This is a genomic window from Tessaracoccus luoxuelianae (assembly GCF_054483915.1).
On the sequence record NZ_CM137013.1, the window covers coordinates 2,958,718 to 3,071,730 of the forward strand.

Genomic DNA, 113,013 nt, shown 5'->3' on the forward strand with positions numbered 1-113,013 from the left:
CCAACGACGTCCTCGGCGCCAACGCCATCATGATGGACGCCTTCTACACCGACGTGCGGCCCATGCTGGCCGAGTGGCGCGAGTCGCGGGGGCTGGCCGGCGACCCCATGAAGGCGTTCGCCGATTCGGGCTACCTCGCCAAGATCGCTGAGGAGCGCGTGGGCGGGGCTCAGGCGGGCTGGGGAGCCTGATGCCGAAGCAGTCCGTCATCGCGGTGGACCTCGGCGCGACGAGTGGCCGGGTGGTGCTGGCCACGTTCGCCGAGGGTCGCGTCTCGCTGAACGAGGTGCACCGCTTCTCCACCGCCGCCCGCCAGACCGACGACGGGCTCCGGCTCGACGTGGTGGCGCTTTTCGACGAGATCCAGGCGGGCATCGGCCGCGCGATGGAGGCCGCCCCGGACGGGGTGGCCGCGCTCGGCATCGACTGCTGGGCCGTCGACTACGGGCTCATCGGCGATGACGGACTGCTCGAACTCCCCTTCAACTACCGCGACCCCCGCACCGAGCGCGGCCGCGCCCTCGTGCGCGAGCGGATCAGCGAGGAGGAGCTGTACTCCCGCGTCGGCCTGCAGGACGTGCCGTTCAACACGGTCAACCAGTTGGCCGACGACGAGGCTGCCGGCCGGCTGGACCGCGCCACACGGTTCCTCCTCCTCCCCGACCTGCTCGGCTACTGGCTGACAGGCAAGGCGGTCGCGGAGCGCACCAACGCGTCGACCACCGCCCTGCTCGACCCCCTGACCGGCCAGTGGGACTGGGACCTGATCGAGCGCCTGGGCCTCCCCCGCCGGATCTTCGCCGACGTGGTCGAGCCGGGCGCCGTCGTCGGTCCGATCACGACGGGTCCGGCCGCCGGCGTGCCGCTGGTGGCCGTCGGCTCGCACGACACTGCCTCCGCCGTCGTCGGCGCACCGCTGGAGGCCGACGACGTGTTCATTTCGTCGGGCACCTGGTCCCTCGTCGGCATGGAGCTCGACGCGCCGATCCTGACCGAGGAGTCGCGGCAGGCCAACCTCACCAACGAGGGCGGCGTGGACGGCACCGTCCGCTACCTCAAGAACGTGATGGGGCTGTGGATCCTGTCCGAGGCGGTCCGCACCTGGGCGGCGTCCGGCCGCGAGTACGCGGTCCCGGACCTGGTGGAGGCCGCCCGCGCCGTCACCGACGCCCCGCACTTCGACGCCACCCACCCCAGCCTCCTCCCACCTGGCGACATGGTGAGCAGGGTCAAGGCGCTGGCCGGCGGCGACGGGCGGCTCGAGGACCCCGCTGTGTTCACGCGCGCCCTCATCGAGTCCCTGGCTGATGCCTACGCCGGCGTGATCTCCGAGCTCGCTGCGATCACCGGCCGCTCCCCGCGCCGCGTCGTCGTGGTGGGCGGGGGTAGCCAGAACAGGCTGCTCGCGCAGCGCACTGCCGACCGCACATGCCTTCCCGTCTCGGCCGGCCCCGTCGAGGCCACCGCACTCGGCAACTGCCTGATCCAGGCCCGCTCCGTCGGCATCCTCTCCGGCTCCCTCTCAGACCTCAGAAAGACCGTGATGGCTTCCACCACCGTGACCCAGTTCCTTCCCCGCCCCGAGCTCGAGCTCGCCGAGATCACCGCGCTGTCCCACGAGTTCGGCGCGAATCCCGCATTCACCCGCGCGGGCGGCGGCAACTCGTCGGCGAAGGCCGACGGCGTGCTGTGGATCAAGCCGAGCGGCGTCTCGCTGGCCTCGATCACCGCCGAGGACCTGGTGCCGCTGGACATGCAGGTGCTGCTGAATTCCCTCGACGCCCCGGACCCCGACCCGAGCCTTGGCGACCCGGTCAACCACATCGCCGGGCTCGCCCGCCGCGACGACGGCCCCCGCCGTCCGTCGGTGGAGATCCTGTTTCACGCGCTTATCCCGGACACCTACGTGTTCCACACGCACCCGCTGCTGATCAACGCCATCACCTGCAACGCCGACGGCGAGCACCTGACTGCCGAGATGTTCGGCAACGACGTGCTCTGGGTGTCCTACGTGGACCCCGGCCTTCCGCTTGCCCGCGAGATCGCGGCGCGGCGCGAGGACTTCACCTCACGCACCGGCCAGCCGGCGCCCAAGGCGACGTTCCTCATGAACCACGGCCTCATCGTCGCCGGCGACAACCCGGACGACGTGCGTGCCGAGAGCTATCGGATCCTTGCCAGGATCGAGGAGGCGGTGGCGTCGGCGTCCGCCGACGAGCCCTCGACTCCGTCCGGTGCGGACCTGGGCGCCGTCGCGGAGGCGTTCCGCGCGGCCCTGGGCGCGGTGGCTGTGGCAACCGACGAGGGCGGCATCGCCCGCAGCTTCCCGGCCACCGAGGCCGGTGCGCGGTTCCTCGTCGAGGGCCCGCTGATCCCGGACCAGATCGTCTACGCCGGTTCGTTTCCGCTCGTGGTGACCACTGCCGACGAGCTGCCGGGCGCGCTGGCCGCGTTCCGCGAGGCGCGCGGGGTGGACCCGGTGATCGTGGTGGCGCCCGGCGCCGGCGTGGCCGCGGTCGGCGACTCCGAGAAGTCCGCCACCACGGCGCTGCAGGTCTATGTCGACGCCCTGACCGTGGGCCGTGCCGCGACCGCACTGGGCCGCGTGCGGGCCCTCAACGAGGCGGAGCGCCGCTTCATCGAGACCTGGGAGGCCGAGGCGTACCGACAGCAGGTGGCCAAGGCCTGACGGCGCCCTCGCGGCGACGCGGCGGACGAAACTACGAGACGCCCCCGAAGAGCGAGGTGACCGAGCCGTCGAGGAACACCGCGTTGATGGCCTTGGCGATCAACGGAGCGATGGACAGCACCGTCAGGTTGTTGATGGTCTGCTCCGTGCGGATGGGCAGCGTGTTGGTCACGATGATCTCCGAGACGTTCGCGCCGTTGAGCCGCTCGACCGCGGGGCCGGAGAAAATGGCGTGCGTTGCGGCGGTGATCACCTTGGACGCACCCCGGTCATGCAGGGCCTGGGCTGCCTGCGCGATGGTGCCGGCCGTGTCGATCATGTCGTCGACCAGCAGGCACACCTTGCCCTCGACATCGCCCACCACCTCATGCACGGCCACGGTGTTGGCCTTGTCGTGGTCACGCCGCTTGTGGACGATGGCCAGCGGGGTGCCGAGCACGTCGGTCCACATGTCGGCCAGCCGCACCCGGCCGGCGTCGGGGGAGACCACGCACATGTTGCCCACGTCGTAGTTCTTCTTGACGTAGTCCGAGAGCACTGGCAGCCCCCACAGGTGGTCGACGGGGCCATCGAAGAAGCCCTGGATCTGGGCGGCGTGGAGGTCTACGGACATGATCCGGTTGGCGCCTGCAGCCTTGTACAGGTCCGCGACGAGCCGCGCCGAGATGGGCTCGCGGCCGAGGTGCTTCTTGTCCTGGCGCGCGTACGGGTAGAAGGGCGCCACCACCGTGATCCGCTTGGCGGAGGCCCGCTTGAGCGCGTCCACCATGATGAGCTGCTCCATCAGCCACTCGTTGACCGGCGCGGTGTGGGACTGGATGACGAAGGCGTCGCAACCGCGCACGGACTCCTCGAAGCGGACGTAGATCTCGGAGTTGGCGTAGGTGAGCGCCCGCGTGGGCACGATGGGCTCGTCCATCAGGGTGGCCACCTCCTGCGCCAGCTCGGGGAAGGCCCGCCCACTGAAGAGCATGAGGTGCTTGTTGTTCTTGGCGATCTGGGACACGTCGATCAGGCCTTCTTCTTCGCTCGGGACTCCAGCACAGCCGGGTGGATGCTGCCGTCGTGCTCGGCCGCCGCGGCGGCCGCCTTCGAACCAGGACGGCGATCGGCCGTCCAGCCGTCGATGATGCGCTGTCTGCCGCGCGCCAGCGCGAGGCTGCCGGCCGGCACGTCATCGGTGATCGTGGAGCCGGCGCCCACCAGGGCACCCGCCCCGATGTCCACCGGTGCGACGAGCACCGTGTTGGAGCCGACGAAGGCGTTGCGCCCCACGTGGGTGGTGGACTTGTACACCCCGTCGTAGTTGGCGAAGATCGTGCCGGCGCCGATGTTGACGCCCTCGTCGATGACGGCGTCGCCCGCGTAGGTGAGGTGCGGCACCTTGGCGCCGTCGCCGATCACCGCGTTCTTGGTCTCCACGAAGGTGCCGATCTTGCCGCCCTTGCCCAGTTCGGTGCCGGGCCTCAGGTACGCGAACGGGCCGACGGTGGCGTTCTCGCCGATCACGGCGAAGGACCCGTGCGTGCGGATCACCTCGGCGCCGGGGCCCACCTCGACGTCCATGAGTGTGGTGTCCGGGCCGATGATGGCGCCCTCCCCCACCGTCGTGGCCCCTTGGAGGATGACGCCGGGCATGAGCACGACGTCTCGGGCGAGGTCCACGTCCACGTCGATCCACGTGCTGGACGGGTCAACCATGGTGACCCCCGCCATCATCCACGCGTCGCGGATCCGGCGGTTCATTTCGAGGTTGATCCGGGCCAGTTGGACGCGGTCGTTGACTCCCTCGGTCTGCCACACGTCATCGATGAGGTGGGCGCCCACGCGCTGCGAGCGTGAGTGGGCGTAGGTGAGCACGTCGGTGAGGTACTGCTCGCCCTGGGCGTTGTCGGTGGTGAGTGAGGCGAGGCCCTCGCGGAGCGTGGCAGCGTCGAAGACATAGATGCCGGAGTTGATCTCGTCGATGGCGCGCTGCTCGTCGGTGGCGTCCTTGTGCTCAACGATCCCGGTCACCGCGTCCCCGTCGCGGATGATGCGGCCGTAGCCGGTGGGGTCCTCGACGCGCGCGGTCAGCACCGTGACCGAATGGTGATGGGCGCGGTGCACGGCCACCAACTGGCGGAGGGTGTCTCCCGTCAGCATCGGCACGTCCGCGTAGGTGACCACCACGTCGCCCTCCAGCTCACCGAGACCCGCGAGCCCGCAGGCGACGGCGTGCCCGGTGCCCAGCTGGTCGTCCTGGACCGCCGTGGTGACCGCCTCGGAGAGCTTCTCGAGGTGGTCAGAGACCTGTTCGCGCAGGTGCCCCACCACCACGACGAGGTGCGCCGGGTTGAGCGCGGCGGCCGCGGAGACGGCGAAGCTCAGCATCGGCTTGCCCCCCACCTCATGGAGCAGCTTCGACTTGGCGGACTTCATGCGGGTCCCGCCGCCTGCGGCGAGGACGACTACGGCCGCGACGGGCGCGAGGTCGCTGTCAGTGGTGGACACGGGTGTTTCTCCTTCGGTCGCCGACCGCGAGCTCCCCCCGGGGCTCACCCGGTCAAAATACCAGCCCCGCGCCCGCCACTGCGCGGACTCCGGGCGGGCCGTCCTTGAAACCGTTATCAGAGATGTGGTTGACTGGCCGCGACCGCGCGACAAGGGAGTGACCGTGACCGAACTGACCTGGGGGCACGCTGGGCTGGCGCTGACCTTCACCACGGCGCCCGAAGGGCCGGTGGCACTGACCTCGGCAGGGGCTGACGGAGTGGAGGTCACCTCCGCCGAACCTGTCGGGCTCGTGCAGATCCTCACCACCACCTCGGGGCACGCGCTGGCCAGCACCCGCGTCGGCATGACAGCCCTGGGCGAGCGGCTGCGCTACCTCACGCATGAGGCGACCACGGACGGAGCCTGGCACCGTCTCCGCCTCACCCTCTCCGGCGACGGGATCCAGGCCGACGTGCTCCTGGCCTCCCCGGACGGCGTGGCCGCGTTCTCCTCCGAGGTCACCGTCACGGCCACCGGGGCGGCGCCGGTCTGCCTGCGGTCGGTCTCCTCCTGGGCCGCGCCTCTGGGCGTGCGCGACGCGGGCTCCTGGGAGTTCCACAGCGCCGCCAGCGACTGGCTGGCCGAGTCGCGGTGGAGCGCCCGCCCCTTCCGACCGGACCTGTTCCCGGCCATCGCGGCCCACCTCACCGGCGTCCGCCCGAGGGGCGCCGCGACACTCGTCTCCCGCGGCACCTGGTCCAGCGGAGAGCACGCCCCGGTGGCCGCCGCGGCCTCGGACTCCGACGGCGCGGCCTGGCTGTGGCAGGTGGAACACAACGGGCCGTGGCGGATCGAGGTGGGCGAGGAGCACGACGACTTCTCCGTGGCCCTGTCGGGCCCGACGGAGCTGGACCACGCCTGGTCCCTCGTCCTGGCCCCCGGCGAGTCCTTCACCACCGTCAAGGCCGCCGTCGCACTCGGCGCCACCCTCGACGACGCCGCCGCCGCGATGACCCGCTACCGACGCGCCGCACGACGGCCGCACCCGGACAACGAGCTCATGCCGGTGTGCTTCAACGACTACATGAATACGCTGGGCGGCGACCCCACCACCGAGAAGCTCCTCCCCCTCATCGACGCCGCCGCGGAGGTGGGCGCGGAGGTGTTCTGCGTGGACGCCGGCTGGTACGACGACTCCGGCCACTGGTGGGACAGCGTCGGCGAGTGGCTGCCGTCCACCACCCGCTTCCCAGGGGGGTTCGACGAGGTGCTCGGCCGGATCCGCGGCCACGGCATGACGCCCGGCCTCTGGCTCGAACCCGAGGTGATCGGCGTGCGCAGCCCGATGGCGGACCGACTGCCCGCGGAGGCGTTCCTGCAGCGGCACGGCCAGCCGATCGTCGAGCAGGACCGCTACCACCTGGACCTGCGTCACCCCGCGGCACGCGCCCACCTCGACGGCGTCGTCGACCGCCTGGTGAGCGACTTCGGCGTGGGCTTCTTCAAGCTGGATTACAACATCAACCCAGGTGCGGGCACGGACCACGCCTCCGACAGCGTCGGCCACGGCCTGCTGGAGCACTCGCGCGCCGTGCTGGCCTGGCTCGACGGCGTCCTCGACCGACACCCCGGGCTGATTCTGGAGAACTGCGGCTCCGGAGGAATGCGGGCGGACTTCGCCATGCTCAGCCGCCTTCAACTCCAGTCCACCTCGGACCAACAGGACTTCAGGCTCTACCCGCCGATCGCGGCGTCGGCGCCGATGCAGATGCTCCCCGAACAGGCCGCCAGCTGGGCCTATCCGCAGCACGGGATGGACCCGGAGGAGATCGCGTTCTGCCTGGTCACTGGGCTCGTCGGCCGCATCTACCTCTCCGGCTACCTCAACACCATGTCGGGTCCGGAGCTGGCGCTGGTGCGGGAGGCGGTGGACGTGGCCAAGGCTCTCCGCTCCGAGCTTCCGCACGCGCTCCCCTTCTGGCCGCTCGGGCTGCCAGCCTGGACGGACCCGGTGGTCGCCGTCGGACTCCGCACCGGCGACCACGCGTTCGTCGCGCTGTGGAAGCGGGAGGAGGCCGACGGCGTGGCGCTGCCGGTCCCCCACCTCACGGGCCGCCCCGTGACCGTCACGACCGTGTTTCCACAAGCCGCGGACGGCTGGGACCTGAGCTGGGACGCCACCTCCGGGACCCTCCACGCCGACACCGCCCTGACCACCAGCGCCCGCCTGATCCGGCTCACGCCCTCGGACCGCCGTGGGTGAGGCGACGGCCCAGCCCGCGACCATCAAGGACGTGGCCGCGCTGGCCGGGGTCTCGGTGCCGACGGTGTCGCGGTACCTCACCGGCGCCGCGCGGATCAGCGACGACAAGCGCGCCCGCGTCGCCGCCGCCGTCGCGGAGCTGAACTTCACGCCCAATCCCGCCGCCCGGGCGCTGGGTGGGCGGGCGCCCGGGGTGGTCGCGGTACTGGCGGGCAACACGTCGCGCTACGGCTACGCCGAGACCCTCCGCGGCATCGAGGAGGCGGCGCGGGCCGACGGCCACCTCGTCACCATCACCGCGCTCGACGGCGCCGGGGAGGCGGAGCTGGGCGCCGCCGTCGGCCTGGCGCTGTCCCAGCCCGTGGCCGGGGTGATCGTGCTGGCGTTCGACCCCGCGGGCGTGGCGGCCCTGAACCGGCTGCCCTCAGGGGTGCCAGCCGTGGCCCTGTCCGGGGGTCGTTTCGACGGGAGGGCGCAGATCGTGATCGGTGAGGACGCCGGCGCGTTCGCGCTGACCTCCCACCTCCTCTCCCTCGGACATCCGACGGTGCACCACGTGCGCGTCCCTTCCCCTGGGGGCGAGGGCGGCCGGACTGCGGGCTGGCGCCGGGCGCTGATCACGGCAGGCCGGCCGGTGCCCGCCATCATCGAGGCGGGTTGGGAGCCCGCCGAGGCGCGCCCCCTCGGCCGAGCGCTCGCCGGGCGCGACGAGGTGACGGCCGTGTTCTGCGGCAACGACGAGGTGGCCATGGGCGTGATCGCCGGCCTCCGGGACCGGGGCGTCAGGGTTCCGCGGGACGTGAGTGTCGCGGGGTTCGACGACCATCCACTGGCGCAGCTGTGGGACCCCGCGCTCACCACCGTCGCCCAGGACTTCGCAGAGCTGGGCCGCCGAGGCTGGCAGCTCCTCCGCGACCGCGCCGTCGGAGAGTCCCTGATCACCCTCACCCCAGACCTCATCCTGCGCGCCAGCACCGCCGCACCCCGCCCCGGAAGGCCCGCCCGTGACCATTGACCGACTCCTCGTGGATTGCGCCTCCCCCGTGGGCTCCTTCCGCGGCGGGGCCTCCGGGACCCTGTACGGCCTGGGCGACGACGGCGTCCCCACCGCCGCGCTGCTCAACGGCGCCCACCTCACCAACACCAGCCAAAAAGCGCCGTTCGGGACGCAGCACCCCAGCGGCGACGCGCTCGCCGTCGAGGGCGCCTTCTTCGCCAAGCACGGCCGCGACATGTACATCTACATCCAGGACCACTACCCGGACTGGCCCTACCACGGCGGCCGGCGCCCCGGCGATGGCCCGGACGGCGCCTGGGCCTTCTCGAGGTGGTGGAACGGATCACCGAGGCCGTCGCCACCCGCTCGGCCCGGCCCCGCGACTACGTGCTGATCCCCTTCAACGAGCCCGACGGGGGCAACTGGTACCCGGAGTGGCCGGAGCATCGGGAGCAGTTCCTCGCCGACTGGCTGACAGTCGTCGGCGTCATCCGCGGGGTCTGGGCGCGTCACGGCCTCGGCGAGCCGAGGATCGGCGGGCCGGGCGACATGCAGTGGCAGCCGGAGCGCACCGCCGACTTCCTGGACTTCGCCGTCGTGCACGGCTGCCTGCCGGAGGTGTTCATCTGGCACGAGCTGGGCATCGACAACCTCGGCACCTACCGCGGCCACCTGCGCGAGTACCGCGCGATGGAGGCCGAGCGCGGGATCGAGCCCATCGACGTCAACATCACCGAGTACGGCATGCTCCGCGACATGGCCGTCCCCGGCCAGCTGATCCAGTGGCTCGCCATGTTCGAGGACACCAAGGTGGACGCCCAGATGGCCTACTGGAACTACGCGGGCAACCTGTCGGACAACACCGCCCGCGCCCACGGTGCCAACGGGGGTTGGTGGATGCTCAAGTGGTACGACGACCTCGAGGGCTCGACGACGGTTGCCGTAACGCCGCCGGAGCCGGACGCGCCGGACACGCTGCAGGGCATCGCCGCCGTCGACGCGGCCAATGCGCGCGCCACGGTCCTGTTCGGCGGGACGGACCGGAAGGTGCTGCTGGAGGTCTCCGGGTTGGACCCCGCAATCTTCGGTGGCCTGGTGGACGTCGAGGTGCGGGAGGCGGTGCTCACGGGGGTCGACGGTCTCCATGCGGCGCCGCGGGTGGTGTCGTCGGGTCGCGGGGTGCTCGTGGCCGACGGTGGGCTCAGCCTCACCGTCGCCCCGTACGACCGGCACTGCGCCTATCAGGCGCTCATCACCCCCGCCGCGGCCGGGGCGTTGGCCCCTGATCCGTGGTGCGCGACGGTTGAGGCGGAGGACACGATCCTCACGGCGGCCGAGGTGTCGCGGTACGACCCGAAGGCCGCCGAGGGCTGGCAGTTCCTGGCCTCGGGCGGGGCGGACGTGTCAGCGTTCCGGGAGGTCTCGTCGTCCACCGCGTGGACGGTGGAGGTGCCCCGCGACGGGACGTACCGCTTCCAGGCCATCGCCAGCGCCGCAGGCGAGCCTGGGCGCCACGCGCTGTTCGTCGACGGCATGTTCGCGGCCTTCGTCGAGTATCCGGCGAGCCTCGCGCTCAACGAGCGGTCGCGGGGGAAGTACCGCGGGAGCGCGGAGACGATGGTGCGGCTGGGCGCGGGGCGGCGCGAGTTGTCGCTGCGGACGAGCATCGACGGGGCCTCGCTGCTCCCAGGGGCCGAGGTGACGCTGGACCGGTTGGTGCTCATGGATGCCACCGACGGCGATCCCGCCACCTACCCGGCAAGCACGTTCAGGCTGTTCGACGGCGCCCAGCTGGAGTGGACGACGGGTTGCGCGGGCGCGGCCCGGCTCTCCGGGGGCGGACAGGCCGATGTCTACACCTCCGCCTGGGAGACCGGCTACCACGACGTGACGGTCGCGGTGGCCGTCGATGGCGTGGCCGGCGTCTCGCTGCGGGTCAACGGCCAGGACGCGGGGAGTGTTGACGTCTCGGCCGGGTGCGCTGCGGGCGTCGCCAGGGTGTTCCTGGTGCAGGGGATCAACGAGATCGAGCTCAGCTGCCCGGCCGGGACCGCCCTGGTGTCGTCGGTGATCGTGACGCGGGCCGTCGAGGGTGACGCCGACATGATCCGGCTGCCCTGGCACGACGGCGACTCCATCCCCCGCGACGGGGCCCTCGGGACGTCGGGCGAGTTCGTCGTCGTGGTGACCTACGCCAACGCCGAATTGCGGGGCGAGCACGACTACAACCCCCAGGTGGTGGACCGGGTGCTCGAGGTGTGGGAGGGCGAGCATCTGGCCGGCGGCGCCCACTGCCGCTACACCTACTCGTGGGACAACTTCTTCGAGCGGGCGATCCCCGTCACACTCACCACCACGGACGCGCCTCTGCGACTGCTCAACCTCGACGGGGAGCTTCCGCTGATCCGCGAGGTGCGCCTAGCTCCCCTCGTGCCGTGACGGTGGGCATTTCGTCAGATATGGGCGGTGGCAGAACGAACGCAGACGCCCCCTGACGCTGCTCGGGGCCATACCCCGCCGGGGTTTGCGCGCGGCCCTTGACACCCACCCTCATCACCGTGAGCCTTCCCCTCAGGGGGCCTGCAGGACGACATCAGTCCGGTTCCCACAGCCCACTCAACAGAGGAGCCTCGATGAAGAAGCGCACCCTGACGGCCACGTCGGCCGCCCTCATGGTTCTCGCCTCGGCCTCATTTGCCCAGGCCGCACCACCGTCGGACGAACCCACGACGCTGGCCGATGGGCTGATCGGCCCCCTGCACCTGTCGGTGGGTCCAGGCAAGGCGGTGACCGTCTCGGAGGAGTTCGCCGGCAGGCTCACCACCGTCGCCGGCGGCGACGCCACCACGCTCTATGAGGCGCCCGAGTGGGATGTCGCCGGCAGCGACTACCGCGGCAGCACCCTCTTCTTCGTGGAGAGCCAGGGCGCAGGCCCGATGGATCCGCGGCCGATGGCGGCCTCACTCAAGTCCATCGACTCCGACGGTGTGGTCACCACGATCACCGACCAGCTGGCCCAGTACGAGATCGACAACAACCCCGACCAGGACGTCCAGTACGGCCTGTCCGCCGAGGATGCTGCAGCCAACGAGGAGTGCGTGGCGGAACTGGGCGCACAGGGCATTCCCGCCAGCTACACCGGCGCCGACGTTGAGGTCGACTCGCACGCTTACGCCGTGGCGGTGGCGGGCAACACGGCCTACGTCGCCGACGCCGGCGCCAACGCGGTCTTCACGGTGGATCTCGGGTCCGGCGCGATCAGCACCCTGATGGTGCTGCCCGCGAGCATGGCCCTCATCACCGGGGAGGCGGCCGAAGCCCTCGGTGTGCCGTCCTGCGCCGGCTTGAGCTACGGGTTCGAGGGGGTGCCCACAGATGTCGAGGTGGGTCCGGGCGGACGGCTGTTCGTGTCGTCGCTGCCGGGTGGCCCTGAGGACGCGAGCCTCGGTGCCCGCGGCTCGGTCTACCGGGTGAACGCGGCGACGGGCGCGTACAGCCAGTATGCCGACGGCCTGATCACCCCCACCGGCATCGCGCTCGATGGCGCCGGCAACCTCTACATCGCCTCCCTCTTCGGCCCAGGAATCTTCATGGTCCCCGCCGGTGGTGGCGCCGCCGGCCTGTTCCTGGAGGCTGAGGGCGCCGCGAACGTCGAGGTCAGCGGGTCGACTCTCTACGCCACCGTCGGAGCCTTCGGCAACGGGACCCTGATCTCGCAACGCCTCTAGGGACCTGGGAGACCCGAGTGGGGTCTGATCAGGCATTACTCGTCAATACTACGTTCGGTAGGAGTTGGATGCCTGTTCGCCTCCTGTGATGATCGTGTTCACCTGGACCCGTTGGGATGACGGTGAACCACCTCGCAGATCCGACGCCCGCCTACCAGGCGGAGACCGCCGGATGCGGGACCGATCATCACAGGAGGATCCCCCATGTCCCGACGTCACTTCAGCCTGGTCGCGGCCGCCGTCGCCGGCACCCTTGCGCTCACCGCGGTGCCGATGGAGGCCAGCGCCACCACCACCGATCTCGACTACAGGGTCACCAGCCCCTACGCGGGTGTCGACTGGAGCTGGTACCAGTACAAGGCCGGCTTCCACAACCACACCACCGAGTCCGACGGCGCCAACACCGCCACCGAGATGCTTGAGCAGGCCTACGCCCTGGGCTTCAACGTCTACTCGATGACGGATCACAACGTCGTCAACACCACCTGGGACCGCACCGACACGGCCAATGCGCAGTCGAACCCCGATTACTACCTCACCACCGAGCGCATGGTGGAGATGAACACGGGCGCCGACCGCGACGGGCTGCCGGGCATGATCGGCACCGGACACTCCGACGAGCAGTCGGTCAAGGACCACCTCAACACCTTCTGGACCGACTGGAACAACGGGAGCGACGCGACGCTCGAGTCGAAGCTCGCCTACGTCGACGGGCTCACCGCGGCCGAGGGCGCACTCGAGCCGATCATGCACATCAACCACCCCGGCCGGTACTACGGCGGGAGCAACACCGCCACCGGCGGCGCGGCCGCGACCGACCCTCTGAAGGTCGCCCGCTACGTCGGCCTGTTCGCGGCCTACCCGGACACGCTGGTGGGCATGGAGATCGTGAACAAGGTCTCCGACAAGGACTCCTACTCGGACCGGATCCTGTGGGACGCCGTCCTCCAGGAGACCATGCCCGAGCTCAACGTCCCCGGCTTCGCCAACGACGACGCCCACTCCACGGGCGCGCTCGGCTACGACTACAACCGCCTGCTCATGCCGGCCCTGACCGAGGCCGACGTGCACGCCACCATGAGGTCCGGCGCCTTCTACTCCACCGCTCTGGTGGCGAAGCGGGAACTGGGCGCCGATTTCAAGGGTGACCGCACCCTCCCGGCCCCGACGATCACCAACATCGCGGTCGACGACGTGGACGACACCATCACGATCGAGGGAACCCACTACGACACGATCGAATGGATCGCCGATGGCCAGGTGGTGGCCACCGGAAACACCGTGGATCTCGACGACATCGCCGCCGGCGCTGACAACTACATCCGCGCGCAACTCAGGGGCGACAACGGGATCTCATTCACCAACGCGTTCGGGCTCGAACTGAACACCACGTCCAACAACGGCTCCTTCCTGTCCGACTCCGAGGCCGCTGCGGCCGCTTTGGCCTCCGTGGACCGGACGACGGCGGAGGTGACCGTCATCCGCCGATTCGGCGTGAAGCAGGGCCCCAAGTACTTCGAGGTGGAGATCATCACCCTCGAGGACACCGAGGCAGTGAGCACCACGATCAAGGTTGACGCCGCCTCTGGTGCCATCCTCTGACCCGACGCGTCGACGATCGGGTGTGGCCCGTCCCTCAGGGGCGGCCATACCCGTCGGTGGGAGAAGTTGGCCGTCGCGACTCGGTGAAAGAGACTGGTTCGCATGTCTCGCGCCGTCACGAAGCCCAAGCCCGCCCCCACGCCAACGTGGTACACGGTCCTCTGGGGCGCTATCGGCGTCGCGGCGGTGGTCGCGGTCGGCGGCTTCTGGATTGCCGGAGAGGTGCTCGAGTCGGTGACCGACCGCGACGGGATCGCCATGTGGGACCGCCCGATCCTCGACTGGATGCTCGCAGCGCGCACGCCCACCACCGACGGGGTCATTGCCTGGTACTCCAACGCGGGCGGCCCGCTCTGGCAACCGATCATCACCGGGCTGGTGGTGGCGTTCCTCTGCTGGCGCTACCGCTCGGTGCGTCCGCTCATCCTCACTGTCATCGCGGCCGGGGGCGCCTTGGCCATGACGATCCTCGGCAAGCGGGCCGTGGGCCGGGTCCGCCCACCCTTCGAGGAGTCCATTCCTCCGCACGAGTTGTCCGCCAGCTTCCCCAGCGGTCACAGCCTCAACGCCATCGTCATCGCGGGAATCCTCTGCTACCTCATCCTGATCCACCTGGAAGAGCGCCGCCCCCTCGCCAGTGCGCTGTGGATCCTGTTCTTCAGCGTCTATGCAGTGACCATGGGTTTGAGCCGCGTCTACCTGGGTCACCATTGGCTCACGGACGTGCTCGCCGCCTGGGTCCTTGGCCTTGCCTGGCTGGCCTTGGTCATCGGGGTACATCGGCTCTGGCATGCGATGCGCCCACAACCTGACAAGGGCCCCGCCGGGTAGCATCTCCCCATGCCGCAGCCGCGGCGGAGGACAGCCCTGAGGAGACGTCGTGGCATCGTCGGAGCAGGCCCCGCGCCGCCCCAACCTCGAGCAGGTCGCGGCTGCCGCCGGAGTCTCCCGGGCCACAGTGTCTCGCGTCGTCAACGGCGTCTCGACGGTGGACCCGAAGCTCCGGGCGCGTGTCGAGCGGACCATCGCGGACATGCGGTACGTCCCGAACCAGGCCGCCCGCACCCTCGCCACCAGCCGTACGGACGCCGTCGCCCTGGTTGCCGCCGAGCCGGATCCCCGCGTTTTCGGGGACCCGTTCTTCTCCGCCATCGTCCGGGGCGTGAGCCAGGAGCTGCTGGAGGCTGACATCCAGCTGACGCTACTGATGGCGCAGTCGTACCCCGATCTCGACCGCATCGAGCGCTACCTCCGCAGCGCACCGCTCGACGGGGTGCTCCTCATCTCGGAGCACGCCACCTACAACCCCATCCCCCGTGCGATGCTCGACGCCGGGGTGCCGCTCGTGATCGGCGGGCGCCCCATCGATGACTCCCTGGGCGTGCCCTACGTCGACAACGACAACGTGGGCGGCGGGCGGATCGCCGCCGAACGTCTCCTGGCGCGGGGATGCCGGAGGATCGCCACGGTGGCAGGTCCCGCAGACATGTCCGCCGCCATCGACCGCCTCCGGGGCTTCGCCGAGGCACTCGGCGCCGGGTTCGACGCGGACCTCGTGGAACACGGGGACTTCACTCAGCAGAGTGGTGAATACGCCACGGAGCGGCTGCTGCGTCGCTCGCCCGAAGTGGACGGAATCTTCGCCGCCTCCGACCTCATGGCGCTCGGCGCCCTCCGAGCGCTCCGCCGAGCGGGTCGACGGGTGCCCGACGATGTGGCCGTGGTGGGTTTCGACGACATCCCCCTGGCGGCCGCCGCGGAGCCTCCGCTCACCACGGTACGCCAGGACACGGTAATCCAAGGGCGGGTGATGGCCCGGATGCTGCTGGCGGCGGCACGGCCCGAACGGCTGGGCCTTCCAGCACCCGGCCTCCCAGAGGTGCGCGACCTGGACCGTCTGATCCTCCCCGTCACACTGGTCGCCCGCGAATCCGCCTGACCCCTTGCCTCACCGGCATTTCTGTGGTTTTCTGAGAGAGCGCTCTCTGAGAGAGCGCTCTCTTCGGGCGAGGATGCCCGCAGAGCTCCTCACGAAAGGCCACTGCATGTCCGGACCGGGGTCCCGTTCCATCTCGCGAGCAGGAGGCGCCGTCCTGGCGTCGACCCTGCTCTTCTCGCTGTTCACTGTTCCCTCCGCCTTCGCCGCCGAGCTTCCCGTCGTTGACGACTTCGAGTCTCCCCTGGTCACCGGCGCCGAAACGGCCGAGGGCGTGCCCCTGGGCTTCTTCGTCGCCACGGATCCGAAGAGCACCACCACCTTCGAGCGCACGACGTCGGCCCCGGAGCCCCTGCCGGGGTCGGCCGAGGGCAACCACGTCCTGAAGGGCGACTTCAACGTCGACTCCTTCGGCGTGATCATCCACGGCTTCGAGGACGAGACCGAGACCCAGTGGGTATCTCAGGACTGGAGCGCCTCCGAGGGCCTTCAGTTCGAGCTCTACGGCCAGAACACCGGAACGACCCTGTTCGTCGACGTCATCGACAACACCGCCCCCGGCTCCACCATCGACACCGCCGAGCGGTTCAGCGCGTCCTTCGTCGACAACTTCACAGGATGGACGACGATCACGCTGCCGTTCGCCGACATGGCGCGCAAGGAGATCGGCAACGGAGCCCCCAACGACGGCTTCGGGCTTACTGAGATCCACGGCTGGGCGTTCGGGACGCTCGCCACCAACGGCACCCAGACGTACTACCTCGACGACGTCGAGCTCTACGGCGTCGCGCCGGAGCGGCCGCTCACCGTCGGGTTCTCTGTGGCAGACACGCAGGTGACCGAGGGTGACACGGCGAAGGTGGAGCTGAAGCTGAGCAAGCCCTCGGCCGAGCCGGTCACCGTCGACTGGGCCACCACCACCGGCACCGCGACACCCGAGCATGACTACGTGCCCGCCTCCGGGACGGTCACCTTCGCGCCCAACCAGACCCGCGCGAGTCTCGAGGTCGAGACGATCGACGACGACGCCTACCAGGGCGAGCGCGGCGTGGTGGTCGAGCTGAGCAATCCGGTGGGCGCGGACATGGGACGGCCCCCGCTGACCCGCGTCCTGGTGCTCGACGACGAGAGCTACGATCCCAACCTCATCGACGGCTTCGAGGCCGGCGCGTACTTCTGGGACGCGGGCAAGCGCACCACCGTCGAGACCCGCGAGATCGCGGCCGGCGACGCGCTGGCCGTGCCCGAGCAGGGTGCCTTCGAGAATGTGCTCGAGGCCAAGCTCCCCACCTCCGGCAACACCACGGTCCGCCGCGAATTCCCCGCGGCCCAGGACTGGAGCAGCTCTGCCGGGCTCGAGTTCCTCTACCACGGCACGGGTAGCGGCAAGAAGGTGAGCGTCGGCATCGAGAACAACGCCACGCAGGACCGCGACGCCAACGCCGCCAACTGGGAGCTGGCCTGGGCCGACGAGTTCAACACCCCCGCCGGCACCGCGCCGAACGCTGACATCTGGACCCACGAGATCGGCGACGGCACGATCATCGGCAAGCCGGGCTGGGGCAACGACGAGCTGCAGTACTACACGGACAGCACGGACAACGTGGCCACCGACGGTGAGGGCAACCTCGTCATCACCACGCGCGAGACCGATCCCGAGACGGCGCAGCAGTGCTACTACGGCCCCTGCCTCTACACCTCCGCCCGCCTGGTGACCCAGGACAAGGCCGAGTTCCAATACGGCCGGATCGAATCCCGCGCGCAGGTGCCATCCGGCTCGGGCCTGTGGCCGGCGGTGTGGGCGCTCGGCAACGACATCAACCGCAACCCGTGGCCCGCCTCCGGTGAGATCGACATCATGGAGAACGTGGGGCGCAACCCCACCACGGTGTTCGGCACCATCCACGGCCCGGGCTACTCGGGCGGCCAGTCCTTCGGCGGCACGTACGACTTCGACGTCCCGGTCGCCGACGACTTCCACACCTTCGCGGTCGAGTGGGCGCCGGGCAAGATCACCTGGACGGTGGACGGCATCGAGTTCCACGACGCGGCACCCGCCGACGTGGACCCGAACCAGTGGGTCTTCGAGCACCCGTTCTTCCTCATCATGAACACGGCGGTCGGCGGCAACTTCGGCGGCGCGGTCGGGGAGAACACGACGTTCCCGCAGACCCTGAAGATCGACTACGTGCGGGTCTACCAGCCGGTGAGCCGGCCGGTGACGTTCACCTCGACCTTCCGCGACGACACCGCGGGATGGCGCACGGTGACGCTGCCGTTCAGCTCGTTCACCAACGACGACGGCGCCACGCTCGACCTCGCCGACGTCCGGGCGCTGTCCCTCAGCGCACAGACCAAGCGCGGCCAGGCCGTCCTCGTCGACGACCTGCGCCTGGCCTGCGCGTCAGCCATTGAGGTCACCACGGACGCAGACACCGGGCCGGGTTCCCTGCGTTCAGCGCTGGGCGCAGTGTGCTCCGGTGGGACGGTCACCTTTGCGCCGGACCTGGCTGGCGCCACGATCCTGAGCGGCTCCGAGCTCACGCTGGGCAAGGACGTCGTCATCGACGCGTCGGCGGCGCCCGGGGTGGCGGTCAGCGGCCAGGACTCCGTGCGTGCGCTCGTCGTCAACACGGGCGTGGAGGCCACCGTCACGGGGCTCACGCTGCGCGACGGCTACGGCTACGAAGTCGGCGGCGGCGTCCTCAACAACGGGAACCTGACGCTCGACCACGTCGTCGTCGCCGACAGCAGGGTCACCACCGGCGGCATCGACTACTGGAGGGGCGGGGCCGGGATCTACACAGGTGATGGAGCCACGCTCGTGCTGCGCGACAGCACGGTGCGCGACAACTCCGTCACGGGCGGCGCCGGAGGTGGGGTCTACGGGTTCCGCAACTCCACCGTCACCATCGAGCGCTCCACCGTCAGCGGCAACTCCGCCAACGACGTGGGCGGCGGCGTCCGGTCGCTCGGCGACACCACGATCGTCAACAGCACGGTCAGCGGCAACGTCTCGACAGGCTGGCACGGCGGCGGGGTGTTCCACACCGACGGCGCGATGACCATCTCGTCATCGACGGTCACCGACAACACCGCGCCCGGGGGAACAGCCGGCGGTGCGTTCTTCGGCTCGTTCAGCCCTCTGGTTGCCGGCAGCGCCACGCTGCAGGCGTCGATCATCTCCGGCAACTCCGGCGACGAGTGCATCGTCTCCTACGGCGGCCCGTTCGTGATGGAGTCGCTCGGCGCCAACGTGCTGGGCGACACCACCTGTGGTGCGGCGGCCCCCACGGACATCGTCGTCGAGGAGTCCCTGCTCGGTCCGCTGGCCGACAACGGCGGGCCGACGCTCACCCACGCGCTGCTGGCCGGCAGCCCCGCAGTCGACGCGGGCGATCCGGCGGCCGCACCTGCCACGGACCAGCGCGGCGTCGCCCGCCCGCAGGGCGACGGCCCCGACGCCGGGGCCTTCGAGGTGGAGGTGGCCTGATCTGAGCCATCAGCAGGAATGACCCTGGCCGGCCCGCGTGGAGATCACTCCCCGCGGGCCGGTCTGCTATTGGGTGGTCACCAGCCCATGGAGCCGGGCGCGCCCTTGAAGGGTCCGGTGACCGACGAGGTGACCCAACCTCCGTAGAAACCGCCGGGCTGGGGCGTCACCGTCTCCCCGCCGACCACGCACGCGTCCATCGGCCCGGCGTAGAGGGCCACATGATCCACGAGCGCCTCGAAGGGCGCCGTAGGCTCCGGGTAGTGCCAGGCCGCCGACGGCGCCGTGCGGCCCCCGCCATGCACGTCGAGGTACCGGGCCGCGCCCTTCCACTCGCAGAACGAGCGGCCCTCGGCCGGCCGGAGCGCGCCGTCGACGAAGCTCGACCTGGGCAGGTAGTACGTCGGCGGATGGCTGGTTTCCAGGACCTGCCAGGATTCCGATGTCCTGCAGATGACCTCGCCGCCGAGCATCACCTCGATCGGCAGGGTGCATCTCCGAAGGGCGGGTGGGCGGGGATAGTCCCACACCGATTCCTGGCCGGGGCCGGGCCGGTCGGGCCGTGGTCTGAACGCCATGCGTCGACGATAGCTCGGGCGCCCGGACCGCCCCGGGCGTGGGTCAGTCCCAGCCGGGATCTGCCGGGCCGTCGCCGTGGTCGGGGATCGGGAGCCGCGCCCCGCCCTGGCGTGCGGACTCGAACGCGACCACGCCCGGGAGCGTGAACCGGGCCGCCCGCCACGCGTTGACCGGGGGCTGCGTCCGGGTGGTCACCGCACGGACGAAGTCGTCGGCCAGGTAGTGGTGGCTGCCCTCGTGACCGTTGTGGGCGCCGTCGAACTCCCGCGGGAGCCGCGTCCGGTCCTGGACCTGGGCGCTGCCTGAGGCGAAGCTCTGCATCAGGGCAGGGTCCACGTCGCCGAAGCCCTCCGGCAGCTCGCCGGGCCCGGTGGCGAGGAGGTCGCTCACGTCGAGGGTCTCGCCCTTGGCGTAGTCCTCGCCCTCGGTCTTCACGCTCAGCGTCGCTCCGTCGCCGGACTGCTCGAAGACCTCCTCGGTGCCGTAGAAGCGGAAGCGGGACTCGTGGCCCTTCCAGTAGCCCACCCGGCGGAACTCGTTGGTGCGCATCGCGCCGCCGTCGGCGAGCTCGAACAGCGCGGTCATGTTGGAGAAGTCGTTGTCCCAACGCGAGATGGACTTGTCGAAGATTCCGTCGGTTCCGGTGTCGACGATGCCGAGGCAGGACACGGTGGTGGCGTAGGTGGGCAGCGCCCCGAGCACCCCGCCGATGGCGTGGGTGGGGTAGAGCATGGGCGGGAAGCTCGCGGTGGGCTTCCAGTCCTCACCGCCGCTGAACTGGTAGGCGGCGGAGAAGCCGTTGTCCATGTCGTGGACGTAATCACCCTCGGAGTAGAAGACGCGGCCGAAGCTGCCCTCGGCGACGCGGCTACGCGCGTAGATGACGGCAGGGTTGTAGTAGCTGGTCTCCCCCATCATGTAGATGAGCCCGGTCTCCTCGACCTTGGCGACGATGGCGGCGATCTCCTCGGCACTGATGGCCATCGGCACCGCCGAGTAGACGTTCTTTCCCGCCTCGAGCGCCTTGAGGGCCAGTTCACCGTGGCTCCAGCGCTGCGTCATGATGGCCACCGAGTCCACGTCGGAGGCCAGCAGGGCGTCGACGTCGGGGAAGCTGCCGGCCAGGCCGTGCTGCTCGACGTGCTGCGCGGCCCGCTCCGGGACGAGGTCCGTCACATAGACCTCTTCGACGGCTGGGTGCAGCTGCCAGAGGCTGATGAAACTCCGGGCGAACTGGCCGGTTCCGATGACACCGATCTTCATGAGGGTCACAGTCCTTTCGACTGATGCAATGGGTGGAGCTGATGCGTGATGCGTCCCCGCAGCGATGCGGTAGACACGAAGTTACCCGGGTAACCTTCCTGGCGCAAGCTGCTTTAGGATTGCTCTCATCGCCACGTCAGACAGGAGGCCGCTGGTGACCTCGGAACCCACGCAGCCCCGGAGCAGACCCCGCGCCGTGACCCGGAGCGACGTCGCGCGGTACGCCGGGGTCAGCACAGCCGTGGTCAGCTTCGTCGTGAACGGGGGCCCTAAGACGGTGTCGGAGGCCACGACGCAGCGCGTGCTGGAGGCCGTCGAGCACCTGGGCTACCGCCCCAACCGGACCGCCCGCGCCCTGTCACTCGGCAGCACCAAGACCCTGGGCCTGGTGGTGGGTGACACCACCAACCCGTTCTACGCGGAGTACACCCGGGAGCTGCAGCAGGCCGCGGCCGATGCGGGCTACGCCCTGCTCATGACCGCCGGTGGACCCGGCCCCGACGCCCACCTCCGTTCGATGCTCGACCTCTGCGACCGCCAGATCGACGGCCTGATCGTGACTCGGGCCACGGCGATGGGCAGGCTCGACGAGCTGCGCCGCCTCGGAGCGAGCCAGCCCGTGGTGATCATCGACTCGGCCGCGCCCGTCCCCGGCTACGCCACCGTCGGACCGGACGCCGCCCACGGGATGGCGATGGCGGTCGGGCACCTGCTGAGCGTCCACCACCATCAGAGCGTCTCCCTGATCATCGGTGAGTACGTCACGCCGGAGGCCGACGGGCGTGAGGAGGGATGGATGCAGGCGCACAGCGGCCGCGGACAGCACCCCGGCCGCGTGGTACGCACCTCCTTCACGCGCGACGGCGGCTACCGCGCCGGGCTCGAACTCCTCGGCAGCGATGACCGGCCGACGGCCGTGGTGACGAGCTCCGACCTGCAGGCCATCGGACTGTTAACGGCCGCCGACGAACTCGACCTGCAAGTACCGGGGGACGTCGCAGTCGTGAGCTTCGACGGCACCGAGGAGACCCGCTTCTCGGCTCCCCCGCTGACCACCGTCCGCCAGCCGGTTGTGGCCATGGCCGTCGCGGCGATCGACCTTGTGCTCCACCAGCGCCCGGAAGCCCACGAGACGTTCCCGATGGAGCTCGTCGTCCGCCGCTCCTGCGGGTGCGAGCCAGAAGCCCGCCTGCGGGAAGCTCGGGGCTAGTCTTCACACCATGACCGAGTCACCGGACGACCGACTGATCGAGGGACGCGAACAGCTGCTTCCCGAGGAACTGGCCGCAGGCACCGACGACCCAGAGGCTCAGGCGCGAGCGATCCTGGAGGAGTCCGAGGACCGCACCCTCCACCCTGAGAAGACACGTCGGGAGTCCACGCAGACGCCGGACTGAGATCGAGGACCACGCCCTCGGGGTCACCGGAGCCGGCTGCTTGTGCGGTGGATCTGGTGGCGTAGTCGACACCAGATCCGCCTCTTAGCAAGGCGGCCGCGCAGCAGCGCTGCACACGGCGGCTTTCGAGATCCCGCGAGGGTGGGGGGCGGCACGGCGGGCTTCTTCGGTATCAGGCCAGCCTTCGCCGCCGCACCAAGGTCTGAGCTCCCCGGGCAGGAGTCGAACCTGCTGCGCTAATCCTGATTCAAAGTCAGGCGGGCCCTACCGAAAGACCAACCGGGGAACGGCCCCGGAGGGCCTTGACAGAGTCTATACAGCCGCAGCCTGGGCGACCACCCGCCGTCAACGCACGGGCTCCGCCCCGCTCGGACCCTTCAGAAAAAGTCGTCGAAGAAAAAGTTGGCCGGAGCGATTCTGGAGGCCGAAATTGTCAGAGGTCGTTTCTATCGTGAGGGGTATGAAGACAACGGAGGCGCAGCACCTGGCAGACCAGCTGCGCGCCAATCGGATCACGAAACGACGGGCCGAAGCCGACGAGCTACGCCTGGTCAGCCAGCTGGCCGTGGGCTACCACCTAGACACCGAGGACGAGGTCCACGAGGCCCTCTACGAGCAGGACCTCCGGGTCGGCGGGGAGGGCTGCCCACTGATCTCGGAGTGGTTCGGCCTCGAACTGGCCGGGCTCCTGGGATGCACCACACGCCAGGCCGTCAGCCTGACCGGCCGCGCACTCAACCTTCGCTACCGGCACCCCACGCTGTGGACCGCCGTCCAACAGCTCCAGGTGGATCCCCACCGCGCCGCCGCGGCCGCGGGTCGTTGTGAATCGCTCCCCCGGGAGGTGGCCGACGCCCTGTCCACGCGCTGGTTGAAGCAGCAGCACCGGCTCAGCTGGACTGCGTCGATGAACCTGATCGACAAGCTGATCATCGAGGCCGCTCCCCAGCTCGCCGCCGAGGAGGAACGCCGGGCCCTGGAAGCCCGTCACGTGTCGATCTATGCGTACAGGGAGGGCTCCATGCAGGTCTCCGCCCAGCTCGACGTTCTGGATGCCAAGTACCTGGACGCCGCCATCGAACAGATCGCCGCGCTCCTCCCCGGCGCGGACCCAACCGCCGCCGGCGTCTCCAAGGCCGAGCTGCGGGCCCGGGCTCTGGGCGCTCTGGCCCACCCCGCCTATGCGCTGGCGCTGCAGCAGCAGGCCGCCGGTCAGCCGGCCCTACTCGACGCGGCCGCCCCAGGTCCCATCGCAGACCAGGATCCGGACGCGGAGCGCCACCGCCCACACCCTGCCGGCTGCACCGGGCACACCTGCGGCACCATCACCACGCCCTTGGAGAAGCTGCGCCCCGTCACCCAGGTGTTCGTTCACATCCCGGCCGCATCCCTGGCCGGCCTGAACGGCCCTGCCCGGGTCGAAGGCGCCGGCTCCCTCACGCAGGACACGCTGCGCCTCCTCCTCGGCGACAAGCAGGTGGTGGTCCGCCCGGTCATCGACCTGCCGGAGATTCCGGCCGAGGATCCCTATCGCCCCAGCCACCGGCTCCGCGAGGCGGTGATCCAGATATTCCCCACCGACGCCTTCCCCTACTCCCAGACACCCAGCCGCGGCCTGCAGCAGGACCACACCGTCGCCTACCGGGCGTCCGGACCGCCGGGGCAGACCTGGACAGGCAACCTCGCGCCCCTCAGGACGCGCATCCACCGAGCCAAGACCGCCGGCCACTGGCTCGCCCACCTGCAGAGTCCAGGCTGTGCGCTGTGGCGAAGCCCACTCGGCTACCTCTACCGCGTCACCCCGCACGGCACCGTCGCCCTCAACTGACCCCGGGCCTCCGCCCATTCGGCTCAGCCCGCCACCGAACCGGTGAGCGGGCCAGGAGCGCGCGCCCGAAGACGCGACGACTTATCCCCAGCCCGCGAAGTCGTCTGGGACATCGCCACGCGCGCGGCCCAGAGTGGGGGCACACTCGAATCTCTGAAGGGAGATCAACTCATGGACAAGGTGCGCTGCTTCGGGGCGGGCGACGAGCTGTATCAGGCCTACCACGACGAGGAGTGGGGGCGGCCCGTGCCGGACTCACCGGACGAGGCGGCACTGTTCGAGCGCCTCTGCCTGGAGGGGTTCCAGGCCGGCCTGTCCTGGCTGACCATCCTGCGCAAGCGCGAGGCATTCCGCGCCGCCTTCGCGGGGTTCCGGCCGGCGGCGGTCGCAGAGTTCGGCGAGGAGGAGATCGAGCGACTCATGGGCGATGCCGGAATCGTGCGCAACCGGGCCAAGATCACCGCGGCCATCGGCAACGCCCGGGCGCTGCTGGACATGCACGACGGTGGCCTCCGTCTGGCGGACCTCGTGGCCGAGCACGCCCCAGAGCCCCGCGATCGTCCACCGCTCACGTTTGCGGACGTGCCGACCCAGACACCAGGAACCGTCGCTCTGAGCAAGGACCTCAAGAAGCGCGGCTTCCGCTTCGTGGGCCCCACCACTCTGTACGCGCTCATGCAGGCGGTGGGGATGGCAGACGACCACATTCAGGGCTGCTGGCTGGCTCAGCCCACGGCGTAGCGCGGAGCCCAGGCCCAGACGCGCCGAAGGCCGGCCCCTCACGGGGCCGGCCTTCTCGGTGGGGTTCGAGTCACTTCTTGGACTTCTTGGACTTCTTCGACTTCTTGTCCTTCTTGGACTTCTTATCCTTCTTCGCCATGATGTCACCTCCTGTGCGTCAATGTCTCGTTGACACACGAGTCAACCATCGCTTGACGGATCTGTCAAGTATCCATTGACGCGTGTCGCGGGCTACGATGCGCACATGGCGGAGAAGAGTCAGGGCGATGCACGAGCCGCGGCGCTCGGCGCCCTTGACGCCGCGCGCCTCGCCCGCGAAGCGGCGGACCTGGCCGAGAACGCCGCCGTCCGCGACGCCCGCAGGGCCGGCGCCTCCTGGTCCCGCATCGGGGAGCTCTACGGACTGACGAAGCAGGGCGCCCAACAGCGGTTCAAGCGGGCCACCGGCCCCGAGTGACAGGCGTGGATCCGCCGTCGGGGCCGACCTCTGGCGGCCGTGAGACAATGGCACCCGTGTCCACCCGCCAACCTGCCCGCGCACGCCGTTCCCGCACCCGGATGACGGCCACGCAGCGCCGCGAGCAGCTGCTGGAGATCGCCCGCGAACTCTTCGCCGAGCGCGGCTACGAGGGCACCTCGGTGGAGGAGATCGCGGCGCGTGCCGGAGTCTCCAAGCCCGTGGTCTACGAGCACTTCGGCGGCAAGGAGGGCGCCTACGCCGTTGTGGTGGATCGGGAGACCCAGGTGCTGCACACCTCCATCAGGAGCGCACTGACCACCCCCGGTGCCGGATCCCGAGAGCTGCTGGAGAGAGGCGCGATGGCCCTCCTGGACTACATCGACGGCTGCCCCGATGGCTTCCGGATCCTCTCGCGGGACTCGTCGACGGGGCAGGCGAGCGGCTCGTTCGCCTCCATCCTCAGCGACATCGCCGCACAGGTGGAGGACATCCTGGCAGGCGAGTTCGAGCGCACCGGGCACGATCCCCAGTTCGCCGGCCTCTACGCCCAGGCCCTCGTCGGGCTGGTGGCGCAGACGGGTCAGCAGTGGCTGGAGAACCGCGAGCCGTCCCGGCAGGTGGTGGCGAGCCACCTCATCAACCTCGCCTGGAACGGCATGGCCCACCTTCAGGCCGAGCCGAGGCTGATCATGGAAGGCATCGACCGGCGCCGCGCCGGCAACACGCCCGAAGTTGAAGCCGAGGATCAGACCGAGCCGATCAGCAGCCGCCTCAAGTAGTCGGTCATCTCCGCCCGGTCATGCGGGTCCCACTCCGCGAGGAGCGCCTCCTCGAGCATCAGCAGCGACAGCAACGCCGCATCCACAAGCTCCAGCCCGGCAGCAGTGAGCGTCACCAGCATCCCGCGACCGTCGTAGGGATCGGGATCCCGCGTCACCGCTCCGCGCGCCACCAGCCGGTCCACCCTGTTGGTCATCGTGCCCGAGGTGACGTGGGTCTCGCGCAACAACTGCCCCGGCGAGAGCCTGTAAGGCTCACCGGCCCGGCGCAGGGCGGCGAGGACGTCGAACTCCCATCCCTCGATGGCGTGGGCGGAGAAGGCGCGCTTGCGGTGACCGGCCAGGATGCCGGCCAGGCGATCGATGCGCGACCAGATGTGCATCGGTTCCAGCGCCAGGTCGTCGCGCTCGCGCGCCCACGCGGTCACCACCTCGTCGACCTCGTCGCCGGTCATCCGAGCACCTGCGCTCCCTGCACCGGCCCGTAGGCGCGGCGGACGGCCCGGACCCCGCTGAAGACGCCGAGCACCTCGGCCAACTCATGGCTGTGCGCGTCGGAACCCGCCAGGAACGCGCACGTGGGCCCCGACCCGCTGACGATGGCGCCCAGCGCCCCGGCGCCCAGGCCGATCTCCAGGGTGCGGGCCAACGTGGGTTGCAGCGAGATCGCGGGCCGCTCCAGGTCGTTGATGAGCGCCGCCCCCACACCCGGGGCGTCGCCGGCCCGAAGCGCCTCGAGGAGCGCCACGGGGATGCTCGTGTCCTGGGGGCTGCACATCCGGTCGAACTCCTTGAACACCGCCGGCGTGGACAGCCCGGTGTGGGAGAGGGCCAACGTCCAGTGGAGGGTGCCGCTCGACATCACCGGGGTGAGGATCTCCCCTCGACCGGTGCCGATAGCAGTGCCGCCCAGCAGGAGGAACGGCACGTCCGAGCCGATCTGGGCAGCCAGGTCGTGCAGGTCCTCCCGCGTGGCGCCGAGCGCCCACAGCGCGTTGCACGCCACCAGCACCGCGGCCGCATCGGCCGACCCCCCGGCCATGCCGCCGGCCACCGGGATCCGTTTGCGCACCAGCAGGCTGACGCCCACGTCGTGGCGCCCGAAGTGCTCCGCGAGCAGCTTGGCCGAACGCATCGCCAGGTTGGTGTCGTCGATGGGGAGGAACGCGGCGCCCTCGCCCTGGAACGCGAGCCGGAACTCGCCCGCGGGAGCCGCTTCGGCCACCACCTCGTCGCCGAGGGAGACGGCCTGGAAGACGGTGCCCAACTCGTGATAGCCCTGGGCGTCGGTCCCGCCGACCCGCAGGGCGAGGTTCACTTTCGCGGGCACGCGAACCCTGACCGCCGTCACCCCCTGAACGTAGCGCAAACCGCGCCGCGGGCCCAGTGGCGTCCGTCAGCCAGAGACCCGCTCGGCAATCGCCGCGAACGCGGCCACGTCCAGCATCTCGCCGCGCAGCTGGGGATCCACACCCGCCGCTTCGATCAGCTCCGACGCTGCCGCCGACGACCCGATCAGCCCCGCCAGGGCCGCGCGCAGCATCTTGCGTCGCTGCGAGAACGCCGCGTCGATCACCCGGAAGGTGTCCTCGCGGGACGCCGTCGTCGCGGGCGCCGGGCGGCGCGTGATCCGCACCAACCCGGACTCCACATTGGGCACCGGCCAGAACACCTTGGGGGGCACCGTGCCCACCCTCGCGGACTCGGCGTACCAGGCCACCTTCGCGCTGGGCACGCCGTAGACCTTGCTTCCAGGCGGCGCCACCAGGCGGTCCGCCACCTCCAGCTGCACCATCACCAGCCCATCGGTCCAGTCCGGGAACAGCTCGAGCATGCGCAGCAGGACCGGCACGGAGACGTTGTAGGGCAGATTGGCCACCAACGACGACGGCGCGGGCCCCGGCAGCGCATCCACCTGGAGCGCATCCGCGGCCACCACCGTCAGCCGCTCGGCTGCATCCTCGCCCATCCGCTCGCGCACGGTCCGCTCCAGCCGCGCGGCGAGCCGCTCCTCGATCTCGACGGCGACCACCCGGGCACCGGTCTCCAGCAGCCCCAGCGTCAGGGACCCGAGCCCGGGCCCGATCTCCAGCACCACATCCTCGGCCGTCACGCCGGAGAGGGCGACGATCCGCCGGACCGTGTTGGGGTCCACCACGAAGTTCTGCCCCCGCTGCTTGGTGGGGCGCAGGTCCAGCTCCGCCGCGATGCGGCGCACCGAGGCCGGGTCCAGCAGTCCGAGCTCAGGCATCCGTCCCCCACTCCCCGTACGCCGCGGCAGTGTTGGTGACGATCCGGTCGCAGAACTCAGCCAGCTCCACCCCGAGCAGGTCCGCAAGGAACCGGACGGTGTGCGGCAGCAGGTAGGGCGCGTTGGCCTTGCCCCTTCGGGGTGCCGGGGTGAGATACGGCGCGTCGGTCTCGACGAGGATCCGGTCCAGCGGCGTCGCCAGCGCTGCGTCGCGCAACGCCCCGGCCGAGCCGAAAGTGACCACCCCGGGGAACGACAGGAACGCCCCTCGCTCCACGCAGCGCCGCGCGAAGTCGGCGTCGCCGGAGAAGCAGTGCATCACCACCCGGCCCGGGAGGCCCTCGTCGTCGAGCACGCGCAGGATGTCGTCGTGGGCGTCGCGGTCGTGGATCACCAGCGTCCGCTCGTAGGTCTTCGCCCACCCGATGTGCGCCCGGAAGGACACCTCCTGAGCCTCCTGGCCCGCCGCTTCGCGCGTCCGGAAGTAGTCCAGGCCGGTCTCCCCCACCGCGACCACCTCGGGCGCCGCGACCAGCGGCTCCAGCTCCGCCAGCACCGCGGCGAGACCCGCGGCCCCGTCGCGGAGGAACACCCGGGCCGCGTCGTTGGGGTGCAGCGCCACTGCGGCGCGCACCGCGGGCTGGCGCTCGGCCAGCTCGATCGCCGCCCGCGACGACTCCACGTCACAGCCCACCTCGATCACCCGCGACACCCCCACCTGGGCGGCCAGCCGAAGAGAGTCACCCACCGGCAGACCCGAATACTCGTGGGTGGACCACAGGTGGGTGTGGTTGTCGACGACGGGCCGGGGCAGCGCCTCCGGCAGGGGCGGCAGGCCGAGGGTGTCGAGGGGATTCACTTGGCGCTCTCCTTGTCTGCCAACGCAGCCGCGTACAGCTCCTTGCGGTTGGCTCCGGTGACCTTCGCCACGTCCGCCACCGCCTCGGACAGTCTCGCACCACCGGCCCGCGCCCGCCGCACCAGCTCCAACGCGTCGTCAGCCGATGCCGTCGACGGCGGCGCCCCGGCAACCACGACGGTGACCTCGCCGCGCACCCCGCCCCCAGCCCACTCGGCCAGCTCGGCCAACGGCCCGCGAATCACCTCTTCGTAGGGCTTGGTGAGCTCGCGGCACACGGCCGCGGGACGGTCCGGGCCCAGCTCGCGGGCGCCGTCGCGGAGGAACTCCTCCAGGCGGTGGGGGGCCTCGAAGAACACCATCGTGCGCTCCTCGCCTGCCAGGGCCGCCAATCGACGGCCCCGCTCGCCGGCCTTGCGGGGCAGGAACCCCTCGAAGCAGAACCGGTCCACGGGCAGCCCGGAGACGGCCAACGCGGTCAGCACCGCGGAAGGCCCGGGCACGGCGGTCACCCGAAGGCCGGCGTCGATGCAGGCCACCACCAGCCGATACCCCGGGTCGCTGACCGACGGCATGCCGGCATCGGTCACCAGCACCACCCGCTGCCCCGCCGCGACGGCGGCCGCGAGCTCGACGGTGCGGGAGGCCTCGTTGCCCTCGAAGTAGCTGACCACCCGCGCCGTCGGCTCGATCCCCAACCGCTTGGTGAGCAGGAGGAATCGGCGGGTGTCCTCCGCCGCGATGACATCCGCCGAAGCCAGGGCGGTGCGCAGGCTCTGGCTGGCGTCGTCGGAGGACCCGATGGGCGTGGCCGCCAGGATCAGGGCTCCGTCGGGAAGGGGGTGCATGAGCTCAGCCTATGATGCATGGGTGCTGACCACGCTCCAGGCTCTCGACGACGGCCGGCTCCGCGACCGCACCGCCGGATGGGTGGTCACCCTCAGCATCACGCTGATGGCGTTCCTGCTGCGCTTCCACAACCTGGGCCAGCCCCACGCCATCATGTTCGACGAGACCTACTACGCCAAGGACGCGTGGGCGATCCTGCAGTCCGGCTACGAGCGGCAGTGGGTCGAGGACGCCAACGACATGATCCTGGCCGGGGACCTCTCCGGCATGAAGGAGGCGGCCGCCTACATCGTGCACCCGCCGGTGGGGAAGCTGCTCATCGCGGCCGGCGAGGCGATGTTCGGCATGAATCCCTTCGGCTGGCGGTTCATGGCGCTGATCTTCGGCACGCTGCTGGTGTTCTTCACCATCCGGATGGCCCGGCGCCTGTCGCGCTCCACGCTGATCGGCGGCGTCGCGGGGCTGCTGATCACCTTCGACGGCTTGGCCTTCATGATGAGCCGCATCGCCCTGCTGGACATCTTCCAGGCCACCTTCGCGGTGGCGGGTGTCGCGGCGCTCGTGGCGGACCGGGACTGGATGCGCCACAAGCTCGCCGCCCACCTGCGGGCCCACGACCTGCCGGACCTGGGCGGCTCGTTCGGGCCCCTGCTGCTGTGGCGGCCCTGGCGCGTGGCGGCCGGAGTGATGCTGGCTCTGTCGGTCTCCGTGAAGTGGAACTCGCTGTTCCTCATCGCCATGTTCGGGATCGTCGTCGTCTTCTGGGACCTGGGCGCGCGGCGGCTGGCCGGCGCCGGGCGCGCCCAGTGGTGGTCGGTGCTGGTGGACGCCCCGATGGCGTTCGTCAACCTGGTGGTCGTGGTGGTGCCGATCTACCTCGGCTCCTGGTTCGGCTGGTTCACTACCGACGGCGGCTACTACCGCGGCTGGGGCGCGGACAACCCGGAGGACCCCGTCGTGCAGCGCTTCGGCGAGGCGCTCGGCTCACTGTGGCACTACCACGTTGAGATGTACCGCTTCCATACCGGCGACGGGATGATGGTGGATGCCACCCACTCCTACGAGGCCCACCCGGCCGGCTGGCTGTTCCTACAGCGCCCCATCGCGATCTACGCCGTCAACGACATCGAGCCGGGGGTGGACGGCTGCGAGGCCGTGGGCACCACCTGCGTGAGCATCGTCAACGGCATCGGCACCCCGTTGTTGTGGTGGGCGGCGGCGCTCGCGCTGGGCGCGGGGCTGGTGTGGTGGCTGATGGGCCGGGACTGGCGGTTCTCCGTTCCGCTGCTGGCCGTCGCGGCCACCTACCTGCCGTGGTTCCGCTACGCCGGCCGGCCCCTGTTCTTCTTCTACGCCATCATGATCATCCCGTTCAGCGCCACGGTGCTGGCGATGGCCCTGGGCAAGATCCTGGGCCCGGCCCACCATCCTCGACGGCGCGTGCGGGCGATGGCGGTGGGCGTGCTGCTGGCCCTGATCATCCTCAACTTCGCGTTCTTCTACCCCATCCTCACCGCTGAGATCATGACGCGGCCGGCCTGGCTGATGCGCATGTGGTTCGGCAACGCCTGGATCTAGGCGGTCTCCGGACTAGCCCTCCGCGCCGCGCTGCCTGAGCAGCCGGGACCCGTAGGCGCGCATCCTGCTGAACCGCGGCAGGGCGTTGGCCGGCGAGTCCCCCAACAGCAGGCCGGCCAGGTAGTAGCCGCTGGCGGTGCCGTTCATCAGCTCACCGCGACCGTTGCCGCGCGCGTAGAACCCGCCCGGGATCGCGGAGGCACCGACCACGGGGCGGCCGTGGTCACTGGGATCGATGGCCATCCGGCCCGTCTCGAGGGCCGAGGCGCCCAGCTCCGAGCGCGCCCACTGCGCCAGCCCCGCCGTCGCGGCGTCGATCGACGAGAGGCTCACCTTCTGGCCCACCACGAGGGCGGCCTCCCCCACCGGTCGGATCATCCACGCGGGCCCAGTGGCGTGCAGGCTCACCTCCGTGCGGGGGCGGGCGGGGATGCAGCGAAGCACCGGAACCCACTGCGCCGGGCCGATGCGCGCAGCCCTCCCCCACGGGCTGATGCCCAGGGTGTCGATGAGGGCGACTCCGCCCACGGAGCCGGCGTCTCGCACCCAGGCCAGGTTGTTGCGGAACCCGATCCGGGTGATGCCCTCGCGTCGCGTCAGGTGGGTCACGGTCACCTCGTGCACCACCTGGGCGCCCGCGGCCACAGCCGCAGCCCTCAGCAGCCGGGCGTACTCGTCGGTGTCCACGCACAGCGCCTGGGTGACCAGTGCCGCCCCGCCAGGCCCGCCGTCGACCTGCGCCTCCGCGCCCGCGGTGCGGAACAGCTCCGCCACCTCCCGCGTCTCCCGCTCGTCGCCCCCGGGCAGCGAACTGTCGCGGAGCGTCATGGTGGTCAGGCCGGGATGGATCTGCCTGATCTCCGCCATGGCGGCGAGGTTGCGCCGGGCGTGCTCCAGCGCGCCCGCGACCCCGTAGGCGATGGTCATGGTGGCCACGGTGGACGCGTGGCCCAACGCCGCGACCCCGTGTCCGATCGCGGCGCTGCGGAACTCCTGGTTGGGGTCGAGCACCAGCACGTCGTAACCCTCTGCCGCCAAGCGGCGGGCCACGGTCAGCCCCGCGACGCTCGCCCCCAGGACAACCACGTCGTGTGCCATGGGTTCAGCCTAGCCCGAGACCACGACGGCGGGACCGGTGACAGGCCCGCCACGCGAAGGCAGTAAAGTCTGGCCGACGAAAGGAAGCGCCCCATGTGGAAGCTGCACAACAACGGAATTCTCGCCCCGGACGCGGTGGTGAAGCCGACGGAGAGGCTCAGTTGGGGCCGCACCGTCGGGCTCGGTGCCCAACACGTGGTGGCGATGTTCGGCGCCACGTTCGTGTTCCCGCTGCTGATGGGCCTCAACCCGCAGCTCGCGGTGATGATGTCCGGCGTCGCGACGCTGGTGTTCCTGTTCGCGGTCCAGCACCGGGTGCCGAGCTACCTGGGATCGTCGGCCTCCTTCGTCGGCGTGGCCACCGCGATCTACACCGCCGGCGGTGACCCCGCGGACCTGACGGGTGCGCTGTTCGTGGTGGGCCTGACCCTCTTCATGGTGGGTCTCATCATCCACTTCGCGGGTGCCCGCGTGATCCACAAGGCGCTGCCGCCGGTGGTCACCGGCGCCGTCGTGATGCTGATCGGTTTCAACCTGGCCCCTGTGGTCGCGTCGGTCTACTGGCCGGTGGATCCGTGGGTGGCGTTCACCGTGATGCTGATCGTGATCGCACTGAGCATCGGGCTGCGTGGCTTCATGGGCCGCATCGCCATCTTCCTGTCGTTGATCATCGGATACGTCCTCAGCTGGGTCTTCGACCTGGTCCTCGGGCCCCTCCAGCGCGTCGCCGAGGACGGCACGGTCACCGAGCAGCTGCGCGTGAACTGGGCCCCGGTGGCGGAGGCCAACTGGTTCGGCCTCCCGCCGGTCAGCGATCTGGCGAACTGGACCTATGGCGCCACGGACAACGTGGTGGGCTTCCACCTGCCCAGCTTCTCGTTCGCGGCCATCATCGTGGCGCTGCCCGTCGTGATCGCGCTCATCGCGGAGAATACGGGACACGTCAAGGCGGTCGCCGAGATGACCGGCGAGGACCTGGACCCCGTCATGGGCCGGGCCATCGCGGCAGACGGCGCGGGTTCGATGATCGCCACCCTCGTCGGCGCCGGCCCCACCACCACCTACGCGGAGAACATCGGCGTCATGGCCGCCACCCGCGTCTACTCCACAGCCGCCTACGTGGTGGCTGCCCTGGTGGCCATCCTGTTCGGCTTCTCCCCGAAGTTCGGCGCCGTCATCTCCGCCACCCCGAGCGCAGTGCTGGGCGGCATCACCGTCGTCCTCTACGGCATGATCGGCCTCCTCGGCGCGAAGATCTGGAAGGAGAACGGGGTCGACTTCGGCAACCCGCTCAACCTGATCCCTGCCGCGGCGGGCATCATCATCGGTGTCGGCGACGTGCAGCTGCCGTTGGGTGACGACTTCAGCATCGGAGGCATCGCACTCGGCACCATCGTGACGATCGGGATCTACCACCTGGCCCGGGTCATCGCGCCGCGAGAGATGCGTGAGAGCGCCGACGGCGCCTCGCTCATCTACGACGCCCCCGGCATCTACGTCGACGAGGACGACGACTCGCCCCGCTGAGGCTCGGACGGCCCCGCGGCCCTTTGCCGCGGGGCGATACCGTGGGGGCCGTGGATGACCTGCAGAGCACCTTCCGCGACGCCATGGCTCGCGTGGCGGCGCCCGTGACCGTGATCACCACCACAGTCGACGGCGTCCCCACCGGCACCACGGTCTCGGCATTCTCGTCGCTGTCCATCTCCCCGCCCATGGTGCTCCTCGCGTTGGACAACCGGGGCGGAATGATCGGGAGAGTGCGGGCGTCCGGGCGGATCGGCGTCAACGTGCTCGGCGAGGACCAGGCTGAGCTGGCTCTCCGGTTCGCCCGCAACGATCTCCCCGACCGGTTCTCAGGCCTCGTCTGGCACGACGACCACGGCCTCCCGCGCCTCGACGGCGCCGTCGCCTGGTTGCGCTGCGACGAACTGTCGTTCGAGCCGGGCGGTGACCACACCATCATCCTGGGCACCGTGGCAGCGGCATCGTTCCAGGGTGACGCGTCCCTGGCCTACCACATGCGCCAGTTCCAGGCCCTCGTCCCCACCCGGCACCCATGACCGACGCTGAGGCGTCAGTGGTCTGAGACGTCCCGCGCGTCGCGGATCGGGGCGCTGTCCATGTCCGGAATGCCGTCCAGGTTCATGTCACGGGTGCGGAGCTTCTTGGCGTCCCAGCGGAGGAAGACCGCGGCCAGACCTGCCGCGAGGAACGAGGCGAGGAGGATCGCGAGCTTCGCCCCTGCAGTGTGTTCGGCATCCGGGAACGACAGTTCGGCGATGAGCAGGGACACGGTGAACCCGATGCCGGTGAGGAAGCCGACCGGCAGCAGGTCGCGCAGGCCGATGCTGTCCGGCAGCCGCAGCGGCGTGAACTTCGTGACCAGTGCCGTCACCCCGAGCACGCCGACCAGCTTGCCGACGATGAGTCCGAGGACGATCGCCGGCACCACCGGCTGCGCAAGCACGCTGGCGGGGCCGTCGCCGTCGACGAGCGAGACGCCCGCCGAGAAGAACGCGAACAGAGGCAGCGCGATGCCTGAGGAGATGGGCCGCACTGCGTGCTCGTAGCGGTGCGTGCGCGTCTCCGTCTCGCCGTGGATGACGACGGCCGGCACCACGAAACCAAGCACCACGCCGGCGATGGTGGCGTGGACGCCGGAGGCGTGCATGAGGGCCCAAGCGGTCAGCGCCAGGATGAGCAGCAGCCACGGGGCCGGCGTGCGCGAGCGCACCACGAGCGCGAACAGCGCGATGACCGCCAGCGAGGCGCCCAACCCGAGGAGGTTGAGGCCTGAGGTGTAGAAGACGGCGATGACGATGATGGCCAGCAGGTCGTCGACGACGGCGAGCGTCAGCAGGAAGGTCCGCAGAGCCCGCGGCAGGCCACGCCCGAAGATGGCCAGCACCGCGATCGCGAACGCGATGTCGGTGGCGGTGGGGATGGCCCATCCCTGGAGCGCCGTCGGGTCCTGGAGCAGCGTGACGACGGCCACGTAGATGAGGGCCGGCATCACCATCCCTCCGATCGCGGCGAACACCGGCACGGCCGCCTCCTTCGGGCGGCGGAGGCTGCCCGCGACGATCTCGTGCTTGAGCTCCACGCCCACGATGAAGAAGAAGATCGCCAGCAGGCCATCGGCCGCCCACTTCGCCAGAGAAAGATCCAGGTGGAGCGCCTCGGGGCCGACCACGAGCCCGGAGAGCGCCTGGTAGGCCTCGCGCCAGGGAGAGTTGGCCCAGATCAGGGCCACGACGGCGGCGATGAGGAGCAGCACGCCGCTCGTGGTCTCCAGGGTCACCCAGTGCCGCAGCCGGCTCCGACGGTTCTGCTCGGTTGGCGGGGTCATGCGTCTCCTTCGGTAGGCCGTGATGACAGCACGCCAGTCACGACGTCGACCAGACTTCCCGACACTCCGGGGACCAAGACTAGCGAAACACCCTACGGAAACCCGCACGACGTCCAGCGCGGATCCCAGCGGGACGGAGGTGTGGGGTGCCGAGCCGGGAGCGCCTCTCGGCGCGGGGCCGCTCAAAGCGGCTAAGTGTGGAGCCCGGGGCTACCGCAGCTCGGCACCCGTCTGGAGAATACCCGCCCCGATCCCCAGTGCCAACCGGTCACTCCAATTCGCCGCGACGCCAGAGCCGGGCGCTGGCCGCAAGATCCTCCGCCAGGTGCATCAGGCGGTCGGCGTGCACGTCGTCGTGCGGCTGCAGGTTTCCCCGCCCGGCGGAGACGACGCGGGCGAACGCCCCGGCCCGCTCCAAGGCGAGCGCCAGGTCGCCCTCGAACACGCCGCGCAGGATGTCGTCGGCCACCCGCAGGACCTCGTCGGGCCCGGTGGGATCTGCGCCGGCGATGGCGTGGTTGGACTCTGAGAGGTGGGTTCCGGCGGAGTACTGGCGGGCGGCGACGTCCGCGTCGCGTCGCACCCACTCGCGGAGAACGTAGAGCCGGTACAGCGCCCCGGGAAGCGAGCGGGCCGGACGCGAGGCCCACAGGTCTGCCAGCGTGGTGATCCCCACCTCGTCGACCACACCGATGAGGCGCGCCGTGAGCTCCGGATCCCTGCCCTGGCGGCCCGCTCCGACGAGCGTGGCCGCGGTGGCGTGGGCGGCGTGCAGCTCGGCGACGGGGTCCACGCTCTCGCCCATCTCATCGAGCACCGATGGTGCGCGGAGGGCGGGACGGCGAGGCTTGCGGGGCTCGGACACCCCACCAGGCTACGCGACGGGGCAGCAGCGTCGGGCGCCCGCGGGAGGTGGCACTCTTGAGAGGGTCCCACTAGTCAGGAGCCCCCATGAACTGGATCCTCGAAGCCGCCATCGTCCTGATGCTCCTCAGCTACGGCGCGCGCGGCTGGCGCACCGGGCTGGTCGCGGGCGCCTTCTCCCTGGCGGGCACGGTGGCGGGCATCCTGGCCGGCCTGTGGGCGGGGCCGCGGCTGGTGGCGGCGTTCGGCTCCGACTGGCCGGTCCTGGGCCAGACGATGGCCCTGGTCGGGGCAGCCATGGCGGGCGCGGCGCTCGGCGACGCCGTGATCGGCTCGATCGGCCGCCGCTTCCGCGGGCCGGGCAGGCCGAACCCCGTCGACGCGATCCTCGGGGCCGGCGGGGCCGTGGTGGTCTCCGCCCTGGTGCTGGGCGTGCTCGCCGCAGCGATCAAGCCCATCGCCCCGCCCGCATGGGTGCGCACCATCGACTCGTCGGTCAGCCTCGGTGTCATCGGGCGCGCGATGCCCGAGGAGGCGGCCCGGCAGGCATCGCGACTGACGGTGATGCTCGACGCCGCGGGCCTCCCGCGGGTCTTCAGCGGGCTCTTCCCCGAGCCCGAGCTGCCGGTCCCAGCCCCGGACGACGCCACGGCGCAATCCCCCGGGGTGCAGGCGGCAGCCGACAGCGTGCTGAAGATCGCGGCCGCAGTGCCCGAGTGTCGCGGCCCGCTGGCCGCCAACAGCGGCAGCGGGTGGGTGAGCGCCCCGGAACGGGTGGTCACCAACGCCCATGTGGTGGCCGGCTCCGACGCCGTGGCGGTCGAGGTGGGTGGACGCACACTCGCCGCCACCGTCGTCACGTTCGCCCCGGACATCGATATCGCTGTCCTCCACGTGCCGGGGCTGGAGGCCGAGCCGCTGACCCGCAGCGGCCCGCTGGCTGCCGAGACGCCGGTGGCGGTGGCCGGCTTCCCCGGAGGGGGCCCGTACACGGTCACCTCGGGGCGCGTCCGGGGCACGATCGACGCCCGCGGCGACGACATCTACGGCTCGACGGTGGTGTCGCGGGAGGTCCTGTCGCTTCGCGCCCACGCCGAGCAGGGAAACTCCGGGGGTCCGGTGCTCAACGAGAACGGCGAGGTGGCCGGGACGGTCTTCGCCATCTCGCTCGTCGATGCAGAGACCACCTATGCACTCACCAACGCTCAGACCAACGCCCTGATCGACGGGGCGGCCTCGGCCACGCAGGAGGTCAGCACCCAGGCGTGCACGCAGTGAACCAGAAGGGGTGAAACCAGAAAGGCCGGTCCCGGGGGACCGACCTTGGTGGAGCTAGGGGGATTCGAACCCCCGGCCTTCTCATTGCGAACGAGACGCGCTACCAACTGCGCCATAGCCCCTTGAAGCATCACGAAGCCTAGCACCGAGCCGAGCGGGGCTCCAAGTCAGTCCCCGACCGCCCGTGGCCGGTACTCGGAGACCTCCCGGGCCTCGCCTGCCGGGTTGTCCGCCGTCGGAATCTGCGCCGGCTGCTGGCTCACCGGAGCAGACAGGTCGATGGTGCGCACCGTCCGGGGCAGCAGCGGCTGCTGCACGTAGGTGGCCGGAGCGACGGGGATGGGATCCCACAGCGCGCCGATGGTGGTGGGCATCGACAGATCGATCGAGATCTCGATGTTCTCGGTGGCCTCGCGGTCCGACAGGTCGATGACGACGGTGTCCTCGTCCTCGTCGAACCCCGCCTTCACCGCGGCCGAGCGCGCGTCGAGACTGCGATGCATCGCCACCACCGAAACCCGCGCCACGGCGAAGAACGCCACCAGCAGCCCGGAGGGGATGAGAACGCTCCACCATGCGACGACGCCCAGCCCGGCCAGCACCGCCAGCGTCACCAGCGCCGCCCCCAGCACAGCCGCGACGACGAGCCGACGGCGGGCCGCCTGGCGGGCGATGAGGCGAAGCTCGAGAAGGTCGGTCCGGCGCGTCAACGGGGTCGAGACCTGCGCCGCACCGTCGTCCTCGACGTGATCGACGACGTCGCGATGGAGAATCCGGACCGAGTCCGAGAACCGCTGCGAGGGGTCCCCGTCGAGGTCCGCGTCCAACTCACGGGCATTCCTCACCCAGGGCAGCCCTAGGGCCAGACCGACGACGACGACGATGGCGATGAGGATTCCGGCGAGCACGCCGCCTACGTTAAACAACAACGCTGTGATTTGGTCCCCCGGCTGCGGCGAGTCGGCGGATCAACGCCGGTTATTTCGAGTTCTCACTCCTCGTCCAGCAACCAGACCTTGACGGCCTCGCCGGCGTTGACCTGCTCGACGTGCTCGTCCAGCACGATCAACGCGTTGGAATGGGCCAGCTCGGCCAGCGCGTAGTTCTCCGTCACCTGGGCGACGTGGCGGACGCTCCCCTCTGTGGTGACCCGGCCCCGCAGGAGATGCATCTGGCCCCGGTGCGAGCGGAGCCCGCTCGAGGCGATGGCGCGAACACTCCGGTGTCCGGTGTGGGCGCCCATCAGCTGCCTGATCAGCGGGCGGGCGAAGGCATGGAACGACACGTAGGCGCTCACGGGGTTGCCCGGCAGCATCAGCATCGGCACATGGTCCTCGCCGATCAGCCCGAAGGTCTGGGTCCGTCCGGGCGACATGGCCACGTTGACCGAGTCCACCAGGCCGAGCCGCTCCATCACCGACGCCACCGCCTCGTAATCCTCGCGGCGTCCGCCGGTGGTGGAGATCACCAGGTCAGCCCGGATCAGTTGATCCGTGACCGCCTCTTCGATGGCTGAGGGATCGTTGGAGTGCACGGCCACCCTGAAGACGGTCGCGCCCGCTGCCTTGGCCGCCGCGGCGACCATGAACGAGTTGGCGTCGGTGACCTCGCCGTGCTGGACGCTGCTGGTGGGATCCACGAGGTGATCCCCGGAACTGACCACCACCACCCGGGGGCGGGGCCGGACCATCACCTTGTCGATGCCCGCGCTGGCGAGGAGGCCGATGCCCCGATCGTCGAGCAGGTCTCCCTCGCTGAGCAGGCGTGTGCCGAGCTTGAGGTGCTCCCCGGCGGCGCGCACGTACTCCCCCTCGCCGACGCGCTCGATGAGCCGGACCTTTCCGTCCTCGACGGTGCCGAAGGTGGCCGGCAGCACCGCCGTGGCGCCGCGGGGCAGCACGTCTCCGGGCGCCACCGACGCGGCCGCCCGCTCGGGCAGCCTGGCGACGGTGAGGTCCACGATCTCCATCGGTGCGGCGAGGTGCCCTTCGTCGTCCAGCAACTCCTTGGCGCGGACGGCGTAGCCGGCCACCTTGGAGGTGCTGTTGGGTGGCACCGCGATCATCGAGTCGATGTCCTCGCAGAGGACCTGGTTCCACGCCTCCAGCAACGACATCCCGAACGGCCGCAGAGGCTCGACGAGGCGGAGCAGGTAGGCGGTGTGATCAGTCACGCTCCGCAGCCCGGAGGCGTCCAGGGTTGGCGGATCGGGGAGCCGCGGCTCCTCCTCGACCGCCTCTTCCTCACCGGGGACGTCGTCCTGCTTCTTCCGGGCAAACCAAGCCATGCTGCCTACGATAGGCCAATGACCCTCTCGGCCCGGAAGGACGCGCTGCGCGCCCGGATCTCCGCGGCCCGCGCCCGGGTCTCAGCCCAACAATGGGCCGCTGACAACGCCGCACGCACTCGTTTCCTCCTCGCCCTGGCGGAGGGGTTCCCCGTCGGCACCGTCGCCGCGTACGTATCCCGCGACGGTGAGCCGGGCACCGTCGAGGCCATCGACGCGCTTGCCGCCCGCGGCTGGGGCCTCCTGCTGCCGAGGATCACCGGCCGCGGGGTGGCGTGGGCGCGCTTCGAGGGGTGGGACGCGATGGCCACGGGGTGGGGAGGCATCGCGCAACCCACCGGGCCCGTCCTCCCTCCCGAGGCGCTGGCAGAGGCCGGCCTCGTGGTGGCGCCGTGCCTTGCCGTGGGGACCGACGGCGCGCGCCTCGGTACCGGCGGCGGTTGGTACGACCGGGCGCTGCCCCACCGCGACCCGCTGTCCTTCGTGGTTGCACTGGCGCGCCACGAGGAGATCCGCGACGATCTGGGGCCCCTCACGCTCCCCCACGACATCCCGGTCGACGGCTACGTCACAGAGCGCGAATCGGTCAGATTGACGCTCTGAACTACCATGGGTGGAGTCGTCTCCCACGGAGGATCCTGTATGCCCACCTACCAGTACCGTTGCACAGACTGCGGCACCGATCTCGAGGCCGTGCAGAAGTTCACGGACCCCGCACTGACGGACTGCCCCGAGTGCGACGGCGGACTGCGGAAGGTGTTCAGCGCCGTCGGCGTGGTGTTCAAGGGCTCCGGCTTCTACGCCACGGATTCGCGCGCCGCGAAGAAGGCCGCCTCCTCCCCCGCCAAGTCCGGGGCCAAGACGGAGCCGGCCAAGTCCGAGCCGGTCAAGGCCGCGTCGGCGCCCAAGGTGGAGGCCAAGTCCGCCTGAACCTGTGGACAGCGGGAAATCGGGCTCTCCACCTGCGATCAAGGGGGCATGAGACGCCTCCTCACCCCCATCGCCTCGTTCGTGTCTTGGCATCGCCGGGCCGTCGCCGCGCTGCTGGCAGCGCTGTCGGTGGTGCTCGTGGCGCAATGGCTCGCGGAGCCGGGCGGTCCCACGGTGTCGGCGCCGGTCCTCACCGGGCCGGTGGCCGCGGGCCACACGCTCACCTCGGCGGACGTGACGCTCACCGACGTCCCCGCCCACCTGGTGTTCTCGGCCGCTCCACCTAGCCTCGATGACGTCATCGGTGAGGTGACAGCGGTGAATCTAGCCGCCGGCACCCTGCTCCAGACCGGGCTCCTGGCCACGGGTCAAGGCGTTGCTCCCGGCCGCGCCGTCGTGCCCATCACCCTGCCGGACCAGGCTCTGCGGTCCCTGCTGCGCCCCGGGGATCCAGTCACGCTTGTGGTCACCTCCACCGAGTCGGCTGAGGTACTGACGCGGGACGCCAGGGTCGCGGCGCTGCCGTCCCCGCCAGGCGGGTCCGCGCTCGCGGTGGCTGGGGCCGGCGATGACGGCCTTGTGCTCATGGACGTGCCGGCCGATGAGGCCGCCATGGTGGCCGCCCTCGGTCAGAGCGGCCAGCTCAGCGTGGTGCTGGGCGCCTTGTGAGACGCGTGTAGCCGCGCCGGTTTGCCATCCTCGCGACATGCCCGCTAGCGTCATTGACGGCTCAACCCAGATCCGGACGGCCTCTCGTGTGGCCTTCCCCACGGATCGCCCCCGTCGCTGCATCGCGTGACGGGTCGTCTCCCGCTTCAGCGGAACACAGAAAAGAGACCTGATTCCCATGAAGGGCTTCAAGGAATTCCTCATGCGCGGCAACCTCGTCGAGCTTGCCGTCGCGTTCGTCGTCGGCGCCTCGTTCGCCACGGTCGTCACCGCGTTCACCGCCATGTTCATGGACCTGCTGGGCAAGCTCGGCGGCACCCCGGACTTCTCGTCCTACTCGCCGGGCGGGGTGTCGGTGGGCGCGTTCCTCACCGCACTGGTCGCGTTCGTCATCGTGGCCTTCGTCGTGTACTTCGGCGTGGTGCTCCCCTACACCAAGGCCAAGGAGCGCTTCGCCAAGACCGAAGCCGAGGCCCCCTCGCTGACCAAGTCGGAGCAGCTGCTCGAAGAGATCCGCGACTCGCTGGTCAACAACCGCGTCTGAGCCCCGCTCGTCGTTCTCACAGGGGCGTCACCCACTGGGTGGCGTCCCTGTGGCGTCACCTCACCAGTGGGGTGGCCGGTCGTCAGCGAGGCGCTGCTCGTGGCGGTCAAGCGGCCGGGAAGCCGGCGCCGACGGCGTGAGGCCCGTGAGGCCCAGTTCCCGGCGGGCCTCCGCCAGCGCGGCGTCGAACCGTGCGAACCCGAGAGCGCGCCGTTCCTCCAGCGGCACCGGGAACGGCCACGGCTCGCAGGCCTCCTGCCGCTGCGTTCGCAGGGCGGGCAGCCGCCCGGCGTCGAAGCCCAGGCGGGCCAGCTCCTCGGGCAGCGAGGACGGGGAGCTGAGCGGAAGCCGTTCCCCCGTCAGCGCCAGGCCAAGCGCCGCCGACAGGTCGCGGTCACCCACCGAGGGTGGCGCCGTCGGGGACCTGCTGGGGAGAGCCTTCGTCGGCGAGTTCCGCGTCCCCCACCACGGTGACCCCCGCGCCGAAGGTCCAGTCTCCGTCCACCTTGAGAGAGCTCGCCTGCCGTAGGGATGGTGCCACCGGGATCCGGGCCAGGAACTTGTCCACCTTCTTGTAGAACCGGGAGTCGAGGCTGATCTCCGGGGAGCTCGAGGTGGTGGCCACCAGGCGGCCCTCGTCGGTCAGGTCGTAGACGTCAGAGCGCAGCAGGAGCAGCTCGTTGGTGGTCTTGACCGGCAGGAAGCGGTCGCGGCCGACGCAGATGGCCGTGGCCCCCTCGAACACCTCGATGGCAGCACCCATCGCGGACTCCACCTGGATGACGGGCGTGGAGTCGCCGTCGGAGGGGTCCACCGTCTTGTCGTTGCGGATGAGCGGGAGGCCCAGGACGGAGTTGCGCTCCGTGAGGGTGTCGCGGAGGACCTGCAGGTCGAACCACAGGTTGTTGGTGTGGAAGAACGGGTGGCGGTGCTCGTCGGTGAAGAAGTCCATCTCCTCCGGCGCGGTCTGGGCGGTGTCGCGCAGGATGAGCTGATTGTCCGCCTTCCGGACGGCCAGGTGTCCGCCCTTCTTGTCGTTGATGGTGCGGCGGCACACCTCGGCGGCGTACGGGGCGCCGGACCGGGCGAACCAGCCGGCGATGGTGGCGTTGGGCGCCGCGCCCAGGTTGTCCCCGTTGGAGACGCACGCGTAGCGGAAGCCGTGCTGGAGGAGCTGGTCCAGCACGCCGGAGCCCTCCAGCGCCGGGTAGAGGTCGCCGTGGCCGGGCGGGCACCATTCCAGGGAGGGATCTGCGGGCCACTCGACGGGGGTCAGGTCATCTGCGCGGAGCTTCGGCTCCTGGTTCTGCATGAAGCTGAGCGGCAGCCCCTCCACCGGAAGCTCCTCGTAGCGCTCGAGGTGGGCCAACGTGTCGTCCTCGGTGCGGAACGAGTTCATCAGCAGCAGCGGAAGGCGGGCGTGGTAGCGGTCGCGGGCGGCCAGGACCTGCTGGGTGATGAGATCAAGGAAGTTGAGCCCGTCGCGCACCTCCAGCAGGGTCTTGGCCTTGTCCAGGCCCATCGACGTGCCGAGGCCGCCGTTGAGCTTGATGATGACGGTCTTGCCGATCGCCTCGCGGGCCTCCGCCTCGGAGATGTCCACATCGGTCAGCATCGGTGGATCGAGCAGCGGCTCGATGGTGTCCTCCCGGATCACCCCGGTGGCACCGGATTCGAGGAGCTCGTAGAAGCGGGAGAAGACCTCGATCGCGGGGGCCGCGACCCCGGCGTCGATCATCTTCTGGCGGGCGGCGTTGAGGCCGGCTTCGGACACAGCTGTTCCCTTCGTTGCGGTTCTCGACACCGATCCTAGGCCAGCGGTCGCCCGGGGCGCGCCCTCGCGATCAGGACACCGCGACAATCCCGTGCGCCCCGCGCTCGGCGTCCACCATCACGTGGCTGACGACGGGGTATCGCCCGGGCTCCGGGAACTCCAACTCCACGAACCCGCCCTCGGCCGGCGCCAGCGCCAGTGCCTGGGCGCCCCCGCCGCTGCCGCCGAAGGCGTCAACGCCGTCCTTGAGCAGGTAGCCGCCCTCGCGGTAGACGGTGTCGAACTGCCCGCCCACGATGTGGAAGCTCGTGGCACGGTTCGGCCCGGCGTCGAGCACCCAGAAGCGCACCCGCTCCCCCACCCGCGCGACGAAGGGCTCCTGGTCGTACTGGTTGGCCACGCCGTTGAACACCACCCGGTCCGGCTTCTCGGCCGAGACGGCCTCGGAATCGACGTCGGTGGCGGCCTCGGCCGAGGCCGCCTCACCCGAGACGAACACCTCGGACTGGACCACCACGTACTCGCGGTCCACCTCCGGCAGGCCACCCTCGGGTTCGATGATCACGGCGCCGTGCATGCCGGCGGCGATGTGCGCGCTCATGGGCATCGTCGAGCAGTGATACATCCAGACGCCGGCGCGCCCGGCCGTGAACCGGTAGACGAGCCGCTCGCCGGGCGCGATCGTGCGCATGGGCCCCTCGGGGTTCAGAGCGCCGGCGTGGAAGTCGATCGAGTGGCCCATGGAGCCGTCGTTGATGAGCGTGATCTCGAAGTTGTCGCCCACCCGTCCGCGCAGCGTTGGGCCCACGCTGCCGCCGTTGAAGGTCCACCGCCGCTGCCACACGCCCGGGGCCACCTCCAGGGGCACCTCGGTGACCCGGAACTCGTAGCGGCGGACGGTCTCGTCGGTCAGCGGCGGGGCCACGGGGTCGACCACGGCGCTGAGCGTCGCGTCCGGGTCCCCGGCCGCGTGACCGTGCTCTGGCTCGGCGGCCTCCTCGTCGGGGGCTGCGGCGGGCGCGCCCGCCACCACCACGTCGAACGTCATGCCCATCTGACGGTGCCCCACGACGGTGCACCAGCCCTCGATGGACTGGCCCACGACGCCGAGGTCGAGCTCGGCGCTCTCCCCCGGCGCGAGCCGTGGGGTGCGCAGCGTCCCGATGAGGAGGTCGTGCACCGTGGTGGGGTCCTCGTTGACCAGCTCCACGATGACGCGGTCGCCCGGCTGGGCCTCCACTCTGTCGGGCACGAACTCCATGTCGCGTGCCGCCACCTTCACCCGGACCGTCTCGCCGGTGGCCGGAACCGACGCGGCCGGGGCGGTGGTCGAGGCCACGCCGGCCGCCGCCGGATCCAGGCCGACGCCGACGCTGAGCGCGATCGCCAGCGCCGCCACGCCCGCGACCAGACCGTCGCCGGTGAAGACGCTGCGCCGTTCCTTCAACTCAGGGGCAGGTTCGCCGGCCGCGGCGCGGCGGCGCTCCGCCACGGAGGCTCGGATGCCGCGCACCATGAGCGGGAGAAATGTCACGAGCGCGGCGAGCACCAGCACGGACACGGTCACCTTGACCCAGCTGGGCAGTGGGGCCACCCAGGCCAGCAGCCCGCCGTTGATGACGACGAGCCGCACGGTGGCGAACCGGTCGAACTCGGCGGCGCCGGCGCGCACCACGCGCGGCCCGCCGCCGATCACCGACGGCAACAGGTAGGACAGCGCGCCGGTGACCAGCTGCAGCAGAAAGCCCACCACCCACAGCGAGGCCAGCATCGGGTATCCGGAGGCCAACTCGAGGTCGTCGGAGCGTCCGACGTGGACGGCGGTGGCGAGGACCGCCACGCACGCCCACACGGCCCCGGCAAGGATCGACGCGGCGGCGAACTCGCGCGGCGGACGCTTCCTCAACGGCACGGTGAGGCAGCGCCCCCACCATCCCAGCGCGGCGGCGTAGAGGACCAGCCCGGCCACCGAGACCGGCCGGAGGCCCGTGAGGGAACCCCCGATCACGACGGCGATGGCGGCCAGCAGCACCGGCAGCACCTGCTTGGCGAGGCGCTCGGACCGGTCGTCCATCCGGGTGCGCAGCACCGTGGGCCAGAAGGTCACGAAGGTGCCCACCACCGTGAGCCCGATCCAGCCGAGCAGCATGGTCATGGTGTGGGCCACGAGGAGGGCGGCGTGCCAGCGGTCGTCGAGCCCCCAGGCCAGCGTCGCGCCGAACCCGGCCCCCACGGGCAGGCAGGCCGCCGCCGCGATGTAGTAGCGGATGCAGATCCGGAACCGCCCCGCCAGGGCACGCCTGAGGTCGCGCACCAGGACGGCGCCGTGCCACAGCACGGCGGCTGATACGACGGTGGCGCCGGTGACCGCGAGCCACCACTGCGCCGTCGGGACGCCGAGGAAGACCAGCAGGGAGCCGGCCCCCAGCACGCCCAGCCGCACGTCTGCCAGGCGGCGGGTAGCGTCGTCGTCGCGGGTCTTGAGCAGCGCCGCGGTGAAGTGGGCGCTCCACACCATCACCGAGTGCGTCAGAGCGCCGAGCGCCACCAGGTGCACCATGAGCCAGGTGGACTCGGGGATCCAGCGATGCGCGAGAGCAACCACGACGGCGGCCGCCAGCCACACCACCAGCGCGAAGTCGCGGAGCCCGCGGCGGCGCCTCATCCCCTCACCGCCGAGGCGATCACGGTCAGGGCGAACACGAGCATCGCGATCACGGTCAGGGTTCCTCCGGTTCGATACAGGTCACCGACGGCGAGAAGGTCGCCGAGGATCCGCGCGGTCATGCCGGCGTGAAGCAGCCCGAGCGGGAGCCACATCGACCGACGATACGGCAGGGGGCGGCCGATGACGGCCGGGAAGATGGTGGGGGCGTGCGCCATGATCATGGACACACCGAAGCCGAGGAAGACGCCGTGGATGGTGGCATCGTGGTGGCCCGCGGCGACCGGCTGCCCGACCACGAGCCACACAGCGCCCGCCACGGCAAGCCATCCGTTGCCGGCCAGCAGCGCGGCGGCGTTGAAGCGGCGGAACCCGGTGCCGCGGATCATGCGGCGGCCCACGTCGTCGCGGAGCAGCCAGGCGGCCACGAGCAGGCAGCCCAACCCCAGCACCCGATAGCCGACGGCGGGGAGGGCGGTCGCGAGGGCGGCGCCGAGCGCCACCACGGTCGCCAGGGCGAGCAGCATGGGCACCGCACGGGCGCCCATGGTGAGCTGCGCCAATTCGGCGCGCTCCGCGGCGATGGTGATCACCACGAAGGCGGCAAGCAGCGGAAGGGCGGCCGGGATGTCGGCCAGCAGGATCGCGGCCGCCGCCAGCGGGACGAAGAGCGTGCCGAGCGCCTGGGCGGCCACCAGAGGCAGCGGGGCCCGGAGCCACAGGGCCACGGCCACGGCCAGGAATGCCAGCCCGCCGTCGAGGAGGAGAAGTTCGCCGAGCAGGGGCGGGGCGCCGGCGATCAACGCCAGCGACCCCGCGCCCAGCAGGGCGGGCGCCAGGTATGCGAGGGGGGAACGCAGTGCCTGGGCCCGTTCAAGGGAGATGAGGGTGCCCATGAAGCCGAGCGTCATGGCGGGGCCGTGGAGGTCCGCCAGCCGGTCGGAATCCACGGGCGCCCACATCCCGAGACGGAGCAACGCCGCGTTGAGGCCCGTCAGCAGCGAGACCCCGGCCAGCGCGATGAGCGCGACGCGGAGGGGGCGCGTGCGCGCCCCTGGGTCAGTGATGGTGCGGGGTGCCGGCAGCGTGGTCGTGCTCATGGGTGGTGGTATCGATCTCGGCCCATTCGTCGCCGTCGAGCCCGAGGGCAGCGGCCGGGAACAATCCGTTGTCTTCCTTGTCGATGTGGTCACGTAGGGCGTCCTCGAAGACGTCCATGAGCGAGTGGTCGCCTGCGGCGATGGCAGCCAGCAGTTCGTCGAGCGAGCGGTGCTCGCCGCACAGAATGCTGACGTGGTCAGCGAACTCGTCGCGGCGCTTCATCACCGTGAAGAGACCCACCTCCTCGGACTGCGTGTGCGGCCCGAGGAGGAGGGCGAGGGCGCGGGCATGCTCAGGCACGTCTCCACCGTCGACGACGGCGCGGCGCAACTGTCCGCACGCGTTGACGATCTCGACGTGCTCATTCATGAACCGACCGATCACCGTGATCGAGTCACACCCGCAGTAGCTGCACATCAGAGGCGCGCCAGCTTCAGCTTCCAGGCCTCGGGGCCCTCCTGCACGTAGCTGATTGCAATCGACTCGCCGTGGCGCTCTGTGATCTGGCGGAGCAGCGGCACCGGGTCATGCGGGGCCACCAGGACGAAGGCCGCGCCCGGCTGGAGGCCGTCGACGACGCCGTGAATGGCGGCGTGGCGAACGGCGTGCGGGATGATGCGCGCGTCGAGTTCGGGAAGGGACTCGTCATGACCGCCGCAACCGCAGCCTGACTTGGGGGTGAGGGAGATCTCTGTCATGCCCCACAGATTACTACAAGAAACTTGTATCTAATCTCCGGGGTGTCCCTATGGACTCCCAGGGGATCAGCCGAGCAGACCCGCACCCGCCATGTAACGGTCGACCACCACCGACACCAGGCCGGGATGTGCGCCGAGCGGTTGGGCGACCACATCGCCGCCGGCCTTGGCGAGCCTGCGCTGGAAGAAGCCGGGCCCGATCAGGTAGGACGCCACGGCCACAGGGCCCGATCCGCCGGCCTCCGCGACAGCCTCAGGGACCCTGGGCTCAGCCGCGGACAGGAACCCCACCGTGACGGGCCCGGCCCAGCGCTCCTGCACGGCGCGCGCCACACCGCGACCCACCTCCGCCGCCTCCGGGCGCGACGAACCGGCCACGGCCACCACCACCGCCGACCCCTCGGGGGCGCCGGCCTCGCGGAGCCGTTCCACGAGAGCGTCCTCCAGCCGCGGATCCGGCCCCAGCGGGCCCGTGGACACCACCCGCCCAGGGTGGCCGGCGATCGCCTCTGCCACGTCCACCTCCGTGTGGAAGCCCAGCGTCAACAGCACGGGGACCACCACCACGCGGTGCCCCGCGTCGACGAGCCGGTCCACGACCGTGTCGAGCTTGGGTTCCTGAACGTCGACGTAGGCCACCTCGACGGTGACGTCGGGGAGGCGCTCCGCAGCGGCCGCGGCGATCGCCAGGACGGCGGCCTGTCCGTCGGGATCGTCTGTGCCGTGTGCGCACACCACGAGTGCCGGCGTCATGGGCTCACCTCCAAGCGGTAGCCGCGCCGCGGCACGGTGCGCACGAGCGAGCGATCCCCCATACTGTCACGCAGCCGCGCGACCGCGACCTCGGCGGCGTGCGGGTCGTTGGAGCTGCCGGGCAGCACGGCCAGGATCTCTTCGCGCGACACCACTCCCCCCTTCGCCTCGACGAGTGAGCGCAGCACGGCGAACTGCACCTGACTGAGCGGCAGCGCGCGTCCGCCCAGGTTGGCGGCGGACCGCCGCAGCCACAGCACGCCCGCCGGGGTGGCCACCTCCGCCACGCCGCGGGCCGACAGCGCCGTCGTGAGCTCCCGCACCAGCGCGCCAAGCCGGAACCGGTCCGGGATCAACGGGGTGAGACCGAGCTCGATGAGGGGCGCCGCGGTGACCGGCCCCACCGTCGCGGGGAGGACCGGCCCCGCCATCGCCTCGATCGCGGCATCCCGCAGCCCCTCCCGCTCGCACGCGGCGAGGAACTCCACCACCCCGTGCGCGGAGGTGAAGGCCACCGCGTCGACCTCGGCGGCCGCCACCAGAGCGACGGCGCGGCTCACCGCCTCGGGGTCCGGGGAGGGCCCCCACCGGTACACGACCAGCGAGGTGACGCGGGCCCCCAACTCGACGAGGAGCTCGTCGATGCCGTCGCTGCCCGCGCCGTGGTGCTGCACGGCCACGTGCAGGCCCGCGACGCCCTCGGTCTCGAAGAGTTCCTTGATCTCGGCGGCCGTCTCCGAGTCCGCCACCCAGTCGGCAGTCAGGCCCGCGCCGTGGACCGCGCCCTGGGCCTTCGGCCCGCGGGCGATGATCCGGGCTCCCCGCAGCACCGCCAGCAGCTCGTCGGCACACCCTGCGGCATCCGCGGCCTCCATCCAGCCGCGGAACCCCACGCCCGTGGTGGCCACCACCGCATCAGGGGGATCGGCGATGAGCGCCCTGGTCTGCGCGATGAGCTGCTCGTCGTCTGCGTGGGGCACGATCGAGAGGATGGGGGCCCGGATGATCTCGACACCGCGGCGCTCCAGCGCCGAGGCAAGTTCGGAGGCGCGTCGTTTCGCCGTCAGCACGACGCGGCAGCCGGCGAGCGAGTGCGCGCCGGCTGCCGCGGTGGAACCGATGGCGGTCACCGTCGCGTCCATTCAGCCCGCCCTGGCCAGGCCCTCAGCGGGCCGGCGGAGCGGGGCCTCCTCGGTGACCTGCGAACCGACGAACACCCGGCCGTCGAGCACCGCCACCGCCCACGTGCCGAGCGCCTTCGCAGGGTCCGACAGGCACACGCCCGTGCGGAGGTCGAACGCCTGCTTGTACATGGGAGAGAAGAGTACGGGCACGTCCTCCCCGTTCACCAGGGACGAGCCCACCAGTCCACGGGCCATCACGTTGGCGCGGGCGAAGGGGTCCCACATGCCGACGGCGACCACGCGGTCGTCGTGGAGCCTGACGATGGCCACCTGCCGGCCGTCGATCAGGGCGGCGACGGGTCGCTCCGGCAGCAGGTCGTCGAGGCGGCAGACGGGTTCGGTGGTGGTGATCATCGCGCTCCTCCAATGGGGATGGTGGGTCCGGCGACCAGGACCGGCCGCCGCTCGGAATCGACCAGTTCGACGCCCGACTCGCGGTCGGCGTCCGTGGCGGGGCGCGCCTGGCCGCGCTCGCCCACGTACTGGAGGTTGTCGTCGACGGCGTCGGCCGCGTTGACGAAGCCCGCGAACCGGGCCAGCTTGACCGGGTCCTCCAGCACGTCGCGCCACTCGTCGCGGTAGCCGTCGACGTGTCCGGCCATGGCGGCATCGAGGTCCGCGGCGATGCCGAGGGAGTCCTCCATGATCACCTTGCGGATGTGGTCCAGGCCGCCCTCGATCGACTCCAGCCACACGGCGGTGCGCTGCAGCCTGTCCGCCGTCCGCACGTAGTACATGAGGAAGCGGTCGATGGTGCGGACCAGCTCCTTGGTGCTGAGGTCCTCGGCCAGCAGGACGGCATGCCGGGGCGTGAAGCCCCCGTTGCCGCCCACGTAGACGTTCCAGCCCTTGTCCGTGGCGATGATGCCGACGTCCTTACCGCGGGCCTCGGCGCATTCGCGGGCACAGCCGGAGACGCCCAGCTTGAGCTTGTGCGGCGAGCGGAGCCCGCGGTAGCGCAGCTCCAGGTCGATCGCGAGGCCGACGGAGTCCTGGACGCCGTAGCGGCACCAGGTGGATCCCACGCAGGACTTCACGGTGCGCAGCGACTTGCCGTAGGCGTGGCCGGACTCGAATCCGGCGTCGACGAGCCGCCGCCAGATGTCGGGCAGCTGGTCGATCCGGGCGCCGAACATGTCGATCCGCTGGCCGCCGGTGATCTTGGTGTAGAGCCCGAAGTCGCGGGCGATCTGGCCGATCACGATGAGCCCGTCCGGGGTGATCTCACCGCCTGGCACGCGGGGCACGACGGAGTAGGTGCCGTCCTTCTGGATGTTGGCCAGCACGTGGTCGTTGGTGTCCTGGATCGCGGCCTGCTCGCCCGCGAGGATGTGCCCGTTGCCGAGGCTGGCCAGGATGGAGGCGACGACGGGCTTGCAGATGTCGCACCCGCGGCCGCGGCCGTGCCGGCCGATGATCTCGGAGAAGGTGGTGAGCCCGGTGATCCGGACCACGTCGAACAGCTGGGCCCGGGAGAGCTCGAAGTGCTCGCACAGGGCGTTGCTCACCACCGTCCCGGACTTCTCGAGCTCGGCCACCATCAGCTTGCGCACCAGCGGCAGGCAGGAGCCGCAGCTGGTGCCGGCCTTGGTGCACGCCTTGACACCGGCGAGGTCGGTGCAGCCGCCCTCGGTGACCGAGCAGCGGATGGCGCCGGCGGTCACGTTGTTGCAGGAGCAGACGGGGGCGTCGTCGGGCAGCTCGCCCTGGACGGGGGCGCCCTCCGCGCCGGCGGGCACCAGGTACGCGGCGGGGTCGACGCCGAGCGGCCGGCGCAGCAGGGGCCGGAGGCCGGCGTAGGCCGAGGCGTCGCCCACCAGGATGCCGCCGAGCAGGGTGCGGGCGTCGTCGGAGAGGACGAGCTTCTTGTAGACGCCGGCGATCGGGTCGGTGTAGACCACGGACAGGGCGCCGTCGGTGGTGCCGAAGGCGTCACCGAAGCTGGCCACGTCCACGCCGAGCAGCTTCAACTTGGTGGAGAGGTCGCCGCCGGTGAAGGTGCCGGAGCGGCCGAGCATCTGGTCCACCGCCACCTCCGCCATGGTGTAACCGGGGCCGACGAGGCCCCACACGCGGCCCTGGATGCAGGCCACCTCGCCGATGGCGAAGATGTCAGGGTCTGCGGTGCGGCAGGAGTCGTCGACGACGATGCCGCCGCGCTCCCCCACCTCGAGGCCGGCGTCGCGGGCAAGCTCGTCGCGGGGACGGACGCCGGTGGCGAAGATCACCACGTCCACGTCGATGGAGGTGCCGTCGTTGAAGACCATCTTCTCCACGGCGATCCGGCCCTTGATGGCCGAGGTGGCGGTGCCGACGCGCACGTCGACGTCCATGGCCTCGATCAGGCGCTTGAGCGACTCGCCCCCGCCCTCGTCGACCTGCAGGGGCATCAGCCTGGGCGCGAACTCGACCACGGTGGTGTCGGCGCCGAGCTTCCGCAGCGCTCCGGCGGCCTCGAGGCCCAGCAGCCCGCCGCCGATGACGGCGCCCCGGACGCGACGCTTCGGGTTGCGCTCCTGCAAGGTCTCGACGAAGCCGCGGAGCGCCGCCACGTCGTCGATGGTGCGGTACACGAAGCAGCCGGGCAGCTCACGGCCGGGAACCGGCGGCATGAACGCGTAGGAGCCGGTGGCCAGCACCAGGGAGTCGTAGGCGTGCGACATGCCGTTCTCGGTGATGACGGTGTGCGCCGCCGGGTCCACGGAGACCACCTTGGCGCCGCGGCGCAGCTTCACGTTCGGGTCCTGCCAGAGGTGCGCCTCGCCGAGGTTGAGGAGTTCGGGGTCGCGGTTCTCGAAGTAGCTGGTCAGCGCCACCCGGTCGTAGGGCGGGCGGGGCTCCTCGGCCAGGACGGTGACGCGCCACTCGCCGGCCTCGTCGCGCGAACGCAGCGCCTCGACGAATCGGTGGGCGACCATGCCACCCCCGACCACCACACACAGCTTGCTCATATCGGCCTCCTGGGGATCTGTTGGGTTGGCTCCTCGGTGTCTACGACGGTAGGTGTCGCGTTTTCCGGGGCTGGATCAGTCACGTTTCGGCTGTGCAACAAGCCACTCACGCGACGGTGACCCGCTCGAGTGAGGTTCGCGGGCTGCCGGCTGCGCCGAGGGCGGCGACCAGGCTGCAGACGTCGGAGGTGCAGCTTCCGCATCCGGTGGAGGCGCGCGTCGCCGACGCGACGGCCTCAGGAGTGTCGGCGCCTGCCTTGACGGCATCGGTGATGGCCGCCTTGGTCACGGCGTTGCAGCGACACACGACAGCCGCGTCGGGCAGGTCGACCACCGACATCGCCGGGGCGGCGCCGGCGAGCGGGCGGGCCAACAGCGCGGCCGGGTCGTCGGGGACGGGCGTGCGGGAGTCGAAGGCCACCGTCAGGTCGGCCGCGACCTGGGCATCGCCTACGCAGGTGGCGCCCACGAGCAGGCCGTCGGCGACGGCGACGCGCACGCGTCGGCGGCCGACGGGGTCGGTGAGGCTGAGCACCCGCGGGGCGCCGGGCGCGAACTCGTCGTGAGGAAACTCGCCCATGGTGACGGCATCGAGACCCTCGGCCTTCACCCGGAACACGCCGGCGTCCGCGCCGAGCACGGGGCGGGGACGGGAGCGGCCGCTGATCTTCTCTGCGAGGTGGTGCGCCAGGACGCGGGCCTGCTCCCAGCCGGGGCCGACCAACCCCGGGCAGCCCCGCGGCGTGCGGGCGCAGTCGCCGATGGCGTAGATCGCGGGGTCGTCGGTGCGGCAGGTGTCGCTGACGAGGATGCCGTTGCGCACCCAGATGTCGGCCGCCTCCGCCAGGCGTGTGCGGGGCCTGACCCCGATCGCCACCAGCAGCATGTCCGCGGGGATGTGCCGGTCGTTGGTGAGACGCACGGAGGTGAGGGCGCCGTCGCGACGACGCTCCACTCCCGCGACACGCACGTCGACGAGCGTGGTGATGCCCCGGTCGGCGAGCCCGGCCCGGACCACGGCGCCGCTCGCGGGATCGAACTGCCTGTCCAACGGCGCAGAGCCGCGGTGGACGATGGTGACCGCGCTGCCTGCCTCCGCGAGCGCGACAGCGGCCTCGATGCCCAGCACGCCGCCGCCCATGACCACCATCCTGGGGCCCTCGACGGCGGCCGCGCGGACGCGGTCCGCGTCGTCCCAGGTGCGCAACGCGGCCACGCCGGGCATCGGGGAGCCGTCTGCCCGGACCACTCCGTCGAGGGTGGGGAACACCGGATCGGCCCCGGTGGCCAGCACGAGTGTGTCGAAGGGGTGTTCCTCCCCCGTAGCGTCGACGACCGTGCGGTTGCGGCGGTCGATCCCGGTGGCCTTGCGGGCGCGCAGCATCCGCACGCCACGGCTCTCGGGCAGCGTGAGCCCCGGCAGGTCCGCCCGGCCGAGGATGACATCGGGTAGGAGGATCCGGTTGTAGGCGGCGTGCCCCTCCTCGCCCAGGACGGTGACCTCGACGTCGTCGAGGCGGTGGGAGGCCAGGTCGGCGAGGAAGCGGTGCCCCACCATGCCGTTGCCCACGACGACGATCCGGTGACTCATGACGCAGCTCCGATCCGGGTCAGCCGCACGGCCGCGACCTTCAGCTCGGGCATGCCCGAGATGGGGTCGGTGGCGGCATTGGTGACCCGGTTGACCGCGCCGGCGTCCGGGTAGTGGAAGGGCATGAAGACCGTGTCGTGGCGGATGCCCTCGGTGAGCCTGGCCACCGCCTCGCAGCTGCCTCGACGCGAATGCACCGCCACCCGGTCACCCGCCGCGACACCCAACCTCTGCGCGAGGAGAGGGTGCAGCTCGATATAGGCCTCGGGCTCCACGCTGTTGAGGGCCGGGACGCGCCGCGTCTGGGCGCCGGACTGGTAGTGCTGCAGGACCCGGCCGGTCACGAGGTACAGCGGCAGCTCCGGGGTGAGCTCGTCGTCAGGCGGGGTCTGGTCGACGGGGTGGAGGACTGCGCGCCCGTCCGGGGTCTCGAAGCGGTCGAGGAACACCCGCGGCGTGCCGGGGTGGTCAGGGGCGGGGCACGGCCAGTAGAGCGCGTCGCCGTCGCGGAGCCGCTGGTGGCTGAATCCGGCGTAGTCGGCCACGCCGCCGGCGCTGGCGCGGGTCAGCTCCTCGAACACGACGGCGGGGTCGGCGCTGAACTCGACGGGGCTGCCGAGGCGCTCGGCCAGCTCGCTCCAGACCTCCAGCTCGGTGCGGACGCCGACGGGGGGCAGCGCGGCCCGGGCGCGCAGCAGCAGCCGACCCTCGAGGTTGGTCATGGTGCCGGTCTCCTCCGCCCACTGCGTGACGGGCAGCACCACGTCGGCCATCGCGGCGGTCTCGGAGAGCACGAAGTCGCTGACCACGAGCAGGTCCAGGTCGCCCAATCGCTCGGTGAGGCGCAGCACGTCGGGCAGGCTGACGACGGGGTTAGCGCCGTGGATGAGCATGGCGCGCGGGCCGACAGGGGTCGCCAGGGACTCGAACAGGGCGACGGCGGGCTTCCCGGGGCCGGGCAGGGAGTCGGGGTCCACTCCCCACACGGCAGCGACGTGGGCTCGGGCCGCGGGATCGGTGATGGAGCGGTACCCGGGCAGTTGGTCCGCCTTGAGGCCGTGCTCGCGGCCGCCCTGGCCGTTGCCCTGGCCGGTGAGGCACCCGTAGCCGGAGCCCACCCGTCCGGGCAGGCCGAGGCACAGCGCGAGGTTCACGGCGGCGGTGACGGTGTCGGTGCCGTGGGCGTGCTGCTCGGCCCCGCGGCCGGTCAGCACGTAGGCGCCGCGGCCGCCGCGCGCCGGGCTGGCCTCGGCGAGCAGGCGGGCGGCCCTGCGCAGTTCGGTCACCGGGACGCCCGTGACGCGTTCCACCCGCTCCGGCCACCACGCGGCCAGGCTGGCGCGCAGCTCGTCGACGCCGTTGGCGCGCTCGGCCAGGTAGTCGCGGTCGATCAGGCCCTCGGTCCACAGGATCTGGGTGAGGCCGAGGAGAAGGACCAGGTCCGTGCCGGGCAGCGGGCTGAGGTGCAGGCCCCGGCCGTCGCCGGTGAGGGCCGCCGTCGGCGTGCGGCGGGGGTCGACGACGATCAGCCCGCCCGCCTCCTGCGCCCCAGACAGGTGGGTGCAGAACGGAGGCATCGTCTCGGCGGGGTTGGACCCCACCAGGAGGATCGCGCCGGCGCCGTCGAGATCGGTGAGCGGGAAGGGCAGCCCTCTGTCGAGCCCGAAGGCCCTCCGGCCGCCGGCCGCGGCCGACGACATGCAGAACCTGCCGTTGTAATCGATGTTGGGCGTCTGCAGCGCCACCCGGGCGAACTTGCCGAGATGGTAGGCCTTCTCGTTGGTGAGCCCGCCGCCCCCGAACACCGCCACCGACTCCGGCCCGTGCTCCACCCGTAGGCGGATCAGCGTGTCGGCGACCAGCGTCAGCGCGGTGTCCCAGTCCGTGGGCACCAGCTCACCGTCGCGCCGCACCAGCGGGCTGGTGAGGCGGTCCCGCGTGGTCAGCACCTCGGCGGACGTCCACCCCTTCTGGCAGAGCCGGCCCCGGTTGGTGGGGAACTCCAGCGGGGTCACCGTCGGGGTCACCCCCGGGTCTGACGGCGCCACGTTCATCGCGCACTGGAGCGCGCAGTAGGGGCAGTGGGTGGCGGTCATGGGTCAGACCTTCAGCGCGGCCATGCGTGAGCCGCGGCGCAGGTAGGTGAACCAGGTGACACCCAGCATGAGGAGGTAGGCGCCCACCATGGTCCAGAGGGCCGCCTGCAGGTCCCCGGTCAGGGTCCTGGAGAGGGCGAATCCCTGCGGGATGAGGAAGCCGCCGAAGGCGCCGATCGCGCCGGCGATGCCGATGCAGCCGGCGGCCGCGCGGCCCGCCGCCATCAAGGATCCGGTGCCGCTGTCGCGGACGGTCCCGGCGAAGACCGCCGGGATCATCCGGTAGACGGAGCCGTTTCCGATGCCGGTGAAGACGAACAGCCAGAGGAAGGAGATGAAGAAGATCTCGAACGATTCGAGCCGAAGCCCGATGATCGCACCGACCGCCCCCACCGCCATCGCGACGAAGGATGCGCAGGTCACCAGGGCGCCGCCCACCCGGTCTGCGAGGAATCCGCCGAAGGGGCGCGAGACCGAGCCCACCAGCGCGCCCATGAAGGCGAGCGAGAGGGTCACCGCCGGGAAGAGGTTCTTCAGCAGCGTCGGGAAGGTGGCGGAGTAGCCGATGAACGAGCCGAAGGTGCCGATGTAGATGAACGACAGGATCCAGGTGTGCGGGTTGCGCAGCGCGGCCGCGTAGGCGCGTGGGTCGGACTTGGCGTTGGACAGGTTGTCCATCCCGCGCCAGGCCAGCACTGCCGCCAGGAGTGCGAGCGGGATAAACATCAAGCCTGCCCGGTCCAGGCTGACCCCGGCCCCGATGGTGATGACGATCGGGACCGCGAGCTGCACGGCGGCGGTGCCGAGGTTTCCACCGGCGGCGTTGAGGCCGAGGGCGGCGCCCTTCTCCTTGGCGGGGAAGAAGAAGGAGATGTTGGCCATCGACGAGGCGAAGTTGCCGCCGCCGAATCCCGCGAGGGCCGCGATCCCCATCAGCGCCATGAATGGCAGCTCGGGGTGGTTGACGGCCCACGCCAGCGCCCCAGCCGGGAGGAGGAGCAGCAGGGCGGAGACCACGGTCCAGTTGCGGCCGCCGAAGCGGGGCACGGCGAACGTGTAGGGAAGGCGGAGCGTGGCGCCGACAAGGGCCGGCGTCGAGACCAGCCAGAACATTTCGTTGATGCTGAGGTTGAAGCCCACGCCGTTGAGCTGCGGGACGACGATGCTCCACAGCGCCCAGACGGCGAAGCCGAGAAACTCGGCGAAGATCGACAGCGTGAGGTTGCGGCGCGCGATGGGCCGGCCCACACTCCCCCACTGTTCCGGGTTCTCGGGGTCCCAGCCGTCGATCCAGCGGCCGGGACGGTGCGTGAGGCCTCCAGCGGCGGGAAGCGCCCGGGCGGCGACCTGGTCAGCCGTCAGGGTGTCGTCGACGATCCCCTCCGGCTCGTTCGACGGATGTGTCTGGGTGGTAGTCATGGTCGCTCCTTCGGCTCTTTCTCGGTCACGGGATACCTGAGCGACGCTGCTCCCCACAGAAACTACGTAGAGGATGTGACGGGCGATGAGCCGCCCGGTAACGGGCCTGTGACCTCTTCCTCACGCGGATTCCCCGCCGAGCGTGAGGAGAACGCGGGGCCGATCAGGCCGAGAGCCCGCGTCAGGCGGCCCTAATGGTGTCGTCGTCGACGAGGGGTCTGCAACTTGCTATCCATAGAGCGGCTTCTGCATATATGCGCAGATGCCGCTCTATGGGTAGCAAGTTGCAGACACACAAACAGAGGGACCGTCTTTTCCTCGTATGACGGCGGGTTTGACCGGGATCCCCCTCCGGCCTTGACGGAGCACCCGGGCTGAGCGCACGGACCTGCCGCTCCTGGTGTGATCTGGATGGCGAAGATCGACCGATATAGGCTTGACGGTGGTACTGCCCGCGGTACCATATCTCTGTGGCGACCGTGGACAAGCTCGTGGCAGCGATGCGTAAGAATCCACGGAACGTGCGCTTCGACGACCTCCACAAGGTCTGCGAGCACTACTTCGGTACGCCCCGCAGAACCGGCGGATCACACGCGGTGTTCAAGACCCCTTGGCCCGGTGATCCGCGGGTGAATATCCAGAACAGCAATGGCCAGGCCAAGCCGTACCAGGTGCGGCAGGTGCTGGCCGCGATCGACAAGAAGGAGGCGAAGTGATGTCCCACACCGAAACGGCCGACGTGTCCCGTTATACCTACCGCGTGACGTGGTCGGTCGAAGACGACGAGTTCGTCGCCACCTGCGCCGAGTTCCCCTCGCTGTCGTGGCTCGCCGACTCCCAGCCGGCTGCCCTCCAGGGGCTGGTTGACCTGGTCGCCGACACCGTGGCCGACCTCTTGGCAGAGGGTGAGGCCGTCCGCGAACCGCTGTCGGAGCGGACCTACTCGGGCAAGTTCAACCTCCGTGTCGGTGAAAGCCTGCACCGCCGCCTCGCGATCCAAGCTGCCGAAGAGCACCTCAGCCTCAACCAGTACGTCGTGCAACGCCTCTCAGAGGCCTCCTGAGCCACCTCTGGAACATCCGCAATTGCCGCAGCCAGCGCGTTCGATCCTGCCGAGAGTCGCGCTTTCGGCGCACAGCAACCGCGGGCGCTGAGTTGTACGTTTCAGCCGTTCCAGCGGCTATCATGGGTGGCATGACTGAGATGACTGTGAGCGACGCCCGGGCCCGCCTCGCTGATGTCGTGGACGCGGCCCGCGTGGGGCACGACCCGGTGTACCTGACCCGTCGGGGCCAGCGGGTGGCAGCCGTCATCGACGCCGACGACCTGGACCGGTTGATTGCGGCCGCGGAAGACCTGGCCGATCTCGAGGCTGGCCGTGTGGCACGTACCGAGATGGCCGATGGTGAGTCGGCGATCCCCTGGGAGCAGGTCAAGGCCGACCTCGGCCTGGCATGAGCTACCGGATCGAGGTCGCGCCCGCTGCGGTCCGACAGCTACGCAACCTGGACCGGGTCGCCCAGCGGCGGGTCCAGGCGGCGATCGAGTTGCTGGCGGGCGAACCGCGCCCGAGCGGTGCCAAGAAGCTGGTTGGCGGCGACGGTGAGTGGCGTGTCCGGACCGGCGACTACAGGATCGTCTACGAGATCCACGACAACGTGCTGCTCGTCCTGGCGGGCTAGCAAGAGAGCATCCGCGGGACGCGGCAGCAGGATCGGCTCAATCTGCGAGGCATGCATGGGGGACGGATGTCGTGTTCGCTCCTCGCCACCAGAAGGGGATGTCCCGGTTCTGCGGTATAGAAGAAGCCCGGTATCCTGTCCGGGTTGACTCCGCCTCAGGGGTCGCGTGGCCCCGTAGCTCAGGGGATAGAGCAGAGGTTTCCTAAACCTTGTGTCGGAAGTTCGAATCTTCCCGGGGTCGCCAGCATCATCCCCGTCCCGTGTGCGGGTCGGTTTCGACGCAGCCGGTGGCGCTACGCGCCCGGCTGGCTCAACCAGCTGGTCGGGATCGGCGCAGCTGGACCTCTTCCCACACCGTCACCGCTCCCACCACGAGCAGCAGCGGCAGCACGAACGCCACCATCACCAGCGAGAACCCGCGCAGAGCGTCGTGCTCCGCGGAGGCCAGCACCATGTAACCCAGGTACGCCGCGTACAGGGCGACGAACACGCCGCCCTCGAGCCGCACCACCCGATGCCCTGTGAACGCGACGGTGCCGAGCGCCAACGCGGCCGCGATCATCAGCGGCAGGTCCAGCGCGACCGACGACGGCGGCACCGGCAGTCCACCGGGCGAGAACAGTGCGGGAAGACCCAGGATGAGACCGATGTTGGCGATGTTGCTCCCCACGACGTTGCCCACGGCGATGTCGACCTCGCCGCGGCGCACGGCCGCGACCGTTGCGGCCAGCTCCGGCAGCGACGTCCCCAGGGCCACGATGGTCAGGCCGATAATCAGTTCCGAGACCCCCAGTCCGGAGGCGATGGACACCGCCCCCCGGACCAGCAGCTGTGCGCCGAACACCAGCGCCGCGACCCCCACCGCGACGAACGCCACCGACACCCACACCGGGGAGGGGGCCTCAACCTCCGCGTCGTCGCCGCCGGAGGCTGCCTCCCGGGCCACCGCCCTCCTGCCGAGGATGACGGTGGTCACCATGATGGTGACGAAGGCAGCCATCAGGATCACGCCGTCGATCAGGCCGAGGGAACCGTCGAGGCTGAGCAGCAGCAGCACGAAGGACAGGCCCACCATGGCGGGGAGGTCGAAGCGCAGCAGTTGGCGCTGCACGCTGAGCGCCGCCATCAGCGCGCCGACGCCGAGGATGAGCAGCACGTTGCCGGTGTTGCTGCCGATCACGTTGCCGACCGCCAGCTCCGGGGCACCCGCCAGCACCGAGTCGACGGTGACCGCCAGCTCCGGCGCCGACGTCGCGACTGAGACCACGGTGAGACCGACCACCAGCGGCGACATTCCCAGGCGCCTGGCCAGCGACCCCGCTCCCCTGACCATCAGTTCGCCGCCGAGGACAAGCAGCACGAGACCGCCGAGGATGAGGAGGACGTCTATCAGCACGCCCCTATCGTAGGGACGTCAGCGCAGCGAACCGTAGGTATGCTGCGCCTTCTGCAGCGCCGACACGTAGCCCTCGCGCTCGTAGGCGTCCGGCGCGGCCTCCGCGGGCACCGCCAGGAGCCCGCGGGCCTTGGACAGCGTCAGGCCCTTAGCGGTCAGCCACTGGCCGAGGCCGTCGACGAGCACCTGCGCATAGGCAGGCCCGCGTCGGATGAGCGACGAGGTGGTCATCACCACGTCCGCGCCGGCGAGAATGTACTTGACCACGTCGTCGGCCGTGTCCACACCGGTGGTGGCGGCCAGCGAGGCCTCCACCGTGCCGTGCAGCACCGAGATCCACGTGCGCGGCAGCCGCGCCTCCACCGGGGACGACAGCGTCACCCCGGACTCCACAGTCATGCGGTCCAGGTCGATGTCCGGCTGGAGGAACCGGTTGAACAGAACCAGCCCGTCCGCCCCCGCCGCGTCGAGGCGGACCGCCATGTTGCCCACCGAGGAGAAGTAGGGGCTGAGCTTCACCGCCACGGGAATGCCGACGGCGCCCTTGACCGCGGCGAGGATGGCCAGGTGCCGCTCCTCCACCGAGTGGCCCGACATCATCACGTCGCCGGGCACGAAGTAGATGTTGAGCTCGATGGCGGCGGCTCCGGCCTCCTCCAGCTGGCGCGCCGTCTGCGTCCAGCCGCCCACCGAGGCCCCGTTGAGCGAGGCGATGAGGGGGACGTCGACGGCCGCGGCCGCCTGTTCCACCAGGGTGAGGTAGGCGTGGCTGGCGTCGTGGGCCGCCCTCGGTACCGTCGGGAAGTAGGACAGCGCCTCCGCGTGTGAGTCCTCGTACATCTCCTCCAGCGCCGCGACCGCCTCAGCCTCGCGGCGCAGCTGCTCCTCGAACAGCGAGTACAGCACGACGGCACCGACGCCGCCGTCGGCCAGCGCCCTCACGCCGGCCACCGTCTGCGACAGCGGCCCTGCGGACGCGACGACCGGGTTGCGCAGGGTGAGCCCCAGATAGGTGGTGGCGAGATCGGTCATCATCGGTTCCTCGGATCGGCTGCGAACTGGTGGGCTTCCCGGCCGGCGAGCTCTTCGTACTCGGACCACTTGCGGTCCACCTGCTCCTGCGCCAGGGCAAGGAGGCGGTCCGCCTCCACGGGATCCGCCGCGCGAAGCACCTTGTAGCGCAGCTCGGCGGACTGGTACTTCTGCAGCGACATCCGCGGCCGCGGCGAATCCAGCAGGAACGGGTTGCCGCCCGAGTCGCGGATGACGGGGTTGTAGCGCATCAGCGGCCAGTGTCCGGAGTTGACGGCCCGGTACTGCTGCTCGAGGCCCTTGCGGATGTCGTAGCCGTGCGCGATGCAGTGGCTATAGGCGATGATCAGGCTGGGGCCGTCGTAGGCCTCGGCCTCCCTGAACGCCTTGAGCGTCTGCTGCGGGTCCGCGCCCATCGCCACGCGGGCCACGTAGACCGACCCGTAGGCCATCGCCTGCATGGCCAGGTCCTTCTTGTTGGTCAGCTTCCCGCCGGAGGCGAACTTCGCGACGGCGCCCAGCGGCGTGGACTTCGAGGCCTGGCCCCCGGTGTTGGAATACACCTCGGTGTCCAGGACAAGGATGTTGACGTTGCGCCCGGAGGCCAGGACGTGGTCCACGCCACCCGAGCCGATGTCGTAGGCCCACCCGTCGCCGCCGACGATCCACACCGAGCGGCGCATCAGGTGGTCCGCGACGCTGCGCAGGTCTTCCGCGGCGATCCCCTTGAGCCCGACGAGCTTCTCCTTGAGCCGGTTGACCCGGTCCAGCTGCGCGGTCAGTTCGGAGCCCTGGCGTTGGGGCGCGCCCAGGATTCCGTCGACCAGAGCGTCATCGCCGATCTCGTCGCGGAGTTCGGCGAGCCTGGTGCGGGCGAGGTTCTCGTGCAGGTCCGCGGCCAGGCGGATGCCCAGGCCGAACTCGGCGTTGTCCTCGAACAGGGAGTTGGACCAGGCCGGCCCGCGGCCCGCGGCGTTCTTGGCCCAGGGCGTCGTCGGCAGGTTGCCGCCGTAGATCGAGGAGCAGCCGGTGGCGTTGGCGATGGTGGCGCGGTCGCCGAACAGTTGGCTGAGCAGCTTGAGGTAGGGCGTCTCACCGCAGCCGGAGCAGGCGCCTGAGAACTCGAACAGGGGCTCCAGGAACTGGGTGCCGCGGATGGTGCCGAAGTCCACCCGGGAGCGGTCGTTCTGGGGGATGGTCTCGAAGTACTCGACCGCCTCCTTCTCCTTCTCCCGTTCCAGCAGGGGAACCAGGTTGATCGCACGCCGCGACGGCTGGTCCACCGGCTTGACCGGACAGGCCTCCACGCACAGCCCGCAGCCGGTGCAGTCCTCCACGTAGACCTGAAGGGTGTAGCGGGTCTGCGGCAGGCCGGCGGCGTTGAGCGGCGCCGACTGGAACCCCTCCGGCGCGTCGCCGATGGCATCGGCCGGGTAGCTCTTGGCGCGCAACACCGAGTGGGGACAGACGAACGCGCAGTTGCCGCACTGGATGCAGGACTCGGCGTCCCACTCGGCCACGATCTCGGAGATGTTGCGCTTCTCGAACTTGGTGGTGCCCGACGGGTAGGTCCCGTCCACTGGGAGCGAGGAGACCGGCAGGTCGTCGCCGCGACCCGTCAGCAGGGTCGCGGTGACGGTGCGCACGAACTTGGGCGCGTTGGCGGGCACGGGCGGGATGAACCCGTGATCCGAGGAGGCGAAGTCCGGCACCACCACCTCGTGCAGCTCGGCCAGCGCCGCATCCACGGCCTCGTGGTTCTTGCGCACCACCTCGGCGGACTTGCGGGCGTAGGTCTTGGTGATCGCGTCCTTGATCTTGTCGATGGCCTTGTCGCGTGGCAGGACGCCGGAGATGGCGAAGAAGCAGGTCTGCAGGATGGTGTTGGTGCGGCTGCCCAGCCCGGCGGCGCGCGCGACCTTCCCTGCGTCGATGACGTAGACCTTGATCCCCAGCTCGATGATCCTGCGCTGAACAGGAAGGGGCAGCTGATGCCAGGTCCCCTCCGGCCCATAGGGGGCGTTGAGCAGCAGCACGGTGCCGGGCCTGGCGAACTCGAGCACGTCGACCCGCTCCAGGATGGACCAGTGGTGGCAGCCGATGAAGCCCGCCTGGTTGATCAGGTACGGCGCGTGGATGGGGTGAGGCCCGAAGCGCAGGTGCGACACCGTCCTCGACCCCGACTTCTTCGAGTCGTAGACGAAGTAGCCCTGCGCGAAGGTGTCCTCGGAGGAGCCGAGGATCTTGATGGTGTTCTTGTTGGCGCCGACGGTGCCGTCCGAGCCGAGGCCGTAGAAGACGGCGCGCAGGGTCTCGGGGTTCTCCAGGTCCAGCGTCGGGTCGTAGTCCAACGAGAGATGGGTGACGTCGTCGTGGATGCCGACGGTGAACCGCGGCCTGGGCGAATCGAGACCGAGCTCCTCGTAGATCGCCTGCACCATGGCGGGCGTGAACTCCTTCGACGACAGGCCGTAGCGGCCGCCGATGGTGATCGGCAGCTCGTCGCGCAGCCCGCCCGCGACAGCCTCCGCCAACAGCGAGGTCACGTCCAGGAACATCGGCTCGCCGGAGGCGCCCGACTCCTTGGTGCGGTCCAGCACCGCGACCCTCTTCGCGGTGGCCGGAAGGGCGGCCAGGAACGCGTCGGTGGGGAACGGCCGGTAGAGACGGATCTGGATGACGCCGACGCGCCCCCCTGCCTCGTTGATGCGGTCCACGACGGGGGTGACGGCCTCCACGCCGGAGCCCATGATCACCACGACGCGGTCCGCATCCGGCGCGCCGTGATACTCGACGAGCCCATAGCGGCGGCCGGTGAGTTCGGCGAACTTGTCCATCTCGTTGGCGATCACCTTCGGCGCCCACTGGTAGTACAGGTTGGCCGTCTCGCGGGACTGGAAGTAGGTGTCGGGGTTCTGCGCGGTGCCGCGGATGAACGGGTTGGCGGGGCTCAACGCACGGGCGCGGTGCTCCATCACCAGCTCGCGGGGGATGAACTGGCGCAGCTCGTCGTCGGTGAGCTTGGTCAGGGTGTTGAGTTCGTGGGAGGTGCGGAACCCGTCGAAGAAGTGCACGATCGGCAGCCGGGTGCGCAGCGTGGCCGAGTGCGCCACCGCGGCCATGTCGTGGGCCTCCTGCACGGAGGCCGAGCTCAGGAGGCACACCCCGGTCTGCCGGACGGCCATCACGTCCTGGTGGTCGCCGAAGATGGACAGGCCCTGCGTGGCCAGGGATCGCGCGGCCACGTGGAACACCGTCGAGGTGAGCTCGCCGGCGATCCGGTACATGTTGGGGATCATCAGGAGCAGGCCCTGCGACGCCGTGAACGTGGTGGACAGCGCACCGCCCTGGAGGGCGCCGTGCATGGCTCCGGCCGCGCCGCCCTCGGACTGCATCTCGATGACGGTGGGAACCTGGCCGTAGATGTTGGCCCGGCCGTGCGCGGACCACTCGTCGGCCAGCTCCGCCATCGTCGACGACGGGGTGATGGGGTAGATCGAGCACAGCTCGCTGACGCGGTAGGCGACGTCGGCCGCCGCCTCGTTGCCGTCAATGATGGCCTTGGTGCTCATCGGGGGCCCTCCTGGATCATCTCGATGGCGTGGACGGGGCACTGCTCGTAGCAGCTGGCGCAGCCGGTGCACTTCTCGTAGTCGAAGCGGTACCGGTTGCCCTTGCCGAGCTTGATCACCGCGTCCTCGGGGCAGGCGCCCAGGCAGCCGTCGCATTCGAAACAGTTGCCGCAGCTCAGGCACCGGTCGGCCTCGTAGGCGGCCTCTGCGTCGGTGAGGCCCGCTACCACCTCGCCGAAGCCCTCGAGCCGCTCCTCGATGTCGGTCTCGGCCTGGACACGGCGCTCGTGGTCACCGAAATACCACAGGTTCATCATCGGGAGGGTGACCACCGGGTGCTTCTCCACCGGCACCCATTCCTCCTTGTTGAGCCAGGCGTCGATCCGCCGGGCCGCCTTCTTGCCGTGGCCCACGCCGATGGTGACGGTGCGGTCCGACGGCACGGCGTCGCCGCCTGCGAAGATGCCCGGCACCGCCGTCATCAGGCTGTGCGGGTCCACCTCCACCACGTCGTCGTTGAAGCTCATCCCGGGGATGGCGCGCAGGAAGTGGGTGTCGGCGCGCTGGCCGAGGGCGAGGATGACGGTGTCGGCCTCCAGCTTCTCGAACACCCCGGTGCCGCGGGCCTTGCCGTCCTCGTCGAGCTCCATGATCTCGACGGTGAGGTCCTCGTCGTTCATCGAGGTGATGGTGCGCAGCCAGTTCATCTGCACGCCCTCCGCCTGGGCCCCCTCCAACTCGTCGGCGTGGGCGGGCATCTGCGCCATGCTGCGGCGGTACACCACCACCGATTCCTCGGCGCCGAGCCGGCGCGCGACGCGGGCCGCGTCCATGGCGGTGTTGCCGCCGCCGTAGATCGCCACCTTGCGCCCGATGATGGGGCGCTCGCCGGAGGCGACGTCGCGCAGGAAGCTGACGGCGTCCAGCACTCGGGTGGCGTCTGCTGCAGGGATGTCGACGCGCTTGGAGATGTGGGCACCCACTGCCACGAAGACCGCGTCGAACGCGCCATCGCGCTGGGTGGCGAGAAGATCCTTGATGGGGGTGTTCTGCCGGAACACCACGCCGAGCTCCACCAACCGCAGCAGCTCGGCGTCCAGCACGTCGCGCGGAAGCCGGTACTCGGGGATGCCGTAGCGCATCATCCCGCCGGGCTTGTCGCCCGCGTCGAAGATCTCCACGGCGTGGCCGAGCCGGGCAAGGTGGTAGGCGGCGGAGAGGCCGGCCGGGCCGGAGCCCACCACCATCACGCGCCTGCCGGAGCGACGTCGGGGCTGCGGGACGCGCCAGCCTTTCTCAATCGCCAGGTCTCCGAGATAGCGCTCGACGGAGTGGATGGAGACCGCCTCGTCGAGGTCCTTGCGGTTGCAGTCCGTCTCGCACGGGTGGTAGCAGACGCGGCCGTGGATGGCCGGAAACGGGTTGTCGGCGACGAGCTGACGCCACGCCGCCTCCGCCTCGCCCGCTTTGATCAGCCGCAGCCACTCCTGGATGTTCTCCCCGGCAGGGCAGCCCGCGTTGCACGGCGGAAGCATGTCCAGATAGATCGGCTTCCGTGATCTCACCGGGGCCACCCGCCCCGCTGTGTGACTGAGATCCGGCTGGACTGTCATGTCCCTGCGCTCGGCGGCCATCGTTGCCCCTTTTCGTAGCTACTACCAAGCATCGTAGGGGGGCGGGGTATGCCGGGAGACCTGGGGGCAGACAAAAGGCCCGCTTGTGAAAGCGGGCCTTTCGCGTCAGCTGTCGCTCACGCTCACGGCTTGGCTTGCGCCTCCTCGACGAGGGTGTCGATATCCAGGGCCTTGATCTGCTCGATGAGCGAGTCCACCTGCTTGCCGTTGAGCAGGCCGGCCTGGCGGAAGACCAGGTTGCCGCGGCGGAAGGCCATGATGGTGGGAATGGACTGGATCTCCCACGCGGCGGCCACGTCACGGGCGTCCTCGGTGTCCACCTTGGCGAACACAACGTCGTCGTGACGGGCCGAGGCATCCTCATAGATCGGCGCGAAGCGCTTGCACGGACCGCACCAGTCGGCCCAGAAGTCGATCAGCACGACCTCGTTCTCGCTGACGGTGTCGTTGAAGTTCTCTGCGGTCAGGGCTGTGGTCGCCATGGGCGATCCCCTTTCTTCCTTGTGTCGTTCGTCGCGGGGTACAACACGCGACTGCGGCGCGGTATTCCCCGCCGTGGGACACCCCGTGGGGTATGGCAAAGCGTAGCCGACCCTCGGACCTTCTACTTGATGGCGATCAGCCGGCGCATGGGCAGCGGCACCCGGACCGGTCCTGACTGCTCGGCGCGGGACGCGAGAAAGTCGACGGCGGCCATGGTGCGGTTCCGGGTCGTCGCCCCGCGGAGCCCTGCGAAGAGCCGCTCGGCGTCCTCGCGGTTCGCGATCTCCACGTAGTACTTCGCCCGACGGTCCTCGGCCTTGGTGAGGCCGGCGGCGAGGAGCGCGTCGCGCGCCCGGAACTCTGTGATCCCGGGCAGCAGCGGCGCCACCCGAAGGATCTGGGCCAGCCGGGTGACCAGCCGCAGGTCCTGGGTGTTGGCGGGGCGCAGCGACGGCGTCAGCGCGGCGAACACGCCGCCCGGGCGGAGCACCCGCGACACCTCGGACATCAGCCGCGGCCGGTCCGCCACGACGGCGATGCCCAGCGACGAGACCACGGCGTCGAAGCTGTTGTCCGAGAAGGGCAGGTACGACGCGTGGCCCAGCACCAGCGGTCCGCGGTGACGATGCGCCGCCTCGACCAGCTCCGCCTCCGAGCGGTCCAGCCCGATCACCGTCCGGCCGGGCCGCTGCAGCCGCTCGATCATCGCACCGGCGCCGCAGGCCAGGTCCAGCACCGTCGACGCCGAGGCCGACACCGAGCGCGCCAACCACTCGTAGGGCGTCCGATCACCGCCGTAGGCGCGGCTCAGCACGTCCTCCATGGCGCCCGGGCCGCTCGTCCCGAGCCACCTCAGCTCCTCGTGGTTCTCACTCATCGCGACTCACGAACAGCAGTTCGGAGGCGAACAGACCCACGTCCGTGGTGACTCCGTCGATGTCCACCCGCACCACGTCCACGTCGCGGTGGGCCAGGAGCGAGACGCCCGGCCTGAACCCGGCGGCAGCGAGCGCGGGCAGCATGCCGTGATCCGCCTGCAGATTCTCGCTCATCCGCTGCAGCACGAAGCGCTGCGGTTGATCTGTGACGAGGTCAGCAAGCGGGTCCGCGTGCTCCCGGAACGGCGTGTGCTCGACGTCCACGCCCAGTTCCTTGAGCCCCGGGATGGGGTTGCCGTAGGGCGAGCGGGTGGGCGAATCAAGGATGGCCACCAGCCGCTTCTCGACGTCGATGGAGATGACGTGCTCCCAGCGGCAGGCCTCGTCGTGCACCTTCTCCCACTCCAGCCCGATCACTTCGGTCAGCAGGCACTCGGCCAGGCGGTGCTTCCGCATCACGTCGCGGGCGAGCGTGGCCCCGGTGCGGGTGAGGCGGATCGTTCGGTCGGTGTCGACGTGCAGGAGGCCGTCGCGCTCCATGCGGGCGACGGTCTGGGACACGGTGGGGCCGGACTGGTGCAGCCGCTCGGCAATCCGGGCACGGAGGGGCTGCACCCCCTCTTCCAACAGCTCGTAGACGGTGCGGAGATACATCTCCGTGGTGTCGATCAGGTCGCTCATCCGGTTGCCCCCTTCGCCACCCATCCTAGTGTCGCGGGGTGGGTGCATCAGGGCCGAGGCGGGACCACCCATTCGCCGCGACGCATCACGGCGTGCAGGCGCCCATCGTCGTCGACGAGGCAGACGTCGGCCAGGCAGCCGGGCGCGAGGCGGCCCACATCGTCGAGCCGGTGCCAGGCCGCGGGCGTGGTGGCCGCCATCAGGGCCGCGTCGGGGATACTCACCCCCACCTCCTGCACCACGAACTCGAACGCCTTGTCCATCGTCAAGGTCGAGCCCGCGATCGCGCCTGCTGCTCCGTCGGCGGTGACCAGCCGCGCGGTGCCGTCGGAGACCTCCACCTCGAGCTCACCCAGGATGTAGCGCCCGTCGCCCTTGCCGGTGGCGCTCATGGCGTCGGTGACCAGGGCGACGCGGCGGGGTGTCGCGGCGTCGATGCTCATCGCGGCGATCACGGGCTTGTGGTGGACACCGTCGCAGATCAGCTCCACCATCACGCGCTGGTCGGCCAGCAGGACCGGCACCGGGCCGGGGTCGCGGTGGTGGATCGAGCGCATCGCTGAGAACAGGTGGGTGGCGACGGTGGCGCCCCACTCGATGGACTCCGCGGTCCGGATGTCGTCCGCGTCGGAGTGCCCGAACGCCACCGCCACACCCGCCTCCGTGAAGCGACGGGTCGCGGCCTCGGCATGCTCGAGCTCCACGGCGAGGGTGATCATCCGCAGCGCCGGGCCGCCCGCGGCGATGAGCCGTTCGACCGAGGCCGGGTCCGGGACCCGCAGGAGCGCCTCGTCGTGGGCGCCCTTGCGCTCCGGGGCCAGGAACGGGCCCTCGAGGTGGATGCCCGCGAGATCGCCCGCATCATGCAGGGCGCGGAGGACCGCCAACTGCGCCTCCAGCTTCTCCAACGGCTCGGTGACGGTGCTGGCGAACATCGTGGTGGTGCCGTGCGTCCGGTGGTGCGCGATGGCCTCGAGGTTGCGGGCCGGGTCCGGGTCGCCGAAGCTGACGCCGACAGCGCCGTGGCAGTGGGTGTCGACGAACCCCGGCACCGCCCACAGCCGGCCCCCTCCCCCGCCTGGCTGGACGGACACGATGCGCCCGCCCTCGATCAGGATCGTGGCGTTCTCCACCACCCCTTCCGGAGTGACGGCATGGGCGACGGTGAGCTGATGGGCCATGGCCTCATCCAATCAGGTGCGGACGAGGAAGGTCACCGCGCCGGCGATCAGGGCGACGAGGCCGGCGAGCAGCAGCGCGATCGTCGTGCCGGTGCGCGCCGGGGCCGACTCCGGCCCGGGAACCTCCGCCTCGGCGCTGGCCGACGGCGACGCGGACGCCGAGGCGTCCGGCGAGGGGGATGCCGATGCCGATGGATCCACCGGGGGCGCGACCGTCGTGGTGACGTCCGACGACGGAACCTCGACCTCGCGGATCAGAGGGTTGCCGCCGACGAAGATCTGGTCATCCGGCCCCACTGCAAGCGACTCGCCCTCAGGGGCCCCGATGATGGTGTCGGTGGCCAACGGCTCCCACGTCAGCGCGTCGATGTACTCAATGCCCACGCCCGTTCGGAGCGCCAGGGTGGTGCCGTCGGAGAGGAACACCCCGTCCGTGACTCCCTCCGGAGCGTCGACGACGCGGGTCAAGGTGTTCATCTCCTGACGCGACGGTTCGAGCTCGGCGCGGTAGATGCCGGGGTCCGCCCCTGCGGTGGCGATGTAGATGCGGCCGCGGCCCGAGATCATCATGGCCTGCGCGTCGTGCGGTCCGTCCTCGTAGACGAAGTCGTAGGCGAAGTAGGTCAGCCGCGACTCGGTCAGCTCACTGAGCCGGAACACCACCACGAAGTCACGGGACGCGTCCGGATCACCGATGTCGCCCACCCACAACCGGTCTCCCCGCCAGGCGAGCGCCTGGACCGATTCAGGGTCACCCCCGAACGAGATCTCCCTGCCGTCCTCCGCGGACACGACCACCCCGTCGTCGGCCGACGGACCGGCCAGCCACAGCGTCGACGAGCCCGAGCCGTAGGCCATGCCCACCACCGGCGTGGAACCCTCCGGCGGCTCGACGTCCTCGGCCCAGGCAGGCAGGATGGCGCCGATCACCGCGATGAGAACGAGCGCCACCAGGACGCCCGTGACGATGATGCGGCGAGTTCTCGGATTCACTGTGCCGATGGTACGCCCACGGTTACCGTTGGATGCATGCAACAGCTCGTCGCGTGCGCCATCGCCATCGACGATGTGCGCGACATCTTCGGCGCCTCCCCCGCCCTCGCCGAACGGCTTCGGGCCTCGGCGGCCGCTTACTTTGCCCGCCCCGCCCCCGCACACCGCAGCTGGCTGCGTCCCCTCCTTCGCCGCGACCCCTCCACGGCCGTCGATCCCGCCGCGCCCTCGAGCGCGGACGTGGACGCGCTGCTCGACGGCGCCTACATCGCCCCGGACCGGGTGGCCCCGTCGTGGCGGGTGCTGATCGCGTGGCTGGAGGAGTTGGCCGCCGCCACCAGGAGGGTGGTCTGGGACGAGGCCGCCTTCGAGCGCACCGAATGGAACCTCGCCCGGGCCGGGCTCAACAGCGACTACTCGCTGCGCAGCCTCGCGGACCGCGACCTGGGCATCGCCCTGCGCATCCAGCCGGGACAGGTTGCCGGCTACGCCAAGCACGTGCACGCCGTCGAGACACTGGCCGGGTTGCGCGCGGCGTTCGACCACCCCGAGCTGACCGACGAGGACCGGAGGTTCCTCACCCCCCTCATCGAGGTACTCACCGTTGCCTCAGGGCAGCCGCACCTCGACGTGGTGGTGGTGGGAACCACCGCCTAGCCCCGCCGATCACTCGGGATCGATCACCAGCACCAGGTCGCCGCCCTCGAGCTGCGTGGTGCCGGTCAGGACGACTCGCTTGACCACGCCCGCGACGGGGGCGTTGATGGCGGCCTCCATCTTCATGGCCTCGATGGTGGCCACCTGATCCCCCACCGCGACCCTCGCGCCCTCCTCGGCCGTCGGCGTGACGGCACCGCTGAACGGCGCCGCGACATGGCCCTTGTTCTTCGAATCGGCGCGCTCCGCCGTCGCCACCTCGGACTTGATCTTCAGGTCGCGCACCCGCACCGGGCGGATCTGGCCGTTGAGCAGGCACATCACGCTCCGCTTGCCGCGCTTGTCCGGCTCCGAGATCGCCTCGATGCCCACCAGCAGCGTGACGCCCTTCTCCAGCGTGATGGGGTACTCCTTGCCCCGCTCCATGCCGTACAGGTACGGCACGGTGGGCAGCACGGAGATGTCCCCGAAGTCCTCACGCTGCTGCTGGAACTCCTTCGTGGGGCCGGGGAACAGGAGCCGGTTGAGGGTCTCCTGACGGGTGCGGCCGGGCTCGGCGAGGAGGGCGAGGTCGTCGTCGGCCACCTCGGTCACGCGCGCCGGCGTGCGGCGGCCCTCGATGGCCTTGCTGCGGAACGGCTCGGGCCATCCGCCGGCGGGCTCGCCCAGCTCGCCGTTGAGGAATCCGATCACCGAGTCCGGGATGTCGAAGCGTTGGGGGTCCGCCTCGAACGCGGCGGCCTCCGCGCCCACCGCCACCAGGTGCAGCGCGAGGTCGCCCACCACCTTCGACGACGGGGTGACCTTCGTGGGCCGGCCGAGGATCTTGTCGGCCGCCTCGTACATGTCCTCGATGGCCTCGAACTTCTCCCCCAGGCCCAGCGCGATGGCCTGCTGCCGCAGGTTGGACAGCTGCCCGCCGGGGATCTCATGGCTGTACACGCGGCCCGTCGGGGCGGGTAGCCCGGACTCGAACGGCCGGTACATCTTGCGCACCGCCTCCCAGTACGGCTCCAGGTCGAGTACGGCCTGCGGGTCCAGCTCGGACTGGCGCTCGGTCTGGTCCAGCGCCGCCACCAGGGCGGACATCGGGGGCTGCGACGTCGTCGAGCTCATCGCCGAGTTGGCCACGTCCACCGCGTCGACGCCGGCGTCGATGGCCGCCATCAGCGTGGCGAGCTGGCCGCCGGTGGTGTCGTGGGTGTGCAGGTGGACGGGCAGGTCGAACCGGTCACGCAGCGCTGTGACGAGCCGGCGGGCCGCCTCAGGACGCAGCAGGCCGGCCATGTCCTTGATGGCGATGATGTGCGCGCCGGCGTCGACGATCTGCTCGGCCAGCCGCAGGTAGTAGTCCAGCGTGTAGATCTTCTCGGCCGGGTCCAGGAGGTTGGAGGTGTAGCAGAGCGCCACCTCCGCGACCGACGGGGTGCCCCGCACGGCCTCGATCGCCGGGCGCATCTGCTCGACGTCGTTGAGGGCGTCGAAGATCCGGAAGATGTCCACGCCCGTGGCGGCCGCCTCCGCGACGAAGGCATTGGTCACCTCCGTGGGGTACGGGGTGTAGCCGACGGTGTTGCGGCCGCGCAGCAGCATCTGCAGGTTCTGGTTGGGCATGGCCTCGCGGAGCGTGGCGAGGCGCTCCCACGGGTCCTCACCGAGGAACCGCAGCGCCACATCGTAGGTGGCCCCACCCCAGCACTCCACCGAGAACATCTGCGGCAGCAGCCGCGCCTGGGTGGGGGCGACGGCGAGCAGGTCCCGCGTGCGCACCCGGGTGGCCAGCAGCGACTGGTGGGCGTCGCGATAGGTGGTGTCGGTGATCCGCACGGGCACCGCCTCGCGCAGTTCCCGAGCGAAGCCCTCGGCGCCCAGCGCCAGCAACCGCTGGCGGGCGCCGTCGGGCGCGGGGGTGGCGAGGTCCACCTTCGGCAGCTTCGTCAGCGGCTCGAGCGTGGTGGGCGCCTCGCCGTTGGGCCGGTTGACCGTCACCTCGGCGAGGTGCCGCAGCAGCTTCGTGGCCCGGTCCGCCGGGGTGCGCGCGTGGAGGAGATAGGGCCGCTGGTCGATGAAAGCCGTCGTGACAGCGCCCTCTGCGAAGTCCGGATCATCCAGGACGGCGCGCAGGAAGGGGATGTTGGTGGCCACGCCACGGACGCGGAACTCCGCCAGCGCCCGACGGGCTCGGGCAACGGCCATCGGGAAGTCGCGGCCCCGGGCGGTGAGCTTGACCAGCAGCGAATCGAAGTGGGGGCTGATCTCGACGCCGGTTCCGGTGGTGCCGCCGTCGAGCCGGATGCCGGCCCCCGAGGCGGAGCGGTAGGCGGTGATGAGGCCGGTATCGGGGCGGAACGAGTTCTGCGGGTCCTCGGTGGTGATCCGGCACTGGAGCGCGGCCCCGCGGATCTGCAGCTCGTCCTGCCGTACGCCGATCTCATCCAGAGACTCGCCGGCGGCGATGCGCATCTGCGCCTGCACCAGATCGACGTCGGTGATTTCCTCGGTGACGGTGTGCTCCACCTGGATGCGCGGGTTCATCTCGATGAACACGTGACGCCCCGCGCGCTCACCCTCGGTCTCGACAAGGAACTCGACGGTGCCGGCGCAGGTGTAGTTGATGGCACGAGCGAACTTCACCGCGTCCGCAGTGAGAGCGTCGCGCAGCTCCTGCGAGATGTGGGGCGCGGGCGCGATCTCGATCACCTTCTGGTGCCGGCGCTGGATGGAGCAGTCCCGCTCGAAGAGGTGCACCACGTTGCCCTGGGTATCTGCCAGGATCTGGACCTCGATGTGTCGCGGTGCCGCGACGGCCTGCTCGATGAAGACGGTGGCGTCTCCGAACGCGGCCTCGGCCTCGCGCATGGCCGCGCCCAGTTCGTCGGCCAGCCTGGAGGGGTCGTCCACGCGGCGCATCCCGCGGCCCCCGCCGCCGGCGACCGCCTTGACGAAGACCGGGAATCCGATCTCCTCGGCGGCCTTGATCAGCTCGTCGGTGTCCGTGGACGGCGGGCAGGAGGCGAGGGTGGGGACGCCCACGCGGCGCGCCTCGGTGATGGCGCGCACCTTGTTGCCGGCCAGCGTCAATACGTCGGCGGAGGGGCCGATGAACGTGATGCCGTTGGCCGCGCAGGCCGAGGCGAGGTCCGGGTTCTCCGAGAGGAAGCCGTATCCGGGGTAGATGGCGTCCGAGCCGGACTCCTTGGCCGCGCGGATGATCTCGTCGATGTCCAGGTAGGCGCGGACCGGATGGCCCTCCTCCCCGATGAGGTAGGACTCCTGCGCCTTGATCCGGTGGTCCGCGTTGCGATCCTCGTACGGGAAGACGGCGACGGTGCGGAAGCCGAGTTCGTAGGCCGCGCGGAAGGCGCGGACGGCGATCTCGCCTCGATTGGCTACCAATACCTTCTGGAACATGGGCGACAGACTACCGGCCCACGCGGACGCGACACTGACGCTTCCATCGCCATCCGTGGTTGCTTGACGGATCCCGATGGGCTGTGTCGCGGCCGCGTGGGCCGGGAGGTTGGGCTCAGTTGATCAGGCCGATGAGGGCGCCTTGGATGAAGTAGATGACGAACAGCGCCGCCACCACGTACATCAGCGGGTGCACCTGCTTGGCGTGCCCCTTGACGAGCTTGATGAACACGTAGGCGAGGAAACCGGCGCCGATGCCCGTGGTGATCGAGTAGGAGAACGGCATCAGGATGATGGTCAGGAACGCGGGTATGCCCACCTCGGCGTCGTTCCAGTCCACGTCCACCACCTGGGCGATCATGAGGAACCCGACGAAGACGAGGACCGGTGCGGCGGCCTCGGAGGGCACCATGTTGATCAGCGGCGCCAGGAAGATCGCCGCCAGGAAGGCAGCGCCGGTCACCACCGACGCGAGGCCCGTGCGGGCACCCTCGCCGACGCCAGCCGTCGACTCGATGTAGCAGGTGTTCGACGACACGGAGCCCAAGCCACCGGCCGCGGCGGCCACGGAGTCCACGAGCAGGATCTCGGTGGTGCGCGGCGGCATGCCGTGCTCGTCCAGCAGCCCACCCTCGCTGCCCACGGCCACGACGGTGCCCATGGTGTCGAAGAAGTCGGCCAGCAACAGGGAGAACACGAGGATGGCCAGCGCGAGGAAGTTGGTGATCGAGAACTCGCCCTCGGGGAAGAAGGCGCCGATCATGTCGACGCGGCCGATCAGGCCCAGGTCCGGCAGCAGGGCGAGGTTGGAGAGCTGCGGCACGTTGAGCGACCACCCGACGGGGTTGAGTCCGTCAGCGGTGAACTGCGGCCCGATCTTCGCGATGGCCTCGATGATCACCGCGGCGACCGTCGCCACGAGGATGGAGATGAGCATCGCGCCCTTGACGTTCAGCACGTGCAGCGCGATGAGCACCATGATGCCGAGGAAGAACACGGCGATGGGCCAGCCCATGAGCGAGCCGTTGATGCCTAGCTCGACGGGGGGCGCGCCGGCGGGCTTGCGCACGATGCCGGCGTTGATCAGGCCGACGAAGGCGATGAACAGGCCGATGCCGACGGAGATGGCCGTGCGCAGCGTCCGTGGGATGGCCTTGAAGACCGCCGTGCGGAAGCCGGTCAGCACCAGGATGAAGATCAGGATGCCCTCCCACACCACCAGGCCCATGGCCTGCGGCCAGGTCATCTGGGGCGCCAGGACGTAGGCGACCAGCGCGTTGAGGCCCAGGCCGGTGGCCAGGCCCATCGGGAACCGGCCGATGACGCCCATCGCGAGGGTGAGGAGGCCCGCGATCAGCGCCGTGGCCGCCGCGACCATGCCGATCGACTGGCCGACCGCCGCGTCGTTGACCACGGTCATGGCGGCGTCGGTGAACTTCGGCTGCCCCGAGATGAGGTTGCCGCTCTTGTCGACGGCGGTGCCGATGATGAGTGGGTTGAGGGCGATGATGTAGGCCATCGCGAAGAACGTCACCAGGCCGCCGCGGATCTCCCGACCGACGGTGGAGTGGCGCTTGGTGATCTCGAAGAATCCGTCGAGGCCGGAGCGCGGGGGCTCGGTTTCTGGGTGCAGCCGTGCTGCCTTGGGAGTATTGGTAACCACGGACGGTTATCGTACGGCCTCGCGGCGCCGCGTCAGCACCAGCCCCGGGTTGTGGGCGGTGCCAGGCTCAGTCGAACAGGTTCTCGTCGATGGTGATGGTGTCGAACGACGGGGCCGGCAGCTCCCTGGCGCGCTCGGCGTCCACGACGTCCGAGTGCCCTCCGCAGCCGTGCTCCAACGACACCACGTGCGCGTCCCAGGGCGAGTACTGGTTGGTGCAGGCCCCGAACAGCGTGCCCAGTGAGCCTCGGAGCGCGACGAAGTAGCCGCAGGTCATGCACGGGGCGGGCGCCTCTCGGGAGCCCTCGTCGTCGGGCCCGGGCGGGCCTTCGAGCCAGCGTTCAGCCGCCTCGTCGCGGCCGAACCTGCTGAGCACCCGCGGGCGGCCCAAGCCGAGCTCGGCCACAGTGGTGCGCAGCTGCACCCATTCGGAGGTGTCCGCGTCCGCGGGCAGGTCCGTGGCAGCGAAGCCGGGCTCGAGCCTCGGATCATCGTCGGGGGTGGGCATCAGCGTGCCGGGGGTGATGTCCCCAGGCCCGATCCGATCGGCCCACGGCACCCACGCCGGCGCCTGGAGGGCACCGGGCAGCGGCAGCAGCACCACCTCGTTGACGGTGGCCTCCTTGGCGCGCGAGGCCCTCACAAGCGTGACCGCCCAATGCCAGTCCCGGTAGCCGGGGTGGAGGCTCTCGAACGAGTGGGTGACCACCCTGTCGCCGTCCTCCGCCAGCACGCCGAGGTGCTCGCCGACCGAGTCCCCGCCGCCCACCTCGACGGCGGCGGCGCGGGCCAGATCCACGGCCGAGGCCGCCACGACATCAAGCTTGGGCTTGGGCATCTGTCTTACAGCTCCAGTTCGTCGGCGACGCGGCGCAGCAGTTCGGCCACGCGCGTGGCGTGCTTGGTGTCCGGGTGCCTGCGATGGCGATAGTCGTTACCGATGCCGTCGAGCATCTTGATCAGGTCCTCGACGATCACCGCCATCTGCTCCGGGTCCTTGCGGGAGGCCTTGGACAGCGACGGCGGCAGCTCCAGCACCCGCAGGCTCAGCGCCTGCTCGCCCTTGCGGCCCTCGATCACGCCGAACTCGACGCGCTGCCCCGCCTTGAGCGCCTCGACGCCGGCGGGAAGCGCATTGGAGCGCACGTAGACATCGCCGCCGTCGTCCTTGGTGATGAACCCAAAGCCCTTCTCAGCGTCGAAGAATCGCACTTTACCGGTAGGCACGTCGCCCTCACTTGCACTAGGAGTAGTCAGAACGCGCAGTCTATCCGCTCCGGAGCGCCGAACCCCAATGGAGCCGCAGCCGCGTCAGCGCCCGCCGAGACCGGGGAGCGTGCGCTCTGTTTCGGCGATCTCCCGGAAGTACCCGGCGTTCCTCAGCCTGGACCCAGCCGCCTCGTCGACGATAATCACCGCCCGCGGATGGAACTGCAGGATCGAGGCCGGGCAGGAGGCCGCGACGGGGCCCTCGACCATCGCCGCGACAGCTGCCGCCTTGTGCTCTCCGGTGACCACCATGAGCGCCACGCGGGCCTCCATGATGGTACCCAGGCCCTGGGTGACGCAGTGCGACGGGACCTGTTCGGTGGCGTCGAAGAAGCGGGCATTGTCGCGGCGGGTCTCGGGAGTGAGCGTCTTGATCCGCGTGCGGGAGGCGAACGACGAGAAGGGCTCGTTGAAGCCGATGTGCCCGTTGGTGCCGATGCCGAGGATCTGGACGTCGACGCCCCCGACAGCCGCGATGGCCGCGTCGTAGCGGTCCGCCGCCGCCTGTAGGTCTGTCGCGGTGCCGTCGGGCACGCTCACCCTGGCGGGGTCCATCCGCAGAGGCTCGACGACGGTGCGGGTGATCACGCTGCGGTAGCTCTCGGGGTGCCCGGGGTCGATGCCCACGTACTCGTCCAGCGCGAACCCGAGGCCGTGCGACACGTCGAGCGTCCCGGCCTGGACGCGGCGGGCCAGCTCCTCGTAGAGGCGCAGCGGCGAGCTGCCCGTGGCCAGGCCGAGCACCGGGGTGGGGATTCCCTGCAGATACTGGGTCACCCGGTCCGCCGCCAGCTCACCCACGGCCTGCGCATCCGCGCACAGCACCACTTCCATCTTCCGGACCTCCGCCTCAACCGTGCGCAGCCAGGTCTGGCAGCACGTCAAGATGACAGTAGGCCCGGGCCAGCCAGAACGCGCGTTTTCTGATCACATGAGCGGAACATGAGCATCTTGAGTGCGCAGTCGCCTGCCCGCGTCAGGTGCCGGAGGCGTCGGTAGCATGGGGGCATGGCGAGTTGGAAGGACGGCGCGGCCTACGCGCCCACGGAGCGGCCCGAGGGCTTCGCCACCCCCCGCGTCGAGCCACTGCCCTCCGGGGACCAGTGGAAGTCCGCCACGCCCGGCCCGATCGCGGCGCCCTCGGGCTTCGACGCGGCCCCCCAGGCTCCACTCGCCCAACTGTCCAGCGGCCCGAAGCAGGCCAGGGACCCTCGGGACTCCTTCGCCGTCGCGGCGTCCGCGCTGACGCCGGGCCCGGGTGTCGCGGTGAAGCGGGACCCGCGCGACCCCATCGTCACCTCCGCACCCCAGCCCGTAGGGCGGGAATGGGCGAGCGCCATGGGGGACCAATTGCCGCCGCCCACCGGCCCAAGGCTCCCGCCGCCGGGCGAGTTGGCGCCCTCGCCGCCCCCGGCTGTTCCCCACCCCCTCGCGGAGGCGGCCCCCAGGCGCGCACAGCCACCCGCGCCATACCCGGCCCCGACGCCCTCCGGCTACCCGACCCCCACTGGGTATCCGCCGCCTCCACCCGTCGGCCCGCCTCAACGCCCACTGGCCGCGCAGAAGCAGTTGGCCTTCATCGCCGGCGGGCTGTGCTTCCTCGGCTTCGTGCTGCCGTCGTTGTCGCCGTTCGTGCTGACGGCCGCCGGAGGACTCGGGATGCGCACCGAGGCGCTCACCGGCCGCGCGGGCCGCTCGGCGCTGGCGATCGGCCTGGCCACGCTTGGCTGGCAGCTGCTCATGGACACCCTCGGCAGAGACTCGCTGGTGGGAATGCTCGCCTCGCTGGTGTTCACGATCGTGTTCGTCGTCGGCGCCCTGCGCGCCTAGAGGTCCCCGGCTTCGATCGGCACCGTCGACTCCTCCACGTCACCCAGCTCCACGGGTTCCGGCCCGTCCCATCGCGCCAGGGCCGCGATCTGCGGCGGCCAGGTGTTCTCCGGCAGGTCGTCGAGGGGAAACCACCGCGTGGCCACGTGGCGGGAGCGTTCGCGCTCCGTGAGGCCCGCAGCCACCGGCTCGAACCACTGCGTGCGGTAGAGGAAGAACGTCTCGTCCTGAACCAGGATGCGGTCCGAGTAGCCACGGAACAGGCGCCGCACCGCGACGGGGCCGAGGAGCGCGCGCTCGTCGACGACCAGGCCGGTCTCCTCGTCGAGCTCACGCGCCGCAGCGGAACGGATCCTTTCGCGGGCCTCCACTCCCCCGCCCGGCGCCTGCCAGAATCGGGAGCCGGGAACCCCTGGGTCCACGTCGCCCATGAGGAGCACCTGATCCTCAGCGAGCACGATCACGCGCGCGGCCAGCCGGCGATGGACCGGGCGATCACCCATGGGGATGCCTGGTGTGGGCCACCTCGTCGTCAATGAGGTCGCGCCAGCTGGCCACCAGCTCCGAGTCGACGTATGCCTTGAAGGAGCGTCCCGGGCGGGCCGGGGAGCCGATGTGGAAGGATCTGACGCCGGCCCGGACCAGCCACGGCACGTGCTCGGGGGTCAGCCCGCCGCCGGCCATGATGAGGCGGGCCACGTCCGCATCAGCGCGGGCCCTGCGCACCAGGTCGTCGAGTCCGTGCTCGACACCGCGGGCGGACCCGGCGGTGAGGACCTGGTCCAGGCGGGCAAGCGTGCGCAGGTCGGCCCAGGCGCGATCGGGGTCCAGGCAGTGGTCGATGGCGCGATGAAAGGTCCACGGGAACGCGCCGTCGCCGACGAGCTCGCTGACCACTTCCTTGTCGATCCGGTTGAGGCCATTGAGGAAGCCCAGCACCACCCCGTCGGCGCCGGCGTCCAGGTAGCCGGCGATCAGGCCCTTCAGCCGGGTGACCTCGCCGCCGTCGGTGCCGAAACCCGCGCGGAGACGCACCATGGGCCGGATCTGGATCGACGTGGCGCGGCGCACCTTCTCGACTGCTCGCGGCTCCGGGGAGAGCCCGTCGTCGTCCATGGTGCCGAGCAGCTCGATCCGGTCCGCACCGCCGGCCTCGGCCCGCTCGGCGTCTGCCGCGTGCAGTGCGATGACCTCCAGCAGATTCATGTGGCCATCTTGCCAACGCCGGGCCTCTGGCGTGCGGAGGCGCGCAGCGCGGAGCGCAGGGCGGCGTGGGCGTGCGCGCGCGGGATGCGCTCCTGTTCGAGGCGCAGGTCTCCGTCGCGGAGTGCGGAGAGCGTTCGGTGTTCGTCGGCGGTGAGGAAGCCGATCTCACCGCGGAACGGGCTGGGCTCGGTCCCCGCCCACTGGCCGTGCGCCTGCAGGGTCGCGGGGTCCATGAGGACCGAGCGGACGCTCGGCAGGGCAGCCCTCACCTGGCCGAGGATGAGCAGGCCGTAGGTGTCCACGTCACCCCAGTACCAGACCTCGTCCGCGCCACCGATCCACGGCACGTGGGCCAGTGACGGCGCCGAAAAGCCCATGCCGTGCACCGCGACGGTGCCTGGTAGGTCGGGCAGCGCCAGCAGCGAGGTGAGGTTCTCCACCAGCAGCACGCGGCCCGCGGCCGTCAGGGACGCCATCCCTGAGATTCCGACGGCGAACTCTCGCGGGCCGTCGGTGAGAGTGGAGTCCAGGTACCGGACGCGGAACACGGGTCTGTGCCTGCGGAGCCCGGCCGCGCCACCGACGATCCCCTCGTGGAGCGCGTCCACCAGCCCCCGATGCCGTTCGAGCCATTTGGAGTCGATGCCGGTCACCGGCAGTTCACGTTCCCACAGTCCTGATTCCGGGTGCGCCTCCAGCCAGCCGAGCACCGCCAGCAGCCTGGTCACATCCTCTTCGCCAAGCTTCCCAAGGCTCTTGGCGGCTTCCCGCACCGATGCCGTCAGGTCCCGGTCCGGCCACGCGCGGCGCAGCATGCCCACTGCCTCGGCTGCCCGCGCCCAGGTCTGGCGCTCACCGGCCAGCGACGCCATCGCTGCGGGCTCTGCCGTCACCCTGGCCGGGAGCCGTTGGCGCCCAAAAGTCCCCGACCGGCGCTCGACCCACTCCACGACCAGCCCCGGCGTCTGCTCGACGGCGGCCCAGTGGGCCACCTCGCGGGCGATCCCGTCGGGGTCCGCCCCGAGCTCGCGCTCAGTGGGCGGGTGCAGCGGCCACGACAACCGGGATGAGTCGGGGTTCGCGAGCCAGTCCGGCCAGTGTGTGCGCCATCGGCGGACCGCCCAGCCCTGGAGGTCCGTGACCGTTCTCACAGCAGGACCTCCTGGGCGCCCTCCGAGCCCGCGATCGGGGCGTCGACGTCGTAATGCAGCTCCTGCAGCGCGGAGCCTCGGCCCGGCTCGTTGGTGACCATGACGACGCCGCCGACATAGTCGTCGATGGTCTGCAGCATCTTCATCGGGGTGGCGAGGAGCAGCTGGAAGCCGAAGGAGCGGAACACCTCCAGGCCGGCCTGGGTGAAGGTGTGGTCCGCCTTGTCGAAGGCTTCGTCGATGACTACGAGCGCGTAGGTGGGCTCGGTCCTTCCCGGCGGGGCGAGCTGGAACCGCAGCGCGGCCGCGAGGCAGAAGGTGACGAGCTTCTGCCGTTCACCGCCGGACCTGCCGCCCGAGCCTGTGAACACGTCCAGCTGAACACCGTCGGCGTCCATCACCCGCGCCTGGAAGGCGACGTGCTGGCGCGTGTCCAGGCACCGCTCACGCCACGCCCTGTCAGCGGCATCGGCCGATCCCAGCCGCTGGAGCAGGCCCTGCATAAGGACGAACCGGGCCTCGGCCGCCTCTCGCTCCTGGGGTGAACCGGCGGCCACAGAGTCCATCACCGACCCGGACGTGATCGCGTTGAGCGTGGCCAGGAACGCGTCCACATCCGGCAGGGACCTGTCCCGCACTTCGATCTGCAGAAACCCCGTGGGTGAAAACGCCGTCATCAGCAGCGACTTGTTCACCTCGTCAACGCGGCTGCGGATCTCCCGCCTGGCCCCCCTGATCATCATGGCCAGCTGGCTGACGTTGTTGCGCGCCTGGCTCTGCAGCAGCGAGAAGAACCGCTCCTCGAACTCGGGAAGCCGGTCCGACTCGAGGTCCTCGAGGCGCTGCAGGTACTCCGGGAGGTAGTCGACGGTGTCTCCCCAGTCCGCCGCCTGGTTCTGCCAGCCACGGCCGTACTCCGCCATGGCCGTGGCGGCCGCACGCTCCGCCTTCGCCGTGCGCCGCTGAATGGCCTCGGCCACGTCTCGGAACTCAGCCCGCATCGCGACCTCGGCCCTCTCCTCGGGCACCGCCAGGCGCAGGAGCCTCGAGTCCAGAGCCGCGGACACCCCCTCCGGCACCGTGGGGGCCCCGTCGATGTCGGCCTGCCAACGCTCGATGCTGCTGAGGAGCCGCGCCACGACCAAGGCCTTCTCGTCGTGCCGCCCAACCAGCCTCCGCCGGTCCTGCTCGGCCCGGCTGTGCGCGGCAAGGGCGCGGTCCCGCTCGGCCTCCCGCTGGCGCAGATCGCTGTGCGACTCGCGCAACTGGTCCAGCTCCCGCTCGACACTCCTGAGCTGCGCCTCCACCGGTGCCGCGTCCACCGAGTCCCACGCGAAACCGGCCAACCGACCGAGCGCAGCCTCCAGACCGCGCAGCCGCCGCTCCCCCTCGTCGAGTTCCGTGAGGCGCTGCTCCACCTCGGCCAGCTCACGCTCCGCCACGCCAAGCCGCTCGACAAGCTCTGCCTCCTTCGCCTCCGTCGAGAATCCGAGCACCCAGCGGGAGCGGTCCTCGACTCTGCGGCGATCGTCCTTCTCGTGGAGAGCCGCGGAGTGCTTGACCTGGCCCTGGCGGGTGACCGCCCGCTCCACCCCGGCGAACCCTGCCGGGCTCGGCACGCACGCGTAGTCGTAGCGGCGCATCAGCCGATCCGCCAGCCAGCCCGCGAACGGACCCTCCGCGATGTCCACCTTCGCCACCAGCGATCCGCCGGGGGCGCTGACCTCCGCAGCCACCGGCTCCGCCGCCCGGACCCGCTCGTACACGAGCCGGGTACCGAGGAACTCGCCGTCGATGAACTCCGCGGCCGCGAGATAGTGCTGCTCGGGTATGACGAGGGTGCGCGCCAGAGATCCCAGCACTCGCTCGATGGCCCCGGTCCACCCCGCCTCATCCGCCTTCACCTGGATCAGTTCGCCGACGAAGGGCAGCCGCGTCTCTTCGACGTGCAGCAGGCCGGCGAGCCGCTCCCGCACGTGCAGGAGGCGGGCATCGAGGTTGGAGCGGTGGCGCCTGAGCGCGGTCAACTCCTCGTCGAGACCGTCGCGCTTCCGCACCAGGTCTCCCTTGCGGGTCAGGAGGTCGAACTGCCCGGCACGCTGGCGGGCGCGGTCTGCGGCGAGTCCGCTGGCGCGCTCCTGGAGCCGCCCACCGAAGGAGACGGCCTCGACGGCGTCGCCGGGGAACGCGAGTCCGAGCTCAGCTGCGGCGGCCGCATACTCCTCGGCGCGGGAGTTCCGCTGGTCGCGGCTGCTCTGCAGGGCCGTGCGCAGCTCCTCCAACGCCCCCACCCGGGCGCCGCCGGACTGCTCAACGGCGCGTTCGGTGCGGCGCACCTCGTCGGCTGCCTCATCGAGGGCGGTTTCGGCGATCCGCACCTCGGCAGCGAGCCTCTCCAGAACCGGCGCCTCGCGATCCAACTCAGCCCGGGCGCCCGTCAGCCTCCGCACCAGGACCCAGGTGCCCAGGTACTCCTCCTCAGCGGCCAGCGCCGTCCGCTCAGCATCCAACGCACGGAGCTGGGCGTCGACGGCCCGCAACGGGGTCAGTGTCTCCACCTGGCGGCGGGCATCCACCACCGAGGCGTGCGCGAGCCGAAGCTCCTCAAACTGTTCGACGGTGGCGTCGCTCAACTTGAACGTCTCGGGGAGGTCCAGCATGAAATCCCGGAAGAGGTTGTCCAGGTTGGTGAGGTTCTTCGCCGACTGGGTTTTGTGCAGCAGGATCTGAGCCTGCTGGCTGCCCATCCCCAGCACCCGCCTGAACTTCGTCGAGAAGGCGGTGTAGGCGTCTGCGCTGTAGCAGTCCCAGTGCGGGAACGCGGCGCTCACCCGACGGTTCTCGATCCCGTTCTCGACGTAGCTCTTGAGCGTGAGGACGTCCACCGGCTCGGGCGCCAGGATGTACATGCTCTTGAGGTCCCGTGGATCCGTGGATGAGGCGCGGATGTGAAACAGGCGCACCAGGGTGGAGACCGTGCCAGCCGAGTCCGCGTACGTGAGCGCGACAGCGCTCCAGGTGGGGCCCCTGCGGAGGAACGCCGTGCCCACTTCGCCGGTCTCCTCGTCCGTCTCGCGCTTGTGGGCGCCGCGGACGTAGGTGAGGAGGCTTCGCTCACGGTCCCCCGTGTCGGTGCCTTGGGCGGCGGCGTTGAACCGCATCCGGCCCGGCGGCACCAGCAGGGCGGCCATCGCGTCCAGCAGCGAGGACTTGCCCGCGCCCGACGGGCCAGTCAGCAGCATGCCCTTCCACGGCACAGCGAAACTCCATTCGCCGCCGAAGGTGCCCCAGTTGACCACCTGCACGCGCCGCAGGCGATGCTGACTCACGATTCCACCAGCCTGGAGAGGTCTGCGGTGACCGCGGCCACCTCGTCGGAGCCGAAGACCAGCGCCAGGACCGGAGAGATCTCCCACCGGTCCTCCGTGCCCGCTGTCAGGAGCACCGAGTTCTTCGTCATCTTGTTGATCGAGGCCGTGATGCGGTCCGCGAAGCCCTTCTTGTCCGTGGCGACGAGCCGCTGGTAGGAGCGCAGTTGGTCCTCGATCTCATCGCGCCCCACGAAGGTGCGGCTGGCCGAGCCCTGGCCGGCGAGCAGCCGCCGGCGCAGAAAGAGCACCAGGGCAGTGTCGAGAACGGTCAGTCGGTGTGCGCGCACCACCTTGGGCGCATCGTCGATCTCGAGGTTGCGCACAAACGCCACCCCGGCGTCCAGGTCCAGCACCAGATCAAGGTAGAGGTCCGCCAGCCGGGTCCGCACCACGGCCTCGTGACGCACCAGCGCGGACCACACCTTCGTGTGCTCATCTGCGCGCAGGTACGGGCCACGGATGAGGCTCAGCAGGACTCGGCGCGTGGCCGGATCCAGCTCGCCGTGATCCACGGGCGGCTCGACGGGAGCGTCATCGAACTCGTCGACAACCTCATCAGCGCGCCGCGGGGCCGGCTGCAACGTCATGGGCACTCCACTCTGGCGGTACTTGTGTGAAAACGTAGCGCGGAGCACTGACAGTTCGCGGGGAGCCCGCCTGCGAGGTCCACGTCCACGGCTCGGAACCAGGTGCCCTCGAGGCCTGCTGCTCGGCCAGCAGGAGGAGCCCGACGACGGTGGCCAGGCCCTGGGTCGCGGGGTGGCGGGCAAGCACGTCGCCGACGGTGGGCGCGGGGAGCGCGTCGAGGGTGTCGGCCACGTTGTGCTGGAGCTCTGAGAAGTCGATCTCGGTGAGCCTCACCAAGGCCTTCAGCCGCTCCAGGTCCAGCTCGAGCACCTCCCCGCGGAGGACATCTGCGGTGGCGCGCATGTCCGCCGGGTTGTCCAGTGTCCAGCTTCCGATGGACGAGAGGGACATCGAGGTGAGGTCCAGGTCTCGGCCGATCTCCGTGGTGGGGTGCACGCGCGCCATTACGCGCAGCACCACCTGCTCCGCGCGGGACAGCGCGTCAGCCAGCCGCTTGTGTTCGCGATACTCCTGGGTCTCGACGAATCGTCGAAGGCTCCGCGAGAAGTCGGTCAGGCTTTGGCGCACCTGGGCGCTCTCCCGCTGCAGGACGACGAGGAACTGGCGCAGGAAGGCCGCGTCGGCTGCCGGCAACTCCAGGGTGAAGGGGCGCTCGAGCACCGCGTCGACGGCGCGATGGAAGGTGTCCGACAACACAGGGTCCAGGAGGAGTTCGTGGAACGCGCCGAAGGTTCGCCCGGCCTCGGAATTCTCGATCAGGTCCACGCCCGCGAAAACCTCGTCGAGGACGCCGCCGCGGGCGCCCTCGTTGTTGATGATCTGCTCCCTCAGGGAGGAGTTGAGAGCCTCAAGATCGTCGGCCACCTTCGCGAAGTCACCGGGCACCTCACCGGCAAGGCGCAGGATCTCCTGAAGACGCTCCCGGGCCAGTGCGTCGTCAAGCACAGGGATCTCGCCGGACTCGATGCGGCGAATCTCGTCGTCCAGCTCAGCCCGCCTGGCGTGCAGCGCCTCGAGCCGGGTAGCCGGGTCTGTGTCCGACTCGGCCGCCAGCGCGCCCAGCAGCCCGGTCACGGTGCTGAGGCGCGACGACGTCACGGCCGAGTGAGGCTGCTCCACCGCCCCGACGAAACGCACCGCGTCCGCGGCGCCGCGGGACAGCTCGACGGACTCTTCGCGAGCCGCGGTGGGCCGCCGGATGAGGTACCCGTCGCGGATCCAGTCCCCCACATACTCCTGCGCGGTGCGAGGGAGAGTGAAGCCGATGTCGCGCAGTTCGTCGAGGTCCTCGGCCACCTGGGTGATGAACTCGCCGTAGGCGAGCGAGCGTCGATCGCCGAACCTGCTGACGAGGATGGCGACCACCACCGGCATGAGCTCAGCGCGCACAAGCTTCATGCTGGCGGTCTCCGCCGCCCGCCTGGCGCCGGTCGCGCCGGCCGCTACGCCCACCATCTCGATGCTCGTGATCACACGACGGGTGGGGCCGTCCTCTGCTCCGAGCGGCATGATGGCCCTTCCGACAGGTCGCGGCGGACCCGCCGTCGACACGCCGACGAGTCTAGTGGGCAGCACAGGAGGGCGGCCCCGAAACGGGACCGCCCTCCTGGTACGTCTGTGCGACGGGTGGCTCAGAAGCCGCCCATGCCGCCCATCTCGTCCATGCCGCCGCCGGCGCCGCCCGCGGGGGCCTTCTCCGGCTTGTCGGCGATGACCGCCTCGGTGGTGAGGAACAGCGCCGCGATGGACGCCGCGTTCTGCAGCGCCGAGCGGGTGACCTTGGCCGGGTCGATGATGCCGGCCGCGACCATGTCGACGTATTCGCCGGTGGCCGCGTCGAGGCCCTGACCCACGGGCAGGTGTGCGACCTTCTCAGCCACCACGCCGCCCTCGAGCCCGGCGTTGAACGCGATCTGCTTCAGTGGGGCCGAGGCCGCCTTGAAGACGATCTGCGCGCCGACAGCCTCGTCGCCCTCAAGGCCCTCGACCTTGGCGGACTTCGACGCCTGCAGCAGCGCGACGCCACCACCAGGCACGATGCCCTCCTCGACGGCGGCCTTCGCGTTGCGGACGGCGTCCTCGATGCGGTGCTTGCGCTCCTTGAGCTCCACCTCGGTGGCCGCGCCGACCTTGATGACGGCAACGCCGCCGGCCAGCTTGGCGAGGCGCTCCTGCAGCTTCTCACGGTCGTACTCGGAATCCGAGTTCTCGATCTCGCGACGGATCTGCGTGACGCGACCCTCGATCTGCGCGGACTCGCCGGCGCCCTCGATGATCGTGCACTCGTCCTTGGTGACCAGCACGGAACGAGCCGAGCCCAGGAGATCCAGGGTGACGGCGTCCAGGGACAGGCCGACCTCCTCGCTGATGACCTCGGCACCGGTGAGGATGGCGATGTCGGTCAGCATGGCCTTGCGGCGGTCTCCGAAGCCGGGGGCCTTGACCGCGATGGACTTGAAGGTGCCGCGGATCTTGTTGACGATCAGGCCTGCGAGGGCCTCACCCTCGACGTCCTCGGCGATGACCAGCAGGGGCTTGCCGGACTGCATGACCTTCTCCAGGACCGGCAGGAGGTCCTTCAGCGAGGAGATCTTGGAGTTGGCGAGCAGGATGTAGGGATCATCCAGGGTGGCTTCCATGCGCTCGGCGTCGGTGACGAAGTAGGGCGAGATGTAGCCCTTGTCGAAGCGCATGCCCTCGGTGAGCTCAAGGTCCAGGCCGAAGGTGTTGGACTCCTCGACCGTAATCACGCCCTCCTTGCCGACCTTGTCCATCGCCTCGGCGATGATCTCTCCGACGGTGGCGTCGGCGGCGGAGATCGAGGCCGTTGCGGCGATCTGCTCCTTGGTCTCGACGTCGATGGCCATGTTGGCCAGCTCAGCGACGATGGCGGCCACAGCGGTCTCGATGCCCTTCTTCAGGCTCATCGGGTTCGCCCCGGCCGAGACGTTGCGGAGGCCCTCGCGGACCATCGCCTGTGCCACGACGGTGGCGGTGGTAGTGCCGTCGCCGGCGACGTCGTCAGTCTTCTTGGCGACCTCCTTGACCAGCTCGGCGCCGATGCGCTCGTACGGGTCCTCCAGCTCGATCTCCTTGGCGATGGACACGCCATCGTTGGTGATCGTGGGGGCGCCCCACTTCTTCTCCAGGACGACGTTGCGACCCTTGGGGCCGAGCGTCACCTTGACCGCGTCGGCCAGCGTGTTCATGCCACGCTCGAGGGCGCGGCGCGCTTCCTCATTGAACTCAATCAGCTTTGCCATGGTGTTTCGGGAGTCCTCCCGTCAAGTGGGGCCGGAGCCCCGAGTGTGCAGTGTCGGGTGAACCGCGGTGCCCGCGACGGACGGCTAAGCCTCACCACAGTTCGGTAGCACTCAAAGCGTGAGAGTGCTAACCCCATTATTAGCACTCGACACAAGAGAGTGCAAAGAATTTCGTGGTTGCGAGCCGCCCTCCGCGCCGGAGGTGGACGTTAGGCTCGGCCTGTGACGCCCAACTCTCGACGACACCGGCAGCCGACGACGGATCTGCCGCGGCTCCTCCGCAACGCCGCCAACCTGGTCAACCTGTCCACCCCGCTCGGCCTCGTCGTCGCGCTGGCGGGTCGGTCCCGGCTCCGTCTCCGCGACCATCTGATCGTCGCGGACAGGGTGCGGCTGCCGATCACCAACGCCGGAGCCATGACGATCGGCTCGGTGGTGCTGGTGCCCCGTCGGAGCCTGGAGGAGGTGGAGGCCTCCACGCCCACGCTGATGGAGCACGAGGACGGCCACGCCTGGCAGTACGCCTACTGCCTGGGGCTGCCGTTCCTGCCGCTCTACGGGATGGCGGTGGCGTGGTCCATGGTGCGCACGGGAGACCGGGCCAGCGCCAACCACTTCGAGGTGCAGGCGGACCTGCTCAAGGGCGGCTACCGCAGGAATCCGACGATGCCGCTGAAGATGGGGCTGCGGAGGCTGGTCAGCCGTTGAGCCGACGGGCCGAGCGGGCGGCGTGACGCTGGCCGCGCATCCGTCGCAGACGCTTCACCAGGAGCGGCCGGTAGGCAAGCGCCTCGGGGGTGTCGATGAGCATGTTGAGGTGCTGGTAATAGCGGGCCGACGACAGGTTGAAGTGCTCCATGATGGCCTGTTCCTTCGGCACCGCCGAGGTGAACCATCGGTCCTCGAAGTCCAGGATCGCGGCGTCACTGTCCGACAACTCGGCCGGTGCGCTGACGGTGAAGGCTTCAGACATGGCGCCCAGTCTAAACCCGAATCACATCAGTGTCATTAGCCGGCGACCGCTGGGCACCCCGTCGACCCAGCGTGCGCGGTACAGTCGAGGGCACCCTGGCCCCCACACCTCAAGGACTCCATCGCCATGCGCCGACTCACCGGCCACGTCCAGCACTTCGCCTGGGGAAGCCATACCGAGATCCCCGCGATCCTCCGCAGGGACCCGGATGGGCGCCCCTGGGCCGAGTACTGGTTGGGCACCCACCCGGGCGGGCACGCCTTCCTCGAGGACGGGCGCGCGCTCGCGGACCTCGTCCAGGACGAGCCGCACGTCCTGGGGGGCGCCACCGAGACGCAGTTCGGGGCCCGCCTGCCCTTCCTCATGAAGATCCTGTCCGCCTCCTCGCCACTCAGCCTGCAGGCGCATCCCTCGCGTGAGCAGGCCGAGGTGGGCTACGCGCGCGAGTCCCTCCAGGGCCTCCACCCCGCCGATCCCGTGCGGTCCTTCAAGGACGACTGGCCCAAGCCGGAGGCCATCGTCGCCCTCACCCCCTTCGAGGGCCTGCTGGGCTTCCGGGATCCCGTGGAGACCGCCGGCCTCTTCGAGGGCCTCGGGGTGGCCGACGAGCTGGCCTCGGTCATCGGGCCGCTGCGCGACCGCCGCGACGCTCCCGCCCTGCAGGAGGTGTTCCTCGACGTGCTGTCGCTGGACGAGCGGCGCTACCTCGTCGACGTGGTGCTCGCGGCCGCCGTCGATCACCTTCAAGCACCGGGAAGCCTGGGCGAGTTCGCCCGCACCGCCGTCGAGCTGGACGAGCACTTCCCCGGGGATCCCGGCATCCTGGCGGCCCTGCTGATGAACCGCTTCGCGCTGCAGCCCGGCGAGGCCGTGGCCCTCGAGGCCGGCGTGATGCACGCCTACCTGCGCGGCACCGGCGTGGAGATCATGGCCAACTCGGACAACGTGATGCGCGGCGGCCTCACCGCCAAGCACATCGACGTGGACGGCCTGCTGCAGGTGGTGGGCTTCGAGCCGATGGTCCCGCAGATCCTGGTGCCGGCGGGGGGCGACGGCGTCTACCTGTATCCCACGTCGTTCCCCGAGTTCGAGCTGTGGCTGCTGGCCCCGTGCGACGACGGTGCCCTGGCGCTCCCCCGTCCGGATTCCGGCCGGATCGCGCTGGCCACCTCCGGCTCGTTCACCCTCCACGGCGACGGGGAGCCGCAGCGCGTCGAGTCCGGGGACGCGGTGTTCGTCCCCGCCGACGAGCAGGTGACAGTCACCGGCAAGGGCCAGCTGTTCGTCGCCGCGTCGGGCGCCTAGTTGCGCTGACCCCCCTTGCGCCCGGCAGAATAGGGGCGCCTGCCTCCTTAGCTCAGCGGCCAGAGCTCTCGCCTTGTAAGCGAGTGGTCGAGGGTTCGACTCCCTCAGGAGGCTCCACTTTGTGGCCCGAGGGCACTCGGGGCAAGAATGGCCACATGACTGAACCCAGCAAGTGGGCGCGCATCATCGCCGCGGATCCTGATCACTCCCAGCGCTACATCGAGCGCTTCAAGATCATGGAAGCGGCCGGCCATGACCTGGCCGGCGAGGTCCGGACGGTCGACGCCATGGTGCCGCGCGGGTCCCGCATCCTGGATGCCGGCTGCGGGCCCGGGCGCGTCGGTGGCCGCCTGAGCGCGCTAGGCCACGTGGTGGTGGGCGTGGACGTGGACCCAGCCCTCATCGAGGCCGCGGAGACGGACCACCCCGGACCCACCTGGGTGGTCGGTGACCTCGCCGAGCTGGATCTCCCGGCCGCGGGCGTCGAGGCGGACTTCGACGTCATCATCGCCGCCGGCAACGTGATGGGCTTCCTGGCGCCGTCGACGCGCGTGGAGGTGCTCCGCCGCTTCGGCACGCACCTGGCACCGGAGGGACGCGCGATCATCGGCTTCGGCGGGGGCCGCGGCTACGAGTTCGCGGACTTCTTCGCCGACGTCGATGCCGCCGGGCTACGGCTGGACGTCGCGCTGTCCACGTGGGACCTGCGGCCCTTCACGGAGCGGTCGGACTTCCTCGTCGCGCTCTGCTCCAGGGCCTGACCCCACTCAGGCCGGATCGGCCAGCACCAGGCAGGACCAGGGGCCGAGTGCGAGGCTCTGGTCTGCGGCGTGCCTGGCCCCGCTGACCAGGTCAACCACCGGGGACGGGACTGTCGCGGCGGCGGGTTCGTCGCTCCAGTTGTGCAGGAACCAGATACGCCGCCCGTCGGAGCGTCCGGACATGACGGAGACCGACGCGTCTCGCACCCAGGCTGCCGAGACGGGCGACGCTACGAGTAACCGGACGACGTCCGCGGCGAGGGCCGGGTTGGGCACCGTGCCCACGCAGACCACCTGTCCCTCGCCGTGCCGACGGCGGGTCACGGCCGCGAACTCGCCGAACCGGCGGTGGTCGTAGCGTGCGAGCACCTCGGCGTCAGTGGGCAGGTAGCCGTCCAGCCACAGCGTGCCGCTGGCACCCTCGGACAGCGCCATCCCCTCGGCCACCAGCGGAAGCGGCGCGTCGAGGTTCGAGAACTCCTCATAGGTGAGGCCCGCGGCCTCTCGAAGCCGGTACGGCGCCACCGCCAGCCGGGCGCGGGCCTCCAGGTCTCCGTAGCCGGTGCGGGGCCCGACGACGAGCGTGCCGCCCATCTCCGCGTAGCGCGCCATTCGCGCCAGGTCGTGACCGCTCGCCACGAACTGCGACGCGGCCACCAGCACCGGGTACTGCTCCACCAGGTCCGCCGCCGACATTGCACGGAACTGCTCGGTGTGGAGGAACCGCACCTGGGCCCCGGCGTCGACGGCGCCGCGCTGGAAGGCGCCGACGATGTCGTGATAGGCCGTCGGGCGCGGCGTCCCGCCGTCGTCGTTCAGCGGCGGCGTGAACTCGTAGTGCTGCTTGGTGGCCGTGTCCCACAGGATGGCCACCTCGGCGTCCGGCACGTAACTGTCGAGGTGCTCCCCCACCGCCGACAGGATGCCGCCCAGCTCCGCCACCTCGCGGTAGACCCGCCCGGGCACCTGCGAGTGGGGCAGGACGCCGCCCCAGTAGGTCTCGGTGCCGAAGTGGAGGGTGTGCCAATGCCAGTACTCCACCATCGCCGCTCCTCGGGCAACCAGCGCCAGGCCCGCCTGGATGAGCTGGCCCGGATAGGCGGGATAGTTGGCTGAGGCCCACTGGATGGCCTGAGCGTTGGTCTCGGTGACGAGGAACCGGCGCTGCTGCAGCCCGTAGGAGCGGTCCGCCAGCTCGAGCAGCCCGTGCACGCCGGTGCGCACCCACGGCTCCGGGCGCTCCAACTCGGAGTCCCACGCCAGGTGATCCTGCATCGCGTAGTAGGCGTTGGCCGCCGCGACATCCAGGCCCGCGCTCACCTGGGCCTCGTCGATGGTGGGCCTGTCGAAGGCCACGCAGGTAGTGACGAACTGGTCCTCCCGCGCGTACTCGCGCACGATGTCGCGCTGCCACGCGATGAACTCTGTGGTGCACTCGTTCTGGAACGTGCGCCAGGCGAGGTCGTACTGCGGCTGGGCGTTGCCGTCCGGCCGCCACAGCTCGACCCAGTGGTTGATGCGGTGCGACCAGTAGGTGAGGCCCCACTCCTCGTTGAGCCGTTCGACGTTGTGGTAGCGCTTCTTGAGCCATTCCAGGAAACGCACGAACGTGGCGTGGTTGTGGAGCTGGATGACGCCGGGCTCGTTGTCCACCTGGTAGCCGATCACGGCGGGGTGGTCCGCGTAGCGGGCGACGACCTTCCGGATGACACGCTCCGCGTGGAACAGGAACGCGGGGTGGGTGATGTCGATCTCCTGGCGGGCGCCCCAGGGCTGGCGCTGCCCGGTGCGCGGCTCGCCGGCGATCTCGGGGTAGGCGTGCGCCAGCCACGGTGGGGCCGCATAGGTGGGGGTGCCGAGGATGACCCCGATGCCACGCGCGTGCGCGCCGTCGAGGACGGGCTGCAGCCAGTCGAGATTGAACTCGCCGTTGCGCGGCTCTCAGGTGCTCCAGGTCGACTCCCCCACTCGAATGACCGTGAAGTGGGCGGCCTGCATGAGGTCCAGGTCACGGGTCGGGTCGTCGGTGGGCTGGTACTCGAGGTAGTAGGCGGCCCCGAAGCGGACGCCGGTGGGCCGATACGGCTGCGTTGTCATGACGTACGTACCTTTCGTCGCTGCTTGAGGTAGGTGGTCACGAAGATGAAGATGATCAGCCCGATCGCCACGTAGCCCGCGAACCTGGCGTAGGCGTTGAGCACCGCGACCGCGGCGTCACCCAAGCGCCAGCCCGTCAGGAAGAACGCGATCAGCCACAGCGTCGAGGCGATGTAGTCGTAGATGAGGAACCGTCGGAGGCTCATCCCCGACGCACCGGCCAGCACGAACACCACCTGCATCAGAGGCAGCGGCATCGGAAAATACGCGATGAGGAAACCCACCGGACCCAGCTTCTCGGCCCAGCGCTCGGCGCGTGCGTAGCCGCGTGCGGCGCGCTTGGACTGCCCGGCCCAGACTTCGATCATGCCGCGCCCCCACAGCTTGCCGGCCCACCAGTAGATCCAGTCGAACTTCAGGCTGAGGATCGAGGCGACGATCAGGACCACAGGCCAGTGCGCCATCCCGCCCGTCGACGCGATCGCCCCGCTGGCCGCCACGGACGTGCGGCCGCCGGTGATCATCGCCAGCCAGTCCGGCGCGGTGGCCAACAGCCAGGCCCGGGTGGGGAGCAGGATCAACCCGAAGACGCCCACCACGCCAAACCAGGCGAGGCAGGCGATGTCGTCGCGGCCGGGCTCCTTGCGCCACGGCATGCCGTCGGCCTCCCACCAGGCCTGCTCTGCGTCCTCCGGCGCGGGCTGGTCCGGGCCGGCGGGGCCGCCCGGTTCAACCGCGGCGTCGTCGCGGCGCTGCTCATCAGTCACGCGTTGAATGGTACGTGGACAGGCGCCGATGCCCTCACCACACATCGCGGCACCGGATGCGGAACCCTCGAGTGCGGGTTCCACTTCTGCACCCCGGCTTCGAAATCCCGGGGGGTGGGGTGTAAAGTCTCGCCTCAGGAACACCTGAAAACAGGTTCCTATCCACAACGGATCGTCGGGCACGTACCTGCCCGTGGAAAGGAATATGGCTATGGCCACAGTTAGCTACCGGGACGCGTCCCGTGTCTACCCCGGGACCGATCGTCCCGCCGTCAACAAGCTGAACCTCGAGATCGAGGACGGCGAATTCATGGTCCTTGTCGGCCCTTCGGGCTGCGGCAAGTCGACCTCCCTGCGCATGCTGGCCGGCCTCGAAGAGGTCAACTCCGGCTCCATCTACATCGGCGACCGCGACGTGACTGACCTTCCCCCGAAGGACCGCGACATCGCCATGGTCTTCCAGAACTACGCCCTGTACCCGCACATGACCGTCGCTGACAACATGGGCTTCGCGCTCAAGATGCAGAACGTGCCCAAGGCGGACCGCGAAAAGCGAGTCCAGGAAGCCGCCAAGCTCCTGGGCCTCGAGGACTTCCTCTCCCGCAAGCCGAAGGCCCTCTCCGGTGGCCAGCGTCAGCGCGTCGCCATGGGCCGCGCCATCGTGCGTCAGCCGCAGGTCTTCCTCATGGACGAGCCGCTGTCGAACCTCGACGCCAAGCTCCGCGTCTCCACCCGCACCCAGATCGCCGCCCTGCAGCAGCGCCTCGGCGTCACCACCGTCTACGTCACCCACGACCAGGTCGAGGCCATGACGATGGGCGATCGCGTCGCGGTGATGAAGGACGGCAACCTGCAGCAGGTCGACACCCCGCTGGCCCTCTACGACGCGCCGAAGAACCTGTTCGTCGCCGGCTTCATCGGCTCGCCCGCCATGAACCTGATCTCCGGCAAGCGCGTCGAGGACGGCGTGCAGGTCGGCGACTACGTCGTTCGCGTTCCCCGCGAGACCCTGGCCAAGGCCGCCAACGGCGAGGACACCCTCACCATCGGCATCCGTCCCGAGGCGTTCCGCGTCGCGGACGAGGGCATCGGCCTCCACATCGCGGTCGTCGAGGAGCTCGGCGCCGACTCGTTCCTGTACGGCACCCTCGCCTCCTCGCACGAGGACGAGATCGTCAGCGAGCAGCAGTTCGTCGCCCGCGTCGGCGCCCGCACCGCACCCCACAAGGGTGAGGTCGTCCGCCTCGCGGCGGCTCCTGAGGCCGTCCACGTGTTCAGCAACAAGACGGAGGAGCGCCTCTCCTGAGCGCGCGATCGCTCTCCTGAGAGCGAAATCCTTCTGTAGTGGAGCCCCGGTTCGCCGGGGCTCCACTATTTTTCAGGGGTCTGTACAGAGGAGCGATTGATGGCTGAGCTTGGACGCTGGACCCGGGGCATGCGGGCGGGGCTGGGTGCCGACGGCGCCTATGGCGCCGTCGTGCCCCCGCTGTACCTGAGCACGAACTTCACCTTCCACGGCTTCGACGAGCCCCGCGAGTACGACTACACGCGCTCCGGCAACCCCACCCGCGACGTCCTCAACGACGCCCTGGCCGCACTGGAGGGCGGGGCCGGCGCCACGAGCGTAGCCACGGGCCTGGCGGCCATCACGCTGGTGGCGGAGGCCTTCGTGCCCGCGGGGGGCCGGGTCGTGGTCCAGCACGACGCGTACGGCGGCACCTGGCGGCTGTTCACGTTCCTGGCCTCGCAGGGCCGGTTCGAGGTGGACTTCGTCGACTTCAACGACGACGCGGCCCTGGACGAGGCGCTGGACCGCTCCCCCACCCTGGTGTGGATCGAGACGCCGTCGAATCCGCTGCTGCGGATCACCGACATCGCGGCCACGGCCGCCCGGGCGCACGCCGTCGGCGCCCTTGTCGCGGCGGACAACACCTTTCTCTCGCCGCTCCTCCAACGGCCGCTGGAGCACGGGGTGGACATCGTCATCCACTCCACCACCAAGTTCATCAACGGGCACTCGGACGTCGTGGGGGGCGCGGCTGTCGCGGCGGATCCCGAGGTCCACACGAAGCTGCGGCTGTGGGCCAACGCGCTGGGCCTCACGTCCAGCCCGTTCGACGCCTACCTGACGCTGCGCGGGCTCCGCACGCTCGACGCCCGCATGCGGGTGCACGCCGCCAACGCGGAGGCGCTCGTGCGGCTGCTCGACGGTCACCCTGCTGTCGCGGCGCTGCACTACCCCGGGCTCGCGTCGCATCCGGGCCACGAGGTCGCGGCCCGGCAGCAGAGCGGCTTCGGCTCCTTGATCTCGCTGGAGCTGGCCGGCGGAGTGGCCGCGGTGCACCGTTTCCTGGACGGGCTGCAGATCTTCCACCTGGCGGAGTCCCTGGGCGGGGTCGAATCGCTGGTGTGCCATCCGGAGACCATGACGCACGCTGGCATGACCGCCGAGGCGCGCGAGACCGCGGGGATCGACGGCGGTCTGCTGCGGTTGAGCGTCGGCATCGAGGCCGAGGAGGACCTGGTGGCCGTCGTCGCGGAAGCGTTGCAGCGCGCCGAGGGCTCGGGCAGCGACAGCCGCCGCGGCGGGCATTAGACTCGGCCCGTGCCCCGGTTCCTCGCTGCCAAGCCCGACGCGGACCTCCTCCAGTTGCCCTGGCAGGTCCCGCTGGTGGAGTGGCCCGCGCGCCACCTCGTCGCCCTCCCCCGAGGCATCTCGCGCCATGTGGTGCGGTTTCTCACTGTCGGGGAGGAGATCTTCGCGGCCAAGGAGATCCTGGAGGAGGTGGCGGTGCAGGAGTACCGCATGCTCACCGAGCTCAAGCGCCTCGGAGTGCCGTCGGTGGACCCCGTCGGCGTGGTCCTGGGCCGGGTGGACTCCGACGGTGACCCGTTGGACCCCATCCTGCTGACGCGGCACCTTCCCTTCTCGCTGCCGTACCGCTCGCTGTTCTACCCGGGCGTCAAACACGAGACGGTCAACCGGCTGCTGGATGCCATGGTGGCGCTGTTCGCCCGCCTCCACCTCACCGGCTTCTACTGGGGCGACGTGTCGCTGTCCAACATCCTCTTCCGCCGAGACGCAGGCGAGTTCGCCGCCTACCTCGTCGACGCCGAGACCGGCGAGCTGCACGACACACTCACCGACGGTCAGCGCGCCCACGACCTGCAGATCGCCCGCACCAACCTCTTCGGCGAGTTCCTGGACCTTGAGGCCGGCGGCATCCTCGATGCCTCCCTGGACCCGCAGTGGCTGGTGGCCACCATCGAGGAGCGCTACCAGCAGCTCTGGGCCGAGCTGACGGGCGAGGAGGAGTTCGCCGGCTCGGAGCTCTACCGCCTGGAGGGTCGCGTCCGTCGCCTCAACGCACTCGGCTTCGACGTGGCCGAGATCGATGTCGACGCCTCGCCGGACGGGCAGACCATCCGGATGCGCCCGAAGGTGGTAGAGGCCGGGCATCACACCCGTCGGCTCATGCGGTTGACGGGGCTCGACGCCGAGGAACACCAGGCCAGGCGCCTCCTGAACGACATGGACACCTTCCGCGCCAAGAACGCCCCGCACGCCCCCGAGTCGGTAGCCGCCCACAAGTGGCTCGTCGAGGTCTTCGAGCCGGCAGTCACCCGCATCCCCGCGGACCTGCGCGCTAAGCGCGACGCGGCCCAGTTCTTCCACGAGGTGCTGGATTACCGGTGGTACCAGTCGCAGCGCGAGAACCGTGAGGTGCCCACCACCGAGGCGGCCTCCGGGTACATCCAGGAGGTGCTGACCCAGCTGCCTGACGAGCAGATGGCCAACATCGATCCGGTGGGCGGCGAACTCGCCAACAAGTACGACCCGTCGCACGGCTACGTCGACGACAACGACGAGAAGCCCTACGACCCCTGGGAGGACGGCGCCAACGACCCCGACATCCCGGTGGTAGCCGGGTTCGACATCAACGCCCTGCGCGCCAAGGCCGCCAAGAAGCCCAAGAAGGCTTAGCGCTTGCGGGCGTGGACCCGCTCGATGACGCCGTGATGCAACCGGTCCGCCGCCACCACCTCCAGGCCCATCGCCTCGACGACCAGGCGCGGGCGGCGAGTGAAGTACTCCCCCTGCAGCGGGATGGTCACGGCTTCGAGAAGCCATTGCCCGGCGCGGAGCACGGGATTGGTGGAGCCCACGTGGTCGGCGAGCAGGAGGCTGCCTCCGGGGCGGAGCACCCGCACCATCTCCTCGACCCCGCGTCGGTGGTCCGCGAAGCCGCACAGCGAGTAGGTGCACACGACGGCATCGAAGGACCCGCCGTCGAACGGCAGTTCCTGGCCGTCCCCGACCTGCGCCTCGACGGTGAGCCCGAGGCGGTCGATCCTGCGCTCGGCCACCGCCAGCATGCCGGGGCTCAACTCGATCGCGGAGAGTGTGATGTCGCGGCTGTAGTAGGGCAGATTGAGGCCAGTCCCCACCGCCACCTCCAGCACCCGGCCGCCTGCACGCTCCGCCACCCAGGCGCGGCTCGCTGCCAGGAACCGGCGCTCGAGGGGCGCGATCTTGTCATCGAAGTGCTCGGCTCCCTCGTCCCAATGGTGACGGAGCCGTTCCTCGCGCGCTTTCGACATGGGTCAAGTAGACCACCGGCGTCGAGCGGCCGTCACGCGCAGCCGTCAGGACCGCAGGCCTCTCCGGAGCCGTCGATCGTGATCAACCCGGGCACCCGCTCAGACCATGACACCTCGAGCGCCTGGAGGAACACTTCAGGAGGCTGTGCGCCGGAGACCCCGTACTTGTCGTCGAAGACGAAGAACGGCACTCCGCGCACGCCGATGGCGGCCGCCTCCGCGATGTCGCGGTCCACCGCGGCGTCGAGATCCATGGAGTCGACGGCGGCGCGCGCCTCCTCCTCGGCCAGCCCCGCCGCGGCGGCCAGCCCGCCCAGCACCTCGGTGTCCCCGATGTTTACGCCCCCCTCGAAGTGGGCCGACAGCAGCGACTCCTTCAGCCGGTCGGTGCGGGCGCCACCGTCGACGGCGTCGGCCCGCTTGGCGGCCTGCAGCACGCGGTGCGCGCGGCGGGAGTTGGCGACGACGAGGCTGTCGAAGTCGTAGGTGAGCCCCTCGCCGGCAGCCTGCTCGGAGACGTGGGCGATCATCGCCTCCACGCTGCTGGCGGGCAGGCCCTTCGATGCCACGAGGTACTCCACCTCGGTGCGATGGTCGTGCTCGGGGAGGCCCGGATCGAGCTGGTAGCTGCGCCACTGGACCACCACCTGATCGCGCTGCGGAAACCGGCCCAGCGCGGTTTCGAAGCGGCGCTTGCCGATGTAGCACCAGGGGCAGGCGATGTCTGACCAGATCGATACGTTGAGAGTCACCAGCCCAGGATAGTACATGTTTCAATCACCTCTGAGCGGCGAATCCGCGGGCTGCCCAGTAGACTCTGCTCCTGTGACCCTCAAGCTCTATGACACCGCGACCCGCTCAGTGCGCGCGTTCGTTCCCCTCGCCGAGGGCAAGGTGTCGATCTACCACTGCGGGCTCACCGTCCAGGCGTCGCCGCACCTGGGGCACATCCGCAAGGAGGTCGTCTTCGACGTCCTGCGCCGATGGCTGGAACATACGGGCCTCGAGGTCTCTGTTGTGGCCAACGTCACGGACATCGACGACAAGATCCTCGCCAAGTCCGCCGAGGCCGGCGTGGAGTGGTTCGCCCACGCCTACCACTTCGAGCGCGAACTCCACGACGCCTACGCCTCACTGGGCTGCAAACCCCCCACGTACGAGCCCCGCGCCACCGGCCACATTCCGGAGATGATCGAGCTCACCGAGACCCTCATCGAGCGCGGCCACGCCTACGCGGCGCCGGACGGGTCCGGCGACGTCTACTTCGACGTCAAGTCCTGGCCCCGCTACGGCGAGCTGTCCGGGATGAAGGTCGACGAGATGGAGCCCGCCGCCGACGCCGACCCCCGCGGCAAGCGCGACCCCCGCGACTTCGCCCTCTGGAAGGGCCACAAGCAGGGCGAGCCGGCGACGGCGTCGTGGCCCTCGCCCTGGGGCCGCGGCCGTCCCGGATGGCACCTCGAATGCTCGGCGATGGCCGGGAAGTACCTCGGCGACACCTTCGACATCCACGGCGGCGGCGTGGACCTGCGCTTCCCGCACCACGAGAACGAGCTGGCGCAGTCCGCCGCGGCGGGCAAGGGCTTCGCCCGCTACTGGATGCACAACGCATGGGTCACCATGGCCGGCGAGAAGATGAGCAAGTCGCTCGGCAACACCGCGTTGGTCTCCGAGGTGACCAGGATCTACAACCCGCGCGCCGTGCGCTTCTTCCTGCTCGCCCCGCACTACCGCTCCACCATCGAGTTCTCGCCCGCCGACGAGGGCACCCGCGGGTCGCTGACGGAGGCGGAGAAGGCCATCGCCCGTATCGACTCCTTCGTCGGGCGCGTCAAGCCCCTCCGCGACGTCGGATTCTTCGCCTACGCACCACTGCAGGTCCCCCAGTACGAAGCGTTCGACAGGGCGATGGACGACGACCTCGGCACGCCGGCCGCTACCGCCGCCCTGTTCGAGGCCATCCGTGTCGGCAACCAGGCGATCGCCGACGGGGATCACGAGAAGGCGCGGCTGTACGCCGCCGTCGTCGATTCGATGCTGAACGTCTTCGGGATCCACCCCGACGCCGACGAATGGGCGGGCCAGACGTCACACGACGACCTCACCCCAGTCGTCGACGGCCTCGTCGCGGCCCTCCTCGGGCAGCGCGCGCAGGCCCGGGCGGACAAGAACTGGGCCGCCGCGGACGCCATCCGCGACACCCTCGCAGGCCTCGGCCTCGTGATCACAGACACCCCCACCGGCCCCCGGTGGAGCTTGGAGAAGAAGTAGATGGCAGGCAACTCATCGCGCCGCGGCGCGACCAGCAAGGGCAAGAACAAGACCGCCGGATCGGGTGGGCGCGTCCGGCGCGGCCTCGAGGGTCGCGGGCCCACACCGAAGGCCGAGGACCGGCCCTACCACAAGGCCTACAAGTCCAAGCAGGCCGCGCAGCGCGCCGGGCAGGGACGTCCCCAGACCACGAGGAACCCCGTCGGGGCGGACTGGGTGGTGGGGCGCAACCCCGTCTTCGAGGCTCTCACGGCCGGCCTGCCGGTGAAGCAGGCCTTCGTCGCGGAGGGCGCGGAGCGCGACGACCGTCTCCGCGACATCCTCAAGTTCACCGCTGAGCACGGCCTGCCCCTGCTTCAGGTCACCCGAGCCGAGCTGGACCGGGTCACCGGCGGTCTGGTGCACCAGGGCGTCGCGGTGCAGCTGCCCGCCTACGAGTACGCCGACGCCGAGGATGTGCTGGCGGACGCGCTGGAGCTGGACGGCATCGTCGTGGCTCTCGACGGCATCACGGATCCGCGCAACCTCGGGGCGATCGTGCGATCCGCGGCGGCGTTCGGCGCGCAGGGAATCATCATCCCCTCGCGACGCTCTGCCTCCATGACGGCCGCGGCGTGGAAGACCTCCGCCGGGGCCGCCGCAAGGCTGCCGATCGCAATGGCCACCAACCTCAACCGAGCCCTGCAGCAGGCGTCCAAGATGGGCTTCACCATCATCGGGCTCGCCGGCGAGGGTGAGGTGCCCGTCTCCGGCGCGCCCGGCCTCGACGGGCCCGTGGTGATCGTGGTGGGCTCCGAGGACGAGGGCTTGGCGCGCCTGGTGCGCGAGAACTGCGACGCACTGGTCTCCATCCCGATCGCAGGCTCGGTGGAGTCGCTCAACGCCTCCGTCGCCGCCTCCATCGCGCTGTACGAGGTGACCCAGCAGCGCTCCGGGATCACCCCGTCGGAGTGATGTCCAGCCGCCAACGGTGAAAAATGCCCCCAGGCGACGGGGCGACTAGATTGGTACCCACACCGCACACTCAAGGAGAACTGTGAGCGATCTCGAGTCGATCTCTTCGGCCTACCAGACCCTGTTGGGCATGATCGAGCAGGTGGAGCCCCGCATCGCGCAGGCGACGCGGCAGGAGCTCACCGACCAGCGCGCGTCGCTGAAGCTCATCGCGTCGGAGAACTACGCCAGTCTTCCGGTGCTCGCCACCATGGGCACCTGGCTGAGCGACAAGTACGCCGAGGGCACCGTCGGGCACCGCTTCTACGCCGGCTGCCAGAACGTGGACACGGTTGAGGCCGTTGCGGCCGAGCACGCCCGCGAGCTGTTCGGCGCCGAATACGCCTACGTGCAGCCGCACTCGGGCATCGACGCGAACCTGGTGGCCTACTGGGCCATCCTGGCCAACAAGGTCGAGGCCCCGGGCCTGGCCGAGTTCGGCGCCAAGGGCGTGGCCGACCTGTCCGAGGCGGACTGGGAGACGCTGCGGCGCCGCTTCGGCGACCAGCGACTGCTCGGCATGTCGCTCGACGCCGGCGGCCACCTCACGCACGGCTTCCGCCCCAACGTGTCGGGCAAGATGTTCCACCAGCGCTCCTACGGGACGGATCCCGAGACGCAGCTGCTGGACTACGACGCCCTCGCCGCCCAGGCCCGCGAGTTCAAGCCCCTGATCCTGGTGGCCGGCTACTCCGCCTACCCGCGGCGCGTGAACTTCGCCACAATGCGCGAGATCGCCGACGAGGTGGGTGCCGTGCTGATGGTGGACATGGCCCACTTCGCGGGTCTGGTGGCCGGCAAGGTGTTCACCGGCGACGAGGACCCGGTGCCGCACGCCCATGTGGTGACCACGACGACGCACAAGTCCCTGCGCGGCCCGCGCGGCGGCATGGTGCTGGCCACCGAGGAGTTCGCCCCGTCGGTGGACCGCGGCTGCCCGCTCGTCCTCGGTGGCCCGCTGTCCCACGTCATGGCGGCGAAGGCCGTGGCGCTGGCCGAGGCCCGCACCGCGGAGTTCCAGACCTACGCGCAGAACGTCGCCGACAACGCCAAGGCGCTGGCTGAGGGCCTGCTGCGGCGCGACGTGACCCTGGTGACGGGTGGCACGGACAACCACATCGTGTTGATGGACGTGCGTTCCTTCGGGCTGACCGGCCGCCAGGCGGAGTCCGCGCTGTTGGAGAGCGGCATCGTCACCAACCGCAACGCGGTGCCCAACGACCCCAACGGCGCCTGGTACACCACCGGCGTCCGGCTCGGCACCCCGGCGCTGACGTCGCGCGGCTTCACCGCCTCGGACATGGATGCGGTGGCGGACATGATCTCCGGCGTCCTGAAGTCCACCACGCCGACCACCACCGCCGCCGGCGAGCCGAGCAAGGCGAAGTACGTCCTCACCGACGACGCCCGCAGCGGGTCGCTGGCCGAGGCCGAGCGCCTGCTGTCGATGCGGCCGCTGTACCCCGGCTTCGAGCTCTGAGGCGCACGCCTCAGCGTGAGTACAACGCGCCCTGCACCGTGTGGATGAACTGCGTCATGGATGCGGGGAGGTCCTGGAGGTGCCAGGTGCCGGGCGCGTGGTACCAGCTGAGCACGGCAGGATCCGGGACGGTGTCGTCGTCGTCGGCGGCCACCATGGCCTCGAGCCAGCGCTCCTTGCCGCCCAGCACGACGGTGTAGCCGAGCAGCCGCGAGATCTCCTGGAGCTCGCGGCCGCGCGGCATCTCGGCGGTGGTGTGCGTGGCCAACAGCGCGGACAGGGCCCCGAGACCGTCGAGGAGGGCGGTGCCCGCAGCGGTGCGGCGCGGCATCCGGTCCGCCACCCACACCACCGCGGCCCCCACCGACACCAGCACCAGCGCCATCAGGCCGAGGGTCGTGAACGCCACCAGCACCACGGCGGCCAGGAAGGCCAGCCCGAGCACGACGTACCCGCGGGTGCGCCACGACGACCGGGTGGAGTCCGGCCTCTGCTCGAACCAGCCCCGTGCCACCACGTCGTCGTACAGTGCGTCCTGGATGCCGACGATCCGATCGGCGAGGCGCCCGCTCAGCTGCGACACCAGGGTCTGCTCGCCTTCGGGCGCGACGGCGTCGAGCAGCTCCTGCTCGAACCGGGCCAGGTCGTCGACGGGAGCCTCGGTGCGCTCGATCGTCCAGTCCAGCAGCCCGTGGCTGGGCCGCGGCAGCTCCGTGATGAGCAGGTGCCCGCGGACGGCGAGGTCAACGAGGGTGGCCGTGACGTCGATCGGGTCCACCCGCTCGTCGGCGACCGTGCCCACGTGCCCGGGGCGCACGCCCTCCGCCACCCGGAACACTGACTCGCCGGGCCCGACCGGCGCGAACGATCCGATGGCGTGGGCCGCGGAAGGGGCGAGGTCGCGGCCGGCGCGGCGATGCAGCAGGAGCAGCAGCGCGCCCCCGAGAAGGGCGGCGCCGAGGGCCGCGAGCACCGTCGGCCAGGAGACGGTGAACGCGCGATCCAGGCTCCACCGCTCCTGGAGGTCCGCCGTAGCTGCCACCTCATCCGCGGGGTAGGCGACGCTGAGCACCACCTCGTCGCCCGCGTCTCGGGGACCGTCCTGGAACGCCGCATCCGGCTGGGCGAACGTGCCGCCGCCGAGCGCCGCGCACCGGCCGACGCTGCCGCGGGGGCCGGCCTCGCAGCCGATCATGTCCGGGAGCGCCGGCCCCTCGACCACTCCTGCCACCTGGCTGAGCGCCACCGGAAGGCCCTGAATCAGGGGCCATTGGAGCATCGTGAGGGCGCCGTCCTGGCCCTGCTCGGTGCGGGTGGCGCCGTGGACGTCGTAGGCGAGGATGAGAGGGCCGGCACCGTCGACGGCCATCCGGATCTCCACCTGGGTGGCGGTGGTGGTGGTGGCGAGGTCCACCGCCTCGCCCGCGACAGTGGCCGAGATGTTGCTGATGCGGTACCGGTGGAAGTGGGAGGAGTCGATGCTTCGGGTGAGCGCCAGCACCTGGGTGAGCTCGTCGAGGGGCGCGTCGAAGGTGAGGGTCTGCGTGACGCGCAGAGTCCCGTCGGCAGCAACCACGCCCGCGACCTCGGCGGCCGCCTCACCGTCCTGCGCGAGGGCGGCTGAGGGCCACCACAGCATCGTCGCGACGGCGGCGATCAGCATCCAGCAACGCGCACGACGGCTCATCGCAGCCCTTCCTCTTCAGGTAGCAGCAACCTAGCGCACCCGCGACGTCAGTCCTCCGCGACGACCGTGGCCACCGCGATGGCCGCGACACCCTCGCCCCGGCCGGTGAGGCCGAGCCCGTCGGTGGTGGTGGCGCTGACGGTCACCGGGGCTCCGACGGCGGCGCTGAGCACGCGCTCCGCCTCCACACGGCGCGGTGCGAGCTTGGGCCGGTTGCCGATCACCTGGACGGCCACGTTTCCGATGGCGTAGCCGGCCGCGCGGACGCGCCGGGCGGTCTCGGTGAGGAAGGCTACGCCGCTGGCGCCCGCCCACTCCGGCTCGGCGGTGCCGTAGTTGCTTCCGAGGTCGCCCATCCCGGCGGCGCTGAGCAGCGCGTCGCACGCCGCGTGGGCGGCGACGTCGCCGTCGGAGTGACCGGCCAGGCCGGAGGCTTCGTCGGGGAAGTGCACGCCGGCCACCCAGAGGGGCACCCCCGGCTCCAGCCGGTGCACGTCCGTGCCGATCCCCACTCGATTCATCGTTGCTGCCCCTTAGTGTGAGTGATCCCGAGCGGCCAGGATGGCTCGGGCCAGCACCAGGTCCACGGGTTCGGTGATCTTCAACGCGTCCCGGTGCCCGTCGACGAGCGTGACGCTGAGGCCGGCGTGTTCGCAGGCTGCGGCGTCGTCGGTGACCTCGAGCGCCTCGGCCAGCAGGAGGTCGTGGGCCCGCCGCAGCGCGCCGAACCGCGCCCCCTGGGGTGTCTGCACCGCTCGCAGCGGGGCCCGGTCCACCACCTGCGACGAGGCCCCGTCGATCCGACGGATGGAGTCCACCACAGGCAGCACCGGGATGGCCACCTCCGCGCCGCCTTCCACGGCCGACACCACGGCCCGCACCACGGTGGGCGGAATGAGGGCGCGGGCCGCGTCGTGGACGAGGACGACGGCAAGGTCCGGCGCGATGAGCGCGGCAAGCCCGATCCGCACGGAGTCCTGCCGGGTTGAGCCCCCCACCACGCAGGTGGCGGGCACGGCCGCGCCGTCAAGCGCGGCCCGGAACTCCGGCTCCAGGCCATGGGGGACGGTGACGACGACCTGCCCGACTCCCCCGGCGGCCAGGGCGTCCACGGAGCGCCGGACCAGGGTGACGCCCTGCAGCTTCACGAGGGCCTTCGGCTGGGACGCGCCCAGCCGGGAACCAGAACCGGCCGCCACCACAACGGCGACGACCGGCGTATCAAGATGTGACACTTCTGGATTCAGGAGGCGAGGACCTCGTCGAGCATGACCTCGGCCCTGTCCTCGTTGACCTGCTCGGCGAGCGCGAGCTCGGCGATCAGGATGGAGCGGGCTTTCGCCAGCATCCGCTTCTCGCCGGCGGAGAGACCCTTGTCGCGGTCCCGGCGCCACAGGTCACGGACAACCTCGGAGACCTTGATCACGTTGCCGGAGTGCAGCTTCTCCATGTTGGCCTTGAATCGGCGGGACCAGTTGGACGGCTCCTCGGTGTGCTCGGCGCGAAGGACCGCGAACACCTTCTCCAAACCATCAGCGTCGACCACGTCCCGCACACCAACCAGATCCAGGTTGCACGCCGGCACACTGATCACCAGGTCGTTTTGTCCGATGACGCGGAGGACCAGGTACAACCTGTCCTCGCCTTTGATGGTCTTGTTCTCGATGTCTTCAATGACAGCAGTCCCATGATTTGGGTAGACCACCGTTTCACCGATCGAAAAAGTCATTCAATGACCCCTTTCCCAGAACTCAATTCTAGCAGGGCCGCCGCCACCCACCCAGACGGCGATTCTTACCCCACCCCGGGGCCCGGCGCTGGATGCTTCGTGGTACACGCAGCCCGGATCCGGTTAGGATGTGCCTAGCCACGCCCCACAGCCGGAGGACACATGAGCAAGACCCTGCGCCGCACCGCGGCCCTCGTCGCCACCGTCGCGCTCGCCGTCTCGGTGAGCGGGTGCACCGCGGGCCAGTGGGAGTACGCCGCACCGCCGGCGGCCGGGGTCCAGGTGGATGAGGGCGGGCTCAAGTTGCGCAACTTCATGGTGGTCACCGACGGCGACGGCACGGGAATGATCCTGGGCGGGATCGCTTCGCGCGACGAGGCAGCCAGCGTCGCCGGCCTCGGATACGCCGCCGAGCTGGAGGATGGCTCGTTCGGTGAGCTCAACGCCGTGCCTTTCACGGCGGACATCCCCAAGGGCAAGACCATCATCCTCGACGGCGCGGACACCACGTTCAACACCTCCGAGCTGCTGGTGGGGCGCCTCGCACGGGTCGCGGTGCAGTTCGACGGAGGGCAGAGCGTCACCCTGAGCGTCCCCGTCGTGTCCGCGGAGCACCCGGACTTCGTCGAGGCGTGGGAGCAGGCCGGCGCCTGAGCGTCAGCCGTCGTACTTGTAGCCGAGGCCCCTCACCGTCACCAACCGCTCGGGGTTGGACGGATCGCGTTCGATCTTTGAGCGCAACCGTTTGATATGCACGTCGAGGGTCTTGGTGTCGCCCACGTAGTCGCTGCCCCAGATGCGGTCGATCAGCTGGCCCCGGGTCATCACCCGGCCGGCGTTGCGCAGCAGAAGCTCCAGCAGCTCGAACTCGCGCAGCGCGAAGCGGACGTCCACGCCGTCGACGTTGACCTGGTGACGCTCCACGTCGATCCGCACGCCGCTGACCTCCACCACCTCGGGGAGCAACACCTGGTCCTGGCCCCTCCGCAGCACTGCCCGGATCCGGGCGACGAGCTCGCGGTGGCTGAACGGCTTGGTGACATAGTCGTCGGCGCCGAGCTCAAGGCCCACCACCTTGTCCACCTCTGAATCGCGGGCGGTGACCATGACGATGGCGACGTTGCCCCTGGCGCGCAGCTGGCGGCACACCTCCACACCGGGGATGCCAGGCATCATCAGGTCCAGCAGCACCAGATCGGCACCGTTCCTGTCGTACTCCGCCAGCCCTTCGGCGCCGTCGGCCGCCGTGATCACGTCGTAGCCCTCCTTGCGGAGCATGAAGCTGGTGGCGTCGCGGTAGGAATCCTCGTCCTCGATGATCAGGATGCGGGTCATCTAGGCCTCCTCGTCGGTGTCGTGATCTGTGTCGGCGGGATCTGGCCCCAGGTAGGCGGGTAGCCGCAGCGTGAACGTGGAGCCCTGCCCGGGCCTGGACCACACCCTCACGGTGCCGCCGTGGGCGTTGGCGATGTGGCGCACGATGGACAGGCCGAGGCCCGTGCCGCCGCTCTGCCGCGACCGGCCGTAGTCAACCCGGTAGAAGCGCTCGAAGACGCGTTCCTGCTCCTCGGGCCTGATGCCGATGCCGTTGTCCGAGACCTTGATCTCCACGAACTGGTCCCCGTCTGCGGTGACGGGCAGGATGCTGAGCGTGACGCGGGCCTTCTCGTCGGAGTAGTTGATGGCGTTCTGCACGAGGTTGGTGACGGCATCGGCGAGCTGCCACCTGTCTCCCATCACCTTCGCGTGCGTGGTGCGGGCCAGGATGAGGGAGACGTCCCGCTGCGTGGCGCGCTCCTGCGAGCGGGCGATCGCCTCACCCACCACCTCGGCCACGTCCACCACCTCCCGGCTGAGCAGGGGGTCCGTGGACTGCAGCCTGGACAGATCGATGATCTGATTGACCAGCTCGGCGAGCCGGGCCGTCTCCAGCTGCATCCGGTGTACGAAGCGCTGGACCGCCTCGGGGTCGTCCTTGGCCGCCTCGACGGCCTCCGCCAGCACCGAGATGGCGCCGATGGGGGTCTTCAATTCGTGGGAGATGTTGGCGACGAAGTCGCGCCGCACCGCCTCCACCCGCTTCTGGGCTGACTCGTCCTCCGCGATGACGAGCACGTTCTCGTCCACCATGGGGGCGATCCGGGTGGCGAGCTCCAGCCTCTCGGAGCCGGGGTGGAGCTCCCGGACCACCGGCCCGCGGTAGGGCGCCTGGGACGAGCGCACCTCCCGGACGCGCTCGAGCAGCTCGGGGAAGCCGACCCTGCTGCCCCGGGCGAGGTTGAGCGCCACGCCGGGCTCGTTGACCATGAGGATCTCGTCGTGAGGGCCAACGAGGACGGCGCCGGAGGCGATGGTGTCCAGCACGTCGTGCAGTTCCCGTGACGCCTTGTCCGCCATGCGTTGGGCCTCCAGCTGGCGCCAGCTCTGCTTGCCCTGGACGAGCAGGTACGCGAACAGGACACCGAGCAGGGCTACCCCCGCCCCGATGAGTCCGGCGAGGGCTGGGTGCATGCCGCCATCATATGGCTCGACCGCCAGGGGCCCGGGCCCGAAAGCCCTCTGAGCAGCGACGGCGGCGCCGAGTCTTCACCGTCCGTTCACCCGCGATTCACCCAGAGGAAATGCCCCGCTACCCGGGGTGCCTATCGTTCGGGATGGCCCTCCCCCGGCTAGACTGGCCGTTGGCTTTGACACACAAGGAGCACTGCACATGCGCACCAGCTACCACGAGGAGCTCGATTCGATCCTCGACAGCCTCGTCAACATGGCCGGACTCGTCGAAGTGGCGATCCGCGAAGGCTCCGAGTCGCTGCTGACGGCAGACCTGACCAAGGCCGAGTCCGTCATCAGCAACGACGTGCAGCTGGACAAGATGCACGAGGAGATGGAGTACAAGTGCCTCTCCCTGCTGGCGCTGCAGGCCCCCGTCGCCGGCGAGCTCCGCACCATCGTCTCGGCCATCCGCGTCGTGTTCGAGCTCGCCCGCATGGGCGACCTCGCCGCCCACGTGGCCAAGATCGCGCGCCTGCGCTACCCGGTCAGCGCCGTCCCGGAGCAGTTCGATGCGAGCTTCCGCGAGATGGCTGACATCGCCATCGAGATCGTCACCCTCGCCAGGCAGTCGCTGCAGGATCGCGACGCCAAGGGCGCCCACCGTCTGGTGGAGATCGACGAGCGGATGGACGTCCTGCGCCGCGAACAGTTCTCGATGATGCTGGCCGAAGGGACGGACATCTCCATCGAGGGCGCCGTCGACGTCGCGCTGCTGGGCCGCTACTACGAGCGCTTCGCTGACCACGCTGTCGCGGTGGGCCGGCGAGTGATCTACATCATCACCGGTGATGTGCCCGAGGGCGAGGACTGGCCCAACGCCTGACGGCGGCGGT

The 113,013-nt window shown here is 70.3% G+C and carries 102 protein-coding genes and 4 tRNA genes (1 of these 106 only partly in view); 44 read left to right on the forward strand and 62 right to left on the reverse strand.

What is annotated here, in order from left to right:
* Both rhaI and ACX1D1_RS13650 read left to right on the forward strand, forming a co-directional pair.
* Nucleotides 1–191, forward strand: the end of a protein-coding gene (gene rhaI / locus ACX1D1_RS13645) for an L-rhamnose isomerase (RefSeq protein WP_182781792.1). 970 nt of this gene lie to the left of the window's left edge; 191 of the gene's 1,161 nt are visible here — the last part of the coding sequence; its start codon lies off the left edge, out of view; the stop codon is at nt 189–191.
* The gene (locus ACX1D1_RS13650) at nt 191–2,689 is read left to right on the forward strand and encodes an FGGY-family carbohydrate kinase (RefSeq protein ID WP_459054893.1); all 2,499 of its coding nucleotides are present in this window, start codon (nt 191–193) and stop codon (nt 2,687–2,689) included. Before rhaI ends, ACX1D1_RS13650 begins: the two co-directional genes overlap by 1 nt.
* Nucleotides 2,690–2,720: 31 nt before the next feature.
* On the opposite strand, the gene ACX1D1_RS13655 is transcribed toward ACX1D1_RS13650, so the two are convergent.
* Both ACX1D1_RS13655 and glmU read right to left on the reverse strand, forming a co-directional pair.
* A complete protein-coding gene (locus ACX1D1_RS13655; RefSeq protein ID WP_459056592.1) occupies nt 2,721–3,662 on the reverse strand; it encodes a ribose-phosphate diphosphokinase in 942 nt (313 codons plus the stop codon).
* 38 nt (nt 3,663–3,700) lie between these two features.
* A complete protein-coding gene (gene glmU / locus ACX1D1_RS13660; RefSeq protein WP_459054894.1) occupies nt 3,701–5,182 on the reverse strand; it encodes a bifunctional UDP-N-acetylglucosamine diphosphorylase/glucosamine-1-phosphate N-acetyltransferase GlmU in 1,482 nt (493 codons plus the stop codon).
* Between the two features lie 163 nt (nt 5,183–5,345).
* Here glmU and ACX1D1_RS13665 point away from each other — a divergent pair, with 163 nt between their 5' ends.
* The 9 genes from ACX1D1_RS13665 to ACX1D1_RS13705 all read left to right on the forward strand — a co-directional run bounded on the left by ACX1D1_RS13665 (nt 5,346) and on the right by ACX1D1_RS13705 (nt 19,183).
* Nucleotides 5,346–7,427 carry a glycoside hydrolase family 36 protein gene (locus ACX1D1_RS13665; protein ID WP_459054895.1) on the forward strand — a complete coding sequence of 694 codons (2,082 nt, stop codon included), beginning with the start codon at nt 5,346–5,348 and terminating at the stop codon, nt 7,425–7,427.
* Entirely contained in the window at nt 7,420–8,442 is a 1,023-nt protein-coding gene (locus tag ACX1D1_RS13670) for a LacI family DNA-binding transcriptional regulator (RefSeq protein WP_459054896.1), read from the forward strand. The genes ACX1D1_RS13665 and ACX1D1_RS13670 overlap by 8 nt, the downstream gene beginning before the upstream one ends.
* Complete coding sequence (locus tag ACX1D1_RS13675) at nt 8,432–8,818, forward strand: hypothetical protein (RefSeq protein ID WP_459054897.1); 387 nt, start codon at nt 8,432–8,434, stop codon at nt 8,816–8,818. Before ACX1D1_RS13670 ends, ACX1D1_RS13675 begins: the two co-directional genes overlap by 11 nt.
* Nucleotides 8,758–10,863, forward strand: a complete 2,106-nt coding sequence (locus ACX1D1_RS13680; RefSeq protein ID WP_459054898.1) for a carbohydrate-binding protein — start codon at nt 8,758–8,760, stop codon at nt 10,861–10,863. The genes ACX1D1_RS13675 and ACX1D1_RS13680 overlap by 61 nt, the downstream gene beginning before the upstream one ends.
* A 194-nt stretch (nt 10,864–11,057) precedes the next feature.
* Complete coding sequence (locus ACX1D1_RS13685; RefSeq protein ID WP_459054899.1) at nt 11,058–12,152, forward strand: ScyD/ScyE family protein; 1,095 nt, start codon at nt 11,058–11,060, stop codon at nt 12,150–12,152.
* 204 nt (nt 12,153–12,356) lie between these two features.
* On the forward strand, nt 12,357–13,754 hold the full coding sequence (locus ACX1D1_RS13690) for a CehA/McbA family metallohydrolase domain-containing protein (protein WP_459054900.1): 1,398 nt from the start codon (nt 12,357–12,359) through the stop codon (nt 13,752–13,754).
* Between the two features lie 102 nt (nt 13,755–13,856).
* Nucleotides 13,857–14,585, forward strand: coding sequence for a phosphatase PAP2 family protein (locus ACX1D1_RS13695; protein WP_459054901.1), 729 nt, complete (start codon nt 13,857–13,859; stop codon nt 14,583–14,585).
* 49 nt (nt 14,586–14,634) lie between these two features.
* Nucleotides 14,635–15,693, forward strand: coding sequence for a LacI family DNA-binding transcriptional regulator (locus ACX1D1_RS13700; protein ID WP_459054902.1), 1,059 nt, complete (start codon nt 14,635–14,637; stop codon nt 15,691–15,693).
* A gap of 106 nt (nt 15,694–15,799) precedes the next feature.
* Complete coding sequence (locus tag ACX1D1_RS13705; protein ID WP_459054903.1) at nt 15,800–19,183, forward strand: choice-of-anchor Q domain-containing protein; 3,384 nt, start codon at nt 15,800–15,802, stop codon at nt 19,181–19,183.
* Nucleotides 19,184–19,260: 77 nt separating this feature from the next.
* Here the strand turns inward: ACX1D1_RS13705 and ACX1D1_RS13710 are convergent, their stop codons facing one another.
* Together ACX1D1_RS13710 and ACX1D1_RS13715 are read right to left on the reverse strand one after the other, a co-directional pair.
* Nucleotides 19,261–19,761 carry a DUF427 domain-containing protein gene (locus ACX1D1_RS13710; RefSeq protein WP_459054904.1) on the reverse strand — a complete coding sequence of 167 codons (501 nt, stop codon included), beginning with the start codon at nt 19,759–19,761 and terminating at the stop codon, nt 19,261–19,263.
* A 43-nt stretch (nt 19,762–19,804) separates the two neighbouring features.
* Complete coding sequence (locus ACX1D1_RS13715) at nt 19,805–21,025, reverse strand: Gfo/Idh/MocA family protein (protein WP_459054905.1); 1,221 nt, start codon at nt 21,023–21,025, stop codon at nt 19,805–19,807.
* Between the two features lie 196 nt (nt 21,026–21,221).
* Here ACX1D1_RS13715 and ACX1D1_RS13720 point away from each other — a divergent pair, with 196 nt between their 5' ends.
* On the forward strand, nt 21,222–22,235 hold the full coding sequence (locus tag ACX1D1_RS13720; protein WP_459054906.1) for a LacI family DNA-binding transcriptional regulator: 1,014 nt from the start codon (nt 21,222–21,224) through the stop codon (nt 22,233–22,235).
* 10 nt (nt 22,236–22,245) lie between these two features.
* Entirely contained in the window at nt 22,246–22,422 is a 177-nt protein-coding gene (locus ACX1D1_RS13725) for a hypothetical protein (RefSeq protein WP_459054907.1), read from the forward strand.
* Between the two features lie 207 nt (nt 22,423–22,629).
* Here the strand turns inward: ACX1D1_RS13725 and ACX1D1_RS13730 are convergent.
* Nucleotides 22,630–22,708: transfer RNA gene (locus ACX1D1_RS13730), tRNA-Gln, on the reverse strand.
* 174 nt (nt 22,709–22,882) lie between these two features.
* On the opposite strand from ACX1D1_RS13730, the gene ACX1D1_RS13735 reads away from it, so the two are divergent.
* The 4 genes from ACX1D1_RS13735 (at nt 22,883) to ACX1D1_RS13750 (ending at nt 26,230) form a co-directional block, all read left to right on the forward strand.
* Nucleotides 22,883–24,250, forward strand: coding sequence for a 13E12 repeat family protein (locus tag ACX1D1_RS13735; protein WP_459054908.1), 1,368 nt, complete (start codon nt 22,883–22,885; stop codon nt 24,248–24,250).
* 171 nt (nt 24,251–24,421) lie between these two features.
* Nucleotides 24,422–24,991, forward strand: a complete 570-nt coding sequence (locus ACX1D1_RS13740; protein WP_459054909.1) for a DNA-3-methyladenine glycosylase I — start codon at nt 24,422–24,424, stop codon at nt 24,989–24,991.
* 244 nt (nt 24,992–25,235) lie between these two features.
* Entirely contained in the window at nt 25,236–25,448 is a 213-nt protein-coding gene (locus ACX1D1_RS13745) for a hypothetical protein (RefSeq protein ID WP_182798602.1), read from the forward strand.
* A gap of 101 nt (nt 25,449–25,549) precedes the next feature.
* The gene (locus ACX1D1_RS13750) at nt 25,550–26,230 is read left to right on the forward strand and encodes a TetR/AcrR family transcriptional regulator (protein ID WP_459056593.1); all 681 of its coding nucleotides are present in this window, start codon (nt 25,550–25,552) and stop codon (nt 26,228–26,230) included.
* On the opposite strand, the gene ACX1D1_RS13755 is transcribed toward ACX1D1_RS13750, so the two are convergent.
* The 5 genes from ACX1D1_RS13755 to rsmI all read right to left on the reverse strand — a co-directional run bounded on the left by ACX1D1_RS13755 (nt 26,197) and on the right by rsmI (nt 30,188).
* Nucleotides 26,197–26,685, reverse strand: a complete 489-nt coding sequence (locus ACX1D1_RS13755; RefSeq protein WP_182798604.1) for a MarR family winged helix-turn-helix transcriptional regulator — start codon at nt 26,683–26,685, stop codon at nt 26,197–26,199. The two genes, ACX1D1_RS13750 and ACX1D1_RS13755, sit on opposite strands and share 34 nt — an antisense overlap.
* Nucleotides 26,682–27,560 carry a 4-(cytidine 5'-diphospho)-2-C-methyl-D-erythritol kinase gene (locus tag ACX1D1_RS13760; RefSeq protein WP_459054910.1) on the reverse strand — a complete coding sequence of 293 codons (879 nt, stop codon included), beginning with the start codon at nt 27,558–27,560 and terminating at the stop codon, nt 26,682–26,684. The genes ACX1D1_RS13755 and ACX1D1_RS13760 overlap by 4 nt, the downstream gene beginning before the upstream one ends.
* A 66-nt stretch (nt 27,561–27,626) precedes the next feature.
* Entirely contained in the window at nt 27,627–28,481 is an 855-nt protein-coding gene (gene rsmA, locus ACX1D1_RS13765) for a 16S rRNA (adenine(1518)-N(6)/adenine(1519)-N(6))-dimethyltransferase RsmA (protein WP_459054911.1), read from the reverse strand.
* On the reverse strand, nt 28,474–29,340 hold the full coding sequence (locus ACX1D1_RS13770) for a TatD family hydrolase (RefSeq protein WP_459054913.1): 867 nt from the start codon (nt 29,338–29,340) through the stop codon (nt 28,474–28,476). The genes rsmA and ACX1D1_RS13770 overlap by 8 nt, the downstream gene beginning before the upstream one ends.
* On the reverse strand, nt 29,337–30,188 hold the full coding sequence (gene rsmI / locus ACX1D1_RS13775) for a 16S rRNA (cytidine(1402)-2'-O)-methyltransferase (protein ID WP_182798608.1): 852 nt from the start codon (nt 30,186–30,188) through the stop codon (nt 29,337–29,339). Before rsmI ends, ACX1D1_RS13770 begins: the two co-directional genes overlap by 4 nt.
* On the opposite strand from rsmI, the gene ACX1D1_RS13780 reads away from it, so the two are divergent.
* Entirely contained in the window at nt 30,187–31,767 is a 1,581-nt protein-coding gene (locus ACX1D1_RS13780; protein WP_255421954.1) for a dolichyl-phosphate-mannose--protein mannosyltransferase, read from the forward strand. The genes rsmI and ACX1D1_RS13780 overlap by 2 nt on opposite strands.
* A 12-nt stretch (nt 31,768–31,779) precedes the next feature.
* On the opposite strand, the gene ACX1D1_RS13785 is transcribed toward ACX1D1_RS13780, so the two are convergent.
* Complete coding sequence (locus tag ACX1D1_RS13785) at nt 31,780–32,865, reverse strand: FAD-dependent oxidoreductase (RefSeq protein WP_459054915.1); 1,086 nt, start codon at nt 32,863–32,865, stop codon at nt 31,780–31,782.
* 93 nt (nt 32,866–32,958) lie between these two features.
* Between ACX1D1_RS13785 and ACX1D1_RS13790 the strand changes: the two genes are divergently transcribed.
* Both ACX1D1_RS13790 and ACX1D1_RS13795 read left to right on the forward strand, forming a co-directional pair.
* Complete coding sequence (locus ACX1D1_RS13790) at nt 32,959–34,392, forward strand: uracil-xanthine permease family protein (RefSeq protein WP_182798610.1); 1,434 nt, start codon at nt 32,959–32,961, stop codon at nt 34,390–34,392.
* 50 nt (nt 34,393–34,442) lie between these two features.
* Complete coding sequence (locus ACX1D1_RS13795) at nt 34,443–34,928, forward strand: flavin reductase family protein (RefSeq protein ID WP_182798611.1); 486 nt, start codon at nt 34,443–34,445, stop codon at nt 34,926–34,928.
* Nucleotides 34,929–34,942: 14 nt separating this feature from the next.
* Here ACX1D1_RS13795 and nhaA read toward each other — a convergent pair whose 3' ends face one another.
* Together nhaA and ACX1D1_RS13805 are read right to left on the reverse strand one after the other, a co-directional pair.
* Nucleotides 34,943–36,217, reverse strand: coding sequence for a Na+/H+ antiporter NhaA (nhaA, locus tag ACX1D1_RS13800; protein ID WP_459054917.1), 1,275 nt, complete (start codon nt 36,215–36,217; stop codon nt 34,943–34,945).
* Between the two features lie 268 nt (nt 36,218–36,485).
* Nucleotides 36,486–37,082: a hypothetical protein gene (locus tag ACX1D1_RS13805; protein ID WP_459054919.1), complete on the reverse strand. Its 597-nt coding sequence runs from the start codon at nt 37,080–37,082 to the stop codon at nt 36,486–36,488.
* Nucleotides 37,083–37,168: 86 nt separating this feature from the next.
* Between ACX1D1_RS13805 and ACX1D1_RS13810 the strand changes: the two genes are divergently transcribed.
* The gene (locus tag ACX1D1_RS13810; RefSeq protein WP_459054921.1) at nt 37,169–38,359 is read left to right on the forward strand and encodes a MarP family serine protease; all 1,191 of its coding nucleotides are present in this window, start codon (nt 37,169–37,171) and stop codon (nt 38,357–38,359) included.
* A gap of 46 nt (nt 38,360–38,405) precedes the next feature.
* Here the strand turns inward: ACX1D1_RS13810 and ACX1D1_RS13815 are convergent.
* The 3 genes from ACX1D1_RS13815 to ACX1D1_RS13825 form a co-directional block, all read right to left on the reverse strand.
* A tRNA-Ala gene (locus ACX1D1_RS13815) sits at nt 38,406–38,481 on the reverse strand.
* A 45-nt stretch (nt 38,482–38,526) separates the two neighbouring features.
* Complete coding sequence (locus ACX1D1_RS13820; RefSeq protein WP_459054923.1) at nt 38,527–39,267, reverse strand: hypothetical protein; 741 nt, start codon at nt 39,265–39,267, stop codon at nt 38,527–38,529.
* 83 nt (nt 39,268–39,350) lie between these two features.
* The gene (locus tag ACX1D1_RS13825) at nt 39,351–40,646 is read right to left on the reverse strand and encodes a molybdopterin molybdotransferase MoeA (RefSeq protein ID WP_459054924.1); all 1,296 of its coding nucleotides are present in this window, start codon (nt 40,644–40,646) and stop codon (nt 39,351–39,353) included.
* Between the two features lie 18 nt (nt 40,647–40,664).
* On the opposite strand from ACX1D1_RS13825, the gene ACX1D1_RS13830 reads away from it, so the two are divergent.
* The 4 genes from ACX1D1_RS13830 to mscL all read left to right on the forward strand — a co-directional run bounded on the left by ACX1D1_RS13830 (nt 40,665) and on the right by mscL (nt 42,789).
* Nucleotides 40,665–41,249: a 5-formyltetrahydrofolate cyclo-ligase gene (locus ACX1D1_RS13830; RefSeq protein WP_459054926.1), complete on the forward strand. Its 585-nt coding sequence runs from the start codon at nt 40,665–40,667 to the stop codon at nt 41,247–41,249.
* A gap of 39 nt (nt 41,250–41,288) precedes the next feature.
* Nucleotides 41,289–41,576, forward strand: a complete 288-nt coding sequence (locus ACX1D1_RS13835; RefSeq protein ID WP_182781760.1) for an FmdB family zinc ribbon protein — start codon at nt 41,289–41,291, stop codon at nt 41,574–41,576.
* A gap of 48 nt (nt 41,577–41,624) precedes the next feature.
* The gene (locus ACX1D1_RS13840) at nt 41,625–42,245 is read left to right on the forward strand and encodes an SAF domain-containing protein (protein ID WP_459054928.1); all 621 of its coding nucleotides are present in this window, start codon (nt 41,625–41,627) and stop codon (nt 42,243–42,245) included.
* 178 nt (nt 42,246–42,423) lie between these two features.
* Nucleotides 42,424–42,789 carry a large conductance mechanosensitive channel protein MscL gene (gene mscL / locus ACX1D1_RS13845; RefSeq protein WP_182781758.1) on the forward strand — a complete coding sequence of 122 codons (366 nt, stop codon included), beginning with the start codon at nt 42,424–42,426 and terminating at the stop codon, nt 42,787–42,789.
* Between the two features lie 60 nt (nt 42,790–42,849).
* Here the strand turns inward: mscL and ACX1D1_RS13850 are convergent, their stop codons facing one another.
* The 13 genes from ACX1D1_RS13850 to ACX1D1_RS13910 all read right to left on the reverse strand — a co-directional run bounded on the left by ACX1D1_RS13850 (nt 42,850) and on the right by ACX1D1_RS13910 (nt 59,021).
* The gene (locus tag ACX1D1_RS13850) at nt 42,850–43,191 is read right to left on the reverse strand and encodes a hypothetical protein (RefSeq protein WP_459054929.1); all 342 of its coding nucleotides are present in this window, start codon (nt 43,189–43,191) and stop codon (nt 42,850–42,852) included.
* Entirely contained in the window at nt 43,184–44,563 is a 1,380-nt protein-coding gene (locus ACX1D1_RS13855) for a UTP--glucose-1-phosphate uridylyltransferase (RefSeq protein ID WP_459054930.1), read from the reverse strand. Before ACX1D1_RS13855 ends, ACX1D1_RS13850 begins: the two co-directional genes overlap by 8 nt.
* Nucleotides 44,564–44,633: 70 nt before the next feature.
* Entirely contained in the window at nt 44,634–47,228 is a 2,595-nt protein-coding gene (locus ACX1D1_RS13860; protein WP_459054931.1) for a multicopper oxidase domain-containing protein, read from the reverse strand.
* Nucleotides 47,225–48,328, reverse strand: a complete 1,104-nt coding sequence (locus ACX1D1_RS13865; protein ID WP_255421953.1) for a DUF8744 domain-containing protein — start codon at nt 48,326–48,328, stop codon at nt 47,225–47,227. The genes ACX1D1_RS13860 and ACX1D1_RS13865 overlap by 4 nt, the downstream gene beginning before the upstream one ends.
* The gene (locus ACX1D1_RS13870; RefSeq protein WP_220489030.1) at nt 48,288–48,698 is read right to left on the reverse strand and encodes a hemerythrin domain-containing protein; all 411 of its coding nucleotides are present in this window, start codon (nt 48,696–48,698) and stop codon (nt 48,288–48,290) included. The genes ACX1D1_RS13865 and ACX1D1_RS13870 overlap by 41 nt, the downstream gene beginning before the upstream one ends.
* Before the next feature lie 47 nt (nt 48,699–48,745).
* Nucleotides 48,746–49,027 carry a DUF2249 domain-containing protein gene (locus tag ACX1D1_RS13875; RefSeq protein ID WP_182781753.1) on the reverse strand — a complete coding sequence of 94 codons (282 nt, stop codon included), beginning with the start codon at nt 49,025–49,027 and terminating at the stop codon, nt 48,746–48,748.
* A gap of 66 nt (nt 49,028–49,093) precedes the next feature.
* On the reverse strand, nt 49,094–49,780 hold the full coding sequence (locus ACX1D1_RS13880) for a sirohydrochlorin chelatase (protein WP_459054934.1): 687 nt from the start codon (nt 49,778–49,780) through the stop codon (nt 49,094–49,096).
* Nucleotides 49,777–50,922, reverse strand: a complete 1,146-nt coding sequence (locus tag ACX1D1_RS13885) for a uroporphyrinogen-III synthase (protein WP_459054935.1) — start codon at nt 50,920–50,922, stop codon at nt 49,777–49,779. The genes ACX1D1_RS13880 and ACX1D1_RS13885 overlap by 4 nt, the downstream gene beginning before the upstream one ends.
* Entirely contained in the window at nt 50,923–51,318 is a 396-nt protein-coding gene (nirD, locus tag ACX1D1_RS13890; RefSeq protein WP_459054936.1) for a nitrite reductase small subunit NirD, read from the reverse strand.
* Complete coding sequence (nirB, locus tag ACX1D1_RS13895) at nt 51,315–53,915, reverse strand: nitrite reductase large subunit NirB (protein ID WP_459054938.1); 2,601 nt, start codon at nt 53,913–53,915, stop codon at nt 51,315–51,317. Before nirB ends, nirD begins: the two co-directional genes overlap by 4 nt.
* Nucleotides 53,916–54,021: 106 nt before the next feature.
* The gene (locus ACX1D1_RS13900; protein WP_459054940.1) at nt 54,022–55,506 is read right to left on the reverse strand and encodes an FAD-dependent oxidoreductase; all 1,485 of its coding nucleotides are present in this window, start codon (nt 55,504–55,506) and stop codon (nt 54,022–54,024) included.
* Complete coding sequence (locus ACX1D1_RS13905; protein ID WP_459054941.1) at nt 55,503–57,602, reverse strand: molybdopterin oxidoreductase family protein; 2,100 nt, start codon at nt 57,600–57,602, stop codon at nt 55,503–55,505. Before ACX1D1_RS13905 ends, ACX1D1_RS13900 begins: the two co-directional genes overlap by 4 nt.
* A 3-nt stretch (nt 57,603–57,605) precedes the next feature.
* The gene (locus ACX1D1_RS13910) at nt 57,606–59,021 is read right to left on the reverse strand and encodes an MFS transporter (protein WP_459054943.1); all 1,416 of its coding nucleotides are present in this window, start codon (nt 59,019–59,021) and stop codon (nt 57,606–57,608) included.
* Nucleotides 59,022–59,521: 500 nt separating this feature from the next.
* On the opposite strand from ACX1D1_RS13910, the gene ACX1D1_RS13915 reads away from it, so the two are divergent.
* From ACX1D1_RS13915 to ACX1D1_RS13935, 5 genes are all read left to right on the forward strand, one after another.
* Nucleotides 59,522–59,737 carry a toxin HicA gene (locus tag ACX1D1_RS13915; protein WP_459056594.1) on the forward strand — a complete coding sequence of 72 codons (216 nt, stop codon included), beginning with the start codon at nt 59,522–59,524 and terminating at the stop codon, nt 59,735–59,737.
* Nucleotides 59,737–60,084 carry a type II toxin-antitoxin system HicB family antitoxin gene (locus ACX1D1_RS13920; protein WP_459054945.1) on the forward strand — a complete coding sequence of 116 codons (348 nt, stop codon included), beginning with the start codon at nt 59,737–59,739 and terminating at the stop codon, nt 60,082–60,084. The genes ACX1D1_RS13915 and ACX1D1_RS13920 overlap by 1 nt, the downstream gene beginning before the upstream one ends.
* A 131-nt stretch (nt 60,085–60,215) precedes the next feature.
* Complete coding sequence (locus ACX1D1_RS13925) at nt 60,216–60,479, forward strand: type II toxin-antitoxin system Phd/YefM family antitoxin (protein WP_220489031.1); 264 nt, start codon at nt 60,216–60,218, stop codon at nt 60,477–60,479.
* On the forward strand, nt 60,476–60,703 hold the full coding sequence (locus tag ACX1D1_RS13930; RefSeq protein ID WP_459054947.1) for a type II toxin-antitoxin system RelE family toxin: 228 nt from the start codon (nt 60,476–60,478) through the stop codon (nt 60,701–60,703). The genes ACX1D1_RS13925 and ACX1D1_RS13930 overlap by 4 nt, the downstream gene beginning before the upstream one ends.
* A 168-nt stretch (nt 60,704–60,871) precedes the next feature.
* A tRNA-Arg gene (locus ACX1D1_RS13935) sits at nt 60,872–60,947 on the forward strand.
* Nucleotides 60,948–61,013: 66 nt separating this feature from the next.
* Here ACX1D1_RS13935 and ACX1D1_RS13940 read toward each other — a convergent pair.
* The 9 genes from ACX1D1_RS13940 to ACX1D1_RS13980 form a co-directional block, all read right to left on the reverse strand.
* Nucleotides 61,014–62,099: a calcium/sodium antiporter gene (locus ACX1D1_RS13940; RefSeq protein ID WP_459054949.1), complete on the reverse strand. Its 1,086-nt coding sequence runs from the start codon at nt 62,097–62,099 to the stop codon at nt 61,014–61,016.
* 18 nt (nt 62,100–62,117) lie between these two features.
* A complete protein-coding gene (locus ACX1D1_RS13945; protein WP_182798632.1) occupies nt 62,118–63,131 on the reverse strand; it encodes a dihydroorotate dehydrogenase-like protein in 1,014 nt (337 codons plus the stop codon).
* Nucleotides 63,131–66,703, reverse strand: a complete 3,573-nt coding sequence (gene nifJ / locus ACX1D1_RS13950; protein ID WP_459054951.1) for a pyruvate:ferredoxin (flavodoxin) oxidoreductase — start codon at nt 66,701–66,703, stop codon at nt 63,131–63,133. The genes ACX1D1_RS13945 and nifJ overlap by 1 nt, the downstream gene beginning before the upstream one ends.
* Nucleotides 66,700–68,337 carry an NAD(P)-binding protein gene (locus ACX1D1_RS13955; RefSeq protein WP_459054952.1) on the reverse strand — a complete coding sequence of 546 codons (1,638 nt, stop codon included), beginning with the start codon at nt 68,335–68,337 and terminating at the stop codon, nt 66,700–66,702. The genes nifJ and ACX1D1_RS13955 overlap by 4 nt, the downstream gene beginning before the upstream one ends.
* A gap of 122 nt (nt 68,338–68,459) precedes the next feature.
* Nucleotides 68,460–68,819, reverse strand: a complete 360-nt coding sequence (gene trxA / locus ACX1D1_RS13960) for a thioredoxin (protein ID WP_182781733.1) — start codon at nt 68,817–68,819, stop codon at nt 68,460–68,462.
* A 122-nt stretch (nt 68,820–68,941) separates the two neighbouring features.
* A complete protein-coding gene (locus tag ACX1D1_RS13965; RefSeq protein ID WP_459054954.1) occupies nt 68,942–69,697 on the reverse strand; it encodes a class I SAM-dependent methyltransferase in 756 nt (251 codons plus the stop codon).
* On the reverse strand, nt 69,690–70,379 hold the full coding sequence (locus ACX1D1_RS13970; protein WP_182781731.1) for an iron-dependent transcriptional repressor DtxR: 690 nt from the start codon (nt 70,377–70,379) through the stop codon (nt 69,690–69,692). The genes ACX1D1_RS13965 and ACX1D1_RS13970 overlap by 8 nt, the downstream gene beginning before the upstream one ends.
* A 47-nt stretch (nt 70,380–70,426) precedes the next feature.
* A complete protein-coding gene (locus tag ACX1D1_RS13975) occupies nt 70,427–71,560 on the reverse strand; it encodes an N-acetylglucosamine-6-phosphate deacetylase (RefSeq protein ID WP_459054956.1) in 1,134 nt (377 codons plus the stop codon).
* A 12-nt stretch (nt 71,561–71,572) separates the two neighbouring features.
* Nucleotides 71,573–72,553, reverse strand: coding sequence for a hypothetical protein (locus tag ACX1D1_RS13980; RefSeq protein WP_182798638.1), 981 nt, complete (start codon nt 72,551–72,553; stop codon nt 71,573–71,575).
* Between the two features lie 36 nt (nt 72,554–72,589).
* On the opposite strand from ACX1D1_RS13980, the gene ACX1D1_RS13985 reads away from it, so the two are divergent.
* A complete protein-coding gene (locus tag ACX1D1_RS13985) occupies nt 72,590–73,210 on the forward strand; it encodes a hypothetical protein (protein WP_182798639.1) in 621 nt (206 codons plus the stop codon).
* Nucleotides 73,211–73,219: 9 nt separating this feature from the next.
* On the opposite strand, the gene ACX1D1_RS13990 is transcribed toward ACX1D1_RS13985, so the two are convergent.
* The 5 genes from ACX1D1_RS13990 to nagB form a co-directional block, all read right to left on the reverse strand.
* Entirely contained in the window at nt 73,220–76,621 is a 3,402-nt protein-coding gene (locus ACX1D1_RS13990) for a pyruvate carboxylase (protein WP_459054957.1), read from the reverse strand.
* A gap of 115 nt (nt 76,622–76,736) precedes the next feature.
* Complete coding sequence (locus ACX1D1_RS13995; protein ID WP_370585677.1) at nt 76,737–78,284, reverse strand: NCS2 family permease; 1,548 nt, start codon at nt 78,282–78,284, stop codon at nt 76,737–76,739.
* Nucleotides 78,285–78,351: 67 nt separating this feature from the next.
* On the reverse strand, nt 78,352–79,122 hold the full coding sequence (locus tag ACX1D1_RS14000; RefSeq protein ID WP_182781726.1) for a DUF3027 domain-containing protein: 771 nt from the start codon (nt 79,120–79,122) through the stop codon (nt 78,352–78,354).
* Nucleotides 79,123–79,127: 5 nt separating this feature from the next.
* Nucleotides 79,128–79,511, reverse strand: coding sequence for a cold-shock protein (locus ACX1D1_RS14005; protein ID WP_182781725.1), 384 nt, complete (start codon nt 79,509–79,511; stop codon nt 79,128–79,130).
* Between the two features lie 84 nt (nt 79,512–79,595).
* Complete coding sequence (gene nagB / locus ACX1D1_RS14010; RefSeq protein WP_182781724.1) at nt 79,596–80,387, reverse strand: glucosamine-6-phosphate deaminase; 792 nt, start codon at nt 80,385–80,387, stop codon at nt 79,596–79,598.
* A 174-nt stretch (nt 80,388–80,561) separates the two neighbouring features.
* Here nagB and ACX1D1_RS14015 point away from each other — a divergent pair, with 174 nt between their 5' ends.
* On the forward strand, nt 80,562–81,383 hold the full coding sequence (locus tag ACX1D1_RS14015) for a hypothetical protein (protein WP_459054959.1): 822 nt from the start codon (nt 80,562–80,564) through the stop codon (nt 81,381–81,383).
* Here ACX1D1_RS14015 and ACX1D1_RS14020 read toward each other — a convergent pair.
* The 7 genes from ACX1D1_RS14020 to groL form a co-directional block, all read right to left on the reverse strand.
* The gene (locus tag ACX1D1_RS14020; RefSeq protein WP_182798642.1) at nt 81,380–81,886 is read right to left on the reverse strand and encodes an NUDIX hydrolase; all 507 of its coding nucleotides are present in this window, start codon (nt 81,884–81,886) and stop codon (nt 81,380–81,382) included. The genes ACX1D1_RS14015 and ACX1D1_RS14020 overlap by 4 nt on opposite strands.
* On the reverse strand, nt 81,879–82,589 hold the full coding sequence (locus tag ACX1D1_RS14025; protein WP_182798643.1) for a copper homeostasis protein CutC: 711 nt from the start codon (nt 82,587–82,589) through the stop codon (nt 81,879–81,881). Before ACX1D1_RS14025 ends, ACX1D1_RS14020 begins: the two co-directional genes overlap by 8 nt.
* Nucleotides 82,586–83,740, reverse strand: coding sequence for a Wadjet anti-phage system protein JetD domain-containing protein (locus ACX1D1_RS14030; protein WP_459054961.1), 1,155 nt, complete (start codon nt 83,738–83,740; stop codon nt 82,586–82,588). The genes ACX1D1_RS14025 and ACX1D1_RS14030 overlap by 4 nt, the downstream gene beginning before the upstream one ends.
* Entirely contained in the window at nt 83,737–87,069 is a 3,333-nt protein-coding gene (locus tag ACX1D1_RS14035) for an ATP-binding protein (protein ID WP_459054962.1), read from the reverse strand. The genes ACX1D1_RS14030 and ACX1D1_RS14035 overlap by 4 nt, the downstream gene beginning before the upstream one ends.
* Nucleotides 87,066–87,698: a DUF4194 domain-containing protein gene (locus tag ACX1D1_RS14040; RefSeq protein ID WP_459054964.1), complete on the reverse strand. Its 633-nt coding sequence runs from the start codon at nt 87,696–87,698 to the stop codon at nt 87,066–87,068. Before ACX1D1_RS14040 ends, ACX1D1_RS14035 begins: the two co-directional genes overlap by 4 nt.
* Complete coding sequence (locus ACX1D1_RS14045; protein WP_459054966.1) at nt 87,667–89,208, reverse strand: DUF3375 domain-containing protein; 1,542 nt, start codon at nt 89,206–89,208, stop codon at nt 87,667–87,669. The genes ACX1D1_RS14040 and ACX1D1_RS14045 overlap by 32 nt, the downstream gene beginning before the upstream one ends.
* A gap of 122 nt (nt 89,209–89,330) precedes the next feature.
* Complete coding sequence (groL, locus tag ACX1D1_RS14050) at nt 89,331–90,962, reverse strand: chaperonin GroEL (RefSeq protein WP_182781715.1); 1,632 nt, start codon at nt 90,960–90,962, stop codon at nt 89,331–89,333.
* A gap of 222 nt (nt 90,963–91,184) precedes the next feature.
* Here groL and ACX1D1_RS14055 point away from each other — a divergent pair, with 222 nt between their 5' ends.
* Complete coding sequence (locus ACX1D1_RS14055; protein ID WP_459054967.1) at nt 91,185–91,670, forward strand: hypothetical protein; 486 nt, start codon at nt 91,185–91,187, stop codon at nt 91,668–91,670.
* Here the strand turns inward: ACX1D1_RS14055 and ACX1D1_RS14060 are convergent.
* Entirely contained in the window at nt 91,660–91,935 is a 276-nt protein-coding gene (locus ACX1D1_RS14060) for a DUF3263 domain-containing protein (RefSeq protein ID WP_459054969.1), read from the reverse strand. The genes ACX1D1_RS14055 and ACX1D1_RS14060 overlap by 11 nt on opposite strands.
* Before the next feature lie 126 nt (nt 91,936–92,061).
* On the opposite strand from ACX1D1_RS14060, the gene manA reads away from it, so the two are divergent.
* The 3 genes from manA to ACX1D1_RS14075 all read left to right on the forward strand — a co-directional run bounded on the left by manA (nt 92,062) and on the right by ACX1D1_RS14075 (nt 94,001).
* Complete coding sequence (gene manA, locus ACX1D1_RS14065) at nt 92,062–93,240, forward strand: mannose-6-phosphate isomerase, class I (protein WP_459054971.1); 1,179 nt, start codon at nt 92,062–92,064, stop codon at nt 93,238–93,240.
* Between the two features lie 41 nt (nt 93,241–93,281).
* Nucleotides 93,282–93,357: transfer RNA gene (locus tag ACX1D1_RS14070), tRNA-Thr, on the forward strand.
* Nucleotides 93,358–93,395: 38 nt separating this feature from the next.
* A complete protein-coding gene (locus ACX1D1_RS14075) occupies nt 93,396–94,001 on the forward strand; it encodes a class I SAM-dependent methyltransferase (protein WP_182781712.1) in 606 nt (201 codons plus the stop codon).
* Nucleotides 94,002–94,007: 6 nt separating this feature from the next.
* On the opposite strand, the gene ACX1D1_RS14080 is transcribed toward ACX1D1_RS14075, so the two are convergent.
* Genes ACX1D1_RS14080 through ACX1D1_RS14090 form a run of 3 tightly spaced genes read right to left on the reverse strand, consistent with a single transcriptional unit; the run spans nt 94,008 to nt 96,865 of the window.
* Entirely contained in the window at nt 94,008–95,909 is a 1,902-nt protein-coding gene (locus ACX1D1_RS14080) for a beta-galactosidase (RefSeq protein ID WP_459056595.1), read from the reverse strand.
* Between the two features lie 33 nt (nt 95,910–95,942).
* Complete coding sequence (locus tag ACX1D1_RS14085) at nt 95,943–96,098, reverse strand: hypothetical protein (protein ID WP_459054973.1); 156 nt, start codon at nt 96,096–96,098, stop codon at nt 95,943–95,945.
* Nucleotides 96,095–96,865, reverse strand: coding sequence for a DedA family protein (locus tag ACX1D1_RS14090; RefSeq protein WP_370586019.1), 771 nt, complete (start codon nt 96,863–96,865; stop codon nt 96,095–96,097). Before ACX1D1_RS14090 ends, ACX1D1_RS14085 begins: the two co-directional genes overlap by 4 nt.
* A 211-nt stretch (nt 96,866–97,076) precedes the next feature.
* On the opposite strand from ACX1D1_RS14090, the gene ACX1D1_RS14095 reads away from it, so the two are divergent.
* The 3 genes from ACX1D1_RS14095 to ACX1D1_RS14105 all read left to right on the forward strand — a co-directional run bounded on the left by ACX1D1_RS14095 (nt 97,077) and on the right by ACX1D1_RS14105 (nt 100,850).
* On the forward strand, nt 97,077–98,171 hold the full coding sequence (locus ACX1D1_RS14095) for an ABC transporter ATP-binding protein (protein ID WP_459054975.1): 1,095 nt from the start codon (nt 97,077–97,079) through the stop codon (nt 98,169–98,171).
* Nucleotides 98,172–98,270: 99 nt separating this feature from the next.
* On the forward strand, nt 98,271–99,461 hold the full coding sequence (gene metB, locus ACX1D1_RS14100) for a cystathionine gamma-synthase (protein WP_459054976.1): 1,191 nt from the start codon (nt 98,271–98,273) through the stop codon (nt 99,459–99,461).
* Nucleotides 99,462–99,470: 9 nt separating this feature from the next.
* On the forward strand, nt 99,471–100,850 hold the full coding sequence (locus tag ACX1D1_RS14105) for a DUF4032 domain-containing protein (protein WP_459054977.1): 1,380 nt from the start codon (nt 99,471–99,473) through the stop codon (nt 100,848–100,850).
* Here ACX1D1_RS14105 and ACX1D1_RS14110 read toward each other — a convergent pair.
* Nucleotides 100,847–101,467: a class I SAM-dependent methyltransferase gene (locus ACX1D1_RS14110; RefSeq protein WP_459054978.1), complete on the reverse strand. Its 621-nt coding sequence runs from the start codon at nt 101,465–101,467 to the stop codon at nt 100,847–100,849. The two genes, ACX1D1_RS14105 and ACX1D1_RS14110, sit on opposite strands and share 4 nt — an antisense overlap.
* A 32-nt stretch (nt 101,468–101,499) precedes the next feature.
* The gene (locus ACX1D1_RS14115; protein WP_220490765.1) at nt 101,500–102,219 is read right to left on the reverse strand and encodes a DsbA family oxidoreductase; all 720 of its coding nucleotides are present in this window, start codon (nt 102,217–102,219) and stop codon (nt 101,500–101,502) included.
* Nucleotides 102,220–102,292: 73 nt separating this feature from the next.
* Between ACX1D1_RS14115 and cysS the strand changes: the two genes are divergently transcribed.
* The 3 genes from cysS to ACX1D1_RS14130 all read left to right on the forward strand — a co-directional run bounded on the left by cysS (nt 102,293) and on the right by ACX1D1_RS14130 (nt 106,211).
* Entirely contained in the window at nt 102,293–103,738 is a 1,446-nt protein-coding gene (gene cysS / locus ACX1D1_RS14120; protein ID WP_459054980.1) for a cysteine--tRNA ligase, read from the forward strand.
* Nucleotides 103,739–104,692 carry a 23S rRNA (guanosine(2251)-2'-O)-methyltransferase RlmB gene (gene rlmB / locus ACX1D1_RS14125; RefSeq protein ID WP_459054981.1) on the forward strand — a complete coding sequence of 318 codons (954 nt, stop codon included), beginning with the start codon at nt 103,739–103,741 and terminating at the stop codon, nt 104,690–104,692.
* A gap of 130 nt (nt 104,693–104,822) precedes the next feature.
* Entirely contained in the window at nt 104,823–106,211 is a 1,389-nt protein-coding gene (locus ACX1D1_RS14130) for a glycine hydroxymethyltransferase (protein ID WP_459056596.1), read from the forward strand.
* Between the two features lie 10 nt (nt 106,212–106,221).
* Here ACX1D1_RS14130 and ACX1D1_RS14135 read toward each other — a convergent pair whose 3' ends face one another.
* From ACX1D1_RS14135 to ACX1D1_RS14150, 4 genes are read right to left on the reverse strand one after another with little or no spacing between them, the layout of a single operon-like run.
* Complete coding sequence (locus ACX1D1_RS14135) at nt 106,222–107,898, reverse strand: DUF2207 family protein (RefSeq protein WP_459054982.1); 1,677 nt, start codon at nt 107,896–107,898, stop codon at nt 106,222–106,224.
* Between the two features lie 47 nt (nt 107,899–107,945).
* Nucleotides 107,946–108,419 carry a 2-C-methyl-D-erythritol 2,4-cyclodiphosphate synthase gene (ispF, locus tag ACX1D1_RS14140; protein WP_459054983.1) on the reverse strand — a complete coding sequence of 158 codons (474 nt, stop codon included), beginning with the start codon at nt 108,417–108,419 and terminating at the stop codon, nt 107,946–107,948.
* A gap of 12 nt (nt 108,420–108,431) precedes the next feature.
* Nucleotides 108,432–109,133 (reverse strand): 2-C-methyl-D-erythritol 4-phosphate cytidylyltransferase, encoded by a 702-nt coding sequence (gene ispD / locus ACX1D1_RS14145; protein WP_459054984.1) that lies wholly within the window; start codon nt 109,131–109,133, stop codon nt 108,432–108,434.
* A gap of 8 nt (nt 109,134–109,141) precedes the next feature.
* Nucleotides 109,142–109,627 (reverse strand): CarD family transcriptional regulator, encoded by a 486-nt coding sequence (locus tag ACX1D1_RS14150; RefSeq protein ID WP_459054986.1) that lies wholly within the window; start codon nt 109,625–109,627, stop codon nt 109,142–109,144.
* Nucleotides 109,628–109,789: 162 nt separating this feature from the next.
* Between ACX1D1_RS14150 and ACX1D1_RS14155 the strand changes: the two genes are divergently transcribed.
* Nucleotides 109,790–110,281 (forward strand): hypothetical protein, encoded by a 492-nt coding sequence (locus tag ACX1D1_RS14155; RefSeq protein ID WP_182781699.1) that lies wholly within the window; start codon nt 109,790–109,792, stop codon nt 110,279–110,281.
* A 3-nt stretch (nt 110,282–110,284) separates the two neighbouring features.
* Here ACX1D1_RS14155 and ACX1D1_RS14160 read toward each other — a convergent pair whose 3' ends face one another.
* On the reverse strand, nt 110,285–110,962 hold the full coding sequence (locus ACX1D1_RS14160; protein WP_459054988.1) for a response regulator: 678 nt from the start codon (nt 110,960–110,962) through the stop codon (nt 110,285–110,287).
* Nucleotides 110,963–112,138 carry a sensor histidine kinase gene (locus ACX1D1_RS14165; RefSeq protein WP_182798654.1) on the reverse strand — a complete coding sequence of 392 codons (1,176 nt, stop codon included), beginning with the start codon at nt 112,136–112,138 and terminating at the stop codon, nt 110,963–110,965.
* 199 nt (nt 112,139–112,337) lie between these two features.
* Here ACX1D1_RS14165 and phoU point away from each other — a divergent pair, with 199 nt between their 5' ends.
* Nucleotides 112,338–113,003 carry a phosphate signaling complex protein PhoU gene (gene phoU, locus ACX1D1_RS14170; RefSeq protein ID WP_182781696.1) on the forward strand — a complete coding sequence of 222 codons (666 nt, stop codon included), beginning with the start codon at nt 112,338–112,340 and terminating at the stop codon, nt 113,001–113,003.
* The last annotated feature ends 10 nt before the right edge of the window (nt 113,004–113,013 follow it).

Coding starts and splice junctions, on each gene's coding strand:
- ACX1D1_RS13900 (WP_459054940.1), bottom strand. CDS start 55,506: ATGAGTCACCGGATCGTCGTCGTGGGCAACGGCATGGTGGGGCACCGC.
- ACX1D1_RS13755 (WP_182798604.1), bottom strand. CDS start 26,685: ATGACCGGCGACGAGGTCGACGAGGTGGTGACCGCGTGGGCGCGCGAG.
- ACX1D1_RS13965 (WP_459054954.1), bottom strand. CDS start 69,697: ATGAGTGAGAACCACGAGGAGCTGAGGTGGCTCGGGACGAGCGGCCCG.
- ACX1D1_RS13650 (WP_459054893.1), top strand. CDS start 191: ATGCCGAAGCAGTCCGTCATCGCGGTGGACCTCGGCGCGACGAGTGGC.
- rsmA (WP_459054911.1), bottom strand. CDS start 28,481: ATGCCTGAGCTCGGACTGCTGGACCCGGCCTCGGTGCGCCGCATCGCG.
- nirB (WP_459054938.1), bottom strand. CDS start 53,915: ATGAGCAAGCTGTGTGTGGTGGTCGGGGGTGGCATGGTCGCCCACCGA.
- metB (WP_459054976.1), top strand. CDS start 98,271: ATGGCTGAGCTTGGACGCTGGACCCGGGGCATGCGGGCGGGGCTGGGT.
- ACX1D1_RS14160 (WP_459054988.1), bottom strand. CDS start 110,962: ATGACCCGCATCCTGATCATCGAGGACGAGGATTCCTACCGCGACGCC.
- ACX1D1_RS13740 (WP_459054909.1), top strand. CDS start 24,422: ATGGACAAGGTGCGCTGCTTCGGGGCGGGCGACGAGCTGTATCAGGCC.
- ACX1D1_RS14095 (WP_459054975.1), top strand. CDS start 97,077: ATGGCCACAGTTAGCTACCGGGACGCGTCCCGTGTCTACCCCGGGACC.
- ACX1D1_RS13835 (WP_182781760.1), top strand. CDS start 41,289: ATGCCCACCTACCAGTACCGTTGCACAGACTGCGGCACCGATCTCGAG.
- ACX1D1_RS13725 (WP_459054907.1), top strand. CDS start 22,246: ATGACCGAGTCACCGGACGACCGACTGATCGAGGGACGCGAACAGCTG.
- ACX1D1_RS13825 (WP_459054924.1), bottom strand. CDS start 40,646: ATGGCTTGGTTTGCCCGGAAGAAGCAGGACGACGTCCCCGGTGAGGAA.
- ACX1D1_RS14165 (WP_182798654.1), bottom strand. CDS start 112,138: ATGCACCCAGCCCTCGCCGGACTCATCGGGGCGGGGGTAGCCCTGCTC.
- ACX1D1_RS14085 (WP_459054973.1), bottom strand. CDS start 96,098: ATGACAACGCAGCCGTATCGGCCCACCGGCGTCCGCTTCGGGGCCGCC.
- ACX1D1_RS13925 (WP_220489031.1), top strand. CDS start 60,216: ATGACTGAGATGACTGTGAGCGACGCCCGGGCCCGCCTCGCTGATGTC.
- ACX1D1_RS13990 (WP_459054957.1), bottom strand. CDS start 76,621: ATGTTCCAGAAGGTATTGGTAGCCAATCGAGGCGAGATCGCCGTCCGC.
- ACX1D1_RS13705 (WP_459054903.1), top strand. CDS start 15,800: ATGTCCGGACCGGGGTCCCGTTCCATCTCGCGAGCAGGAGGCGCCGTC.
- ACX1D1_RS14075 (WP_182781712.1), top strand. CDS start 93,396: ATGACTGAACCCAGCAAGTGGGCGCGCATCATCGCCGCGGATCCTGAT.
- ACX1D1_RS14000 (WP_182781726.1), bottom strand. CDS start 79,122: ATGCCCAAGCCCAAGCTTGATGTCGTGGCGGCCTCGGCCGTGGATCTG.
- ACX1D1_RS13920 (WP_459054945.1), top strand. CDS start 59,737: ATGTCCCACACCGAAACGGCCGACGTGTCCCGTTATACCTACCGCGTG.
- manA (WP_459054971.1), top strand. CDS start 92,062: ATGCGCCGACTCACCGGCCACGTCCAGCACTTCGCCTGGGGAAGCCAT.
- ACX1D1_RS14155 (WP_182781699.1), top strand. CDS start 109,790: ATGAGCAAGACCCTGCGCCGCACCGCGGCCCTCGTCGCCACCGTCGCG.
- ACX1D1_RS13710 (WP_459054904.1), bottom strand. CDS start 19,761: ATGGCGTTCAGACCACGGCCCGACCGGCCCGGCCCCGGCCAGGAATCG.
- nhaA (WP_459054917.1), bottom strand. CDS start 36,217: ATGACCCCGCCAACCGAGCAGAACCGTCGGAGCCGGCTGCGGCACTGG.
- ACX1D1_RS14015 (WP_459054959.1), top strand. CDS start 80,562: ATGGCGAGTTGGAAGGACGGCGCGGCCTACGCGCCCACGGAGCGGCCC.
- ACX1D1_RS13695 (WP_459054901.1), top strand. CDS start 13,857: ATGTCTCGCGCCGTCACGAAGCCCAAGCCCGCCCCCACGCCAACGTGG.
- ACX1D1_RS13870 (WP_220489030.1), bottom strand. CDS start 48,698: ATGAATGAGCACGTCGAGATCGTCAACGCGTGCGGACAGTTGCGCCGC.
- ACX1D1_RS14040 (WP_459054964.1), bottom strand. CDS start 87,698: ATGACGTTGCAGCCGGCCCCGCGGCGCGCTGATGAGGTTGTCGACGAG.
- ACX1D1_RS13975 (WP_459054956.1), bottom strand. CDS start 71,560: ATGGCCCATCAGCTCACCGTCGCCCATGCCGTCACTCCGGAAGGGGTG.
- ACX1D1_RS13750 (WP_459056593.1), top strand. CDS start 25,550: ATGACGGCCACGCAGCGCCGCGAGCAGCTGCTGGAGATCGCCCGCGAA.
- ACX1D1_RS13880 (WP_459054934.1), bottom strand. CDS start 49,780: ATGACGCCGGCACTCGTGGTGTGCGCACACGGCACAGACGATCCCGAC.
- phoU (WP_182781696.1), top strand. CDS start 112,338: ATGCGCACCAGCTACCACGAGGAGCTCGATTCGATCCTCGACAGCCTC.
- trxA (WP_182781733.1), bottom strand. CDS start 68,819: ATGGCGACCACAGCCCTGACCGCAGAGAACTTCAACGACACCGTCAGC.
- ACX1D1_RS13875 (WP_182781753.1), bottom strand. CDS start 49,027: ATGACAGAGATCTCCCTCACCCCCAAGTCAGGCTGCGGTTGCGGCGGT.
- ACX1D1_RS13830 (WP_459054926.1), top strand. CDS start 40,665: ATGACCCTCTCGGCCCGGAAGGACGCGCTGCGCGCCCGGATCTCCGCG.
- ACX1D1_RS13735 (WP_459054908.1), top strand. CDS start 22,883: ATGAAGACAACGGAGGCGCAGCACCTGGCAGACCAGCTGCGCGCCAAT.
- ACX1D1_RS14135 (WP_459054982.1), bottom strand. CDS start 107,898: ATGAGCCGTCGTGCGCGTTGCTGGATGCTGATCGCCGCCGTCGCGACG.
- ACX1D1_RS13910 (WP_459054943.1), bottom strand. CDS start 59,021: ATGACTACCACCCAGACACATCCGTCGAACGAGCCGGAGGGGATCGTC.
- ACX1D1_RS14130 (WP_459056596.1), top strand. CDS start 104,823: ATGATCGAGCAGGTGGAGCCCCGCATCGCGCAGGCGACGCGGCAGGAG.
- ACX1D1_RS13915 (WP_459056594.1), top strand. CDS start 59,522: ATGCGTAAGAATCCACGGAACGTGCGCTTCGACGACCTCCACAAGGTC.
- ACX1D1_RS14025 (WP_182798643.1), bottom strand. CDS start 82,589: ATGAATCTGCTGGAGGTCATCGCACTGCACGCGGCAGACGCCGAGCGG.
- ACX1D1_RS13690 (WP_459054900.1), top strand. CDS start 12,357: ATGTCCCGACGTCACTTCAGCCTGGTCGCGGCCGCCGTCGCCGGCACC.
- nirD (WP_459054936.1), bottom strand. CDS start 51,318: ATGATCACCACCACCGAACCCGTCTGCCGCCTCGACGACCTGCTGCCG.
- groL (WP_182781715.1), bottom strand. CDS start 90,962: ATGGCAAAGCTGATTGAGTTCAATGAGGAAGCGCGCCGCGCCCTCGAG.
- ACX1D1_RS13745 (WP_182798602.1), top strand. CDS start 25,236: ATGGCGGAGAAGAGTCAGGGCGATGCACGAGCCGCGGCGCTCGGCGCC.
- ACX1D1_RS13785 (WP_459054915.1), bottom strand. CDS start 32,865: ATGGCACACGACGTGGTTGTCCTGGGGGCGAGCGTCGCGGGGCTGACC.
- ACX1D1_RS13865 (WP_255421953.1), bottom strand. CDS start 48,328: ATGAGCACGACCACGCTGCCGGCACCCCGCACCATCACTGACCCAGGG.
- mscL (WP_182781758.1), top strand. CDS start 42,424: ATGAAGGGCTTCAAGGAATTCCTCATGCGCGGCAACCTCGTCGAGCTT.
- ACX1D1_RS13930 (WP_459054947.1), top strand. CDS start 60,476: ATGAGCTACCGGATCGAGGTCGCGCCCGCTGCGGTCCGACAGCTACGC.
- ACX1D1_RS13715 (WP_459054905.1), bottom strand. CDS start 21,025: ATGAAGATCGGTGTCATCGGAACCGGCCAGTTCGCCCGGAGTTTCATC.
- ACX1D1_RS13780 (WP_255421954.1), top strand. CDS start 30,187: ATGAGCTCAGCCTATGATGCATGGGTGCTGACCACGCTCCAGGCTCTC.
- nifJ (WP_459054951.1), bottom strand. CDS start 66,703: ATGAGCACCAAGGCCATCATTGACGGCAACGAGGCGGCGGCCGACGTC.
- rsmI (WP_182798608.1), bottom strand. CDS start 30,188: ATGCACCCCCTTCCCGACGGAGCCCTGATCCTGGCGGCCACGCCCATC.
- ACX1D1_RS13655 (WP_459056592.1), bottom strand. CDS start 3,662: ATGCTCTTCAGTGGGCGGGCCTTCCCCGAGCTGGCGCAGGAGGTGGCC.
- ACX1D1_RS13985 (WP_182798639.1), top strand. CDS start 72,590: ATGCAACAGCTCGTCGCGTGCGCCATCGCCATCGACGATGTGCGCGAC.
- nagB (WP_182781724.1), bottom strand. CDS start 80,387: ATGGAAGTGGTGCTGTGCGCGGATGCGCAGGCCGTGGGTGAGCTGGCG.
- ACX1D1_RS13810 (WP_459054921.1), top strand. CDS start 37,169: ATGAACTGGATCCTCGAAGCCGCCATCGTCCTGATGCTCCTCAGCTAC.
- rlmB (WP_459054981.1), top strand. CDS start 103,739: ATGGCAGGCAACTCATCGCGCCGCGGCGCGACCAGCAAGGGCAAGAAC.
- ACX1D1_RS14020 (WP_182798642.1), bottom strand. CDS start 81,886: ATGGGTGATCGCCCGGTCCATCGCCGGCTGGCCGCGCGCGTGATCGTG.
- ACX1D1_RS13885 (WP_459054935.1), bottom strand. CDS start 50,922: ATGGACGCGACGGTGACCGCCATCGGTTCCACCGCGGCAGCCGGCGCG.
- ACX1D1_RS14045 (WP_459054966.1), bottom strand. CDS start 89,208: ATGCCGCTCGGAGCAGAGGACGGCCCCACCCGTCGTGTGATCACGAGC.
- ACX1D1_RS14110 (WP_459054978.1), bottom strand. CDS start 101,467: ATGTCGAAAGCGCGCGAGGAACGGCTCCGTCACCATTGGGACGAGGGA.
- ACX1D1_RS13970 (WP_182781731.1), bottom strand. CDS start 70,379: ATGAGCGACCTGATCGACACCACGGAGATGTATCTCCGCACCGTCTAC.
- ACX1D1_RS13685 (WP_459054899.1), top strand. CDS start 11,058: ATGAAGAAGCGCACCCTGACGGCCACGTCGGCCGCCCTCATGGTTCTC.
- ACX1D1_RS13905 (WP_459054941.1), bottom strand. CDS start 57,602: ATGACCGCCACCCACTGCCCCTACTGCGCGCTCCAGTGCGCGATGAAC.
- ispF (WP_459054983.1), bottom strand. CDS start 108,419: ATGAATCGAGTGGGGATCGGCACGGACGTGCACCGGCTGGAGCCGGGG.
- ACX1D1_RS14150 (WP_459054986.1), bottom strand. CDS start 109,627: ATGACTTTTTCGATCGGTGAAACGGTGGTCTACCCAAATCATGGGACT.
- ACX1D1_RS14060 (WP_459054969.1), bottom strand. CDS start 91,935: ATGTCTGAAGCCTTCACCGTCAGCGCACCGGCCGAGTTGTCGGACAGT.
- ACX1D1_RS13955 (WP_459054952.1), bottom strand. CDS start 68,337: ATGGCCGCCGAGCGCAGGGACATGACAGTCCAGCCGGATCTCAGTCAC.
- ACX1D1_RS13860 (WP_459054931.1), bottom strand. CDS start 47,228: ATGAGGCGCCGCCGCGGGCTCCGCGACTTCGCGCTGGTGGTGTGGCTG.
- ACX1D1_RS13840 (WP_459054928.1), top strand. CDS start 41,625: ATGAGACGCCTCCTCACCCCCATCGCCTCGTTCGTGTCTTGGCATCGC.
- ACX1D1_RS13790 (WP_182798610.1), top strand. CDS start 32,959: ATGTGGAAGCTGCACAACAACGGAATTCTCGCCCCGGACGCGGTGGTG.
- ACX1D1_RS13945 (WP_182798632.1), bottom strand. CDS start 63,131: ATGACCGATCTCGCCACCACCTATCTGGGGCTCACCCTGCGCAACCCG.